Genomic DNA, 115343 nt, shown 5'->3' with positions numbered 1-115343 from the left:
AGCCCTCGAGTTCGGCGTGAGCCGCGTGATGGTGGCCAACAGCGTGATCTCACCGCTCGCGCTGCGCTGGACGGTCGACGCCCTCGCGACCCACCGCGACCTTCGCGTGCTGGTCTGGGCGGACTCGGTCGACGCCGTCGACCTCATGCACGACGCGCTCGCCGCCCACGTGGCCGACGCCGGCGCACGGCCGCCGCTCGACGTGCTGGTCGAGCGCGGCGGCGCGGGCGGCCGCACCGGCGCCCGCGACCTCGACTCGGCGCTCGCCGTCGCGGAGCGCGTCGCGGCGTCTCCGCACCTGCGCCTGGCCGGCGTCGCCGGGTACGAGGGCGCGCTGGCGCACGACTCCGACGCCCACAGCCAGGACGTGGTGCGCGGCTACCTGCGCGACCTCGTCGAGGTGCACGAGCGCCTGGTGGCCGCCGGCCGCTACGAGGTCGACGCGCCCGTGGTGTCCGCGGGCGGCAGCGCGTACTTCGACGTCGTCGACGAGGTGCTCTCGCCGCTGGTGGCGACGGGCGCGCGCGTGGTGCTGCGCAGCGGCGCGTACGTGGTGCACGACGACGGCTTCTACCGGCACATCTCCCCGCTCGGCGAGGAGCCCCGCACCGGCGGCCCCGGGTTCCGGGCCGCGATGCACGGCTGGGCGCGCGTCAGCTCGCAGCCCGAGCCCGGCCTGGCGCTCTTCGACGCCGGCAAGCGCGACCTGCCCTTCGACGAGGGCCTGCCCGAGGTGCAGCTCCGCCGCCCCCGGGCCGACGGCGAGGCGCCCGCGCCCGTGTCGGGCGTCGAGGTCACGGCGCTCAACGACCAGCACGGCTTCCTGCGGTGGGATGCCGGGGCCGGTGAGGCGCCGGTGCGCATCGGCGACGAGCTGCGCCTCGGCCTGTCGCACCCGTGCACGGCCATGGACAAGTGGGGCCTCGTGCCGGTGATCGACGACGCCGACGCGGCGGACCCGGTCGTCGTCGACCTCGTGCGTACGTGGTTCTGACGGTGGCTCCGACCACCCAGGGAGTGGGAGCGGCATGACCGCCGACTGGTTGATCCGCGACGCGCTGGTGCTGGACGGCACCGGCGCCCCCGGCGGCGTCGCCGACGTCACGGTGACCGCGGGCCGCATCACCGCCGTCGACCCGGGCCGTTCCGACGCCCGCACCGGCGGCGCGCACCGCACCGTCGACGCCGACGGGCGCGCGCTCACCCCCGGCTTCATCGACATGCACGCGCACTCCGACATCCAGATCCTGGCGAACCCGGACCACACCGCGAAGGTGAGCCAGGGCGTGACGCTGGAGGTGCTGGGCCAGGACGGGCTCTCGTACGCCCCGGTGGACGAGCGCACCCGCACCGCGATCCGCGCGCAGATCGCGGGCTGGAACGACGACCCGCCCGGCTTCGACTACGACTGGGACTCCGTGGCGGGCTACCTGGACCGCCTCGACCGCGGCATCGCCTGCCACGCCGCGTACCTCGTGCCGCAGGGCACGCTGCGCCACCTGGTGGTGGGCCCGGAGGACCGGCCGGCCACCGACGCCGAGGTGGCGCGGATGGCGGAGCTGCTGGCCCGGGGCATGCGTGAGGGCGCGCTCGGGATGAGCAGCGGCCTCACGTACACGCCCGGCATGTATGCGGACGACGACGAGCTCGCGGCCCTGCTGCGCACCGTCGCGGCGCTCGGCGGCTACTACAGCCCGCACCACCGCTCGTACGGCAAGGGCGCGCTCGAGGCGTACGCGGAGATGATCGACCTCGCCCGCGCCGCCGGCTGCGCGCTGCACCTCACGCACGCGACGATGAACTTCGGCCCCAACAAGGGCCGCGCGGGCGAACTGGTCGCGCTGATCGACGACGCGCTGGACGGCGGCGTCGACATCACCCTGGACACGTACCCCTACCTGCCGGGCTCCACGACGCTCAGCGCCATCCTGCCGAGCTGGGCGTTCTCCGGCGGCCCGGACGCGCTGCTGGAGCGGCTGGCGGTCCCGGCCGACCGGGAGCGGATCCTGTACGAGCTGGAGCACGTCGGCACCGACGGCTGCCACGGCTGCGTGGCCGAGTGGGACACCATCGAGATCAGCGGCGTGCAGAACCCCGCGCTGGCGGATCGCGTGGGCCGCACCATGGCGGCGATCGCCCGCGACGAGGGCCGCGCGCCCGGCGACGTCTTCGTGGAGCTGCTGGTCACCGACCGGCTCGGCACCACGATCCTGCAGCACGTGGGGCACGAGGAGAACGTGCGCACGATCATGGCGCACCGCACGCACTGCGGCGGCTCGGACGCCATCCTCGTGGGCGGACGCCCGCACCCGCGCGCCTGGGGCACGTTCCCGCGGTACCTCGCGCGGTACGTGCGTGAGCTCGGCCTCCTCACCCTCGAGGACTGCGTGCACCACCTCACCGGGCGCCCCGCCGCCCGCCTGAACCTGGTCGACCGCGGCCTGGTGCGCCCCGGCTACGCCGCGGACCTCGTGCTGCTCGACCCCGACACCGTCCAGGACACCGCCACGTTCGAGAACCCGCGCCAGCAGGCGACGGGCATCGACCTCGTCCTGGTCGGGGGCGCCGCCGTCATCGACGACGGCGCCCGCACCGACGCCCTCCCCGGCCGCGCACTGCGGCGCACGGGCGAGGGCACCCGCTGAGACAGGAGACCACCCGATGCGGTCACTGCTTCAGGCAGCCGGGGACGACGACACCCTCGAACTGATCAACCAGCCGTGGGCCGACCACGACACGCAGGTGCTGGTGGTCACGGCCATCGGCATCGCGATCGTCGTGCTGCTCATCACGCTGCTCAAGATGCACGGCTTCCTCGCCCTCACGATCGGGTCGCTGTTCGTGGCGATCGGGTCCGGCATCCCGCTCGGCGACGTCGCCGGGGTGTTCGAGAGCGGCGTCGGCGACGTGCTGGGAAGCGTCGGCGTGCTGATCGTGCTGGGCGCCATGCTCGGCAAGCTGCTCGCCGATTCGGGGGGCGCCGACGAGATCGTCGACAAGATCTTCCGCGGCGGCACGGGCAGCATGCCCTGGCGGATGGCGCTGATCGCCTTCCTCATCGGCATCCCGATGTTCTTCGAGGTGGGCCTCGTGCTGCTGATCCCCGTGATCATGCTCGCGGTGCGCCGCTCGGGGCTGCCCGCGATGCTGCTGGCCATGCCGGCACTGGCCGGCCTGTCCGTGCTGCACGGCTTCGTGCCCCCGCATCCCGGCCCGCTGGCCGCGATCGGCAACCTCGGCGCCGACGTCGGCGTCACCATGGCCCTCGGCCTGCTCGTCTCCGTGCCGACGGTGATCCTCGCCGGTCCCGTGTGGGGTCGGTTCGCTGCGAGGCTGGTGCCGATCGGCGCGCAGGGCGGCGGCGGCGGTCTGGTCGCGGAGGACACCGGCGGTTCCGGCGAGCCGGGCACGGTCAAGACGCGCAACCCCACGTTCACGCTCACCCTCGTGACGATCCTCAGCCCGGTGGTCCTCATGCTGGTGCGCGCGGGGGTCGAGGTCTGGGCCAGCGAGGACTCCTGGTTCTACCCGTTCGTGTCCTTCATCGGCGAGCCGCTGGTGGCCCTGCTCATCGCCGTCCTGCTCGCGATGATCACGTTCGGCACGAGCGTCGGGTTCTCGCCGTCCACGCTGATGTCGAAGATGACCGACAGCCTCAAGCCCATCGCGAGCGCCACGATGATCGTCGGCGCCGGCGGCGGCTTCAAGGCCGTGCTGGTGGACGGCGGCACCGGCATCGCGATCGGCAAGGCGGCCGTGGCCATGAGCCTGTCCGTGCTGCTGCTGGGCTGGCTCATCGCGGCGCTGGTGCGCATCGCCACCGGGTCCGCGACCGTCGCGATCGTCACCGCGTCCGGCATCGTCGCGCCCCTCGCCACGGGCCTGTCCCCGACGCACCTGGCGCTCGTCGTCCTCGCCATCGGCGCCGGCTCACTGATCCTGTCCCACGTCAACGACGCCGGCTTCTGGCTGGTCAAGGAGTACTTCGGGATGACGGTGGGTCAGACCCTCAAGACGTGGACGGTGATGGAGACCCTCATCGCCGTCCTCGGGCTGCTCTTCACCTGGCTGCTCTGGCTGGTCGTGTAGACCGTCACTGGTCGAGCCTGTCGAGACGCCGTCCTCGGCTTCGACGAGCTCAACCAGCGGGGAGGGTTTCGACAAGCTCAACCAGCGGTGGAGTCGCGGGGGCGCGCGGGGTTCCTTACGTTCAGGGCGTGGACCCGTCCAGCACGCCTGCCGGCGTACCCGTCTCGTGGGTGCCCGACGTCCTGCCCGGGTTCGAGCAGACGACCCTGGACCTGGCGCCCGACTTCGAGGGCGACGTCGTCGCGACGCTCGTGCGCCGGGCGCCGCAGCCGGGCGTCGTCGTCCCCGACGCCGGCGTGGACGTGCTGTACGTGCACGGCTGGACGGACTACTTCTTCCAGACCCACCTCGCCGCGTTCTGGGAGCGCCTCGGCGCGCGGTTCCACGCGCTCGACCTGCGCAAGTACGGGCGCAGCCTGCGCCCGTACCAGACGCCCGGGTTCGTCACGTCGCTGGAGACCTACGACGAGGACATCGAGGCGGCCCTCGCCGTGCTCGGCCACGGGCCCGGCGCGACGCCGGGCCGCGAGCTGGTGCTCATGGGCCACTCGACGGGCGGGCTCGTGCTCAGCCTGTGGGTGGCGCACCGCCCGGACCGCGCGGCCGCTCTGGTGCTGAACAGCCCGTGGCTGGAGTTCCAGACGCGCAGCGTGGGACGGCGGGTGCTCGAGCCGGGCGTCCGCGCGCAGGCCGCGCTCGCCCCGCGCAGCCACCTGGCGAACGTGGACCTGGGCTTCTACGTGCGCAGCGTGTCGTCGCGCTTCGACGGGGCGTGGGACATCGACCCGGCCTGGCGCCCCGACCTCGGGTGGCGCGCCACCCCCGCGTGGCTGTCCGCCATCTTCCAGGGGCAGGAGCGGGTGGCGCGCGGCCTCGCCATCGACATCCCAGTGCTGGTGCTGCTCTCGACGCGCTCCACGCCGCCCGTGCGGTGGAGCCCCGACATGATGCGGTCGGACTCGGTGCTCGACGTCGCGGGCGTGGCCCGGCGCGTGCCCTCGCTGGGCAGCGTCGTCACCCTCGTGCGGGTCCACGACGCCATGCACGACGTGACCCTCTCGGCCCCCGAGGTACGCGAGGTCGTCTGGAGCGAGATCACGCGCTGGTTCGGCGCGTACGTCGGCGCGCGGCAGGCCGCCGAACCCGAGCGGGGAGGCTGGCGGCGTGGTGGCGCCGGACGTTCGGCCGGCGTCAGAGCGCACGCACCATCTCCACCTCTTCGCCCGCGTCGAGCGTGAAGCGCACGCCGGTCGGCGTGAAGCCGAGCTTGCGGTAGGCGGCCTGCGCGCGCGGGTTGTCGACGTGCACGCACAGCCGGGCGCGCTCGACCCCCTGGTCGTGCCCCCACTCCTGCACCGCGTCGAACAGCCGCCCCAGCACGCCGGCGCCCCGGTGCTCGGGGCGCAGGAACACGCCCACCAGGTGCACCTGGCGGTGCAGCGGCGGGCCGCCGAGCGCGTCCTCGTCGCCCGGCTCCTCCACCAGCCCGGTCGTGGTGCCCACCCAGCGCCCGTCCTCGTCGACCGCGACGTACGCGGCCACCGTGTCGCTCGACGCGTTGCCGCGCGCCCGCTCCTGCCAGAACTCGTCCGGCCGCGCGGACGCCGCCTCGTGCGTCTCGAGGAATGCCACCGGCGCCGCCGGGTCGAGCAGCGCCGCCAGCCGCAGCTCCCTGCCCTCGCGCCACTCGTCGGCCCGCATGCGCCGCACCGTGGACGAGGGACCGGGGGAGTTCGTCGTCATGCCGGGGATCCTTCCACCCGACCGGGGCCGCGCACCCCGCCATTTCGTCAGCTCGCGGGCTCCCGCGCGTCGAGGCGGGCCCGCACGTGCTCGACGACGCCGTCGGCGGCTGCCTCGATCTCGTCGAGGCAGGTCTCGAACCCGTCCTGGTCGCCGTACCAGGGGTCCTCGACGTCCAGCAGGTGCTCGTCGCCCCCGGGCTCGACGAGGGGCGCGTCCGGGTCGAACGACCGGTACATGCGGATCTCCGCGAGCCCGTCCTCGCGCCCGGTGACGAGGCGCCGCAGCCGCCGCGCGTGCTGCGCGGTCATGGGCAGCAGCAGGTCGTGGGAGGCGAGGTCGTCGGGGGTGGTCTGGCGGGCGTGGTGGCCGTCGCCCGTGGGGTAGCCGCGCGCGGCGAGCACCCGCCGGGCGCGCGGGTCCACGGGGTTGCCGTGCTCCTCGTCGCTGACGCCGGACGAGTCGACGACCACCCGGTCGCCGAGCCCGGCGGCCCCGAGGCGGTCGCGCAGCACGATCTCGGCCATGGGGGAGCGGCAGATGTTGCCGGTGCAGACGGTCATGATGCGGTACGGGGTGGCAGTCACGGCACCATTCTGACCCGGCCGGCCGGCCGTCTCCATCCGGTTTCGACAGGCTCAACCAGCGAGGTCGTGCCTACCGTGAGCCATGGCGAGATGGGCGGCGGACGGTCTGGTCGCCGTGACGGGGGCCAGCGGGCGGCTCGGGTCACGGCTGGCGTTCCGCCTCGCCGCGGAGGGCGCGCGGCAGCGGCTGGTGGTGCGCGACCCCGCCCGGGCGCCGCGGCTCAGCGACGGCCGCGCCCTGCCGGAGTGCGAGGTCGCCGTCGCGGACGGCTACCGCGACACGGACGCGATGCGGGCGGCGTTCGACGGGGTGCGCACCCTGTTCCTGGTGAGCGCCCGCGAGGCGCCAGACCGGGTCGCCCAGCACGCGGCCATGGTCGACGCGGCCGTGGCGGCCGGCGTCGAGCGGCTCGTCTACACGTCGTTCGCGGGCGCGGCGCCGGACGCCGTGTTCACGTTCTCCCGCGACCACTGGCGCACCGAGCAGCACCTGGCCGAGGTGGGGGAGCGGACCGCCCTGCGCTGGACGGTGCTGCGCGACAACCTCTACCACCACGCGCTGAGCATGTTCGTCGGGCGCGACGGCGTGATCCGCGGCCCGGCGGGCGACGGGCGGGTCGCGGCGGTCTCGCACGACGACGTGGCCGACGTCGCGACCGCCGTCATCCTCGACGAGCGGCCGGCGCGGCACGACGGCGCGACCTACGAGGTCACCGGGCCGCAGGCCCTCACGCTGGACGAGGTCGCCGCGACGCTCGGCCGGGCCGCGGGGCGCGACATCACCTACCACCCGGAGACCGAGGAGGAGGCGTACGCCTCCCGCGCCGGGTACGGGGCGGCGCCGTTCGAGGTGGACGGGTGGATCTCGTCCTACACCGCCATCGCCGCGGGCGAGCTGGCGCACGTCTCCGACGACGTCGGCCGCCTCGTGGGCCGCCCGGCCCGCTCCTTGGCGCAGTGGCTCGACGACTACCCCGGCGAGTGGGCGCACCTGCGGCGCGGCTGACCGGGCCTCCGACCGCCCTCCGGTCACCCCTCGACGGCCCCGTCGTTCACCCTGAGGAAAACCCTTGGCCTCCCCCGTGGACCCGGCGTAGCGTCATCGGCACATGAGAAAGGAGGTGATCGGAGTAGTGAAGACTCTTCGGACCCATGAGGTGGTCGCGCGCTAGTCGCGCGCGCCCTTGAGCGTTTCGCGCTACCGGACCCGGCGATCAGGTCGTCGAGCCCGGTGGGCGCGCGGGACGGGTAGCGAGTTTCTCGCGACCACCGGAGCCCGCGGGTGCCGTGCCCTCGTCCAGCACGGTAGGAGGTTCGACCTCCAGCCCGCGGGCTTCTTGCTGCCCCCGGCATTTGACGGCTTGTCGGCGCGCGGCGCCGACCGGGTGCGGGTGCGCCGCGACGATCGCGTCCGCCCCGGGGCCGGCTCCTGCGCCTCGCACGACCCGTCCGAGACCTGCAGCTCGACGTCGTGCACTCCGGGTCCGGCCCGGCCGGGTTGTTGTCGTCGCCGGGCTCGGACCAGGTGACGTTGTCGACGATGTTGCCGGCCGCCTCCCGGTCAACCGTCACCGCTTCTCGAGAAGCGCGGCCGCCGGGTCGGTCGTCGCGTCCCGCCGGGCGAGACCGGCCAGGAGGTCGGCCACCTGCACGCGCGGGTCGTGCCGAGAGTCGACCTGCCGCACGCCGAGCAGCGGTGGCGGCGCCGGCGACACCTCCCGCGCCAGGTAGGCCGCGAGGCGCGCCATGCGCTGCGGCGTGAGCGCGCTCTGCTCGTCGTGCACGACGGCGACCGACCGCCGTCCGGCGCTCCACCACAGCGCCGTCTCCGCGACCGCGGGGATGAGCGGCTCGAGCGGGGGCGGGATGGCGGGGTCGCCGGCGAGCAGCCGCTCGAGGACGCGCTCGACCCTCGTTCTCGTGACGCCGCGCAGCGCCGGGACGTCGGCGGGCACGGTCGCGAGGAACCGGTCGACGGCGGCGGGTTCGATGCGCCGGCGATGCTTCGTGTGCGTCATCGCGACGAACGCCGCGAGCAGCGGCGTGCGCTCCCGCAGCGTGGCCACGGCGTCGGCGTGGTCGTCGCCCAGCCGCGTGCCCGCGCCGTACGACGGCTCGTCGACGAGCAGCTCGACCACCCGGGCGGCGACGTAGGAGCGCTTGTCGACGACGTGGACGTGCGACCTCCCGCGGAGCGCGCCCCGGAACCAGTCGACGGTCCGCTGCTGCCCGGGCCGCAGCAGCGCGGCGGACTTGTGCTCCGGCGCTCGCGGATGGCCGAACCGCGACCGCAGCGTGGCGAGGAGCTCGGCGGCCTCCTCGACGGTGAGGTCGACACCGGCGTGCGTGATCACCGGCGAGGCGGGGTCCAGGAGGTTCGTCCCGGAGAACCCCGACTCGTCGCACGCGATCTCGACGACGTGCACCGGGTCGGGCATGCGCACCATCGTGGACCGGCGCGGGCCCGACCACCAGCGGTTTCCCTAGCTCGCGGCGGTCGCGCCGGCCCCGGCCTCCGGCGGCGTCGGACCCCCCGGCGGCGTCTCGGCGTCCGTGGAGAGGATCTCGCGGGCCTGTTCCGCGGCGCGTGCGATGCTCTCGCCGACGAAGTCCATGAAGCGGGCCGTGTTCTCCAGTCGGACGGCGGCCGGGGTGCCACGCCCGAGGACGCTGACGCCCTGCCGTGCGGTCTCGGCGAGCTGGGCGTTGGACCGGGCCGCGGCGATCATCGACTGGTACCAGACGTCGTTGTCGGCGACGTAGTGCTCGCGCCGCCCCTCCGCGCGCTCCCTGCGGACGAGGCCCTGGCCCTCGAGGAACGTGACCGCCTTGGAGACGGACGCCGGGCTGACCTGCAGGCGCTGGACGAGCTCGGAAGCGGTGAGGCTGCCCGCGTCGGTCGTGTAGAGGTGGGTCAGCACGCGCGCCGCCATGCGGGGCAGGCCCGACTGCATGAAGAGGGCGGTGAAGGTCTCCTCGAGCTCCCGCACGGCCTCGGGGTCGCGCCCGTGGGCGGCCAGGGGCGCCGCCGACCGGCGGGGCGCGGTCTGCCGGCGCCGGTGGGCGCGGCGTTCCGTGGAGTGCTGGGCCAGGTCGGCACGGTAGGAACCGGGACCGCCGTTGCGCATGACCTCGCGCGTGATCGTCGACGTGGGGCGGTCGAGCCGCCGGGCGATCTCGGCGTAGGCGAGGTCGTCGGCGAGGCCCAGCGCGATCTGCCGGCGTTCCTGCTGGGTGAGCCTGCCTCCGGGCATGGTGCCTCCTCGTTGCTCCCGTGGGCGGCCAGGCTAGCGTTCACTTCCGATTCATTGCAACGCGACGACGCTCGCTTGTTGCATTCCGCGCAGGCTGGTTGCAATGATTAATGCACTCTGACCTGCGTAGATAACGCTCGAACGCAACAACACTGTGGCCATCCAGTTGAAACGCAACATAGCGTTTCCGGTATCAGAAACACCGAGCCTCGAGCCACAGGAGCTGAGCACCATGCAGACCTTCGACACCCCCACCGCCATCACCCTCTCCCTCGACGTCCCCGCGGGCCGCGTCCAGATCATCGCCGCCGACCGGGCCGACACGACGGTCGAGGTGCTCCCGGCGGACCCGTCGAGGAGCCGCGACGTGAAGTCCGCGGCGGAGACCACCGTCGAGTACGCCGACGGTGCCCTGCGGGTCACGACCCCGGTGAAGCACAGGCCCGTCGGCGCCACCGGGGCCGTCGAGGTCACGGTCCAGCTGCCCGCCGGGTCCCGCGTCGAGGCGAAGGTCGCCAGCGCCGAGATCCGGGGCGTCGGCCGGCTCGGCGACGTCGACGTCGACCTCGCACACGGCGCGATCACGCTCGACGAGGCCGCGAGCGCCCGCCTCGCCGTCCTCGCCGGCGACGTCACGGTCGGCCGCCTGGGCGGCCCGGCGGAGATCAGCACGTCGAAGGGCGACATCCGCGTCGCCGAGGCGGTGCGCGGCACGGTCGTGCTGCGCACCGACGCCGGCGACGTGTCGATCGCGGCCGCCGCCGGGGTGTCCGCCTCGCTGGACGCCGGCACCGCCTACGGCCGGGTCCACAACTCGCTGAAGAACACCGGCACCGCCGACCTCGACGTCCGCGCGACCACCGCATACGGCAACATCACCGCCCGCAGCGTCTGACGCGCGCCACCCCTCGCACCGCACTCGCACCGCCCACCGGCTCCACGAAGGGACTCGAAACATGAGTATCACCGACGACTACCAGGCCGCCGAGAAGCTCCTGCGCCGACCGCTCAGCCCCGGCGAGCTCGTCGTCGGGGACAAGGTCCGGCCGCGGTGGATCGACGACGGCACCCGCTTCTGGTACGCCGTGAGCACCGGCGCCGAGAAGCAGTTCGTGCTGGTCGACCCGGCGGCGGGCACCCGCGAGGAGGTGTCCGACCCCGCACCGCTCCTCGCGGCATCGACCGCGGCCACCCCGCCGTCCGGCAACCCGCTGGACGTGTCGTCGCCCGACGGCAAGCTCGCGGTGTCCCGGCGCGGGCACGACCTGTGGGCGTGCTCCCTCACGGACGACCGCGAGTGGGCGCTGACCACCGACGGAGCTCCCGCCTACGGGTACGGCACCAGCCCGGAGGCCCTCGGCAACGGCACCCTGCTGCGCAAGTTCGGGCTGCCGCACCTACCGCCCGCGGTGGCGTGGTCGCCCGACTCGACGCGGGTGCTGACGCACCGGACCGACGAGCGCGACGTCCGCGAGACCCACCTCGTGGAGGCCCGGCCGGCCGACGGCGGGCCGCCGCGCATGCACGCCCAGCGGTACGCCTACGCCGGCGACGAGGCCGTGCCGCGGTCCGAGCTGGTGGTGCTGGACGTCGCGGCGGGCACGGCGGTGCACGCCCAGGCCGAGCCGCTGCTCACGCCGATGGTGTCGCCCGTCATGGGTGGCTGGGCGTGGTGGGCCGCGGACGGCTCGGCGGTGTACTACCTGAGCCAGCCTCGCGACCGCCGCACGCTCGCCCTGCACCGGATGGACCCGGCCACGGGCGAGGTCACCGTGGTGCTCAGCGAGTCGGGGCCCACCCGCGTGGAGCCGAACCAGTGGCTGTACGACCTGCCGATCGTGCGCGTGCTGGCCGACGAGGTGCTGTGGTATTCGCAGCGGGACGGCTGGGGCCACCTGTACCGGTACGACCTGCGCACCGGCGACCTGCTGGGCCAGGTCACGTCCGGGCCGTGGGCCGTGCGGCAGATCCTGCACGTGGACGAGGCCGAGCGGGTGGTGTACTTCACCGCCTCCGGGCTGGTCGGGTCCGACCCGTACCGGCGCACCGTGTGCCGGGTGGGTCTGGACGGCACCGGGTTCGCGGCGGTCACGGACGACGACCTGGACCACGTCGTCACCCTGCCCGAGCGCGGGGAGTACTTCATCGACTCCGCGTCCGCCGTCGACACCCCGCCGGTCACCCGCGTGCGCGACTGGTCCGGTCGGGTGCTGGTCGAGCTGGAGCGGGCCGACGTCTCGAGGCTCGAGGCCGCGGGCTGGACGCCGCCGGAGCGGTTCCGCGTCAAGGCGGCCGACGGCGTCACCGACGTCTACGGGGTGCTGTACCGGCCGCGGGGATTCGACCCCGCGCGCCGCTACCCCGTGGTGGACACCCTCTACCCGGGCCCGCAGGTCAACCGTGTGGACCCGTGCTTCGACCCCGGCGGGATGGGCCTGGACGCAGAGCCTCTCGCGGCGCTGGGCTTCGTGGTGGTCGCCGTGGACGGGCGCGGCACCCCCGGGCGCGACAAGGCCTTCCACGACGCCTCCTACGGCCACCTGGCCGACGCGGGCAGCCTGGACGACCACGTCGCGGCGCTGCAGCAGCTGGCCGCGACCCGGCCGTGGATGGACACCGGCCGGGTGGCCGCGTTCGGCCACTCCGGGGGCGGGTTCGCCGCCGCCCGGGCGATGCTGGACCACCCCGAGGTGTACGGGGTGGGCGTGGCCCTGTCCGGCTCTCACGACGCCCGGTGCTTCAGCCTGGACTTCGTGGAGGCCTACGACGGCGCGAACGCCTCGGAGGCCTGGGCCCGCACGTCCAACGTGGAGATCGCGGACCGGCTGGAGGGCCGGCTCCTGCTGATCCACGGCGAGATGGACGACCGGGTCCACCCGGACCAGACGCTGCGGCTCGCCGACCGGCTGGTCGCGACGGGCAAGGACTTCGAGATGTTCGTCGTGCCCGGTGCCGAGCACATGTTCATCGACTCCCTGGCGTACGTCCGCACGCGCTGCTGGGACTTCCTGGTGCGCGAGCTGCTGGGCACCCAGCCGCCTGCCTATCGGCCCGCGCCCATCCCCCTCGACCCCGAGCTGCTCGGCGAGATGTTCGCCTGAGCGAGGGCCCGCGGTCGTCCTGTGGTCGGTCGTCCTCGTCCTTGCGGAGGAGGACGACCGACCGCCGATCTCGTCCGCCGGCAGGTGCTGCCGACCCCCGGGCTGTCCCTAGCGTCGTAGGCATCGGAAGGCCGCATGGGCGGCGACGCAGCAGGGACGGCAGGAGGATGCATGATCGAGGTGAAGGCGCTGGTGAAGCGCTACGGGTCCACGACGGCGGTGGACGGGCTGACATTCAGCGCACGGCCGGGGACGGTGACCGGGTTCCTGGGCCCCAACGGCGCCGGAAAGTCGACGACCATGCGGATGATCGTGGGCCTCGAGCGGCCGACGTCGGGCACCGCGACGGTCGACGGCCGGCAGTACGCGGACCTCCGCGCGCCACTGCGCTCGGTGGGCGTCATGCTCGACGCCCGCTCCGTGCACCCGGGGCGCACGGCGTTCCGCCACCTGCTGGCGCAGGCCCGGACCCACGGCATCCCCCGGTCCCGCGTCGACGAGGTGATCGCGATGACGGGCCTCGGGTCGGTCGCGGGGCGCCGGGCGGGGACGTTCTCCCTCGGCATGGGTCAGCGGCTCGGGATCGCGGGGGCGCTGCTCGGCGACCCGGGGACGCTGATTCTCGACGAGCCGGTCAACGGGCTCGACCCCGACGGGATCCTGTGGGTGCGCGGGCTGGTGCGCGACCTCGCCGCCGAGGGGCGCACCGTCCTCCTCTCCTCGCACCTCATGCACGAGCTCGCCCTGTGCGCCGACCGGGTGGTCGTCATCGGCCAGGGCCGGCTGCTCGCGGACGCGTCGGTGCAGGAGATCGTGGACGGCTCCGGCGGCGGCTCGCTCGAGGACGCCTACCTGCAGCTGACCGCCGGTTCCGTGCAGTACCGGGGCGGTGACGCGGCATGACGCTCTCACACCTCATCCTGTCGGAGTGGTCCAAGCTCACGAGCCTGCGCTCCCCGTTCTGGATCGCCGTCGCGACCGTGGTGGTGTCCGGGGTTCTCACGTCCGCGGCCGCGAGCGCCTCGTCCGTGGACCCGGGTTTCATCCCGCTCGACTCGCTCACTGCGGGTCTCCCGCTCGCCCAGGTCGGCCCGCTGGTCCTGGGGGTCCTCGTGGGGACCGGGGAGTTCAGCACCGGCACGTTCCGCGCCACGTTCACGGCGGTGCCGCGGCGCCTACCCGTCCTCGCCGGTCAGGCCATCGCCACGGCCGCGTTCACGCTCGTCCTCGCCGTGCTCACCGTCGCGGCCGCAGTGATCGGGCTGCTGCCGTCCGCCCGGTCGCGGGGGATCGCCCTTGACCTCGCCGCGGACGGGACGCCCCAGGTGCTGATCGGCACGGTGCTCTTCCTCGTCGGGCTGGCCCTGGTCGGCCTGGCGGTCGGGGCGCTCCTGCGGCGCGCTGTCCCGGCCCTGGTCACCGCGATCGCCCTCGTCCTGGTGCTGCCGACCGCGCTGATGCTCGCGGCGGGCGCGTCCACCGGCCAGATGGCGGCGTCGGGCAGCACGCCCGCACAGGACGCGGTGAACACGGTCGTCACGTTCCTGCCCTTCGGCGCGGGGACGCTGCTGACGATGACGCCGGGGGTCGGCGGCGTCGAGGGCGCCCCCGACCTCGGCGCCTGGGGCGGCGGGCTCGTCCTCGCCGCCTGGATCCTCGTCCCCCTCGCCGCGGCCGCGCTCCGGCTGCGCACCCGTGACCTGACGTGAGGTCCGGCATGGTAGACGGCACGGTGGACGGCACCGTGGACCGAAACGGCACCCGGGTCTCGTTCGCCCGCGTCCTGGCCGCGGAGTGGACCAAGCTCACCGGCCTGCGCTCGAGCCTGTGGATCGCCCTGGGGACCGTCGTCGCGGCGGCGGGGCTCGCCTTCGCGCTCGGCATGTTCGTGCGGCCAGGGGACGGCCGGTCGGGGGCCTCGCTCGTCGTCTCCGGCTACCTGCTCGCCCAGCTCGGGTCCCTGGTGCTGGGCGTGCTGGTCGGCACCGGCGAGTACAGCACCGGCACGGCCACGACGACCTTCACCGCCGTCCCGCGGCGGCTGCCGGTGCTCGCGGCCCAGGCGGTCGTCACGACCGTCGTCGCCCTCGTCACCGCGGCGCTCGCCGTCGCGGCGTCGTTCCTGGTCACGGCCGGCCCGCGGGCCACGGCCGGGCTGGCCGTCGACCTCGCGGACGGCGAGACCGCGCGCGTCCTGGCCGGCTTCGTCCTCTCCCTGACGGGCGTCGCGCTGCTGGGGCTCGGCCTGGGGGCGCTGCTGCGCCGTCCGGCCGCCGCGCTCGTCGCGGCGGTGCTGCTGCTCGTCGTCGTCGACCAGTTGCTCGCGACCAACCCCGGGCAGGTCACGGACACGGTGCGCACCCTCCTGCCCGGTGCCGGGGGGCGGCTGCTCCTCGACGACGCGGGGCTCGCTTCCCTCGACGCGACGACCCTCGGCCCCCATGTCGGGGCCGGCGGCGCGGGGCTCGTCCTCCTGCTGTGGGTCGTCGGCCTCCTCGCCGCGGCCGCGTACCGGCTGCGGCGTCATGACGTCACCTGAGCGCGGGTCGGCCATCGCGGCGCGCGGTGGGAGAGTGGGGCACGTGACGACCTCGCGCACTGCCGACGCCCTGACGGCGGGGCAGGTGCAGCGGCAGGGGCCGGTGGGGCGCCTGGTCGCCGCGCATCCCCGGGGCGCGGACGCCGCCCTCGTCGGGGCGGTGCTGCTGGTCGGGCTCGTCACCGCCGCCATCAGCCTGGAGACCGTGGAGGGGTCCACCAGCCTGGGGCTGTACCGGCCTGGCGATGCCGTCGCATGGACCGTCCCGACCGTGTGGCTCGTCGGTGCCGTCCTGGGGGCGGGGCTGCTCGCCGTCCGTCGGCGGTGGCCGCTCGGCACCACGGCGGCGCTCACCGTGCTGGCCGTCGCCTCGCTCGGCCTGGCGGGCGTGCTCGGCGTCCTCGGGCTGTGCCTCGCCTGCGCGCTGTACACGGTCGCGGCCACCCGGCCGGCACGCACCGCCTGGATCGCGTCCGGCGCGGTCCTCCTGGTCGTCGTGCCCGCCTTGTGGTGGTGGCAGGAGATCGGCCTCGCGGAGATGCTGGCGTGGAGCACGAAGCTGCCGAACGGGCGCGACCCGGGCCGGCAGCTCGAGGCACCGCCCTTCTCCTCGGGCCGCCGGGTGACCTCGGCGGCGCTCCTGCTCGCGCTCGTGGCGCTCGGCCTCGCGACCGGGTCGGTGGCGCGCGCCCGCCGTTTTTACGCCCAGGAGGTCGTCGGGCGGTACCAGACGATGGCCCAGGACCGCGACCAGAGCGCCGCGCTCGCCCGCGTCTCGGAGCGCGCCCGCATCGCGCGCGAGATGCACGACGTCGTCGCGAACAGCGTCTCGGTGATGGTCGCGCTGTCCGACGGCGCCGGCGCGGCGTTCGACCGCGTACCCGACCGCTCCCGCGAGGCCCTGCGCGAGCTGTCGCGGACCGGCCGCGAGGCGCTGTCGGACCTGCAGCGGGTGCTCGGCGTCCTCGAACCCCGCCCGGACGACGACGTGGCGGCCGGGGCCGACGGGTCTGACGGTCGCCAGGAGCCGGAGGTGACCGGCCTGGGCAGCGTCGTCGAACGCTTCCGCGCCGCGGGCGTCCCCGTCACGGCGACGGGCCTCGACGTCGAGCTGCCGCAGGACACGTCGCTCCGCCTGGCCGTGGCGCGCATCGTGCCGGAGGCGCTGACGAACGTGCTGCGGCACGCGCCCGGCACCCCGTCGGCCCGGGTCGTCGTCCGTCGCACCGCCTCGGCCGTCGAGATAGAGGTCGTGGACGACGGCGGCACCCGCCCCGGCACCGGCGGCGGGTCCGGCCGCGGCATCCTCGGCATGCGCGAGCGCGCCGCGATCCTCGGCGGCAACGTCGAGGCGGGGCCCCGCCCCGAGGGCGGCTGGCGCGTGCGCGTCGTCCTGCCGTGGGATGACGCCGACGACCATGCCGCGAAAGAAGGAGACCGCGCATGACGACGGTGCTGCTCGTGGACGACCAGGCGCTGCTGCGGATGGGGTTCCGCCTCGTGATCGAGTCCGAGCCGGACCTCGAGGTGGTCGGCGAGGCGTCGGACGGGGCGGTCGCGCTCGATCAGGTGGCGTCGCTCGACCCCGACGTCGTGCTCATGGACATCCGCATGCCGGGCATGGACGGCATCGAGGCCACGCGGCGGGTCGTCGCCCAGCACCCGTCGTCGCGCGTGCTCGTGCTCACCACGTTCGACCTCGACGAGTACGCGTTCGCCGCGCTCCGGTCGGGGGCCAGCGGGTTCCTCCTGAAGAACGCGCGGCCGGACGAGCTCGTCGACGCGATCCGCGCCGTGGCGGCCGGGAGCTCCGTCGTCGCGCCGCGCGTCGTGCGCCGCATGCTCGACCTGTTCGCCCCGCACCTGCCGACCGGCACCGGCGCTGACGCCGGGCGCCCCGCCGACGACCTCGACCCCCGCCTGCGCACGCTCACCCCGCGCGAGTTCGACGTGCTGCGCTGCGTCGCCGAGGGCCTGTCCAACGCCGAGATCGCCGAGCGCCTCGTGCTCGGCGCGACGACGGTCAAGACCCACGTCGGCAACGTCCTGGCCAAGCTGGGCGTGCGGGACCGCGTGCAGGCCGTGATCGTCGCCTACGAGAGCGGCCTCGTCGGCGGAACGGCGAAGCCCCCGGCCTGACGAGGCGCCGCCCGAGGTGCTACCTCTCCCGGAGGTAGGACAGGACTGCGAGCACTCGTCGATGACCGACATCCTCGGCGTGGAGGCCCAGCTTGTCGAAGATGCTGCGGATGTGCTTGGAGATCGCCGCCTCGGAGACGAAGAGCTTCGCGGCGACCTCCCCGTTGCGATCGCCCTGGGCCACGAGCTCGAGGACGGCCCGTTCGCGAGCGGTGAGCGTCGCCAGCGGGCTGCGGCGGCGCTGCATGAGGATGCTGACGACCTCGGGATCCAGCGCGGTGTGCCCGCCGGCGACCCGGTGCACCGCGTGGATGAAGTCCCCGACGGCCGCGACCCGCTCCTTCAGGAGGTACCCCACCGCACCGGCACCCTCCGCGAGCAGCTGACCCGCCGACGCGGGCTCGACGTGGGCGGAGAGCACGACGACAGGGAAGCCGGGCCGGCTGCGCCTGATCTCGATGGCCGCCCGGAGACCCTCGTCGGTCCAGGTGGGCGGCATCCGCACGTCGACGACGGCCAGGTCCGCGTCGTGCGCGGCGATCAGGTCGTCGAGGGACTCCGCCGTGTCGGTCACCGCGGAGACCTCGATGCCCTCGGCGCGCAGCAGCGCCGCAAGCCCTTCACGAAGCAGTGCGTCGTCCTCGGCGATCACGACTCGCACGGCAAGCTCACCTCGATCCTGGTCGGCCCGCCGGGCGGGCTGGTCACGTGCAGCGAACCCCCCAGGGCCCTGACGCGATTCTCCACGCCCGCGATGCCGCTGCCTGCGCTCGGGTCGGCTCCGCCTCTGCCGTCGTCGCCGACCACCGCCGTCACCCACGGAACCTGTCCGACCGGCTTCCAGCGCAGCTCCACAGTCGCCTCTCGTGCGCCGCTGTGCTTGGCGACGTTGGTCAGCAGCTCGGCGACGGAGAAGTAGAGCGCCGCGTCGACGGAGGCGGGGGTGGGTGCAGGCCCGTCCACGTGCAGCCTGGCGGGGATCTGGCTCTGGTCCACGAGAGACCCCACGGCGGGGACCAGCCCCTCCTCGGCGAGGAGGGGCGGATAGATGCCGTGGATCACCCGCCGCACCTCGGCGAGGGCATCGGTCGCGGCGCGGCCGGCCTTGGTCAGCGAGGCGCCGGGGTCTCCCGACCCGGTCTCGAGCTGGCGTTGGGCCATGCCCACGTACATCGCGACCGCCACCAGGCGGTTCTGCGCCGCGTCGTGCAGGTCCCGCTCGATCCGTCGCAGCTCCGCGGAATGGGCGGACACGGCCGACTCGCGGCGGACCCTCTCGATCTCCGCGCGGCGGCGCAGCTCCTGCGCCGGGCTCGGCAGCAACAGCGTCGCCGCGACCTTCGCGTCGACCCTCGCCACCGCGGGAGCGGTCGCCCAGAGGGCGAAGGCGGCGACGCCGATCGCGGCCGAGGCAGCCGCCGCCGGCCACGAGGTCACCGCGAACATGACGGCGGACTCCCCCTCGGGGAGCGCCCACCAGTAGAACGGGACGAGGCCGTAGTTCAGCGCGAACAGGGGCAGCGCGATGGCGGCCGCGCCGAGCGGCAGGCCGGCCAGCACGCGAAGGGCGAGCGTGCCCGCGTCGCGGGCCAGGGTCCCCGACGCGGCATGGGCACGCGCCGCGGCGAACCGCGCACCGAACCGCGCACCGGGCTCGCCGACGTAGGGCGAGTCGACCGGCCTCCCGAGCACCCGCCCGACGCGGGTCCGCTCCCGGTCGCACCGCCGGCGCACCAGGAGGCCCACGGGACCGACGAAGAGCAACCCCACCCCCACGACGGACAGCACGAGGACGGCGACCGAGGTCGCCAGGAGAACGAGCGCCACCAGGCCGGCGAACAGGTCCCCGACCAGGTAGCGCACGGCACGCGCCTGCCCGGCAGCTGCTGTCCTGGCGTCCGGCCGCGGGACTCTGCCGGCCGCGTCAGTCACGGGCCGACCCTACCGAGATCGACCCGTGTCGCCGGGAGGTAGTGCCAGCACTACCTCGATCCGGCCCCTCGCAGGATTCCGGCGCCGTCGTCGTCCTCGGACGATGGGGACATGATCAGGATGCGCGGGGTCAGCAAGAGCTACGGCCGTGGCGGGGGCAGGCTGTGGGCGCTGGTCGACATCGACCTCGCGCTCGAGCCGGGGACCTTCACGGCGGTCATGGGTCCGTCGGGATCGGGCAAGACGACCCTCCTGAACTGCCTGCTCGGGCTCGACAAGCCCGACTCCGGCGCGATCTACGTCGGAGACACGGACATCGCCCGTCTCGACGAGACCCGACTGGCGGAGCTGCGGCGGTCGCGGCTCGGGGTGGTGTTCCAGGCCTACAACCTGATCCCCGCGCTCACGGCGGCCGACAACATCTCGCTCCCCCTCCGGCTGGCGGGCAAGCCGATCGACACGGCCGCCGTGCAGCGCCTCGCCGACGCGGTGGGAGTCGGCGCCTTCCTCGGCCACCGGCCGGCTCAGCTCTCGGGCGGGCAGCAGCAGCGCGTCGCCTTCGCCCGTGCGCTGATCTCGGACCCCGAGCTCGTGGTCGCGGACGAACCCACGGGCGCCCTCGACTCCGCCTCGGCCGAGGCAGTTCTCGGCCTCCTGCGCTCGATCGTGCGGGACATGGGCCAGCAGGTCCTGATGGTCACCCATGACCCGGTCGCCGCCTCCGCGGCCGACCGCGTCCTCTTCATGGCCGACGGCCAGTGGCGGGGCGAGATGCGCGGAGCCACTGCCGCACAGATCGCCGGCGCCCTGCCGCAGCTGGGACGGCACGCGTGAAGGAGCTGGTCCGCCTCAGCCTGCGCGGACGATGGGGGCACGTGCTCGCGCTCGCCGTCACCATGACGTTCTCCGCGGCGCTGATCGGTGCGCTCGGCCTGATGACCGAGACGGGCGTGCGTGGGCAGGTCGGCACGGGCGAGTACGCGGCCGCCCCGGTCCTGGTCGGCGCCCCACAGACCCGCCCGGTGCGCGACGACGTCGACCTGCCGGTCCCGGGCCGCGCCCTGCTGCCGCCCTCCGTCGTCGCGGAGGTGTCCCGCGCGCTGCCCGGCGCACGGGTCGTCGTGGACCGGATCGTGCCGGGCGTCCTGGCCGCCGGCGACGACCCGGTGGACGTCCACCCGTGGTCGGCGACCACGCTGGGCGACCGCGGCCTCGCGGCTGGGCGCGCACCGGAGGCCGAGGACGAGATCGTGCTGGCGGGCGGAGTCGACGGCGCCGAGCAGCCGGACCTCGGCGAGGTCGTCGACGTCGGGTTCGGGGGCGAGGCGGAGCCGTTCACCATCGTCGGCGTCCTCGCCGCCGACGACTCCGGCATCGACGTGGCGGACGCCTACCTGAGCGACGACCACGCGCGGCTGCGGGGCGAGCAGCGCGTGGCGGCGGTCGGCGTCTGGCCCGGCGCGGGCGACGACACCGGGACCAAGGAGGTGGCCCTGGCCGCCGTCGCGAGCAGCGGCGCAGGCACGTGGCCGGCCGCCGACCGCGGCGCCATCGAGGTGGTCCGGCAGGGCCCGGCCAAGGGAGCGCTCGTCTCGGCGTCGGCCGCCTTCGGCGCGCTGGGGATCATCGTCAGCGCGTCCACGCTCATCGCCCTCACCGCCCTGCAGATCAGGGAACGCTCGCGAGAACTGGCCGTGCTCCGCGTCGTCGGCGCCACCCCGCGGCAGGTGAAGCGCCTGCTGCGCGGCGAGATCAGGAGGGTGGCGCTCGTCGCCGCCACGACGGGAGCCCTCGTCGGCCCGTTCCTCGGCGCCTTGCTGGTCGGCCTCCTCCAGTCCTGGGACGTCATCCCGCGGAGCCTCGACCCGGTGTTCGGCCCGGTGCCCTTCGTGACCGCGTTCGCCGTCGCGGTCGCCTCCGCGGAGATCGCCGTGCGGGTCTCCGCCCGACACGTCGTGGGCGGCAGCCCCCTCGCCGGGCTCGAGGGGACCGACGAGCGACGAACCCGCGCCCCCCGGACGCTGGCGGGGTTCGCGGGCGTGGCGCTCGGGCTCGCCATGGCCTGTGCGCCGGTCTACGTCTCGGGCGAGGCGGCCGCCGCGCTGGCCGGCCTGTCGGGGCTGGCGATCGCCCTCTCGCTCGGCCCGCTCAGCCCGCTGGTCGTGCGGCTGGTGGCCCGGACGCAGCGGCGGCGGGCCGGTCGTTCGGCGACCCGATATCTCGCCCTGGCCAGCATCGGCGCACGGGCCGCGCGCGTCGGCGGCGTCCTGACGCCCCTCGTGCTCGGGGTCAGCCTCAGCTGCACGCAGCTCTTCACCGGCGTGACCGAGCAGGCCGTCGCGACCGACCAGGCAGATGCCGGCCAGCACGCCGACGTGCTGGTCGCGGGGCCGACGACCGGCGTGGGCGAAGAGATCGCGAACGAGGTCGCCGCGATGACTGGCGTCGCGGGGGTCGTGTCGGTCGTGACGACGGACGTCCTGGTCCTGGGGGTGGACGAAGAGGCCACCTGGCAGTCGCTGCCCGCGCTCGCCGTGGAGGGAGACCGGATCGAGACGTACGCCGACCTGCAGCCCGTCGGATCGTCCGCGCTCGACGTCACCGACGGCGGCGTCGCCCTCAGCAGCCGGGTCGCGAGCTCGCTGGGCGTCGGCGACGGCGACGAGCTCGACGTCGTGCTCCCCGACGGGCGCACGGTCGAGCGCCGCGTGACCGGGACCTACCTGCGCGGCCTCGGCTTCGGCGACGTGGTACTCCCGGCCGGCGACCTGGGGCCGGCGACGGCCTCCGGGCGGCCGACCGCGCTGGCCGTCTTCGCCGCCGACGGCGCGACCGTGGCCGACGTCGAGCTCCGGATCGAGGAGCGGCTCGCCGGACGCCCCGGCCTCGCCGTCACCCGGGCGACGGCGGCCGATCGAGCCGACGAGGCGGCGGCCGATTCATCGGCCTTCCCCGTCCTCCTGCTCCTGATCCTGTGGGGCTACATCGCGATCGCCGTCGTGAACTCGCTGGTGGTCACGACGCTCGCGCGTCGCGCCGAGCTCGCCTGCCTCCGCGTCGTCGGGGCCACGCCGGCCCAGCAACGACGGACGGCGCGCTGGGAGGCGACGTTCCTCGCGGCGACCGGGTGCCTCGTCGCGCTGGTCGCGTCCGTCCCCGGGCTCTGCGGGCTCACGTTCGCCCTCAGCAACGGCGAACGGATCCTCCCGGCCGTCGACGCCGGCATGCTCGCTCTCGTCGTCGCCACCAGCTTCGGGCTGGTCCTGGCCACCACCGAGCTGGCCGCGCGGCAGGCGATGCGCGCGCGGACCTGACGCCATCCTTCAGCGCCGGACGTCGTAGACGAGCTTGACCACGCCGTTCGCGTATGCCGCGGACTCGCGCAACGACAGGGCGCGACGGTCGGCGCCGTGCGCGCCGAAGATCGTCTTGCCGCCTGGGAGGAGGTACGGGAACATCAGCAGGTTGTAGCGGTCGATGAGGCCGGCTTCGCCCAGACCCAATGAGAGCTCCGCGCTGCCGTGGATGAAGATCGGCCCCCCGTCGGCCTGCTTCAGATCGGCGATGTCCTTGGTGCTGCGCAGGATCGTCGTCGGTCCCCAACCCTCGACGAGCGCGTCGTCGTCGAGCGTCGAAGACGCGACGAACTTCGGAAGGTCCTTGTATGCCGCGTGATCGGCGGACGCGGGCCAGACGTCGGAGAACGCCTCGTAGCTGCGTCGGCCGAACAGCAGGGCCGTCGTCTCCTCGAGCTCTTCGCCTTTCAGGGCGTACGCCTCGGGGACGAAGTCGGTGTCGAACACCCACCCGCCCCCGGGGTGGCCCTCGGCCGCTCCGCCGGGAGAATCGACCGAGCCGTCAAGGGTGATGAATCCGGTGTAGACGAGTTCGCGTGCCATGGTTCCATTCCTGTCGGGGTGCCGTCTCGGTGCGTTCACCCCAAGGTCGAACGGCCTGGGCCCCGATCGACACCGTCTCAAGATGAACCTGGAACGTACTCACCATGCGGCACATCCGCAGCACGCTCCGTCAGGTTGGCTCAGCCCGTGGTGCGGTGAGCCTCGGCTGCGAACGCGCGGATCAGAGGAGTGCTGCCGGACGAGCGCCACACCAGCGCCCAGCGCACCGGGGGAGCACCGTCGAGCGAAAGGTAGGTGACCCCCGGCCACGGAAAGTAGCGCCGGCCCTCGTCCGGCACGGGGCAGATGACGTCCCCCGCGGCCACGAGGGTAAGGACCTCCTGATAGGTCGAGGCGGCGGGGCCGCGGGGGATCTCCCGCCCGGACGGTGTGCGCTCCGGCAGAACGCCGGCAATCCACGACGACCGTGCGTCCCCACGCACCGTGGGGACGGCGTGCTCCGCGAGCACCTCGACGTCCGCCCGGCCGGCCGCCGCGAGCGGGTGGTCGGCGGCCGTCATCAGACATAGCGGCTCCTCCCGCAGGACGGGTCCGACGGTCAGGTCCGGGTCGTCGACAGGGAGCCACGTGGTCAGCAGGTCGACGTCGCCGCGCCGCAGAGCGGCGAACGGGTCGCTGAACACGACCTCGTGGAAGCGCAGGTCGGCATCGGGGTGCCGCGCCCGGAAGCGCTCCAGGACGGGCTCCAACTGGTGCGCCTGCGCGCCCATGAAGCCGAGCGTGAGCGTGCCGGACATGCGTCGTGCCGCGGCCGACGCGGCGGTGACGGCGTCACCGATGCCGACGTAGGCGGGCCGGAGCCCGGCACGGAGCACCTCGCCCACGGTGGTGAGCACGACGCGGCGGCTGGTGCGCTCGAACAGCGGCGCGCCGATCGCCCGCTCCTGCTTGCGGATCGCCTGGCTCACCCGCGACACCGAGACGTGCAGCCGCTCCGCCGTCCGGCCGAAGTGGAGCTCCTCGGCGAGGGTCAGGAAGATCTCGATCTCGCGCAGTTCCATGTCCACCCTCCGCCAGGTCGGAGGTTTGACCGACCGATCGTGAACCTCACGATGAACGACCGTATCGGCTTCGGCTGTTGTTCCGGGCAGTCGTCGACACCAGGCTGGAGGCATCAGAAAGCCCGACCTGTCAGGAGGAACACCATGCATCACGCCCTTGAGCCGGCCTGACGATGGCGACACGTTCACCGTCCTCCTCGATCAGCTGCGCCGATCTCGGGTACGCCTGGCCTGACGGCACGCTCGCCCTCGACGGCATCACGACGACCTTCCCGGCCGGCCGCAGCGGTCTGGTCGGACTCAACGGTGCGGGCAAGTCCACCCTCCTGCGCCTCGTTGCTGGCGAGCTGACCCCCACGGCCGGGACGCTCCGCACCGAGGGTGAGGTCGGCTACCTGCCGCAGGACCTCGCCCTCGACGTCGCCATGCGGGTCGACGAGGCGCTCGGCATCGCCGAGCGGCGGGCCGCCTTGCACGCGGTCGACCGCGGCGACGTCCGGGAGGAGCATCTCGCCACGATCGGGACCGACTGGGGCATCGAGGAGCGCGCCGCGGCCACCCTGGGCCGGCTCGGGCTCGACGGTGTGGGCCTCGACCGCACGATCGGCGAGGTCTCCGGCGGTGAGGCCGTTCTGCTCCGGCTGGCCGCCCTGCTGCTGGCTCGCCCTGACATCCTGCTCCTCGACGAACCCACGAACAGCCTCGACGCCGGCGCGCGGGCCCGGCTGTACGAGGCCGTGGAGGAGTTCCCCGGCACGGCCGTCGTGGTGAGCCACGACCGTGGGCTGCTGGAGCGGGTGGACCACGTGGGCGAGCTGCGCGCCGGCACCATCGCCTGGTACGGCGGCAACGTCGTCGCGTACGAGGAGGCGCTCGCCGCGGAGCAGGAGGCCGCCGAACGGGATCTGCGTGACGCCGAGTCGCACCTGCACAAGCAGCGCCGGGAACTCGCCGACGCGCACGTGAAGCTGGCTCGCCGCCAGCGGTACGGGCAGAAGATGTGGGACACCAAGCGCGAGCCGAAGGTGATCATGGGTGAGCGCAAGAGGCAGGCCCAGGTCGCCGCCGGCAAGCACCGGATCATGCACGAGGACCGGCTCGCCGAGGCGCGCGTGCGGCGCGACGACGCGGAGGCGTCCGTGCGTGACGACGACACGATCCGGGTCGACCTGCCCGACACCGCCGTGCCCGCCGGGCGAACCGTCCTGACGATTCGCGACGCCGTCCTGCCGCACGGGGTGCGGGCGCCCGGAGCGCTCGTGATCCGCGGGCCGGAGCGCGTGGCGCTCGTCGGGCGCAACGGCGCGGGCAAGACGACGCTGCTGCGTGCCCTGGCAGGCGAGCTGCGCCCGGCTGGGGGGACGGCCGAGGTCCACGTGCCGCTTCGGTTCCTGCCGCAACGTCTCGACGTGCTCGACGACGCCCTCAGCGTGGCCGAGAACGTCGGCAGGTTCGCACCGGGCGCGAGCGTCAACCAGGTACGGGCCGCCCTGGCGCGGTTCCTCTTCCGCGGACGGTCGGCCGACTACGCGGTCGGGACCCTCTCGGGAGGGGAGCGCTTCCGCGCCACCCTCGCGGCGCTGCTGCTCGCCCGGCCCGCGCCGCAGGTCCTTCTGCTGGACGAGCCGGCGAACAACCTCGACCACGCCAGCCTGCGGCAGCTCACCACCGCGCTGGAGTCCTACCGCGGCGCTCTGGTGGTGGTCAGCCACGACCAGGGGTTCCTGCGGTCGGTCGGTGTCACCCGCTGGATGCTCCTCGACGCCGGCCTGCGCGAACTCCGCCCGGACGACCCGCTCCTCGACTGACGAAGGAGGAGGCCCGCACCGACGGCCGCTGTCACGGGCTCGCCGGTCGTTTCGTCGTACCCACGTCGGACCGGTCTCCGCACACGCAGCTTCACACACGCACAGGAGGATCATGAATATCGCCCTTTGGATCGTCGCAGGTCTCTTCGCGTTCGGCTTCATCGCCGGGGGGGTCGTCAAGCAGGTGTGGTCCTACGACAGGTACGCCGCCAAGCTGCACTGGCCCGAGGACTTCTCGCCCGGCAAGGTGAAGTTCATGGGCATCGTCGAGATGCTCGGCGGGCTTGGGCTGGTCCTGCCAGGCCTGCTCGGGATCGCCCCGGTCCTCGTGCCGATCGCCGCCTCGGGGATGGCGCTCTACATGGCCGGCGCGGTGACCGAGCGGATTCGTCGCGACGAGTACAAGGAACTCCTCGGCGACCTGCTCTTCCTCGGCGCGATGGTCTTCGTCGCGTGGGGCCGCTTCGGGCCGGAGCCGTTCGGATGACGGCTCTCGTCCCTGGAACGAAGGAGGAACGATGACCAGCAGGTTCACCGAGCTGGTCGTGCATTGTCACGATCCGGAGCGGCTCGCTGCATTCTGGTGCGCGGTGCTGGACTTCGAGGTGATCGACCGGGGCGATGACAAGGTCGAGATCGGCTCGTGGGTACCCACGGTCGAGGACGTCCGCGCTCGGCAGATGTCACCCACGATCGTCTTCATCCGCGTGGAGGAGTCCAAGGAGGGCCAGAACCGGCTCCACCTCGACGTGAGTCCGGTCGACCGCAGCACCGAGGAAGAGGTGGTCAGGCTGCTCGGCCTCGGCGCCGTCAGGACGGACGTCGGCCAAGGGCCGGGACGAAGCTGGGAGGTCATGGCGGATCCCGAGGGCAACGAGTTCTGTGTCCTCCGCACCCTGGCCCCGGGGCACTGGCCACGGTGAGTCCGTCGCCTGCACCGTTCACCGGCACACGCCCAGAGGGCGGGCGCGTGCCGGTGACGACGGTCGATCAGCCCTTCGTGTCTGCCCGCTCCACACCACGGGCGGTGAACGAGTAGTCGCCGGACCCGACGGTCACCACGACCGACCCGTCCTGCACCTCGACGTCCTCCACCCCGTCGGCCTTCGCCGGCCGGGCTCCGCTCTCGGTCACGGCCTCGACGTCGCCGACCGGGAGCACCACCCGCGCAGTCGACCCGACCGGCACGTGGGCGTCGAGCCGGAGCCGCTGGCCGTGCGAGCGCCACGAGACGCTCACCGGTCCGTAAGGCGTCATGGTCTCGGCCTCGGCGTGGCGGGTGCGGTGCGTCACCCGGGGCGCGATCTCGATCGACCGGTAGCCGTCCTCGTCGGACGCCTTGATCCCGGCGACGCTGCGGAAGTACCAGTCGTCGACCGTGCCGAGGAAGTAGTGCCCCAGCGAGCGCGCCTCGAGAGACCAGTGCTCCCACATGCTCGTCGCGCCGTTCTCGATCATGTACCCCCAGCTCGGGTATCCGGTCTCGACGGCGAGGTCGAACGCCACGTCCTCGTAGCCGTGCTCGGTGAGGACCGGCAGGAGGTACTTGGTGCCGACCACGCCGGTGTTGAGCTTGTCGCCCTTCTCCCGGATGTCGGCGACGAGGCTCGCCGCCACCCGCTCCGGCGTGGCCTCGTCGGGTGCGAGGTCGAAGGCGAGCGCGACGACGTTGTGCGTTTGTCGGTAGCCGGTATCGCCTTCGCCCCGGTAGTACCCGTTCTCCGCGTCGAGGAACGTGGCGTTGAAGGTGTCCTTGACCCTCACGGCGCGCTCCGCGAACTGTGCGGCGTCGTCGTCGCGCCCGAGGTGCCCTGCGCTGCGCTGCATCGACACGAGCATCGCGTAGAGGTAGGCGGTGTTGGACACGCGCACGTCCTCGGGAGCATTACCGCCGGCCGGGCTCGCCTCGGGGCTCACCCAGTCGCCGAGCCGCGGTTCGCGGACGAGGCCGTCGTCGGAGCGGTCGAACTCCAGGTCGACGTACTGCTTCATACCGTCGTACTGCTCCGTGAGCACCCGGTCGTCCCCTCCGTACTGGTACAGCCACCAGGGGATCATCACGTAGGCGGAGTGCCAGATCGGGTTCACCCCCCACTGCCCCCAGTCGCCCGAGCTCGGCGCGATGACCAGGGGCGCACCGTTCTCGTCGCGGGTCTCGTGCACGTCCCGCATCCACTTGGCGAAGAGCTCGTGGGTGTCGAGGTTCGTCATGAACATCTCGGCGCCGACGGCAGCGTCGCCCGTCCACCCGTTCTTCTCGAACATGGGGGTGTCGGTCGGGATGCCGTGGAGGTTGTTCTTCAGGGTGTCGACCACGGCCCGGTGCACGCCGTTCATGATCGGCTCCGAGCTGTCGAAGCCACCCCACTCCTCGGCGTCGGTGTGCACCACCTTCGCCGTGAAGTCCTCGAGCGCAGGCTCGTCGCCCTCGGGCCAGCCCGTCACCTCGATGTACTGGAAGCCCTTGTACGAGAACCGTGGCTCCCAGGTCTCTGGGGCGCCGGTGCCCGCCAGCACGAAGCGGTCGGTCTGGAAGCCGCTGGCGAAGCCCCCGTTGTTGTCCGCGTTGATCCGTCCGTCGTCGCGCAGCTTCTCCGCGGCCTGGGCGCGGATCGTGGCCCCGGCCGACCCCTCGGCGGTGTACTCGACCCAGCCCGCGATCACGCGGGGGAACGTGACGACGTACGTCCCGTCCTCGGGTTCCGTGATGTCGACGGCCGGCAGCTCCTCGGTGACCCTGATGGGCTGCTGGCGCTGGTTGACGAGCTCTCCGCGGGGCCCGGCGGCTGCTGCGCCCGCCTATCAAGGATAGGAATCGGCACCGCCCCGCAAAGGCCAGCCCAGAGAGAACTCTGCCCACAGGCCGTGGATCTACCGAAGTAGGCGGAACCGGTCTGAACCTCTCGTTCCTCGAGGCTCCTCTACGCCGCGGGGGCGGACCATGCGCCGAGGTCGGGCGACCACACCATTCCGTCGGCGCGTGCGCTCATCGCCGGCTCCAGGAGTGCGCGCACCAGAACAACCGCGTCGACGAGATCCGCCGGGCACGCGTTGGTCGCAGCCTTCTGGTACTGCTGCTCCGTCCAACTCGTGGGCAGGCCGAAGGTGACGCGCGGCGCCAGGGCGCGATGGGCACGCTCGCCCTCGATGGCTACGCGCAGCGCAGTTCCGTCGAGCACGTGGGACTGAGCGATGATGACGATGTCGACGAGGTCGCGCACCCGGGAGGACTCGCGGCCGCCTGGGTAGGTCGCCTCGGTGGCGCAGAGCTTGTCGGCGAGGTGGTCGACGACGGGGTAGAGCCGGATATGGGGTGGCTCGACATTGGGGACTGCGATCAGGCCGGCGTGCTTCTTGATCTCGGGCTCGGCCGTCATGAGCGATCCGACGACCAGGTCGATGTGGAACGGAGCCAGCATCTTGGTGCCGCAATAGCACTGCACGTCGACCTGACGGGTGTTCACGCCGGGCTGCTGGTCCGCGCCCAGCGATCTGGTGCTGGGAACGACGAAACGAAGGAAGTCCCCGAGGTCACGCGAGAGTGCCTTCACCAGGTCTCGCTGAGCGACATCGAGGTCCTGGAGGTCGTGCAGGAGGTCGATGTCCTTGCTGTGCCGGGCGCTGTCGACCCGCATCAGGAGCGCGGTGCCGCCCTTGAGGACCCAGTGCGGGTCGGGCTCGGCGAAGACGCGGGCCAGGGCACGCTCGTACACGTACTCCCGCTGTAGATCGGAGGCAGATCTCTCGGGGCGGCCCTTCGACGCCTGCTTGGCGCGATCGGCGATGGACCGCAGCATCGCTGCGGGAGACGCGGGACCCTGGCTCACCGTGCCGCCTCACCATCTTCGTCATCATCGACATCTTCATCATCCCGGTGAGCGCCCCGAGCGGCGTCGACGGTCTGCTGGGCCAGCTGGAGAGCACGCCAGGTCTTGGTCGTGTCGAGACTCCGGATGAGCTGCGGGTAGAGCTCAGGGGACAGCTTCGGCAGGGGGATCTTGGGCATGCTCGAGGCCGCGCGAGCCCAACTTGCGGTGAGGAACGGTCTCATGGCCTCCCGGAGCCGCTCCTGGACGTCCCCGCCCATACCCGCCGTCAGCGATTTCATCAGGCCTTCATACGCCTTCGTCGTTGCCGCTGTGCCCTTGAACGGCACAGCAGCCTTGGCGAAGGCCCCAGACATCATTTGCATCGCGGCCAGTTGGGTGGCGACAGCACCCACGTCCGAGCCGATGATCGACCGCGCGAGGCTGTCCGGATCGATGCCGGCAGCTGCCATCAGATCCGCCAGCACCTGTTCACCATCCCTGCCGGCCTCAACCGCATCGAGCGCGTCCTGCAGGTCCCGGACCGTCGTCAGGTCGCGCCTCAGGGCATCAGCGACCACCGTTGCGACGTGGTCCTGGTCATGTCCGGCACGGAGCAGATCGGCGACGGTGCGGGCGGGCGTCGTGACCGGGAGCCCGTCGACGAGCGTGACCTCGTGCGGCGCGAGGACCGCGCGGTGCGTGCGCAGCTCTTCGCGTCGTGCGCGATAGCGGCTCGGCAGCGTCACCTCGGTCTGCGGTTCGAGGATGTCCCCGATGTTGTGCATGGCAGCTGCCGAGGCGTGCGACAGAACGCCGGCGACTTCAGGCTTCTCCAGCCGGACATAGGCCGGCGTGGCGGGATCGAGCGACAGCCAGGCAGCCCGACGTTGAGTGAGTTCACCCCCGGTTGCGGCCGGCGTCGCGTACACGCCCTGCATTACACGCTCGAGCTCACCACGCTCGACCATCCGCGACAGCATCATCCGGGTCACACCAGCAGCGACGGCCTGCGCAGTCGTGAGGAGGCCCCACTGGTCCGCGGCGATCTGCGCCACGGCCACCCGCGCATCCACACCCATCATGGACTGATTGTAACCCCTGGACGTTACAATTGGTCCCGGCATCACGCGTGTCAGTCCAGCTCCAACCGCCACTCCACCGAGCTGCTGCTCGCGATCTACCTCGCCGGCTACAACACCGTCGAACTCTTCCGGTGGTCCACCAGCCACGACCAGCCCGAACCCTGGGCCGAGCAGCTCGGCGAACCACCCGACACCCGGCCCATGGGCCGAGCTACCCGGTCAGCGCGCCGACATCGTCGAGGACCGCCACAGCGACACCAGACACCCGGCGACAACTGACACCACCGGCATCGCGCACCCCGGCCCGCGCCACGCACCGCCGCGCCCTCGAACGCCTCCCGCGGCCCACAAGATGCGGCTTCACCAGGTTCGACGCCCAGAAACAGGGATCGCGCCGCCCCAGCAGCCGGATCGCATCCCCCGGAACGCAGAAAGTCCCGGCCAGGAGAACCTGACCGGGACTTTCCGAAGATGTTCCGGCCCTGAAGCCGAAACCCTCCTCACGTGCGCGAGGGGGGAGTTGAACCCCCACGCCCTCTCGGGCACACGGACCTGAACCGTGCGCGTCTGCCTATTCCGCCACTCGCGCGTGCCGCAGAAGATTAACACGGCGGCGAGGGTGCTCCCCAATCACTGTGGCGCGCCCGAGCGGGCACCGGAGCGGGGGGTGTGGCACCGTCGTCCCGACGCAGGTGGTGGCCGCGTGCGACGTGACCTGGTCGTGACCTGCCGGTTCTGAGTCTGCGCCGAGCGTTCGCAGGAAATCCACACCGCGCGGAGGGATGGTGCTGCGGCGCTGCCTACGATCTAGATAGTCTGCCCGCGAACGAGTCGGGCCGACGGGAGGAGGTGGCATGGGCGCCTTGGATCGCTTCGAGAAGAGCGTGGAACGCGCGATGAACAACGCGTTCGCGAAGGTGGGTCGGAACAGCGAGATCAAACCGGTCGAGCTGGCGAGCCGGCTGCGCCGTGAGGTCGACGACCGCGCAGCGGTGGTCGGCAGGGACCGCACTGTCGTGCCCAACGAGTTCACCATCGAGCTGTCCACGGCGGACTTCTCCCAGATCGACGCCTGGGGCGCCGAGACGATGGCCGACGAGCTCGCGACCAACCTCACGGAGTACGCGGCGTCGCAGCACTATGCCTTCGTCGGCCCGGTCAGCGTGACCTTCGAGGAGCACGAGGACATCGCCGCCGGCCGCTTCGAGCTGCGCTCCGCGACGGTGCGCGGGAACGTCGCCCCAGCCACGTCCGCGGCGCCGTCCACGCGCCACCCGCTCATCGACATCGACGGTCAGCGCTACCTGCTCACCGGCCCCGTCACGGTCATCGGCCGCGACGCCGAGGCCGACATCGTCGTCGACGACCCGGGCGTCTCGCGCCGTCACCTGGAGATCCGCGTGACGGGGGAGGGCGTGGTCGCCACCGACCTGGGCTCCACCAACGGCCTGTTCGTCGAGGGCCACCAGGTGCCCGCCGCCACCCTGCTCGACGGGAACACCCTGACCATCGGCCGTACGCGCATCATGTTCTGGACCGGTAATGCCTCCGGCCAACAGACCGAGGACTGGTGATCTCCCCAGAATGAGTGAGCTGACGATCACCCTGCTCCGGCTGGGCTACCTGGTGCTGCTCTGGGTGTTCGTGCTCTCCGCGATCGCGGTGCTGCGCCGCGACCTGGCGCCCCGTGGGGCCCCGCGGGTCTCCCGCGCGGAGCGACGGCGCACCGAGGCCGCCCCCGCTGCCGCCGGGCCCGCGGCGCCCTCGGCGCCCGCCCGTTCCGGCCCGTCCCGCCTCGTCGTCACGACCGGCCCCCTGACGGGCACCACGCTCCCGCTGTCCTCGGCGTCGATCCTCATCGGCCGCTCGCCGGGCTGCACCCTCGTGCTCGACGACGACTACTCGTCGTCGCGGCACGCGCGCATCTTCCCGCAGGGCGACCAGTGGTACGTCGAGGACCTGGGATCGACGAACGGCACCTTCATCGGGGACGCGCAGGTCTCCGGGCCGGTTCTGCTGGCACCGGGCGTCGGCGTCCGGATCGGCCAGTCCGTCGTCGAGCTCCAGGGGTGAGCGCTCCGTGACCCTCACCCTGCGGTACGCCGCGCGGTCCGACGTCGGGCTCGTGCGCTCCAACAACCAGGACTCGGCCTACGCCGGCCCGCACCTGCTCGCCGTGGCCGACGGCATGGGCGGGCACGCGGGCGGCGACGTCGCGTCCCGGCTCGCGATCGCCGCGCTCGCGCCGCTCGACCGCACGGAGCACGGCCCCGAGGAGGCGCTGACCGACCTCGAGCACACGATCGAGCGCGCCCGCCAGGACCTCGTGCGCGTCAGCGACGCCGACCCCGAGCTGGTCGGCATGGGCACCACCGTCACCGCTCTGCTGCACACGGGCACCACGCTCGTGATGGCGCACCTGGGCGACTCGCGCGCGTACCTGCTGCGCGACGCCCGCCTCACGCAGGTCACGGTGGACCACACCTTCGTGCAGCACCTCGTCGACACGGGCCGGATCTCGCCGGAGGAGGCCGAGCACCACCCGCAGCGCAACGTCGTCATGCGCGTGCTGGGCGACTTCGACGTCGACCTGACTCCCGACATGTCCGTGCGCGAGGCGCGCGCCGGCGACCGGTGGATGCTCTGCTCTGACGGGCTGTCCGGCTTCGTCTCGCCGGAGCAGATCACCGAGGTGCTGGTCGAGTCGCCGACCCCGGACGAGGCCGCCGACCTGCTCATCACGCTCTCCATGACCGCAGGCAGCACCGACAACATCACGGTGATCGTCGCGGACGTCCTGGACGACGACGCGGCCGCGGGCGACACGGCCGGCGCGACGACCGCTCTGCCGACGTCGGCCGCAGCGGCGCAGATCGTGGGCGCCGCCGCGACCGGCGAGCTCCCCGCGGTCCTCACGACGCCCGAGGACGCGCCCGACGGCGCCGATCCCGCCCCCGAGGACGGGACCGCGGCGGAGAGTGGCGACCCGGACGACGACGACCCCGACGACGACGCCCGCCCGGAGCGGCGACGGCACCCGTGGATCACCCTCCTCGTGGTCCTCGTCGTGCTCGGAGGCGTCGGGTACGGGCTGTGGTGGGCGTACGGCTGGACGCAGCAGCAGTACTACGTCGGGGTGGCGGACGGCGAGGTCGCCGTCTTCCAGGGCATCCCGGCGAGCGCCGGCCCGCTCACGCTCTCCACCCCCGTGGAGCTCACCGGCACGCCGGTGTCCGACCTGCCGGACTACTGGGCGGACCGCCTCGACGGCTCGATCCGCACGTCGTCCGAGGCCGAGGCGCGCGAGCGCGCCGACCGCCTCATCTCGGAGGCCGCCCCCGAGCCCACGCCGATTCCTTCCGACAAGCCGACTCCGTCCGACAAGCCCACGGCCAAGGCCACCAAGCCCGCGGACGCTGCGGACGACAAGGGGTCGAAGGGGTGAGCGCCGCCGTCGAGGAGGCCCCCGCGGGGCGCACGGTCGAGCCCACGGAGCGCCGGCCCGCACGCCTGGCCGAGCTGTTCCTGCTGATCCTCGCGCTCGGCGCCGGGATCGCGGCGTTCGCGATGGTGGGCCACAGCATCACGGGCGCGCTGCCGGAGGACTTCTGGCCCACGAGCGTGCTGCTCACCCTCATCGGGCTCGCCGCGCACGTGGTGCTGCGCCTGCGCGCGCCGTGGGCGGACCAGGTGATCCTGCCCGCCGTGGTGCTGCTCAACGGCCTGGGCCTGGCGATGATCCTGCGCCTGCAGCTCGCGGACATGAACGGCGCCGACGCGTGGTCGCAGATGACGTACACGGGCCTGGGCGCGGGCCTGGCCGTCCTGCTCATCTGGTTCCTGCGCGACCACCGCTGGATCCGGCGGCTCACCTACACCGCCATGCTCGTGGGCCTGGGGCTCGTGGTCCTGCCGCTCGTGCCCGTCATCGGGCGCGAGATCAACGGCGCCCGCATCTGGGTCAACATCGGCGGCTTCTCGCTGCAGCCCGCCGAGTTCGCCAAGATCGCGTTCGCCATCTTCTTCGCCGGCTACCTGGTGACCAACCGGGACACCCTCGCCCTGGCGGGCAAGAAGGTGCTGGGCCTGCAGCTGCCGCGCATCCGCGACCTCGGCCCCATCATCATCGTGTGGGCCGCCTCGCTCGGCGTCCTCGTCTTCGAGCGCGACCTCGGCACGTCGCTGCTGTTCTTCGGCCTGTTCGTCGCGATGCTGTACCTCGCCACGGAGCGGTTCAGCTGGGTGCTCATCGGCCTCGTGCTGTTCGCCGCCGGGGCCGTGCTCGCCGCGAGCATGTTCCCGCACGTCGGCGCGCGCATGGACGTGTGGCTGAACCCGTTCGATCAACAGCTGTACGACGCCCCCGCGGGGTCGTACCAGATCGTGCAGGGCACGTTCGCGCTCGCCTCCGGCGGGCTCTTCGGCACCGGCTGGGGCGAGGGGTACCCGTACCTCGTGCCGTACGCCTTCTCCGACTTCATCTACTCGTCGCTGGGCGAGGAGCTCGGCCTCACCGGCCTGCTCGCCATCCTCCTGACGTACCTGCTCATCGTGCAGCGCGGCCTGCGTACGGCGATCGCGGTGCGCGACGGGTTCGGCAAGCTGCTCGCCGGCGGCCTCGCGTTCGTCATGGCGCTGCAGCTCTTCGTCGTGGTCGGCGGCATCACCCGCATCATCCCGCTCACCGGCCTGACGCTGCCGTTCATCGCGCAGGGTGGGTCGTCGCTGCTGGCCAACTGGATCGTCATCGCACTGCTGCTCCGCGTCTCGGACAACGCCCGGCGCCCGTCCGCCCTGCCGGTGCGGGGCACAATCGCCCAGGGCGGTGCCATGCACGACCCCATCGTCGTCGGCGCCCAGGACGGGACGACGCCCGGCCGAGGGACGCCCGTGCGGAGGTCGGCGACCGGGGCGGTCGACGACGGTGCCGGGGGCGGGGGCGGGCAGGCCACGGAGTACATCCAACGCCCGCGCGACCCGCAGAACCCGGACAGCAGAGGAGGTGAGCACCTGTGAACACGACCCTGCGCCGGCTCGCGAGCGTCGTCATGGTCATGTTCCTGGCGCTCATGGTCTCGACCACGTGGATCCAGTTCTTCCACGCCGACGAGCTGAACGGCGACACCCGCAACATCCGTTCGATCTACGCCGAGTACGGCCGCGCCCGCGGGCCGATCGTCGTGGGTGGCGAGGCGGTGGCCCTGTCCAAGCAGGTGGACGACGAGTTCGGCTACCAGCGCGAGTACACGAGGCCGCGCACGTACGCGCCCCTGACCGGCTTCTTCTCGCTGGCGAACGGCACCACGGGGATCGAGCACGCGGAGAACGACTACCTCAACGGGCAGGCCGACGCCCTGTGGGTGGACCGGCTGCAGAACCTGCTCACCGGCAAGGACCCCGAGGGGTCCTCCGTGGAGCTCACCATCGACCCGAAGGCGCAGCGGGCCGCGTGGGACGCCCTCGGCGACCAGCAGGGCGCCGTCGTCGCCCTCGACCCGAAGACGGGCGCGATCCTCGCGCTGGTCTCCAAGCCCACGTTCGACCCGAACGACCTGGCCTCGCACTCCACCAAGGAGGCGAGCGAGGCATACACCAAGCTGCTCCACGACGACGACAAGCCGCTGATCAGCCGCGCCACCGCCTGGAGCTACCCCCCGGGCTCGACGTTCAAGCTGGTGACCACCGCCGCGGCGCTCGAGAGCGGCGACTACAAGCCGTCGACTGTGATCCCCGCACCGTCGACGTTCACCCTCACCGGCACGAACACCCAGGTCGGCAACTTTGCGGGCACGTCGTGCGCGTCAGTGGGCGAGATGACGCTGGCCGACGCGCTGCGGATCTCGTGCAACACCGCGTTCCTCGGCCTGGGCGGCGAGCTCGGCGCGGACGCCATGGACGAGCAGGCGGAGAAGTTCGGCTTCGGCAAGACCTTCGATATCCCGTTCAAGGCCGCGGCCAGCACGTACGACAAGGACCCGGACGCGATGTCCACGGACCAGGTGGAGCAGTCGGGCATCGGCCAGGGCAGCGTGACCGCGACGCCCCTGCAGGTAGCCATGATCTCCGCGGCGATCGCGAACGGCGGCGAGGTCATGGCGCCGTACTCGGTGGACACCATCCGGGACCCGCAGCTCGAGGTGGTGCGGCAGGGCTCGCCCACCAGCCTCGGCCGGGCAGTCTCGGAGAAGAACGCCGGCGAGCTCACGGACATGATGAAGAGCGTCGTCGAGTCCGGATCGGGCACGAGCGCGCAGATCTCGGGCGTCTCGGTCGCCGGCAAGACGGGCACCGCCCAGCACGGCGACAACTCCGAGCCGCCGCACGTGTGGTTCACCGGGTTCGCCCCGGCGGAGGACCCGCAGGTCGCGGTCGCGGTCGTCGTCGAGAACGGCGGCACGCTGGGGTCCTCGGCCACGGGTGGCAGCGTCTCGGCACCGATCGCCAAGGCCGTCATGGAAGCGGTGCTGAACGGATGAGGCCCACCACGGGGCTCGCCCTCGGCGAGCGGTACCGCCTCACCCGGCAGATCGCGGTGGGCGGCATGGGCGAGGTCTGGGTGGCCGACGACGGCTTCCTGGGCCGCGAGGTCGCGGTGAAGGTGCTCCGCGAGGAGTACACCGGCAACGAGGACTTCCTGCGCCGCCTGCGCACGGAGGCGCGCAACAGCGCCGCCCTCTCGCACCCGAACATCGCGCAGATGTACGACTACGGGGAGCAGGACGGCGCCGGCTTCCTCGTCATGGAGCTGGTACTCGGCGAACCCCTGGCCGACCTGCTCGAGCGCGAGCCCGTCGTCGCGCCCCGCAAGCTGCTGCCGATCCTGGCGGCCACCGCCCGGGGCCTGCACCACGCGCACCTGGCCAAGGTGGTGCACCGCGACGTCAAGCCCGGCAACATCCTGCTGGAGCACGGCGGCAGCGTGAAGATCACCGACTTCGGGGTCTCCCTGGCCGCCAACCAGGCCCCCATGACGGCCACCGGCATGGTCATGGGCACCGCCCAGTACCTGTCGCCCGAGCAGGCGGTGGGGCAGGCCGCGACGGCCGCCTCCGACCTGTACGCGCTCGGGGTCGTCGCGTACGAGGCGACGGCGGGCAAGCGTCCGTTCACCGGCTCGACGCCGGTGGACATCGCGGTGGCGCACGTCAACGCGCCGGTACCGCCGCTCCCCACGCACGTGCACCCGGGCCTCGCCGACGTCATCGGGCGGATGCTGGAGAAGGAGCCGTCGCGCCGGCCGGAGTCGGCCGCAGCGCTGGCGGGCGAGCTCGACGCCCTCGCGCGTGAGATCGCGCAGGACCCGCTCGGGGCGCGGTCCCGGTCGGCCCGGCGCGCCGCCGCGTCGGGGGCCCGCCCGGTCACGCGCTCGCCGCGGGCCGTCCCCGCGCACGCGGCGCCCGGCCAGGCGCGGCCGGGCAGCCCGGCCACCCCGCAGGCGCTGCCCGTGTCCTGGACGGCGGTCAACCCGAAGGACGACACCCGCACCCCCGCGACGCCGCAGCAGGCCGCGGGGGAGGCGACGCCGGAGGCCGGCGTCCCCGTCCCCGACCCGCCGCCGCTCGACGGCCCGCACGCCGACGACGACTTCGCGGAGCACATCGTGGGTGGGCCCGCGGGCCGCGCCTACCCGCTGCGCCGGGAGGTCCGCGCCAGGACGCACGACGCGCGCCGCCCGGCGATACGCAAGTCCGCGACGGGCCCTGCGCCGTCCCGGAACAGGTCGACGGGGGGCCGCTCCGCCCCCGACACGAAGCAGGGCCCGCGCCGGACGTCGACGTCCACGGGCCAGCGCTTCGGGCCGCTCGGGCGGCTCTCCTGGCCACTGCTCGCCCTGCTGGGGCTGTTGGTCGTGCTGCTGCTCGCCACGATGGTGCAGGCGATGGCGGCCGAGGGCGACGGCGAGGCGGCGATGCTCGTCACGGGCCCCCTGCTCGCCCTCGCCCGCACCGGCACGGGCGTCCGTCCCAACTCTGGGATGATGCTCCGAGACACGCCGTGCGCCCCGCGCGCGGCCATGACCGAGAAGGACGACTGAGTGGTGGACAAGACGCCCCGAGTACTCTCGGGCCGGTACGAGGTCGGTGAGCTCATCGGCCGCGGCGGTATGGCCGAGGTACACATCGGGCACGACACGCGCCTGGGTCGCACCGTCGCGATCAAGGTGCTGCGGTCCGACCTTGCGCGCGACCCGTCCTTCCTGGCCCGGTTCCGACGCGAGGCGCAGTCTGCCGCCGGGCTGAACCACCCCTCCATCGTCGCGGTGTACGACACGGGGGAGGACACCCACACCGACACGCAGGGCGCGTCCGTGCACGTGCCGTTCATCGTCATGGAGTACGTGGAGGGTCACACCGTCCGCGACATCCTGCAGGACGGCGCCGCAGTGCCCATCGAGGAGGCCGTCGAGATCACGGCGGGCATCCTCAGCGCGCTCGAGTACTCCCACCAGGCCGGCATCGTGCACCGCGACATCAAGCCCGCCAACGTGATGATCACGCCCACGGGCGCGGTCAAGGTGATGGACTTCGGCATCGCGCGCGCGATGGCGGACTCCGCGGCGACGATGACGCAGACCCACGCCGTCATCGGAACCGCCCAGTACCTGTCGCCCGAGCAGGCCCGCGGCGAGACCGTCGACACCCGCAGCGACCTGTACTCCACGGGCTGCGTGCTGTTCGAGCTGCTCACCGGGCGGCCACCGTTCATCGGCGACTCCCCGGTCGCGGTGGCGTACCAGCACGTCGGCCAGGCGCCGCAGCGCCCCAGCGAGCTGGCCTCGGACGTGCCCGAGGTGCTCGACCGCATCGTGCTCAAGGCCCTCGCCAAGGACCGCGACGCCCGCTACTCGACGGCGGCGGAGTTCCGCGCCGACCTCGAGTCCGCCATCCGCGGCGGTGATGTCACGGCGCCGCTGGTGGGCGCGGCGGCCGCCACCCAGGTGCTGGGCGCCGGCAACGCGACCCAGGTCATGGACCCCGCGGGGACGTCGCAGTGGGGGCCCGCCGCCAATCCCGAAGAGGCGCCCGAGGAGGAGCACAAGAGCCGCAAGGGGCTCATGTGGGCCCTGATCGCCGTCGGCGCCATCGCGCTCGCCGCGATCATCACGTTCCTCATCATCAACTCGGGCACGATGGCCAAGGCCACCGTGCCGGAGCTCGGCGCCACCGTCACGCCCGCCGAGGCGGAGAAGCGGATCACTGACGCCGGGCTGGTCTACAAGCAGGAGACGGACACCGACTCCACGGAGCCCGAGGACACGTTCCTCGGGCAGACCCCCGACGGGGGCACCGAGGTGGACCAGGGCTCCACGGTCACCGTGACGTTCTCCGCCGGCCCGGACACCATCGGCGTCCCCGAGGTGGCGGGCAAGACCGAGGACGAGGCGCGCCAGATCATCGAGGACGCCAAGCTCCAGGTGGGCGAGGTGGAGCAGCAGAACAGCAAGTCCGTGCCCGAGGACGTCGTCATCGGCACGAGCCCCGAGGAGGGCAAGGCCGTCAGCGAGGGCGACACGGTCGGCCTGATCGTCTCCACCGGCCAGGTGGACCTCCCCGACCTGAGGGGCATGACCGAGGACGAGGCCAAGGCGAAGATCGCGGACCTTAAGCTCAGCTCGTCGTCCAGCACGGAGGAGAGCGACAAGGACCCCGGCACGGTCATCAAGCAGAGCCCGCAGGCCGGCCCGGTCACCCAGGGCAGCGAGGTCTCGATCGTCATCGCCAAGGAGAAGGCCCCCGAGAAGACCTCGGTGCCGCAGGTGCAGGGGCTCACTGCCGACGACGCGCACACGGAGCTCGGCGGGGCGCAGCTCATCCCGGACGACACGTTCGAGCCTTCCGACACCGTGCCGGCGGGCGTCGTCATCTCGCAGGAGGTGCCGGCGGGCACCGAGGTCGAGGTGAACTCCCACGTCGGGATCGTGATCTCCACCGGCCCGGAGGCCGACGAGACCCCCGACCCGGACCCTACGGCGACCGACGCCGAGGACCCGCTCCCGGGTCTGGACCTCGGCGGGGACGGCGAGGGCTGAGCACCCGCCCGTTGGGCCTGTCGACCCCCGCTGGTTGAGCCTGTCGGCCTTCGCTGGTTGAGCCTGTCGGCCTTCGCTGGCTGAGCCTGTCGGCCTTCGCTGGTTGAGCCTGTCGAAACCCGGATCTCGACAGGCTCGACCAGCGGGGGTCGACGAGTCCGACCAGCGAAGCTCAGCCCTGGTGGACCAGCGGCGCCATCCCGCGTGACCGCTCCACGGCGCCGGCGTCCCCGCACACGGCGAGCCAGTTCGCCAGCAGCCGGTGCCCGCCCTCGGTGAGCACGGACTCCGGGTGGAACTGGACGCCGTGCAGCGGCAGGTCGCGGTGCTGCAGGCCCATGACGACGCCGGTCGCGGTCGCGGCGGTCACCTCGAGCTCGGCGGGGACGCTCTCCGGGAGCACGGCCAGCGAGTGGTACCGCGTGGCCGTGAACGGCGCGCCCAGGCCGTCGAGCACCCCCGCGCCGTCGTGCTCCACCAGGCTCGTCTTGCCGTGCATGAGCTCCGGCGCGTGCGCCACCGTGCCGCCGTACACCTCGGCCAGGGCCTGGTGGCCCAGGCATACCCCCAGCATCGGCGTCCGGGAGCGGGCGCAGGCCCGGATCACGTCCTCCGACGCTCCCGCCTCCTTGGGCGTGCCCGGCCCGGGGGAGACCAGCACGCCGTCGTACGGGGTGCCGTCCGCGTCGTGGAAGACGCCGGCGGCGTCAGGCTCCGGCACGGCGTCGTTGCGCACGACGACGGTGCTCGCCCCGAGCTGGTCGAGGTAGCCGACGATCGTGTAGACGAACGAGTCGTAGTTGTCGACCACGAGGATGCGCGATCGGTCGCCGGTCGTGGAGGTGGCGGGGAAGATCATGGCTGGCTCGCTTCGGGGGTGGTGGTCAGGAGGTCTGCGGGGCGTTGCTGCCACGCCATCGCCGGCGTCCGACGGACCGGAGCTGCGCGCCGCTCACGAGAACACGTCCGTGCCGTCGGGGACCTTCGCGTACCGCATCTCGGAGCTGCCGGTGTACGCGGGCAGCTCGAGCCCGCCCTGGTTCTTGACCGACCAGCCGAGGGCGACCCAGTCGACGTACTGCTGGTAGATGTCGACGCCGGGGTCGGCGTCGAGGGAGTTGCGGAGCGCCTTCGGGTCGCCGACCGCCTCGATGACATAGGGCGGCGAGAAGACCTTGCCGTGCAGCAGCAGGATGTTGCCGGAGCAGCGGAACGCCGACGTCGCGGTGACGCGCTCGCCCTGCAGCGTCATGGCCTCGGCTCCGCCGGCCCACAGGGCGTTGATCACGTGCTGCAGGTCCTGCTGGTGCACCACAAGGTCGTCCGGCCGTGCGCCGCTGATCGACTGGCTGGACGCGGGCGCGTCGTCGAGCGACACGGTGACGCCGGACCCGCGCACGGCGCGCGCGCCCGTGACCACGGACTCGCGGGCCGCGAGGTCCACGCCCAGGGCGGGGAGGTCGGTGCCCACCCGCTCGCCGAGGTCGTCGATCTCGGACTCCAGCGAGTTCATCTGGTCCGTCAGCTCGGTCACCCGGTCGGACTCGGTGGTGACGAGCTCGGCGAGGTCCTGCGGGTCGCGCCCGTCCTTGCTGTCGGCGAGCTGGGCGCTGGCGGTGAACATGAGTCCGGACGCGGCCAGGACACACGCGACGGTCGCGCTCGCGCGCAGTCGACGGTTCATCCGCACACCTCGTCCCTCTCGGGCTGTCCATCTCGAGCCTGCTGACGACTACGCTAGTCGACAGAATCCATGGCGGCGGCGGGCATCCGGCCTTCGGCCGCCGCACAGCCCGCCCGGACAGGAGCCAACCCGTGCCCGAGTCGAAGTCCCGCAAGAAGAAGAACGCCCCGGCCGAGCCGGCGACCGCCGCTGTGAAGCGCGCGAAGCCGCAGGGCAACCCCCGCTGGCTCGTCCCGACGATGCTCGGGCTCATGCTCGTCGGCCTCGCCTGGATCGTCACCTACTACCTCACGGCGCCGAACCTGGGGCTGCCGATCCCGGCCCTCGGCGGCTGGAACCTCGCGGTCGGCTTCGTGCTGATCATCGCCGGCTTCGGACTGACGACGCGCTGGCGCTGAGACTTTCACCGGTGTAGTTCCACAGCTGTGAGCAAACCTGTGGACGACGGGCTCAGAACCAGCCGACGGAGGCGTATTTCCATGCGGACGCGCCCACCAGGACGACGGCCACCAGCGCCGGGAGCGCCCATCCCACGAGGGCCTGACGCTCCCGCGGCGCGGCCGCGAAGGCCGCGCCCATGGCCAGCCCGATGACGAGCCCGCCGAGGTGTGCCTGCCACGCGATCCCCGGCAGCAGCAGCGGGATCGCCATATTGATCACGATGAGCACCACGATCTGCGTCGCGTTGCGCCCCATGCGCCGCAGGGCCGGGATGATCGCGCCGAAGAGTCCGAAGACGGCCCCTGAGGCGCCCACGACGACGGTGTTCCACCCGCCGTCGATCGTCGGGCTCGCGATCAGCAGGTAGCCCACCGAGCCGCCGATGGCGGACAGCACGTACACCGACACGAAGCGCACCCGCCCGAACGCCTGCTCGAGGAACGGGCCCACGAGCCAGAGCGCGTACATGTTGAACAGGATGTGCAGCGGGCTCTCGGAGTGCAGGAACGCCGCGGTGAGGAACCGCCAGGGCTCGTCCAGCCCTACCGAGGGGGCGAACGCCCAGCGCATCGTCCACTCGCCGCCGGTGACGAGCTGCAGCACCCAGCTCACCACGCAGAGCGCGACGATCGTCAGCGTGACGACCGGGCGCCCCGGCCGCACGGTCCCACCGAAGACCGTGCGGGTGGACGGCGTCGCACGCGCGGCCTGCGCCACGCAGTCCACGCACTGAATCCCCACGGGGGCCGGACGCTGGCACTCCGGGCACGCGGGCCTGCCGCAGCGCTGGCAGCGCACGTACGAGACGCGGTCGGGGTGCCGGGGGCACACGGGCGGCCCGCCGGCGGGCTGCCCGGGCTGCGGGCCTACGGGGCCCGGCGGCTGCGGTGTCGAGATGGGTCGGCCCTCCGTAGTTCGGCAGCGCGGTCGGGGTCAAGACTCTCGGGGCGATCGCGTTCACGCGCCCCAGGGGGCGCTGCGCTTCGGGAGGGAGACGACCGCGCCGGGAGTCTTGACCCCGACCGCGTGACCTGGTGTCGGTCAGTCCTCGATGGTGACGCTGTTGATGACGATGTCGGTGACCGGACGGTCGCCGGGGCGCGTCGCGGTGGAATCGATGGCGTCCACGACGGCGCGGGACTCGTCGTCCGCCACCTTGCCGAAGATGCTGTGCTTGCCGTTGAGCCACGGCGTGGCGCCGGTGGTGATGAAGAACTGCGAGCCGTTGGTGCCCTCGACGGCGCCCGTCACCGGGTTGCGACGCTTGCCCGCGTTCGCCATCGCGAGGATGTACTTGCTGTCGAAGGTGAGCTCGGGGTGGATCTCGTCGTCGAAGGTGTAGCCGGGGCCGCCCGTCCCGGTGCCCAGCGGGTCCCCGCCCTGGATCATGAAGTTCTCGATCACACGGTGGAAGATCACGCCGTCGTACAGGGGGTCGTTGCGCTCGGCGCCCGTGGCCGGGTCCGTCCACGTCGTGGTGCCCTTGGCCAGGCCGACGAAGTTCGCGACGGTCTTGGGCGCGTGGTTCGGCAGCAGCTCGATACGGATGTCACCGGCGGAGGTGTGGAGGGTTGCGAACATGCGCCCCATCCTCTCACCCCGTCCCCGTGGCCCCGGTCCGGAACAGGCGCGCGCGTTCCGCTGCATCCCACGGCGCCGGGTGGCACAGTGGGTCCATGGTGCGAAAGAACGTGGGCGACAGCGTCAAGGACAGTGCCAACCTCAACGAGAAGCTCGCCACGAGGGTGAGCGAGAAGATCAACGAGCTCGACACCGACAAGCTCAAGGACTCCGCGACCGAGGCCGCCGCCGTGCTGGTCGAGGTCGGCGCGCGAGCCGCGGGCGGCGCCAAGGACTGGGCCGAGCCGCGCGTGGACAACTTCCTGGAGTGGCTGACCCCGCGGGCGGAGAAGGCCTGGCGCGACAGCGTGCTGGCCGCGGCCCCCCGGGTCGAGAAGGCGGCCGACAAGGCCGGGCCGCTGGTCGACACCGCGCACGACCGGATCGTCGACGACTACATGCCGCGCGTGGTCGCCGCGTTCAACGACGCCGCGACCCGGGCGGGGGCGGCGGCCGGTGCCGCGGGCGTCGCCGCCGCAGACGCGGCGAGGGACGCCGCCGAGAAGGCGGGCCGAGCGGGCAAGAAGGCCGCGAAGCAGGCGGCCAAGGAGGCTGCGAAGGCCCAGGTCGCTGCGGAGAAGGCGGCCAAGGAGGCCGAGAAGTCGTCCGGCAAGGGCAAGGGCGTCTTCTGGATCCTCGCGCTCGTCGGCGCCACCGTCGCCGGCTACGCCTTCTGGCGGCGCGCGCAGCCGCAGAACGACCCGTGGGCGGAGCCCTGGGAGCAGTCGCCCGGCCCCGACTTCGACGGCGCCGCACGCGACGCCCGCCATGCGGTCGGGGACGCGGCCGAGGCCGTGGGCGAGGTCGCGGGTCAGGCCGTCGCCAGGGGCCGCGAGGCCGCGGAGAAGGCGACCGAGCTGGGCGAGGACGTCGGCGAGAAGGTCACCGAGGCTGTGGACAAGGCTCGGGACAAGGCCGCCGACGCGGCGAAGAAGGCCGGCAGCCGTGCCCGGACCACCACCCGCAAGGCGGACGACACGGCCGGCGGGACGACGAGCAGCACCGACACCAGCGGCGACAAGGGCGACACAGGCTCGGGCGCGAAAGCCTGACCCGCTCCTCACCCGGCAGAAGCACCGCACCCGACGAAGGCTCCGTCCACAGGACGGGGCCCTCGTCGTTCCCGATCCTGCGCACTCATCGGCAGGAGGGCTCGACGGCGAACAGCGGGGTCTATGGCCAGACCCTCCCCTTCAGGGGACCGGTCGCTCCGTGAAACCGGACCGCGTCAGCGCGGCCGACGCCGTGGCGCCCGTGCGGTGTGCTGTCGGTGGAGCCAAGGGGACTCGAACCCCTAACCCCCTGCTTGCAAAGCAGGTGCGCTACCAATTGCGCCATGGCCCCTGGCGGCCTCGGCGAGCCGGGCCAGGAGTGCGTCGGGCTGCCGACGAGGTCAGTCGATGGTGTCGGTGACCTCGGACCACAGGTCCCGGTCGGCGGAGTCCTCGTTGAGCCGGCGCCAGATCAGGTAGCCCGCGCCGAGCGCGAGCAGGAGGACGGACAGCTTCTTCATCTTCTGCCTCCTCGTCACGACCACGAGGGCCGTACGTGTCGGGCCCGGGCCTGGTGCGGCCTGGAGTGGGGCTAGGAGGACTTGAACCTCCGACCTCTTCCTTATCAGGGAAGCGCTCTAACCGTCTGAGCTATAGCCCCGAACACGCTCCCCGCGGGAACGCGTGCAGCACGGAACATTACCGCACCGGCGGGCCCGCACCCAAACTGGGCCCGAGCTCACGCGGTGTGACGTCGTTCCCGGTCAGGGACCGGGTCATTCGTCGGTGAGGGTCAGGTGCACGCCGCCGACGAGCGCGGCCGTGATGTTGTACAGGATGGCCATGATCGTGGTCAGCGCGGTGAGCAGCACGACGTTCACGATGGCGATGAGCACGGCGAGCGACACGACACGGTCGAACTCGACGAACTGCATGAGGTTCACGGCCTGCGGGCCGATCGTATCGCTCAGGAACGTCTGCACCGTGGCGAACGTGCCCATGTCGTTGAGCACGTACCAGACCACCATCGCGGCGACCACGGTGATGAAGCCGATCGCGACGGAGAGGAGGAAACCGAGCTTCATGATCGACCACGGGTCGACCCGCGAGACCGACAGCCGGACACGTCGGGGCCCGGCGCCGCCCGGCATCGTGCCGACCATCGGGGTGCCCGCGGCCGGCGCGGGGTGCACGCCGCCCGCGGAGTAGTGCATCTCCGGGCGCGGCTCGGCCGGCGCGGAGCGCTTCTGACCGGCCTTCGCGCTCGGCGCCGGTCGCGCACCCGCAGCGGCGCGCTCGTTCTCGCGGGCGGAGGCCTCGGGCATCACCGACTGCACCTTCTTCGCCGCGGCCCGAGCGGCCGCGAGGGCCGCCGCGGCCGCCTTCACCGCGCCCTCCTTGACCGGCGACGCCCCCTGAGCGGTGCTCGGGGCCGCCTCTGCCGGGCCTGCCGGCGGTGGCGGCGGCGCGGGTGGTGTACTGCCCCGCTGCGCGGCCGCCGCGCCGCCGACGACCACGCCGGCCGGGATGGACCCGCCACCCTGTCGCGGAGCAGACGACGCCGGACCCCTGCGATGGGTCGCCTCGTCGATCTCCGGCTCGGCTGCCGGCGTCGCAGACGTCGCCCTGGTCGACGCGGTGTTCTCCGTCATCAGTCCTCGTCCCCGCTCGTCTCCTGCTCGTCCGCGCCCTGTCCGTCCACGCTAACCGACTCGTCGCTGGGCGACTCGTCGTCCACGCGGCGTTCCACGTTGCGAGCGACGGCGATGATGCGGTCGCCGCGATCCGGCTTGGCGAACGTGACGCCCTGCGTGGTGCGGCCGGTGAGGTTCACCTCGGCCACCGCGGAGCGCACGATCTTGCCACGCTCCATGATGACCAGCACCTCGTCGTCCGGCTCGGTGACGAGCGCCCCCACAAGGTCTCCACGAGCCTCGACGAGATTCGCCACCTTGATGCCGAATCCGGCACGGCCCTGCACGCGGTACTCGGTGATGGCGGTGCGCTTGGCGAACCCGCCCTCGGTCACGACGAACAGGTCCGTGCCCGGGGTCACGACGTCCGCGTTGAGGAGCTCGTCCCCCTCGCGGAACTTCATCCCCGTGACGCCCGACGTGGCGCGCCCCGTCGGGCGCAGGGTGTCGTCGTCGGCGGGGAAGCGGATCGACTGGCCCTTGCGGGACACGAGGATCAGGTGGTCGTCGGCGTTGACGAGCCGCGCGGCGACGAGCTCGTCCGGGGCGCCGTCGTCGTCCTGGCGCAGGTTGATCGCGATGAGGCCACCCGAGCGTGGCGAGTTGTACTCGCCCAGTCGGGTCTTCTTCACCAGGCCGCGGCGGGTGGCGAGCACCAGGTAGTCCGCCGCTTCGTAGTCCGGCAGGTCCAGCACCTGGGCGATGTGCTCGCCCGGCTGGAACGCCAGCATGTTCGCCACGTGCTGCCCCTTGGCGTCACGACCGCCCTCGGGCAGCTCGTAGCCCTTGGCCCGGTACACGCGGCCCAGGTTCGTGAAGAACAGCAACCAGTGGTGCGTGGTCGTCACGAAGAAGTGGTCGACGATGTCGTCCTCGCGCAACGCGGCACCGCGCACGCCCTTGCCGCCACGGCGCTGGGCGCGGTATGAGTCCGACCGCGTGCGCTTGGCGTACCCGCCGCGCGTGATCGTGACGACGACCTCCTCCTCCGGGATGAGGTCCTCGACGGACATGTCGCCGTCGAACGGCAGCACGGTGGTGCGGCGCTCGTCGCCGTAGCGCTCGACGATGCCGTCCATCTCCTCCTCCACGATGGAACGCTGCCGCTCCGGCCTGGCCAGGATGTCGCGGAAGTCGGTGATCTGTCGCTCGAGCCCGTCGTGCTCGTCGATGATCTTCTGCCGTTCCATGGCGGCGAGGCGGCGCAGCTGCAACGCGAGGATGGCGTTGGCCTGCTCCTCGTCGACGTCGAGCAGCTCCATGACGCCCGTGCGGGCCTCCTCGACCGTCGGGGACCGGCGGATGAGGGCGATGACCTCGTCCAGGGCGTCCAGGGCCTTGAGGTAGCCACGCAGGATGTGGATCTGCCGCTCGGCGTCGGCCAGCAGGTACTCGGTACGCCGGCGCACGACCTCGATCTGGTGCGTGGTCCAGTGCCGTACGAAGGCGTCGAGGCTGAGCGTGCGCGGCACCTCGTCGACGAGCGCGACCATGTTGGCGCCGAAGCTGTACTGGAGCGGCGTGTGCTTGTACAGGTTGTTGAGCACGACCTTGGCGATCGCGTCACGCTTCAGCACGATGACGAGGCGCTGACCCGTGCGGCCCGACGTCTCGTCGCGGATGTCGGCGATGCCCGCGATCTTGCCGTCGTTGACGAGGTCGGCCACCTTGGCCGCCAGGTTGTCCGGGTTGACCTGGTACGGCAGCTCGGTGATGACGAGGCAGATCCGGTTCTGGATCTCCTCGACGTTGACGACCGCGCGCATGGTGATGGAGCCGCGGCCGGTGCGGTACGCCTCCTCGATGCCCTTGGTGCCGAGGATCTGCGCGCCGGTCGGGAAGTCCGGGCCCTTGATCCGCTGCATGAGCGCGGCCAGGAGCTCCTCGCGGGACGCGTCCGGGTGCGCCAGGTGCCAGCGCACGCCGTCCGCCACCTCGCGGAGGTTGTGCGGCGGGATGTTGGTGGCCATGCCCACGGCGATGCCCGCGGAGCCGTTGACCAACAGGTTCGGGAAGCGGGCCGGCAGGACGATGGGCTCCTGCGTGCGGCCGTCGTAGTTGTCCTGGAAGTCGACGGTGTTCTTGTCGATGTCCCGGACCATCTCGAGCGCGAGCGGCGCCATGCGGCACTCGGTGTACCGCGGTGCCGCGGCGGGGTCGTTGCCGGGGGAGCCGAAGTTGCCCTGGCCGGCGACGAGCGGGTAGCGCAGCACCCAGTCCTGCACCAGGCGCACGAGGGCGTCGTAGATCGCCGTGTCGCCGTGCGGGTGGAACTTGCCCATGACGTCGCCGACCACGCGCGAGCACTTCGAGTACGCCCGGTCGGGGCGATAGCCGCCGTCGTACATGGCGTACAGCACGCGGCGGTGCACCGGCTTGAGGCCGTCACGCACGTCGGGCAGCGCGCGCCCGATGATGACGCTCATCGCGTAGTCGAGGTAGCTGCGCTGCATCTCCAGCTGCAGGTCGACCTGCTCGATGCGGCCGTGGTGCACCGCGACGCCACCGTCCGGGCTCTTGGGCGCTCCGTCGCCGGGAACGCCGTCCGTCATGTCGGGACCGGGGGTCTCGTCCGTCACCGTCTACCTTCTTCCTTCCCGCACCGCCTGGGCGCGGGAACCGTCGTCCTCGAACCGCTGTCAACTGCCGTACAACGACGTGCGCACCATTTGTACGACGCCGTGGGTCGGCTAGATGTCGAGGAAGCGGACGTCCTTGGCGTTGCGCTGGATGAAGCTGCGGCGAGACTCGACGTCCTCGCCCATGAGTACCGAGAAGATCTCGTCGGCCGCGGCCGCGTCGTCCATGGTGACCTGCAGCAGCGTGCGGTGCTCGGGGTCCATCGTGGTGTCCCAGAGCTCGGTGTAGTCCATCTCGCCGAGGCCCTTGTAGCGCTGGATCCCGTTCTCCTTGGGGATCCGCTTGCCGGCGGCGATCCCCTCCTTGAGGAACGCGTCCCGCTCCCGGTCGGAGTAAACGTAGTCGTGCGGCCCGTTCGACCACTTGAGCCGGTACAGCGGCGGCTGCGCGAGGTACACGTGGCCGTGCTCGATGAGCGGGCGCATGTACCGGAACAGCAGCGTGAGCAGCAGGGTGCAGATGTGCTGGCCGTCGACGTCTGCGTCGGCCATGAGCACGATCTTGTGGTACCGGAGCTTGGAGAGGTCGAAGTCCTCGCCGATGCCGGTCCCGAAGGCGGTGATCAGCGACTGGATCTCCTGGTTGGACAGCGCCCGGTCGAGGCGGGCCCGCTCGACGTTGAGGATCTTGCCGCGCAGCGGCAGGATCGCCTGGTTGTGCGGGTTGCGACCGCGCACCGCGGAGCCGCCCGCTGAGTCGCCCTCCACGATGTAGACCTCGCAGTCCTCAGCGCGGTTGGACTGGCAGTCCTTGAGCTTGCCCGGCATGCCGCCCGAGCTGAGGATGCCCTTGCGCCGGGTGGCCTCGCGCGCCTTGCGCGCCGCCATGCGCGCCTGCGACGCCTGGATCGCCTTGCGGATGACGTCGCGCGCCTCGGTGGGGTGCGCGTCGAACCAGTCGGTGAGCTTCTCGCGCACGACCCGCTGGACGAACGTCTTGGCCTCGGTGTTGCCGAGCTTCGTCTTGGTCTGTCCCTCGAACTGGGGCTCGCCGAGCTTCACGGAGAGGACGGCGGTGAGGCCCTCGCGGATGTCGTCACCCGTGAGGTTCTCGTCCTTCTCCTTGATGATCGACTTCTCGCGGGCGTAGCTGTTGACGAGCGTCGTGAGCGCCGAACGGAAGCCCTCCTCGTGCGTGCCGCCCTCCGTCGTGGAGATCGTGTTCGCGAACGTGTGCACCGACTCGCTGTAGCTGCTGGTCCACTGCATCGCGATCTCCACCGAGATGCGACGCTCCACGTCCTCCGCCTCGACGTCGATGATCTCCGGATGGACGAGCTCCGACTTCTTGGCCGCGTTGATGTGCGCCACGTAGTCGATGAGGCCGTTCTCGTAGCGGAAGGTCACCGTGCGGACCGGGTCGGCGTCGTCGGCCGTGCCGCTGCCGCCGTCCGTTCCGGCATCGGTCTCCATGCCGACGACCTCGTCGTCCACAGCCCCATGACCAACACGCTCGTCCCGCAGCGTGATCTGCAGGCCCTTGTTGAGGAACGCGTACTGCTGGAAGCGTGAGCGCAGGGTCTCGAAGTCGTAGTCGGTGGTCTCGAAGATCGTGCCGTCGGCCCAGAAGGTCTGCGTCGTGCCGGTCGACTCGCCCTCGGCGAGCGGCTCCAGGCGGTCGACCCCGGTGACGGGCTCGCCGCCGTCGCGGTACTCCTGGCGCCAGTGATACCCGTCCCGCTTCACGTCCGCCACGAAGCGGCTGGACAGTGCGTTGACGACGGACATGCCCACGCCGTGCAGGCCGCCGGAGACGGTGTACCCGCCGCCGCCGAACTTGCCGCCCGCGTGCAGGATCGTCATGACGACCTCGAGGGTCGGCTTGCCCTCCGTGGGGTGCATCGCGACCGGGATGCCACGGCCGTTGTCCTGGACGCGGACACCGCCGTCGGCCAGGAGGGTCACGTCGACGGTGTCGGCGTGACCGGCGAGGGCCTCGTCCACAGAGTTGTCCACAATCTCGTAGACCAGGTGGTGCAGCCCCCGCTCGCCCGTGGAGCCGATATACATGCCCGGGCGCTTGCGGACGGCCTCGAGGCCCTCCAGGACGGTGATGTTGCCGGCGTCGTACCCGGCCCCCGGTCCGGCGGCTCCGCTTGCGGCGGCAGTGCTGGGACGGGGGGTGTCGGTTCGGTCTGCCACAGGCGGTACTGCTCCTCGGTCGTCGTGCACGCGTCGACGCATCGTGCTCAGTACGGGCGGCGCGGCTCACAGGTTCCGGGTACGCACCGACCGAGCCGCGCGGGAGGTCGGAACACGACCCGGAATGACGGTCCCAGTCTACCTGCCGAGGGCAAGGAAATGGCGGATTGACGCCGTTGGTGCGAAGTTCGGCACACGTCGTCCACAGGAGCGCCCCGGCGGGTTGTCCCCAGGGTTGTCCACAGAGTTATCCCCAGGGTTGTCCACACCCGGCGCCCGAACCGCGGCCATCCTCCCGACTCGTCCGTCTTTTGTACTCTGACCGTTATCAACAGGGTCTCCCTATTTACGGCGGAAACTGGTCTAATTCACCACGATTCCCCGTTTCGCACGTCGACCGGTGCCGACCAGTACCGGTCACCATCGAAGGGACATGCCCACAGTGAAGAGGACCCTGGCGGGCGTCGCAGCAACGACGCTCGCTGTCGGAGGGATGCTCGTCGCCACCGCGGCGTCCGCCTCCGCCCACACCCCCCGTGTCGAGGACAGCTGTACGAGCCTCGCGGTGACCCTGACCCAGTACAGCGGTGCCGAGGTGACGGTCACCGTCGACGGCGCCTCGGTCGCCCAGGAGCGATTCGACCAGGCCTGGGAGCGCACGTTCGAGCTCGACGGCGCCAAGGCCCACGAGTGGACCGTCGATGTCGACGCACAGGGGGGCGATCGGTACGACTGGACCCAGTCCGGCAGCACCGAGCCCTGCCCGCCGACCACACCTGAGCCCCAGGTGCAGGTCGGCATCTACCTGTACCCGAAGCTCGACAGCACCAAGCCCGCGGCCTGGGAGAACTCGGGTGAGCAGCAGCTGCTCGGCACCACGACCCTCACGCTGCCCGAGGACGAGCTGCTGAGCGGCGAGCACTGGTACACCGAGCTGCCGGAGACGGACGCGCTCGACGACATCGACCTGTGCACCGGCTGGGGCATCCAGCAGGACCTGGTGCGTGGCGGTCCGGACGAGTACACGGTGCCGGAGAGCATCACGTACCCCGACGGTTCCTCCATGGACGACCACCTCGTCGACTGGACGCACCAGGAGCTCTCCGACCTCGGCATCGAGGTCCCGAGCGCCGAGGACTGCGCCACGCCCGAGCCCCCCGAGCCCGTCGAGCCCGTCGTCGTGGTTCCTGAGGCTCCCGCCGCCGTCGAGGTCTGCGGCTCGGACGCGTCCGACGTCGTCCTGCCGACCGACACCGAGCAGGTCACCTACCTGCGCACCGAGCAGGGCGTCCTCGCCGCGCCGACCGCAGGCAACACGTTCGGCGACGACCTCGGCGGCTACACCCGCACCGAGGCCGGCGATGTGCTCTTCCCGATCGCGGACCTGGTGCCCGCCGAGGAGGACTGCGCGCTGATCCCGGGTGACATCGCGGCCGTCTGCGAGTCCGACGTCCCGTACCTCGGCTACGGCGTCTCGCTGCCCGAGGGCATCGAGGTCGACAGCGACAACCCGCTGACGATCACGTTCATCAACCCGGACGGCGGCGAGAACTTCGTCGCCGAGGACCAGCCCCTCGAGGGCGAGCTCCTGTGGCCGGGCGCCTCCACCGAGGAGCCGAAGCAGTGGCCGGGCTGGGAGCAGCAGGACGACGGCTCGTACGTCGAGACCGACGGCAACTACGCCTGGACCCGTGACGGCGTGCAGGTGCTCTTCGAGGTGAACCCGCACTACTCGACGGTCGTCGACTACCCGCCGACGTCGTCCGGCTGTGCCAACCCCGCCGGCATGGGCGGCCCGGACGTCGAGGCCTCGGGCCCGCCCGCCGAGGGCGACCAGCTCCCGCAGACGGGTGCCACGGTCGGCATCGCTGCCGGGCTGGCCGCGCTGCTCGTGGTGGGCGGTGGCGCGCTGTTCTGGCTGCGTCGACGCCTGCAGCAGCGCTGACGCTGACGCTCTGACCGGTCACGCCGGTCGGGCTCACGCTGGTTGAGCTTGTCGAAACCTGGTTTCGACAAGCTCAACCAGCGTTTCTCGTCTCCGGACTGGTTGCGTGCTCACCCGAAGGTGTCGCGTGGCCCCGGCCCGCGCACCGTCCTACGTCCGCGTCGGAAGCCGGGCCCGGCGGGTCCGAGCACGGTGACCTGCTCCACCACGCCCTCCCCGACCTCCTCGGCGAGCCGGCGAAGCAGCGTCGGCACCAGCAGGCGCACCTGCGTGGCCCACGCCGTCGAGTCGGCGCGCACCACGAGGACCTTCTCCTCGAACGTCTCCGGCTGGCAGTGGTCCGCCACGTGGCTGCCCACCACCTCGCGCCACCGGCCGATGACGCCGCCCACGGAGACGTCCGACGTCCAGCCCTTGTCCCGGAGCAGGCGCCCGAGCACCTCCGAGAGCAGCTGCGGGTCGCGCGCCCCCGGCCCCTGGCCGGACAGCCGCGGCTCGGCCAGCGGGGAGCGTCGCGCCGGCGAGCCCGGGCGCAGCCCCCTGGCGCGAGCCGCCGCCTTGGCGCGGTTGAGCGCCTCGCGCGCCACCGCGGAGGGCGGCGTGAGCTCCGTGCGGTCCTTCACCGGTCGCGGATCGTCCGCGTCGCGCGCAGGCCTGTCGCTCGCGTCGTCGTCCACGGCCTCGGTCCCGGCCTCGCCGTCCGGGACGTCGCCGGCGCCCGGGACGTCGCCGCCCCCGTCAGCCCGCACGTCGCACCTCGCCCGGTGTCACCTCGAACCGAGCACCGAGCAGGCCCGCCGGGACGTCCTCGGGCACGGCGGCGGTCACGAGGACCTGCCGAGCCGGGGCCACCAGCTCCGCGAGTCGCTCCCGACGCCGGACGTCCAGCTCCGCGAACACGTCGTCCAGGATGAGCACCGGGTCGGCGTCGGTGTCGAGGTCCGGGTCCCAGAAGGCCGTGTCCGGCGCGTGGGCGGGCTCCGCGCCGCCGCCGAGCAGCCGGTACGACGCCAGCCGCAGCGCCAGCGCGAACGACCACGACTCGCCATGGCTCGCGTACCCCTTCGCAGGCAGGCCGCCGAGCGTCAGCACGAGGTCGTCGCGATGCGGGCCCACCAGGCTGACACCGCGCTCCACCTCCTGGCTGCGGGCCTCCACCATCGCAGCGAGGATCGCCTTCTCCAGGTCCTCGGCCGCGGGCAGGCCGCCACCGGCGCCCTCGACCGCCTCCGGCACGCTGGAGCGGTAAGCAAGCTCCGCATCGCCGTCCCCGTCGCTGACCTGCTCGTACGCGGCCGCCACGTGCGGGGTCAGCGCCTGCACGAGCGACAGGCGCATCGCGAGGATCTGGCCGCCGAGCTGGGCGGCGCGCGCGTCCCACACCTCGAGGGTGCTGGTGTCCACCGTGCCGCCGCCCGCCCTCCGCACGCCACGCAACGACTTGAGCAGGGCCGATCGCTGCCGGATCACGCGTTCGTAGTCGCTCAGCAGGGCCGCAGCGCGGGGGAGGAGCTGCACCACCAGCTGATCGAGGAAGCGGCGGCGGCCGTCGGGGTCCCCCTTGACCAGGGTCAGGTCCTCGGGGGCGAAGAGGACGGTACGCAGGATCCCCAGCACGTCGCGCGCTCGGCCCGGCTGGCCCCGGTTGACCCGCGCGCGATTCGCCTTGCCGGCGGTGATCTCGAGCTCGATCGTCGACGCCCGTTCGCCCCGCACGACGCGGGTGCGGACGACCGCCCGCTCCGCGCCGGCGCGGATCAGCGGGGTGTCGGTGGCGACCCGGTGGCTGCCGAGGGTCGACACGTACCCGATCGCCTCGACGAGGTTCGTCTTGCCCTGGCCGTTGCGACCGACGAACGCGTTCGGTCCGGGCTCGAGCTCGACGTCGACCGCGGCGTAGGACCGGAAGTCGAGGAGCGAGAGGTGCGAGACGTACATGGGCCTTCTCGGTGGGTCACCGCCGGTCGGTCACGACGCGGGCTTGACGGCGTGCCCGCCGAACTGCTGGCGCAGCGCGGCGACGGCCTTCATCGCCGGCGACTCGTCCTGCCGGGATGCGAACCGGGCGAACAGCGCGGCCGAGATCACCGGAAGCGGCACGGCGTTGTCGATCGCCTCGTCCACCGTCCAGCGGCCCTCGCCCGAGTCGTCCACCCAGTCGTCGATCGCCTGCAGCGCCGGGTCCTCCTCGAGCGCCTTGACCATGAGGTCGAGCAGCCAGGACCGCACGACGGTGCCGCGTTTCCAGGCCTTCATCGTGCCGTGCACGTCGGTGACGATGTCCTTGGCGGCCAGGAGCTCGTAGCCCTCGGCGTACGCCTGCATGAGGCCGTACTCGATGCCGTTGTGCACCATCTTCGCGAAGTGCCCGGCGCCCACCTCGCCGGCGTGCACGAATCCCTCCTCGCGGGGGCCCTCGGGCCGCAGCGCGTCGAAGACGGGCATGAGCGTCCGGACGTGCGCGGTGTCGCCGCCGCACATCAGCCCGTACCCGTTCTCCAGGCCCCACACGCCGCCCGAGACGCCGACGTCGACGTACCCGATGCCCCGCTCGGCCAGCTCCGCCGCGCGCGCCTGGTCCTCCGGGTAGTGCGAGTTGCCGCCCTCGACGACCACGTCGCCCTCGCCCAGCAGACCGCCCAGCTCCTGGACGACCCCGCGGGTCGGGTCGCCGGCCGGGACCATCACCCACACCACGCGACGGTCTGCGGGCAGCGCGGCCACCAGGTCGGCCAGCGAGGCCACGTCGGAGACCTCGGGACGCGGGTCGTAACCCGTCACCTCGATGCCGCCGCGACGCAGCCGCTCGCGCATGTTGTTACCCATCTTGCCCAGACCGACGAGTCCGATGTGGCTGACCATGGGGTTCCTTCCGGGAGCGGAGCGAGGAGCGGTGGAAGCGTGCGTCAGCCGGCGAACCGGATGGGCACGAGCAGGTACCGGTACTCGGACGAGTCCTCGCCGTCGAGCGACTCCTGACCGGTAAACTCGACCGGCTTGTTCGGGTGCGTGAAGGACAACCGCACGAAGTCCGTGCCGAGCGCCCCGAGGCCGTCCAGCAGGAACTGCGGGTTGAACGCCACCTGGATGTCCTCGCCCACGAGCACCGCCTCGAGCGCCTCGGAGGCCTGCGCGTCGTCACCCTGGCCGGCGTCGAGCACCACCTGGCCGTCCGTGAACGACAGCCGGATCGGAGTGTTGCGCTCCGCCACGAGCGACACGCGCTTGGCCGCCTCGATGAGCGGGGCGGTGGCGACGACGGAGTGGATCGGGGTCGCGTCCGGGAAGAGGCGGCGCACCGGCGGGTAGTCGCCGTCCACGAGCTGCGACGTGGTGTGCCGCCCGCCGGCCTCGAAGCCGATGAGGTCCATGCCCTGGCCGGTCGAGAGCCCGACGTTGACGAGGCCGCCCCCGCCGCCGAGGGACTTGGCGACGTCCGTGAGCGTGCGGGCGCGCACCAGCGCCACGGCCGAGTACCCGGGGGTGACCGGGGTCCAGGTGAGCTCCCGCAGCGCCAGGCGGTACCGGTCGGTGGCGATGAGCGTGATCCGCTCGCCCTCGATCTCCATCCGGACGCCGGTGAGCAGGGGGAGCGTGTCGTCGCGGCTCGCAGCCACGCTGACCTGCGCGACGGCGTGCGTGAGCGCGTCGCCGGTGACCGTGCCGGTGAGTTCCGGCATCTGCGGCAGCGTCGGGTAGTCCTCGACCGGCATCGTGAGCAGGGTGAAGCGGGACGCACCGCAGGTGAGCACGACCTTGGTGCCCTCGAGCGTGACGTCCACCGGCTTGTTCGGCAGGGCTCGGGAGATCTCGGCGAGCAGCCGCCCTGACACCAGTACCGTCCCGGGCTCGGACACCTCGGCCGGGATCTCGGCGCGGGCGGAGACCTCGTAGTCGAAGCTGGACAGCCAGATCGTGCCTGCCGTCTCCACCTCGATGCGGACGCCGGCCAGCACCGGGGCAGGCGGGCGCGTGGGGAGCGTGCGCGCCGTCCATGTCACGGCCTCGGCCAGGACGTCACGCTCAACCCGGAACTTCATCCCACTCCTCGAGTTGTCGATCGATGTGGACGACGGCGCACCTGGCCGTCGTGGCCCAGTCGCCCGGGCTCCTCCGACGTGACCGGACAGGCCTCGTCGTCCGAGCCAAACCCTACGCGAGACAGGGCGGCTTCGGCACGCCGTCACCGGACTGGTGGTGGACGTGTGCCTAGCGGAGCGTGCCGGCCTGATGAAGGCGTGTGGATTTCCCTTCTAGATCAAACGTTCGTCGTCGTCATCGGGGTTGTGGAATCTGGGGATGACGTGTGTTTGCGCAGGTCAGAGCACTCTTCTGGCTGTGGAGGCAGTGGGGGCGCGGCTGTGGGTAACTCGTAGTGCCTGTGGGCGAAGAGATTCGTACCCACAGGTGTCCACCGATCAGGGTCTGCTCGTCCACGGAAAGCGGGCCACAATCCACACTCGTCCACAGAGTTATCCACAGGTGTGCATCTCGATGTCGCCGAGAAGGACGAGGTTGTCCACGGATCTGGTCCACAGGGTTGGGGACGATCGGGCACGAGGCGCGCGAAATCGCCGTCGCGGTTGTGGGCGACGGTGTGGAGAACGATCGAGACGGCCGTCCAGCGCCTGGGGAAGGCGGCCCCACCCAGGCGAGACGGCCCCACGGGGCGGGGTCGGGAGAGCGGAAGGTCAGCCGCGGTGCTGCTGCTTGATGCGGCTGGTGAGCTCGGTCACCTGGTTGTAGGTGGAGCGCCGCTCCGCCATCTGCCCGGCGATCTTCCTGTTCGCGTGCATCACGGTGGTGTGGTCGCGACCACCGAACTGCTGGCCGATCTTCGGCAGGGACAGGTCGGTGAGCTCGCGGCAGAGGTACATGGCGATCTGGCGTGCCGTGACGAGAACGCGGGAGCGCGAGGAGCCGCACAGGTCGTCGATCGTGAGGCCGAAGTAGGCGGCCGTCTGCGCGATGACCATCGACGGCGTGATCTCCGCCGTGTCGTCGTCCGTGATGAGGTCCTTCAGGACGATCTCCGCGAGGGCAAGGTCGACCTGCTGCCGGTTGAGGTTGGCGAACGCCGTGACGCGGATGAGCGCGCCCTCGAGCTCACGGATGTTGGACGAGATGCGCGAACCGATGTAGCTGAGCACCTCGGCCGACACGTCGAGACGTTCGCTCGCGGCCTTCTTGCGCAGGATCGCGATACGGGTCTCGAGGTCCGGCGGCTGGACGTCGGTGATGAGGCCCCACTCGAAGCGTGAGCGGAGGCGGTCCTCGAAGCCGTTGAGCTGTTTGGGCGGGACGTCGGACGTGATCACGACCTGCTTGTCCGCGTTGTGCAGCGCGTTGAAGGTGTGGAAGAACTCCTCCATCGTCTGCTCCTTGCCCTGCAGGAACTGGATGTCGTCGATGAGGAGGACGTCGACGTCGCGGTACCGGCGCTGGAACGCCCCGGCACGCCCCTCGCCGATGCTGTTGATGAAGTCGTTGGTGAACTCCTCGGAGTTCACGTAGCGCACGCGCACGTGGGGATAGAGGTTGTGCGCGTAGTGCCCGATGGCGTGCAGCAGGTGCGTCTTGCCCAACCCCGAGTCGCCGTAGATGAACAGCGGGTTGTACGCCTTCGCCGGCGCCTCGGCCACGGCGACCGCCGCGGCGTGTGCGAAGCGGTTGGACGCACCGATGACGAACGTCTCGAAGATGTACTTCGGGTTGAGCCGCGTGGGCTCGGCCGACGGCTTGGGGATCGGCGCCAGCGGCGGGGCCTCCGGCTCGTCGGGGATCCCGGACTGCAGGGGAGCCGTGTAGTCCTGGGAGGGTCCTGCGAGGGTGTCGCTGCTGAGCTCGGGATCGACGGTGATGCCGAAGCGGATGTCGCGGCCAAGGGTGGAGGCCATCGCGGAGACGAGCTGGTCTCGCACGCTGGTCTCCAGGTACGCGCGGGTCTGCTCGTGCGGCACCGCGATGAAGACGGTGTCCTCGAGGATCGCCATGGGCTTGGCGAGCTTGATGAACGCGAGCTGTCGGGCCGTCATGTCGGGGCGTGCCTCGAGGGTGGCGAGCGTGTGGGCCCAGACGTCGGTGATGTTCTCGTCTGGTGGGGCCACGGGCGTCGTCCTTCGGTCGTTCGGCGGGCAGCGAAGTCGCGAGTCTGCCACGCCGACGGTCCGTCCACATGGTTGTCCACATGCTGTGGAACCTGTGGACAACGCTGTGGGTGATGACCGTAACCGGGCAGCCGGCGCGACGTCGCGCCGAGGGTGCGTGAGGTCCCCGTCATCGTAGTCACCGAGCGCGGTCCGGTGCCCCTCGGCCTGGTTTGACCCAGAGCCACCCGGCGGCGTAACGTCAGACAGCCGTTCCAGGTCCTTTCGCGCGCCCTCACACGGGCAGGCAGTCCTCGGGCCGGCCCGGTCGACGCCTCCACGTCTCGTACGCGCGCGCTGACCTGCGACAAGACCTGCATCGTCGAGGATCTGACGGTGTACCTCCCCGACGTTTCTTGGAGTACCTCGTGAGCAAGCGGACCTTCCAGCCGAACAACCGTCGCCGTGCCAAGACCCACGGCTTCCGGCTGCGCATGCGCACCCGCGCCGGCCGCGCCATCCTGGCGAAGCGTCGGCGCAAGGGTCGCGCCGAGCTCTCTGCCTGACGGATGCTGCCCGCGGCGCACCGACTGCGCCGTTCCGTCGATTTCGAACGGGCGGTGCGCCGCGGCACGCGTGCAGGTCGATCGACCGTGGTGGTCCATCTCTTCGTCGACCCCGAGCCCGTCCAGGAGGACGGCAGGGGCAGCGGGAGCATGCCGGAACCGCCACAGGTCGGTCTTGTCGTATCCAAGGCCGTGGGGAACGCCGTGCATCGGAACAAGGTGAAGCGACGGCTGCGGCACTCCGCCTCCGCGCACCTCGCACTGCTCCCCGCGGGCGCCGACGTCGTCGTCCGGGCACTCCCGGCGTCGAGCGGCGCCAGCTACGCGGAGCTCGACCGCGATCTCCTCAGCAGCCTCGGGCGGGCTGTCGCGCGCGCAGCCGGCGACGCCCGGAGCGTCCGATGAGCACCTCGACCCTTGGGCACGGCCGCGACGTGCTGCGCAACCTTCCCGCGGCCGTCATGATCGGCGTGATCCGCGTCTACCAGACTGTCCTCTCACCGCTCACCGGCCCCTCCTGCAAGTACTACCCCTCGTGCTCGCAGTACGCGATCATCGCGATCCGCACGCACGGGACCTTGCGGGGGACCGGTCTCGCTCTGTGGCGCATCCTTCGGTGCAACCCCTGGAGCCTCGGCGGCGTTGACGATGTACCGCCCGTTCGTGTGAAGCATGTCGACGACGACGTGCCGGTGCACGAGCGCCGCGGCGCCCCTCGCCACTGATCTTCCCGGTCCGCGCCACCGGGATCTCAGACTTTCCGACCAAGGAGACATATCGGGATGATCGACACCATCCTCTTCCCCATTCAGTGGGTCGTGGCCTGGATCATGTACGGGTCACACACCGTCCTCACGACACTCGGCATGCAGGACGGGGCCGGCCTCGCGTGGGTGCTGTCGATCGTCGCGCTCACGGTCGTGATCCGTATCGCGCTGATCCCGCTGTTCTTCAAGCAGATCAAGGCGTCGCGCGGCATGCAGATCATGCAGCCGGAGCTGCAGGCCGTCCAGAAGAAGTACAAGGGCAAGACGGACCCCGCGTCTCGGGAGGCGATGGGTCGCGAGACGATGGAGCTCTACCGCAAGCACGGCACCAACCCGATGGCGTCCTGCCTGCCGATTCTGCTGCAGTCGCCGATCTTCTTCGCGCTGTTCCGCGTGCTCAACAACCTGGTCGGCATCGCCAACGGCACCCATGACCCGATCGGGCCGATCGACCAGCACGTCGCCCGGGACATCGAGTCGTCGTCCCTGTTCGGCGCGCAGCTCTCCGACGTCTTCCGCACGACGGACGACATGACGGCGCGGGTCGTCGTGATCGCGCTGATCATCGTCATGAGCGCCACGATGTTCTTCACGCAGCGCCAGCTGACCATGAAGAACATGCCGAAGGCCGCCCTCGAGGGGCCGATGGCCAGCACGCAGAAGATGATGCTGTACATCCTCCCGGTGATCTTCCTGATCTCGGGCATCAACTTCCCGGTCGGCGTGCTGATCTACTGGGTGATCTCGAACCTGTGGTCGATGGGTCAGCAGTTCTACACGATCAAGAAGATGCCCGCTCCGGGCTCCGAGGCGGAGCGCATGCTCAAGGAGAGGCAGGCCCGCAAGGCTGCCGCGAAGGGCGCCATCGAGGCCGCTCCTGACCCGGAGCCGGAGTTGCCGCGCGGGCAGCGGGAGCAGCCCAAGCGCAAGAACCGCCAGAAGCGCGGCTGAGTAGCGAGAGGACGTCACCACAGATGACCACGGACACGCCGCTGGAGCAGGGACAGAACCGGACGGCCCGGCTCGAGGAGGAAGGCGAGATCGCGGCCGACTACCTGGAGGAGTTCCTCGACATCGCTGACCTGGACGGCGACATCGACCTGGACATCCGCCACGACCGGGCGGCCGTCGAGGTCGTGGCCGAGGAGGGGGAGGACCTCTCCTCGCTCGTGGGCCGGGACGGGGAAGTTCTCGAGGCCCTCCAAGAGCTGACGCGGCTCGCCGTGCAGGCCCGTACCGGTGAGAGGAGCCGCCTGATGCTCGACATCGGAGGCTTCCGCGCCGGCCGACGCGATGAGCTGACCGTGCTGGCGGAACGGGCGGTCCGAGAGGTTCGTGAGTCCGGCCGGGAGGTGGAGCTCGACCCGCTGAACGCCTTCGAGCGCAAGGTGGTGCACGATGTGGTGGCGGCCGCTGGGCTGGTCAGCGACTCCCGTGGCGTCGAGCCTTCGCGGTACGTCGTGGTGCAGCCGGCGGCGCCCGAGGGTGACGAACCGGCCTCCTGATGGCGGATCCGAGAGCCCGTTGTTTCACGTGAAACAACGGGCTCTCGTCATGAGATGACTGAGAGAGGGGAGTGTGCGAGATGGCACAGGACGACGCGCCGGGAGCTGGTGGCGCGGACGACGAGGCCCTCGGACGCGATGCGTCGGTGCGGGCATACTTCGGAGAGCGCTACGCACTCGTCTCTCGGTTCGCCGAGAGGCTGCGCACCGAGGGTGAGATCCGTGGCCTGATCGGGCCGCGCGAGGTGTCTCGCCTGTGGGAGCGGCACCTCCTGAACTCCGCCGCCGTCACCCCCTACCTCGGCGGGGCTACCTCCGTGGCAGACATCGGATCCGGGGCAGGGCTGCCCGGCTTGGTGCTCGCCATTCAGCGGCCTGACGTCGAGTTCCAGCTGATCGAGCCCATGGAGCGGCGCACCACGTGGCTGCAGGAGATCGTCGACGACCTCTCCCTCGACAACGTGACGATCAACCGGGGGCGCGCCGAGGAGTACCACGACGCGTTCGAGGTAGACGTCGTGACGTCCCGTGCGGTCGCCGCACTGAACAAGCTGGCGCGCATGAGTCTGCCTCTGGCCCGCAAGGGCGGGGCCATGATCGTGCTGAAGGGACGCAACGTCGACCGTGAGATCGAGCCGGCGCGCAAGGTGCTGCGGAGCTTCAAGACCGCCGAGCCAGAGATCCTCGAGGGCCGGACCGTCGAGGGCGTCGAGCCCACCACCATCCTGCGGATTCGGCGCGGCTGACCTGCCGGAAAGTTCGGCGGGAGAGGCACACGGGATCCCGGCGGACCCGGATCCCAGCAGGCCGGAGTTTCGACATCGACGCGGGTAGACGAGGCCGTAGAGTGAGCGCGGAGCACCTGACCGCGGCGTCATGGTTCATGCCGCGGGCTCGTGCACAGTCTTTGTGACGAACCGGAGGAGTGGCACGTGAGCACGAGTACGGAGCACGTCGACGACGTCCCCCAGCACGGCGGGACCGGGACGGGCGAACCGCACGTTTCACGTGAAACAGCTCCGGAGCTAGCGTGGGCGCATGGCGGCCTCCCTTCCGGACTCGACGGACACCGCGCCGCGCTCGTCGCCTCGGTACCGGTCGCGGACGAGTCGACGCCGCTCGCGGCGCAGCTGGCGATCGACTCCCGTCGTCGGATCGAGCTGCAGGGCCGGCAGTTCGCCCGGCCGGAGCGCACGCGGATCATCACCGTGGCCAATCAGAAGGGCGGCGTCGGGAAGACGACCACCACCGTCAACCTGGCGGCGGGCCTGGCGCAGGCCGGGCTCAGGGTCCTGGTGATCGACAACGACCCGCAGGGCAATGCCTCCACGGCTCTCGGCATCGAGCATCGCGCGGGTACCCCCTCGATCTACGAGGTCCTCGTGGAGGGCGAGCCCCTGGCGAACACCGTGCAGGAGTGCCCGACGGTCCCGGGCTTGTTCGGAGTTCCGGCCACGATCGATCTCTCGGGGGCGGAGATCGAGCTCGTCTCCCTTGTTTCACGTGAAACACGGTTGCGGCGCGCGCTCGACGCCTACCTCGCCGACCGTGACGCCAAGGGCGAGGAGCGGATCGACTACGTCTTCGTCGACTGCCCGCCGAGCCTCGGGCTGCTCACGGTGAACGCCTTCGTCGTGGGGCGCGAGGTGCTCATCCCGATCCAGTGCGAGTACTACGCGCTCGAGGGGCTGAGTCAGCTGCTGAAGACGATCGAGCTGATCAAGGCGCATCTGAATCCGGATCTGCGCGTCTCGACGATCCTGCTGACCATGTACGACGGCAGGACGAACCTTGCGCAGCAGGTGGCCGCGGAGGTGCGGGAACACTTCCCCGACCAGACGTTGCGCACGAGCGTGCCCAGATCCGTGCGGATCTCCGAGGCGCCAAGTCATGCCCAGACCGTCATGACGTACGACCCGGGATCCACCGGGTCGCTCGCGTATCTCGAGGCCGCGCGAGAGCTCGCGGAGCGAGCTCCTCGGCGTGCTGACCTCGGGTAGAGCGCCGGATGAGGCGGGGAACACCCGCGCGACGAGTATCCACGGATCGGCGAGGCGCACCACCGAAGAGTGTGCCTGGCCGTGGGATGCTAACCGCGACCCCGGCGGGGTGGCGAAGGTGACGACGACACGGGGAGCGCGGGGCCCGATGCTGCAGGAGGCAGGAGCATGAGTCAGAAGAAGCGTGGTCTGGGCCGGGGTCTCGGTGCTCTGATCCCGTCAGGACCGGAGAGCGATCGACCGGTCGATGTGTTCTTCCCGCCCGGCGACGCGCGCGAGCCTGGCCCGTGGGGCGGCTCGTCAGCCGCTCTGACCAGCGAAGATGACCGCTCGGGTCCGTCGGATGCGAACGACGCCGCGGGTCGCACCAGCCGACGGACGGCGTCCTGGGACTCGGCGATCGCCGGTGGCCGCCTGAGCATTCGCACCGGAAGCGACGCCGTGGCGAGGGATGACGGCGAGACGAACGGGTCGGACGCCGTCGAGTCGAACGGGGTGGTCGCGGCGCTCCTTACGGACGAGCGCCCGACGGGCGACGTCCCGGCCGACACGATCGAGGATGCTTCGACTGCCGAGACACTCGGGGCCGACGGACTCTCGATGGGCCTGATCACCAGCATCGAGGTGGCAGACCTGGCGGAGCCCGGCGACCCCCCGACGGCGGTCCGGGAACAGCAGACGGGGGACGACACCGAGGGCCGCGGGGCGACCTCGACCGTGGGCACCGGTGAACCCGCGGACGGCGGCGACGTTGTTTCACGTGAAACGGGGCTCAGGCCGGTGCCGGGGGCGCGCTTCGCCGAGATTCCTGTCGAGGCGATCCGTCCAAACAACTGGCAGCCGCGAGCGGTGTTCGACGACGGTGAGCTCGATGAGCTGATCGCCTCGATCAGCGAGATCGGCGTGCTGCAGCCGATCGTCGTGCGGCCGGACGCCGACGACGCGGACCGGTACGAGCTGATCATGGGCGAGCGTCGCTGGCGTGCGACGCAGGCGGCTGGCCTCGACACGATCCCGGCCATCGTGCGCGAGACCGACGATGGGGACATGCTGCGCGATGCGCTGCTGGAGAACCTGCACCGCGCCGCCCTGAACCCGCTCGAAGAGGCGGCGGCATACCGGCAGCTGCTGGACGACTTTGGCTGCACGCACGAGGAGCTCGCCACCCGGATCGCGCGGTCGAGGCCGCAGATCTCGAACACCCTTCGCCTGCTCAAGCTGCCTCCTCTGGTGCAGCGGCGGGTGGCCGCGGGGGTCCTTTCGGCCGGACACGCACGCGCCCTTCTGTCCCTGACCGATGGCGCCGAGATCGAGCGGCTTGCACAGCGGATCGTGTCGGAGGGGCTCTCGGTCCGTGCGACTGAGGAGATCGCCACGCTGCTGACCAGTGGCGATGGTGAGGCGCCCGCACGGAGAGGCCCTCGAGCCGGGCAGCGGAGCGAGGCGATGGACGACCTCGCCGTGCGGTTGGCCGACCACTTCGAGACGCGGGTGAAGGTGAGCATCGGGAAGACGAAGGGCCGCATGACGGTCGAGTTCGCGTCGGTCGAGGACCTCAACCGCATCCTCGGGGTGATGGCTCCGGGGGACCCGGGCCTGCTGCGTTCCTGACGAGCCGCACTACCGCGAGAGCGGGCGCCATCCTGAGGATGGCGCCCACTCTTGTGTCGACGACTGTGCACCGACGGTCTTCGAGGGCGGGGTTGCCCATGTTTCACGTGAAACAGGCTGCAGTCCGAACGATCGTTCCAAGCGGGGGCTCCGCTGGCAAAGGAGGACGCGGTGCTGAGCGGGGGGAGCGCCGTCGAAGGACGAGTCGTCGGCAGGTCGTCCCGGCAGATCGGAGCATCTCGTCTCGACCGTTCGTCATGTGACACGAGCAGAACCGGCGCCACGACCTGACGTCCGGAGGCGGGCCTCGACATTCACGCCGTGCCGGCCATTTCCGACATCTCGGAATCTACGCGGAGGCCGTGCCGGACGGGGGAGGGCAGCTGGCCTCGGCGTACGCCGGTGGCCCTGGGCGACGCCTCGGAGGACGCCGTCACGGCTCCAGCGGGCGACCGTCCGGGGTGTCGGTTGCGTCCGGGCGTGCACAGCTCGAAGGCCGGGTCTGTTTCACGTGAAACAGACCCGGCCGACGCGCAGGAGGTGTCAGGCGCTCGGCGCGAGGACCGCGTCGATCTCCTCCTGGAGTGCCTTCTTGGGGCGCGCACCGATGACCGTCTTCACGAGCTCGCCGCCGGAGTAGACGTTGAGCGTGGGGATCGAGGTGATGCCGTACGCCATGGTGGTGGCCTGGTTGGCGTCGGTGTCGAGCTTGACGATCTTGACCTTGCCCTCGTACTCGTCCGAGAGCTCCTCGAGGATCGGCGCGACCATGCGGCAGGGGCCGCACCAGGTCGCCCAGAAGTCGACCAGAACCGGGACGTCGGACTCGAGGACCTCGGTCTTGAACGTGTCGTCGGTGACGGCGACGGTAGCCATGTGTCGCTCCTTCGGTCGAAGTGGGGGAGTGGGTCAGAGGGAGACGGGGTCGAGCGGGCCGTCGAGGGCTGCCGGCAGACCGTCCGGGTTCGGGGCCGCGGGGGTGCCGGCGAGGGCCTGCTTGCCCTCGGCGTCGGCGACCTCGGTGAGGTAGGCCTGGGCGTCGAGGGCGGCGGCGCAGCCGGAGCCGGCGGCGGTGATGGCCTGGCGGTAGGTGTGGTCGACGGCGTCGCCGCAGGCGAAGACGCCGGGCTGGTTGGTGCGGGTGGTGCGGCCCTCGACGAGGATGTAGCCCTCGTCGTCAAGGTCGATCTGGCCCTTGACGAGGTCGGTGCGGGGGTCGTGCCCGATGGCGACGAACAGGCCGGTCGCGTCGAGCTCGCGCGTCGCGGCGGTGTGGGTGTCGCGCAGGGTGATGCCGGTGACCTTGTTTTCGCCGTGGATGGCAGCGACTTCGCTGTTCCAGGCGAACTCGATCTTGGGGTTGGCCTGGGCACGGTCGGCCATGATCTTGGAGGCGCGCAGGGAGTCGCGGCGGTGTACGACGGTGACCTTGGACGCGAAGCGGGTCAGGAAGGTGGCTTCTTCCATCGCGGAGTCGCCGCCGCCGATGACGGTGATGTGTTGGTCGCGGAAGAAGAAGCCGTCGCAGGTGGCGCACCAGGAGACGCCGCGTCCGGAGAGTTGCTTCTCTTCGGGTAGGCCGAGTTCGCGGTAGGCGGAGCCGGTGGCGAGGATGACGGCGCGGGCCTTGTAGGTCTCGCCGCTGCCGGTGACGATGGTCTTGATGTCGCCGGTGAGGTCGACCTGTTCGGCGTCGTCCCACAGCACCTTGGCGCCGAAGTTCTCGGCCTGTTCGCGCATGGCTTCCATGAGGTCGGGGCCCTGGATGGCGGTGGGGAAGCCGGGGAAGTTCTCGACCTCGGTGGTGTTCATCAGTGCGCCGCCGGCGGTGACGGAGCCGGCGACGACGACGGGTGCCAGGCCGGCGCGCGCGGCGTATATGGCCGCGGTATAGCCGGCGGGACCCGAACCGACGATGACGATGTCGTGCACGGGGGCCTCACCTGTGGTGATGGTCGGCTGATCGGTCACGTCTTCTCCTGGTCGTCTGCGGGTCCGTCTGCGTCCTGGGGCGCCATCGCGGTCAACACCTCGAGGGGGCCTGGTGTTCCCGGCCGACCACGGTGTGGTCGGCCGGGAACGTTCACGACACGACGATCTCGTTGAGCTCGAGGTAGTTCTTGTCGCTGGTCCGCGGGAGCTCGGTGATCCACAGGACGAACGTGTCGGCCACGGTCTCCTCCGACAGGTCGAGCGTCGTCTCGGAGTCGAACGACCCCTCGGCGAGCACCTTGCCCCCGCTGGGCTCGTCGCGCGAGGTGGCTCGCACCTCGACGTGGCCACCGGACGAGTTCGTGTTCAGCGTGATCGAGGTGACGGGAGCGGGCTCCTCCAGCTCGATGACGTACCCGATCCCCTCCCGCAGGCCGGAGAAGTTGGGCTCGTTGAACCACTGCGTGTACCAGAACGTCGACGGGTCGCCGTCGTAGGCGAGGTCGACCGCCTCCGGGTGCTGCCCGTCGCCCCCGGGGTCGAGCTGGTCACCGGTCGCGATGACGGGCCGGACTTCCGGGGTTTCCTCGGGCGTGGACTCGCCGTCGCTGGGCTCCTCGCCACCGCCGCCACCCCCGGCCTGCTCCGCGGGAGGGGAGGTCGCCGCGGTGGTTGTGCCGATCGGCGAGATCGCGCGCGACACGGCCCACACGGCGCCGGCGAGGACCAGCACGACGACCAGCCCGAGGACGATCGGCGTCGGGTTGACGCCCTTGCGCTTGGGGGCCGGGCTGGACGCGAACCCACCGGTGTCGGTGCGCGGTTCGCCACCGTTGCCGCCCGGGGGCGGAGGGACGGGCGAGTGCGACGTCCGGGGATCTGCGGGCGGCGCACCGTTGTACTGCTGGGTGGCGTAGCCCGCCGGGGCGGCGCCGTACCCCTGCGCGGGGGCACCGTACGCCTGCGTCTGGCCGGCCGCCTGAGCGCCCTGGGGCACCGGCGACATCGCCGAGGTGGAGGGGCCCGGGGGCGGCGGGACCGGTGAGTGTGCGGCCGTGGGGGCCGCGACGGGAGGGGTGGCCTGGGTGGACTGCGCGGGAGCAGCACCGGCGGGCTGACCTGCGGCGGCGGCTCCGGCGAAGCCTCCCGCGGCCGCCCCGCCCAGGGCGGACCGGGCGATGCGCCCGCTGGAGGGCCGGCGGACCGGCGCGGCGGGCGGCGGCGTACCCGGCAGCCCGGCGCCCGCCCCGACCGTGCCCAGCACGGAGGAGCGCACCGGCGGTTCTGTCGACGGCTGGACGAACTGGGGGAGAGCGGCGACCACCGACACCTCGCCCCACGGGGCCAGCGCGGCGACGACGTCGCCCGGCCCGGCCGGGGCGTCGGGCGAGTCATTGCCGAAGGTGCGGCGCACCAGCGTGTCGATCTCCTGGTCCACGTGCGGCACGAGTGCGGAGACGGGGACGACGCCGTTCGCGTCGGTCTGCGCGGGCAGCGGGCGCACGGTGTCGGAGGTGACCCACGGCTCGTCGAGGCTGTCGCCCGGCCACCGCGCCGTGAGGGCGTAGTAGGCCAGCGCCACGAGGTCGCGGGCGTCGGCCGCCGCGGCGTCCGGACCGCCGGCGCTCGCCCGGTCGCCGTCCACGCCGGCGAGCGCGGCGTCGATCCCCAGGCCGGTGACGACCACCCGGTGCCCGTCCACCCGGACGGCCTCCGGGCGGAGCGCGAGGTGGTGGACGCCGCGCTGCCCGGCGGCCTCGAGGGCAGCCGCGGCCTCGCCGACGACGGCGCGCGCCTGCTGGGCGTCGACCAGTCCGCCGGAGACGATCTCCGTGAGCGACGACCCGCGGAACGGCTCGCTGATGATGTAGCTGCGCGGGCCCTGACCGAGGTCGGTGGCGCCGACGTCGAGCACGCGCGACAGCCGGGGGTCGGCCACGAGCGCGGCGCGACGCGCCGCGTCGAGCGCGGACGAGGCGTACGGCCCGTCGATGAACGTCACCCGGACCGGACGGTCCAGGATCTGGTCGTGCGCCTCCCACGCCTCGGCTGCTACGAGGTCGGTGGCTGCGGGCTGCACGAGCCGATAGCGATCGACCATGACGGTCCCGGGATGGGCGGTGCTCACCTGGACTCCTCAGTGGGGGTTCGGGGGGAGGGTGTCCTCCGGTCCACCGGACCATGGTACGGGCGGGTGGGTGCCTTGGACGCGGTGGCGCAAGGGCGCGCCCGCAGGGCCCTCACCGAACTCGCCCGACCCGGGCACGGGCGCGTCATCATCGCTTGAGCCGCCGGAGGACGGGAGCGAGCGCGTCGTCGAGCTCGCGGACGTGCAGCACCTTGAGCGCGAGGACGTACCCCAGCAGCATGACGACGCCCGCGACGGTCGTGACCAGCACCGAGTGCCCCCAGGAGGTGACCACGAAGCCGTCGAGCAGGCGGATCGTCAGCCACCCGAGCAGGCCGGCCACGACCGCGCCGATCGAGGCGCGGACGTACAGCCGCATGACGCGCCGACCGTCCAGACCGTGCAGCTTGCGGTGCATGCCGCGCACGCGCAGAAGCAGGGAGATCCAGGTGGACAGCGCGTACGCGCCGCCGGCGGCGACGGCCCACCACGAGGCCGGCAGCAGCTGGATCGCGATCCACAGCGCGGCCACCATCGAGACCGTCGCGATGACCTGGATGCCGAAGATGCTCCGGCCGTCCTCGAAGGCGAAGTACATGCGTCGCACCAGCACGGTGGCGCCGAGGGCGACGATGCCGATCGCCATCGCCTGGATGATCGGCGCGACGGCGGCGACCCCGTCGGCGCCGAGGGTCGGCAGCAGCGACGCCGTCAGGGGGACGGCGAGGACGATCAGGACGGCTGCGGAGAACACCGAGAAGACGCCGGCCGACCGCATTCCGAGCGACATGTCCCGGCGCACCCCGGGGATGTCGCCGGCCTGCACGGCCGCCGTCATGCGCGGGAACAGCACCGTGACGATGGAGACCACGACGAGGGAGTGGGGGAGCAGGTAGATCGTCATCGCGTTGGTATACGCGGCGTTCCCGGCGAACACCTGGTCGAGGTTGCTGCCGGTCTGGCCGGCGGCACCGAGGACGTTGGTGAGGAAGAGGACCCCCATCTGCTCCAGCGCCACGGCTCCGATGGTCCAGCCGACGACCGTCCCGGCGGCCCGCAGCCCGATGCCCCGCAGCCCCAGCCGGAACCGCCAGCGGAACCCGGTGCGGCGCAGCGCGACGAACAGCACGAACGCCTGCGCCGCGATGCCGACGGTCGCCGTGCCGGCGAGCAGAACCGTCTGGCCGGTCGACCAGCTCGACAGGTCGGAGATGCCGCGGTCGGGCGCCGTGCCCCAGACGACGAGGAAGGCACCGAAGCCGAGGAGCGACACGACGTTGTTCGCGACCGGGGCGGCGCCGTACGCGCCGAAGCGACCCTGGGCATTGAGCACCTGGCCGAGCAGCATGTACAGGCCGTAGAAGAAGACCTGGGGGATGCACCAGTACGCGAACACGACGGCGAGATGGCGCTCGTCCGCGTCCCAGGCCCCGCTGAGGGTGGAGAGCCAGATGATGAGCGGGGCCGCGACGACGAGGACGCCGGTGAGGAGCAGCAGGCCCAGGCCGGAGAGGGTGAGGAGCTTGTCGAGCCGCACGCGCGCGTCGCGGGCGTTCATCGCGCGGAGGATCTGGGGGATCAGCACCGCCTGCAGCACGCCGGCCGAGATGAGCGCGAACAGCATGTTCGGCAGCTTGTTCGCGATGTCGAACGCGTCCGCGACCGTACCCACCGCACCGACGCACGCGACCAGCAGCATCGCCCGGATCAGGCCGGAGGCGCGCGACGCGACGGTGCCCAGCGTCATGACCAGCGAGCCGCGGCCGAGGCTCGTGCGCCGCACCCCGCCGACAGGCTCCGAGTCGCCGGCAGAGTCACCGGCAGAGTCCCTGGCGGGGGCGGCGGACGCACCGTCGGGCGAGCCGTCGGGCAAGCCACCGGGCAAGCCACCGGCGGCGCCGTGCGGCGCGCCGCCCACGGGTCGCTCTGGCCCGCCGTCGTCGGGGGGGGCGGGGAAATCGGAGGTCATGGGGCGTCGGTCTCCGTGGCCTTGGCGGGGTGCGGACTGATGGTGCGATCGGCGTCGGGCGGGGTGCCGGCACCGGGCTCGTCGTCGGGCGCCTCGTCGGGGGGATCAGGGGCGTCGTCGCGGTGGAGCGGGTCGACGGCCTCGGCGACACCTTCGTCGGTGGTTCGCGCGGAAGACCGGCCGCGACGCACGGTACGCCAGATCCCCCCGAGGAAGAGCAGGGCGACCGCCGCGGCGACCACGGCGGTGCCGACGGTCTCCCACCCGGCGCGGACGCGCACCGCGAAGCTGGTGGGCCCGCTCACGACCGAGCCGCTGGGCGCGAGCACCTCGACCTGGAGCTCGACGTCGCCCGAGCCGATCGCGCGGACGGGCACGTGCACGTTCGTGGACGTGCCGGCCGGGACGACGACGGTGGGCCGCGACTCGACGACGAGACGCGGGTCGTCGGGGCGCAGCACCACGGTGACGGTGGCGTCGACCGGGAGGCCGTTGCCGACCATCACCGGCAGCTTGCCGGTGTCGCTCACGAGGGTGACGTCGGAGCGGTCGGCGACGGTGATCCCCTGTCGGAGCTCGCGCGCCTGCTCCACCGCGAAGTCCACGGCGGCGGCCCGCACCTCGGGCTCGGCCCGCCCGGCGACGGCGAGGGGGGCGAGGAGGTCCTGGTCGACGTCGCCGCTCAGCTCGACCGGATCGGCCGCCACGGTCGAGAACGCGGCGACGGAGCTGTGGGCGTCCAGCAGCCTGCGCACGGACTCGGGGGCGAGCTCGGTGTCGACCGTGCGGTCGCGGGGGAGGCTGTCGCGATCGACCCGCGACGCGGGGGCGGCGACCGTCTCCGAGAGCGGGACGACGTCGGCCCACGGGACGTCGTCGAGGGCGCGGAGCACCTGGGCGACCAGCTCCGGGTCCGGCGACCAGCTCCGGGAGAGCGCCGCGAGCACGTGTAACCCCTCGCCGCCGGCAGCCTCCTGCTGCGCTGCGAGGAGCGCGGTGTCGGCGAGCACGCGCTGCGCCGCCTCGGCGCTGGTCGGTGCGTCGTCACCGTCCGTCAGGGAGGCGAAGGCGCGGGACAGCCCGGCGTCCGCGACGAGCGCCGAGACCTTGCCTGAGGACGTCTCGACGGCGGTGCGGGCCGACGTGGGGACGTACTCGTCCTCTGGCGCGAGGCCCTCCGGGACCAGCACCTGGTCGACGGAGGCGTCCCGGGCGGTGGCCATCGTCGCGCCGTCAGGCAGGCCCTGCGGCCACCCGAGGGTGAGGTCCCAGCCCTCCGGGCGTTCCCACGCCGCGCCCAGCGCGGACTCCCCGCTGGTCGCGGCGGCGACGTCCGCTCGCGACGGGTCGGCGTGCGCGACCGCGGCGAGGTCGGGGTCGAAGCCGGGCAGGACGGCGACGTCGGCCGCCGGTCTGGCGGCCGCGGCGGTGCTCGCCGCGCCCATCGTCTCGATCGCGTCCTCGTCCTCGGCCGTGTCGTGGTCCGCGTCCTGGGACCCCGCCGGGCGGCCGGTGAGCCGCGCGGCCCAGGCCTGCGTGTCGGTGTCCTCGGCGGACTCCGCCGCGACCACGAGCGCCGGATCGACGGCGAGGGACAGACCTGGCGAGTCGGCGGTGGACGCCGCGGCGTCGAGCAGGCGACCGAGCCGCCCGTCGGCCGCGGTGCGGGTGGCGAGCTGGGCGGCGTACGCGTCGGGGTCGAGGGGGTCGGGCTCCGGGCCGGTGACGGGCGCGACCGCGCTCACCGACACGGGCTCCGGGTCGGTGTCGTCCGGGGCGAACAGCAGGAACGTGTGGAGCACGTCGAGGTGCGCGCCGCCCTGCGTCACCGCCACGGACATCTCGCGGGGGCCCCAGGGCGCGTCCGCCGCGAGCCCGAGGTTGTCGACGTCGAGGTCGAGGCGCACCCGCTCGGACCTGCCGGGGGCGAGCCGGTCGACGGGCTCGGTGAGCTGGTTCGGGGCGGGCCCGCTGTCGCCGTCGACCCACTCGGCAAGGGCCTCCCGCGACGTGAGGGGTCGCCACGACACCCCCAGGCCGAGCTGGGCACCGTCGACGGCCGCGTCCGTGCCGTTGGTGACCTGGACGGTGAGCGTCACCGTGTCGCCAGGCCGCGCGACGGACGGTGTCGAGCCCACGAGCTCGAGCGTCACCGCGCCGTCCTGGCGCGCGGACGGGAGGGTCGCCGCGGCCGCGTGGCCGGCCGGGACGACCACCTGCGCGATCATCGTGAGGACGCCCGCGAGCAGCACGACGACGGCGAGGAGCCGGGCCAGGCGCGCGGACGGAACGGCGAGTGCGGCGAGGGCACCCGTGGATCGGGAGGTGGTCACGCGGCGGGCCTCACTCGACGGGTCCAGGGCGGGAGCCGCCGTCGGTGTCGTCGGTGTCATCGCGTGCGTGCCCGAGCACGCCGGGGGTGCGGCGCAGCACGTGCTGGGCGGCGACCGCGAGCCGCTGCTCGTTGGGGTACGAGAGCCGGTCGGTCAGCTGCTCGAAGGGGATCCACAGCGCGTCCTCCGCCTCCCCGTCGGGGTCGCCGGCCGCCGTGATCGTGCCACCCTCCGCGCGTAGCAGGAAGTGGTGCACCACCTTGTGCACGCGGTGGTCCTCGCCGCTGAACCAGTAGTCGATGACGCCCAGCCGGGTGCGGACGGTGCCGAGGATGCCCGTCTCCTCGCGGATCTCCCGTACCGCGGCCTGCTCCGGGGTCTCCTCGCCCTCGAGGTGCCCCTTGGGCAGGCACCACTCGAGCCTGCCGCCGCGGTTGCGCCGCACGATGACGGCGGCCTGCGGGCCGCCCGGGGCGAGCCGCACCACGAGCCCGCCCGCCGAGGTCTCCTCGACCACCGGCAGGTGCGTGGTGGTGCCCGACGGCGCGACGCCGACGACGGCAGGCCTCGTCGCACCGCGCGGTCCGGCGAGCCGTGCGGGGTCGACCTTGAGCGGGTGCCCACCCGGTGGCACGGGGACTCCCGCGGCCGGGCGCCCGCGCCGGGGGCCGGGAACCGGTGCCGGGTATGACATGCGCCCACCCTACCGAGAAGCGCTCGCCCTCCCGCCCAGTCCCCGGCGCGCGGACGGGCAGGATCTGGGAGTATGGGACGCCGTGTCGACCCCTGAGCCCCCGGCCCCCGCAGCACTGCTGCGCCGCGCCCTCGCCATGCTGACCGAGACGGCCCCCGCCGCCGTTGAGCTGGGCGAGGTGTTCCGCGACGCCGGGCACGAGCTCGCGCTCGTCGGCGGTCCCGTGCGCGACGCCTTCCTGGGCCGCCCGAGCAACGACCTCGACTTCGCGACGTCCGCCACGCCGGACGAGACGCAGGCGCTGCTGGCGCGCTGGGGTGACGCGCACTGGGACATCGGCAAGGAGTTCGGCACCATCGGTGCGCGCCGGTTCGCGCGCTCCGGGCGCGGAGGTCCCGACGGCGGGGATGTCGTCGTCGAGGTCACGACCTACCGCAGCGACGAGTACGACCCCGCCTCCCGGAAGCCCGTCGTGGCGTTCGGGGACACGCTCGACGGCGACCTGTCGCGGCGCGACCTCACGGTGAACGCGATGGCGGTGCGGCTGCCAGATCTCACGTTCGTCGACCCGTTCGACGGGCTGAGCGACCTCGCCCGCCGCGTGCTGCGCACCCCGATCGCGCCGGAGCGGTCGTTCGACGACGACCCGCTGCGGATGATGCGCGCCGCGCGGTTCGCCGCCCAGCTCGGCTTCGCCGTCGAGCCGGCCACGCGCGCGGCAATCGTCGACATGGCGGGCCGCATCGAGATCGTGTCGGCGGAGCGGGTGCAGGCCGAGCTCTCCAAGCTGCTGCTGAGCGATCGGCCGCGGGCCGGCCTCGAGGTGCTGGTCGACACGGGCCTGGCCGACCACGTGCTGCCCGAGCTGCCCGCGCTGCGGCTGGAGATCGACGAGCACCACCGGCACAAGGACGTCTACCAGCACTCCCTCACGGTGCTGGAGCAGGCGATCGCGCAGGAGACGGGGCCCGACGGCCCGGTGCCCGCGCCTGACCTGGTGCTGCGCCTGGCCTCCCTGCTGCACGACATCGGCAAGCCCGCCACGCGGCGCTTCGAGCCGGGCGGCGGCGTGAGCTTCCACCACCATGAGGTGGTCGGGGCCAAGCTCGCGGCGAAGCGGCTGCGCGCGCTGAAGTACGAGAAGCAGGTGGTCAAGGACGTGGCGCGGCTCGTCGAGCTGCACCTGCGCTTCCACGGCTACGGCGACCCTTCGACAGGCCCAGGGCAGCACGCCCAGTGGACCGACTCCGCGGTGCGCCGGTACGTCACCGACGCTGGGCCGCTGCTGGAGCGGCTGCACCGACTGACGCGCGCCGACTCCACCACCCGCAACAGGCGCAAGGCGCAGCGGCTTGCGGACTCGTACACCGATCTGGAGGAGCGGATCTCGCGGCTGCGAGAGGCGGAGGAGATCGACGCGATCCGCCCGGACCTGGACGGGACGCAGATCATGGCTATCCTCGGCATCGCGCCGGGACCCGCCGTCGGGCAGGCGTACAAGCACCTGCTCGCCCTGCGGATGGAGCACGGCCCGCTCGGCGAGGAGCGCGCGGAGCAGGAGCTGCGAGCCTGGTGGGCCGACCGCCAGGCGTGACCTGACGCCCCGGCCGGACGGCGGGCCCGCCGCGTCGCTGAGCGGAGGCGGGACATGAGCGGTTCCACGAGGGCGCCCGGTGCGGGCGCCACGGCGGGCGACACGACGGGCGGCCGGGCCGACCGGCGGGCGGCGCGCCTCGTCGTGTCCGCGTTCTACCTGGTGCAGGGCATGTGCTTCGCGGGGCTCCTCGCGCAGGTGCCGACGCTGCAGGACGAGCTGGGGATCTCCGACGGCACCCTGACCCTGATCCTCCTGGTGGTGCCGGTGGTGGCCGGGGTCGGCAGCGTGCTCGCGGGGGCGCTGGCCCCGCGGGTGGGCAGCGCCCGGCTGCTGCGGGTGTGCGGCCCGCTGGTGGCGGTGGCCGTGCTCGGCGCGGGCCTGGCGCCGACCGTCACCGTCCTGTATCCGACGGTCGCGGTGGTGGGGCTGCTGCTCGGCCTGGTGGACGCCACCATGAACATGCAGGGCGTCGAGGCCGAGCAGCGGTACGGCCGGAGCTTGCTCAACTCGTTCCACGGCGCGTGGAGCGTGGGCGGCATCCTCGGCTCGCTCGCCGCCGTGCTGGCCCACTCGGCGGGCTGGTCGCTCGCGGGGGGCCTGGGGCTGGTGGCCGCTGTCGGCGTGGCTGTGGACCTTTCTGCGACGGCGCTGGCGGGACGCGGGACACCGGCAGCGGGCGTCGGCGGGGCCGTGCCGGGCCTGGTCGCCGCGGGGAGCCCCTCACTCGTCGTGGGCACGGAGGCTGCGTCACGGGCGGCAGCGGGTCCGGCAACGGGTCCGACGGCGGGAGAGACGAAGGGCGCGGCGCGCCCGCCCTGGGGGCCGCTGGTGCTCGTGGGCCTCGCGGTGACCATCGTCTACGTCGCCGACTCGGCGACGTCGAACTGGTCGACCAAGTACATCGAGGACGCCCTGGGCGGGGCGGCGAACGTCGCGCCGCTCGGCCTGGCGGCCTACCTGGCCTGCCAACTCGTGGGCCGCCTCGCGGCCGACCGTCAGGTCAACCGATTCGGTCCCGTGGTGCCCGTGGCCGCCGGCGGGATCGTCGGGACGGCGGGTCTCGCGGCCGTGACGCTCGCCCCCTCCGCGTGGGTGGCCGTGCTGGGCTTCGCGCTGACCGGCCTGGGGCTGAGCGTCGTGGTGCCGCTGTCGTTCTCGGTGGCCGGTCGCCTCGACCCGGACGGTACGGGCGTGGCCGTGGCGCGGGTCAACCTCTTCAACTACGTGGGCTTCGTGGTCGGGGCGGGACTGATCGGCGGCGTCGCCGAGCTGACGAGCCTGCGCCTCGCGTTCGCCGTGCCGGCGCTCCTGGCGCTGGGCGTGGTCGCCCTCGCGCCGGCGTTCCGGGTCGCCTCGCGTGAGCCGGCGGCTGCTGGTTGACCCGGCCGTCCGCTGGTTGAGCCGGCCATTCGCTGGTTGAGCCGGCCATTCGCTGGTTGAGCCTGTCGAAACCGGGTTTCGACAGGCTCAACCAGCGGGTTTCGACAGGCTCAACCAGCGGGAGTCTCGACAGGCTCAACCAGCGAGATCGCGGTCAGTGGCCGACGGGCGCACCCTCGGGTGCGTCCGTCCTGCGCAGCCGGGTGGCCACCAGGAGCGCGGCGACCACGGTGACCGCGCCGACCGTGAACGCGAGCTGCGCCCCGCCTGCGGTGGCCTCGGCCTGCGAGGCGCCGCCGTCGAGCAGCGTCACCGACCGCAGGGTCAGCAGCGCGACGAAGAGCGCGGTGCCGGCGGCGCCCGCGAGCTGCTGGATCGTGGCGACCGCCGCGGACCCGTGCGAGTACATCGACGGCGTGAGGCCACCGAGCGCCGACGTGAACGTCGGGGTGAAGATGAACGCCAGCCCGATGCTCAGGACCATGTGGCCCACCAGCACGAGCCACAGCGGCGAGGTCGGCGTCAGTGCCGCGAAGAGCACCATCGCGACGCCCACGGCGGCGACGCCGGGAAGGACCAGCGGGCGCGGCCCGAGCCGGTCGTAGAGGCGCCCGACCACCGGGCCGAGCACGCCCATCGCCAGCCCGCCCGGCAGCATGAGGAGGCCGCTGGTCACGGGCGACAGACCCATCGCCCGCTGCAGCACGAGCGGCAACCCGATGATCATGCCGAACATCGCGATCATGCTCACGGCCATCACCGCCAGGCCGACGCTGAAGCCCGGCGCCCGGAAGACGCGGAGGTCGAGCAGGGCGGCATCGGTGCGCTGGAGCACGAGCTGACGCCACACGAAGAGTGCGAGGAACGCCGCGCCGGCGACGAGCGGCACCGCCGGCGGCACCGCCATCGCGTGCCCCGCGGACTCGCCGAGCGCGGAGAGCCCGTAGACCAGGCCGCCGAACGCGCCCACCGAGAGCACCAGGGACACCGGGTCGAGCCGGTTGCGAGCCCGGTCGGCCACGTCCCGCACGAGGAGCGCCCCGAGCGCCAGGGCCAGCAGCGCGATGGGCAGGACGATCCAGAACACCTCGCGCCAGCCGAGGGCCGTGACGACGGTGCCGGACATGGTGGGGCCGAGCGCGGGCGCGACGGCGATGACCATCGAGACGTTGCCCATGACGCGGCCGCGGCGGTGGTGGGGGACCGTGCTCATGACGGTGGTCATGAGCAGCGGCATCATGATCGCGGTGCCTGTCGCCTGCACGACGCGTGCCGCGACGAGCACGCCGAACGTAGGCGCGAGCGCGGCCAGGAGCGTGCCCGCGCTGAACAACGACATCGCCAGGATGAACGCCCCCCGGGTGCCGAGGCGCTGCAGGAGCCACCCGGTCGTCGGGATCACGACCGCCATCGTCAGCAGGAACCCCGTGGTCAGCCACTGCCCGCTCGACTCGGTGATCGCGAAGTCGTCCATCACCGCCGGCAGCGCGACGCCCATGGTGGTCTCGTTGAGGATGACGACGAACGCCGACGTCAGCAGGAGTCCGATGACGGTGAACTGCTGCCGCGTCAGGCGTTCGGGCGCAGGCGCCGTGGTGGTCGTGACGCGCGGCGTACCGGTGGCGGTCGTCTCGGCCTCGGTGGTCGCGGGAGTCGTCAGGGTGGCCTCCGGGGTGCTCGCGATGGGGACGGTGGTCTCTGTCGGTCGGGGGGCTGGCACGCTTGTGCTCCGCTCGCGTCGGTGCCGGGGGAGCCCGGCGAAGGGCAGGCGACGGCGAGCGCCGGTCGGGCGCTGCACGTCGTCGTTGTCGGTCGTACCCCGGGGGGCGGTCACCCTCGGTGCGGTCGCCGGAAGGCGTGACCGTACTGTGTACGACCACGAACCATCCTGCGATATTCCCGCTTGGCGTGACGACTTGTTTTCCGGACCGAACTCGTCGGCACCCAGGGTGCGGGTTCTGTGCGGCCGGGAGGGTCAGGCTGGGGTGGCGACGTCCTCGGAGCCCCCACGCGCGACGCGGGCCGGGGCGGCGGACGCGGTGCGCGCGCCGCGGGTGGCCATGAGGACGGCGGCCAGCACGTACGCCACGGCGAGGCCGACGAAGACGCCGCGCGACCAGCCGGTGTCGGGCAGCGTGAAGGCGGCCAGGGCGGCGGCGCCGACGAACGCGGCGTTGTAGAGCACGTCGTAGAACGCGAACGCCCGGCCGCGGACCTCGTCCTCGGTGTCGCGCTGGATGATGGTGTCCACCGCGATCTTGGTGCCCTGCGCCGCCAGCCCGAGCAGCGCGGCGCCGGTGTAGACGACGGCGCGGTCCGGCGTCGTGACGAGCAGGAGCTGGCTCGCGGCGGCGAGCAGCAGCATCACCGCGATCCAGCCCTGCGGGCCGGTGCGGCGCGAGAGGATCGGCGTGAGCACCATCGCGACGGCGCCGCCCGCGCCCGTGAGGCCGATGACGACGGCGAACGTCCCCATCCCGGCGTTCTGGCTCCCCGGGTCGAGCAGGTTGCGCGAGATGAGGATCGAGGCGATGAAGACGACGCCGTACAGGAAGCGGTGCACGGCCATGGCGAGCAGCGCCTGGCCGGGGGTGCGGCGAGAGACGAGGTAGCGAGCGCCGTCGGCCAGCCCGCGCGCCACCTTGGCGACCTCGCTGCGCAGGTCCGCCTCGGCGGGTGCCTCGGGCCCCAGCTGGGTGCGGCCGAGGCGCGTCGCGAGCAGCGCCGCGACCGCGAAGACGAGGGCCGCGCACACGAGGGCGGAGGAGTCCTTGATGCGGCCGGGCTCGAACGCGAGCCCGAGCACGAAGCCGATGCCACCGCCCACGAACGCGGCGCCCGCGCCGAGGGTGGGGGACAGCGAGTTGGCCGTGAGCAGCAGCGGCCCGTCGACGACGCGCGGCAGCCCGGCGGACAGGCCCGCCAGGAGGAAGCGGTTGACCGACAGGGCGGCGAGCCCGACGGCGTAGATGCCGCCGCTGACGCCGCCGGCGAGCATCAGACCCGCCATCCCGAGCGTGAGGACCACGCGCACCGCGTTGCCCCAGACGAGTACCTGCCGGCGCTGCCACCGGTCCAGCAGCACGCCCGCGAACGGCCCGACGATGGTGAACGGGGCGAGCATCACCGCGAACGCGCCCGCGATCGCGGTGGCGGTGCCCTGCGACTCGGGGGAGAAGAACAGCAGGGACGCCAGGCCGACCTGGAACATGCCGTCACCCGCCTGCGAGACGAGGCGGACGGCGAACAGCTTGCGGAAGCCTTCGAGGCGCAGCAACGCCCGCAGCTCCGAGATGACTACCACCCGGTCAGCCTATGGCGTCCGCGACGCGCGCCGACCTGGGGAGAGCCCCCGAGGCGCCCGCGACCGTCCCGTCGGGGATTTCGAAGCCGGCCTAGGTAAATTTCCGGCTTCCGGGTGTTCGGTCTGCCTTGCAGGGATTCCGCGAGGTGGTGCGGCTGTGGCACGGATCTGACCTGCGGCACCTCGGACACGGTCTTGTGGGTGGCCATTTATGAAGATACCTTCCAGAAGTTGCTCGACGGTGTGCGCCAGAACACACCGCGTGCCCACGGACGGGAGGGCGCATGGTCCGCCACGGGATCGGTGCACAGGATCGGCGCGTCACGGACGTGCGCCGGCGCAACACGTTGAGCTGCATCGAGGTGCTGCGCGGCACGCCCGCGACCACGCTGACCGCGCTCGCCAAGGACACGGGGCTGTCGCGTCCCACGGTCGAGTCGATCGTCTCCGAGCTCGTGGAGCAGGGCCTCGCCCTCGAGGTGGACGGCGCCGAGGAGGGCGCGCTGGGCCGCCCCGCGCGCCGCTTCGCCTTCGCGGCCGACGCGCGCTACGTCGTGGGGCTCGACCTCGGCGTGCACTCGGTGACCGGGATGATCGCGGACCTCGCGGGCCAGGTCCGCTCGGTCGTGCGCCGCACGGTGGACGCCCCGATCGACGGCGTGGAGCGGCTCGAGGTCGCCCGGGCCGTGCAGCGGGAGCTGCTCGACCACGTCGACGCGCCGCGCTCGCGCCTCGCCGCCGTCGCGGCCGCGGTGCCCGGCATCGTCGACGGCGAGCGGGTGCGGCTGTCCCTGCCGATCGCGGACTGGACCGGCGTGAACCTCGCCGCCCGGCTCTCCACGGGCGGCGACCACCCGGTGGTCGTCGAGAACGACATCAACATGGCCGCCCTCGCCGAGCACGCGCTGGGTGCCGCGCGCCTCGCCGACGACGTCGTCCTTGTGCAGCTCGGGTACCGCGTGGGCTCGGCACTCGTCCTCGGCGGCCGGGTCTACCGCGGCAACCGGTTCGCGGCCGGCGAGGTGGGCGACCTCTCCTGGACCGGGTGGAACGGGTGGTGCGAGGGCAGCCTGCTGGGCGAGATCGAGCGGGCCGGGGGAGCGGAGGAGGTGGCGCTGCGGGCCAGGGCGGGCGAGCCCGCCGCCGTGGCGCTGCTGGAGCAGTACGTGCGCCGCGTCGCGCCCGGGGTCGCGACGCTCGCCATGGTGGTGGACCCCGAGTACGTGGTGCTCGGCGGCGGCCTGTCCCGCGCGGGCGACGTGCTGCGGGCGCCCCTGCAGGCAGAGATCGACCGCCTGGTGCACCCGCGGGCGGCGGCGCCGCTGGTGAGCTCCGCGTTCGCGTCCGACGGCGCGGCCCTGGGCGCGCTGGTCCGCGCGCTCGAGGTGGGCTCGGAGGCGGTGTTCGCCAGCGACGAGATCGCCGTCCCGTCCCTGCACGCCGCCGACCCGGCGGCCTCGTTGGCCGAGGTGCTCGCCCAGGCCGCCCGGACACTGGCCCCTCCCGCCGAGGAGACGATCGCGGCCGAGGACGAGCCGGCACCGGCGACCGTCTCCGTGCGGGAGCCGCTGCGCGTGGCGGTGGTGGGCGTCGGCGCCCGCGCCCGCCTGGCGCAGTGGGTGGGGCGCACCGGCGTGCCCGCGCGCATCGTCGCCGCCGTCGACGTGGACCCGGCGGGCCGGGGCCGCGCGCGCGAGCTCTTCGGGCCCGAGGCGTCGTTCAGCACCGACCGCGGGGAGCTGCTGCGACCGGACGAGGACGGCCGCGCGCTGGACGCGGCGATCGTCTGCACTCCGGACGACACGCACGCCGACATCGCCGAGGACCTGCTGCGCGCGGGCGTCGCCGTCTACCTCGAGAAGCCGCTCGCCACCACCACCGACGACTGCGACCGCGTGCTCGCCGCCGCGGCGGAGACCGGCACCCGGCTGTACGTGGGCCACAACATGCGGCACATGGCGGCGATCCGCACGATGCGCGACATCGTCGCGCGCGGCGAGATCGGCGACGTGCAGGCCGTGTGGTGCCGGCACTTCGTGGGCAACGGCGGCGACTACTACTTCAAGGACTGGCACGCCGACCGGGCCCGCAGCACGGGCCTGCTGCTGCAGAAGGCTGTGCACGACATCGACGTCATCCACTGGCTGGCCGGCTCGACGACGCGCGAGGTCGTCGGGATGGGCGACCTGCAGGTCTACGGGCGCATCGACGACCGCGAGGACCGCGCCGGCCAGCTCATGACCGACTGGTTCTCCTCCGACAACTGGCCCCCGCTCGAGCAGAAGGGGCTGCACCCGGTGGTCGACGTCGAGGACACGTCGATGATGCTGATGCGGCTCGAGAACGGCGTGCTCGCCAGCTACGAGCAGTGCCACTTCACCCCGGACTACTGGCGCAACTACACCGTGATCGGCACGCGCGGCCGGCTCGAGAACTTCGGCGACGGCGACGGCGCCTCGGTGCGGGTGTGGAACCGCCGCACGTCGTACTCCGAGCGCGGCGACGTCGAGTACCCGATCGCCTCGGGCGGCCCGGGCCACCAGGACGCCGACCGGCGCACCGTGGACGAGTTCCTGCGGTTCGTGGCCGACGGCGCGCCCATCACGACCTCCCCGGTGATGGCCCGCGACGCCGTCGCGACCGGCATCGCCGCCACCGTCTCGCTGCGGTCGGGCTCCGCCCCGCAGCGTGTCCGCCCCGTGACCCCCGAGGTCGCGGCCCACTTCGACGAGGACGTCGAGACCCGCGGCACCGTCGCGCGGGACCAGAGGTAACGACCACCATCGGAGGAGCACCACTGATGAAGCACCTCATGCGCAGCGGGTCCGTCGCGGGCGTCGCCGCGGTGGCACTCACGCTCGCGGCCTGCTCGAGCGGCGGCGAGGCCGCCGACGGCGCCGCGACCGCCGCGCCGACCGACGCCGAGGGCGAGATCACCTACGCGATCTGGGACGAGAACCAGAAGCCCGCGATCGACCAGAACATCGCGGACTTCAACGACACCTACCCGAACATCAAGGTCACCGTGGACCTCACGCCGTACCAGCAGTACTTCACCAAGCTCCAGACCCAGGGCGAGTCGAAGACCCTGCCCGACGTGTTCTGGATGAACGGCCCCAACGTGCAGCTCTACGCCGCGAACGACCTGCTCGAGCCGATCGACGGCCTCGTGGACAGCGGCGACCTGGACCCGTCGAAGTACCCCGACGCGCTCAACGACCTGTTCACGTTCGAGGAGGCCCAGTACGGCGTCCCCAAGGACTTCGACACCGTGGCGCTCTGGTACAACAAGGCGATCTTCGAGAAGGCCGGCGTCGAGCTGCCGACCGACGACTGGACGTGGGACGACTTCACCAAGGCGGCCGACACGATCTCCGGCGAGCTGTCCGGCCAGGGGATCTACGGCGTCGTGACCGAGCTCAACAGCGGCGGGCAGAGCAGCTACTACGACACGATGCTGCAGGCGGGCGGGCAGGTCATCTCGGACGACGGCACCACGTCCGGCTACGACGACCCGGCGTCGATCGAGGGGTTGCAGCTGTGGGCCGACCTCGTGGCGGACGGCGCGTCCCCGAAGCTCGAGCAGATGTCCGACACCAAGCCGAACGTCTGGTTCAACTCGGGCAAGGCCGCCATGTTCTGGTCCGGCAACTGGTCGGTCGCGGAGATGAAGGACTCGCCGAACAAGGACGACTTCGGCACCGTGCGGCTGCCCGAGGGGCCCGAGCGACGGGCCACCGTCATCCACGGCCTCGCGAACGTGGTCGCCGCGGACAGCGAGAGCAAGGAGGCCGCCAACGCCTTCGTCGCCTACCTCGGCTCCGAGGAGGCGCAGCGCACGCAGGCGGAGATGGGGGTCGCGAACCCCGCGTACACCGGGACGCAGCAGGCGTTCGTCGACTCCGAGCCGGGCTTCGGGATCGACGTCTTCCTGGAGTCCGCCGACGAGATGGCGTTCCCGTACCCGATCTCGAAGAACACGGCGGCCTGGAACGCGCTCGAGAACGAGCTGCTGCCCCAGGCGTTCTCCGGGAAGCGGCCCGTCGAGGAGGTCGCCCGCGAGCTCGCGGACGCCATGAACGAGGAGCTGGCGAAGGAATGACGACCGCTCTCGCGCGGGGGTCCGGGCAGGGGGCGATGCAGGGGGCCAGGCGGGGGCACGACGGCTGGTGGCCCGTGCTGTTCGTGCTGCCCACGATGTTCGGGGTGGTGCTCTTCTACCTGTGGCCCATCGTCCAGACCGGCTACTTCAGCTTCACGGAGTGGGGCGCGTTCGGCGGCCAGACGTGGGTGGGCACCGAGAACTACGCACGCCTCGTCGCCGACCCCGACCTTGGCACCTCGATCGTCAACACGCTCGTCTACACCGCGATCGTGCTGCTGGGCATCCCGATCGCGATGTTCGTCGCGAGCCTGCTGAGCCGGCCGGGGATGCGGCTCACCGCGTTCTACCGGGTGCTCTTCTTCATGCCGTACGTCGCGATGCCGACGGCGGTGGCGATGGTGTGGCGCCTGATCTACAACGGCGACTTCGGCGTCCTCAACTGGGCGCTCGGGCTGGTCGGCATCGACGGCCCCGCGTGGACGTCGACGCCGGGCTTCGCGCTGGTCGCCGTGTCGGTCGTGGGGCTGTGGACGTCGCTCGGGTTCGCCATCATCATCCTGTCCGCGGGCCTGAAGAACATCCCCACGGAGCTGTACGAGGCGGCGTCCCTGGACGGCGCGACCGCCTGGCGGCAGTTCCGGTCCGTGACCGTGCCGCTGCTGACCCCGAGCGTCTTCTTCGTCACCGTCATCACCGTGATCAACGGGTTCCAGCTCTTCGACCTGCTGTACGCGCTCATGGGGCAGGGGAACCCCGCGATCCAGGAGACACAGTCCCTCGTGTACCTCTTCTACAACGAGGCGTTCCTGCGCAACGACAAGGGCTTCGCGGCCGCCATCGCGATGGTGATCCTGCTCATCGTCGGCGCGGTCACTCTGATTCAGTTCCGCATGCAGAGGAGGTGGGTCACCTATGCCTGACACGACCCTCGTGCCCGCCCCGGCCGTCGCCGGGACGACGCGACGCCCGACCCGAGGCAGCACCGACGGAGCACCGCCCCGTGGCCGACGGCGCGGCTCGCGCCACGGGTCCAACGCCTGGGCGCACGTGCTGCTCGCCACCGGCGGCGTGGTGATGGTGTTCCCGTTCGTGTGGCAGCTGCTCACGTCGCTGTCCACGAACGCCCAGGTGATGAGCGTGCCCCCGGTGTTCTGGCCGGGGGAGCTGCAGTGGGGCAACTACGCCGAGGTGTTCTCCAAGCTCCCGTTCCTCCAGGAGTTCTGGGTCTCGGTGTCGATCACGGTGGTTCGCACCGTCGGCCAGCTGGTGCTGTGCTCGATGGCGGGCTACGCGTTCGCGCGCATGCGGTTCCCGCTGCGCGGCGTGCTGCTGGCCCTCGTGCTGTCGATCCTCATGGTGCCGTCGCAGGTGTACCTCATCCCGCAGTACCAGATCGTCAACGGGCTCGGCTGGCTGAACACCGTGGCCGGGATCGCCGCGCCCGGCGTCTTCAGCGCCTTCGGCACCTTCCTCATGATGCAGTTCTTCAAGGGCGTGCCCGACTCGCTCGAGGAGGCCGCCCGCCTGGACGGCGCCAACCCGTTCCAGGTCTTCACGCGCATCATGCTGCCGCTCGCCGGGCCCAGCCTCGGCGCGCTGACGATCATCACCGTCCTGTGGTCGTGGAACGACCTCCTGTGGCCGCTCGTGGTCTCGACCCGCGCCGAGAGCATGCCGCTCGCGGCCGGTATCGCGACCTTCGCCGGGCGCACCACCACCGACTACACGGTGATGATGGCGGCCAGCGTGCTCGCCATGGCCCCGATCCTGCTGCTGTTCGTCGTCATGCAGCGTCGGGTGATCGACGGCCTCGCCCACTCCGGACTCAAGTAGGGAGCACACATGTCAGCACCGCCAGCACGGTCTGCACCACCCCTTACCGTCGGCCTCGTCGGCGCCGGCGGCATCGCGCGGGCCCACGCCCCCGCGTGGCGCGCGCTCGGCGCGGACCTCGTCGTGCACTCGCACGACGGCGCGGCGGAGCTCGCCGCCGCGCACGGCGGCCGCGTGGCCGGGTCGCTCGACGAGCTGCTCGACGTCGTGGACGTCGTGGACGTCGTCACCCCGACGCCGCGACACCTCGAGGTGGCCGCCACGGCGCTCGCGGCGGGCAGGCACGTGCTGTGCGAGAAGCCCCTGGCCCGCACCGGGGCGGACGCCGTCGCCCTGCTGGAGGCCGCCCGCGCGGCCGACCGGCAGCTCTACCCGGGGCACGTGGTGCGGTTCTTCCCGGAGTACGCCGCGCTGCGGGCCGCCGTGCGCGCCGGGGACGTCGGCGCGCCCGCCGTCCTGCGGTTCGCCCGCGGCGGGACGTTCCCGGTCTGGTCGGCGTGGTTCGGCGACGACGCGCTGTCCGGGGGCGTCGTGATGGACCTGATGCTGCACGACCTCGACATCGCCCGGTGGGTGGCGGGGGAGGTCACGACGGTGTTCGCCACCCGGCGCTCGCTGGAGCAGGACGGGGCGCCGCACACGCTCGCGCACGTCGTCCTCACGCACGCCGGCGGCGCGATCACCCACTCGCGCGGGCTGTGGGGCGCCCCGCACACCACGTTCCGCACGTCGTTCCACGTCGCGGGCGGGGCCGGCGTGCTGCGCTTCGACTCGGCCGGCGCGGGCGGGGTGCGCACCGACCTGCCGCCCGTCCCGACGGGCGGGCAGGACCGGCCCGCGCCGGCGGCCGGGGAGAGCCCGTACCTCACCGAGATCCGGGAGTTCGCCCGGGCGTTCGCGGCCTCGCCGACGGCGCTGCCCGCGGATCATCCGGACCGTCCCCGGGTGAGCGCCGTCGACGGCGTCGTCGCGGTCGAGATCGCCGAGGCGGCGCTCGCCTCCATCGAGTCCGGGGCGCCCGTCGCGCTGGACACCGCCGCACGGGTGCGCGAGCTCGGGGGCACGCCGGTGCCGCCGCACGGCGCGCCCGCCCTCACGACCACCGGGAGCCCGGCATGACCCACGACACCACCCCGACCGTCCTCAAGGTGGCCGTGCTCTCCTTCGCGCACCCGCACGCCGGGTCGTACCTTGCGCTGCTGCGCGACCGGCCGGACGTCGAGCTCCTCACCGCAGACCCCGATGCGGCGACCGCGCCCGCCGGCGAGCTGCGGGGCCGCGAGTTCGCCGAAGGGCTCGGAGCGTCGTACGTCGACACCTACGACGAGGCCCTCGCCTGGCGCCCCGACGCCGTGATCGTCTGCTCGGAGAACGCCCGCCACCGGGACGTCGTCCTCGCCGCCGCGGCGACGGGGGCGCACGTGCTGTGCGAGAAGCCGCTCGCCACGCGGGTCGAGGACGCCGAGGACATGGTCGCGGCCTGCGACGCCGCGGGCGTGGTCCTCATGACCGCCTACCCGGTGCGGTTCAGCCCCGAGTTCGTCACCCTGCGCGCCCTGGCGGACGCGGGCACGCTCGGCACCGTGCTCGGCGCCACGGGGACGAACAACGGCAAGGTGCCCGCCGGCCGGGCCTGGTTCACCGACCCGGCCCTCGCCGGCGGCGGGGCGCTCGTGGACCACGTGGTGCACGTGGCCGACCTGCTCGACGCGCTCCTCGGCGAGGACGCCGTCGCCGTGCGGGCCGTGACCAACCGGATCCTGCACGGCGACGACCCGCAGGTGCGCGCCGAGACGGGCGGGCTCGTCAGCATCACCTACGCCGGCGGCGCCGAGGTGACCGTCGACTGCTCCTGGTCGATGCCCGACGGCGGGCCCACGTGGGGCGGCCTCACCCTGCAGGTCGTCGGCACCGGAGGCGTCGTCGAGATCGCCCCGTTCGGTGCGCACGTCGGCGGCCTCGTCGACGGGGGCTCGCGACCCGCCTGGTACGGCTTCGGCGAGAACCTCGACGCCCTGATGCTCGAGCACTTCCTGGGGTGCCTCCGTACCGGCACCGCCCCCGGTCCCGACGGGCGAACGGGGCTGCGCACCTTGCGCGTGGTCGCCGCGGCCCAGGAGTCCGTCGCCGCCGGGGGTGCCGTCATCCACCTCGCGCCCTGACCCCGCGAGATAGAGAACCCTGGACGCCGAGATAGGAAACCTCTCTATCTCGTGCCGGTGGGTTCTCTATCTCGGCGGGTTGCCTTCTCTATCTCGGCGGGACGGCGGCGCCGGGCCGCTAGGGCAGGTGGTCGGCGACGAGTTCGTAGGACCCGTGCACCAGGTCCTCGACGAGGCGCTTGGTGATCCCCTGCCCGGGTCCGACTGACACCCAGTGCCGCTTGTCGAAGTACCGGCCCACGGTGATCGTCTCGTGGTCACGACGCAGCGCTTCGCCATGGTGCGGATCGACTTTCACCGTGATGATCTGCACGTCGGGGTCGTCGTCGGTGACGATGAGGAAGACCTTGTCCGCGACCTTCCACACATCCAGGTGCGGGGTGAACGGGCGCCCGTGGCTGACGTCGGCCAGCGAGCGGGCCGCGTCGCGCGCTGTCTGCTGGAGCTGCTCTCCCGACAGGCTCACTGGTCTCCCCTTCCGAAGCTGGCGGGGTCGACGGGTCGTCTCGCCCGGGGGAGCTTCTCCACGACGAGCAGGTAGGACTCGGTGACGAGGTCTTCCACGGGACCTCGCTGCATCGAATCGCCGGGGTGCAGCGTGATCCAGTGCTTCTTGTTCATGTGGTAACCCGGCGTGATGTCGTCGTGAGCCTGGCGGAGTGCCTTCGCGTCCTGCGGGTCGGCCTTGAGGATCACGATCGGCTCGCCGGTCACGTCGGTCATGAGCATGAAGACCTTGTCCCGGACCTTGTAGACGTCCCAGTCCGGCCCGAACGGGTGCTCCAAGCCGGAGCCCGGCAGCTCACCGGCACGCTCACGCGCGTACTTCTGCACGCTCTCGTCCTGCATCAGTCCCCCTCGGGTGCGCGCTCCTCCAGCAAGTGCGTACCACGGTACGCACTTCGACTATGAGGAGGACGGGTGCGCAAGGGGAAGCCGAACGATCCGCTGCGTCGGGAGCGCATCCTGCGTGCGGCGGTCGAGGCCATCGGGTCGGAGGGTGTGCACGCGACGTCCTATCGCGGTGTCGCGGCACGAGCGGGTGTGCCGCTCGGCTCGATGACGTACTACTCCCCGGACCTCGAGACCCTGATCGTGGGCGCGTTCGAGACGCTCTGCGCGGAGCTGGAGCCGCGGTACGCCGCGCCACTGTCGAGCGGTGGCGGGCTGTGGCCACGAGGTTCGACAAGCTCCAGCTGCGCTATGAGACCACGGTGACCGTGGCCGCGATCGATGACTGGCTGACCGTGCTCGTGAAGGCAGCCTGACCGCTGGCATCTCCTGGGCGTCGTGGAGTACTACGCTCCGCCACGCCATCGCGGACGACATCCTCGACTGGGTCAGCCAGCGCCGCTGACCCATTCCGAAACAGGCCCTAGCGGGGGGCGTCCGAGAGCGGCACGGCCGCGGGCCGGTCGCAGGTGCTCTCGACATCGACCGCCGCGCCCTTCTCGGCTGCCGTGAGCAGCGACGTCATGACGTCGAGCACGTGGTAGGCGAGGTCGCCGTTGGCGCGCGCCACGCCGCCGGGCGCGGTGGTCGCCAGGTCGGCGACGCGGTACCCGCGGGCGGCGTTCCGGTACCCGGCGGTGGGCTCGAGCGTCTGCCAGTCCCTGCCGAGCTCGTGCAGCTCCACCTCGCCGTCGAACCCGTTCGGGTCGGGCACGACGAGCGAGCCCGCCTGGCCATGCACCTCGATCCGCGAGGCGCGGGTGGCCACCGCGTCGAAGCTCATCACGAGCGTCGAGAGGGCGCCGGACTCGTGCCGGAGCACGCCCGTCACGTGGGTGTCGACGTCGACCGGGACCCTCTCGCCCGCCCGCGGGCCCGAGCCGATCGTGCGGGTCGCGCGGCCGCGGCTCGCGCTCCCGACGACCGAGGCGACCGGCCCCAGCAGTGTGACCAGCGCCGTCACGTAGTACGGCCCCATGTCCAGCAGCGGGCCGCCGCCGGGCTGGTAGTAGAAGTCGGGGTTCGGGTGCCAGCGCTCGTGGCCGGGCGTCAGCATGGTCGCGGTCGCCGCCACCGGAGCGCCGATCGCGCCGTCGTCGATGGCCTTCCTGGCCGTCTGCACCCCCGTGCCGAGCACGGTGTCGGGCGCGCAGCCGACCCGCACGCCGGCGGCGCGGCCCGCCTCGACGACAGCGCGCGCCTCGTCGAGCGTGGCCGCGAGCGGCTTCTCGCCGTACACGGCCTTGCCCGCGGCGATCGCCCTGAGCGCGACCTCGGCGTGGGCGGCGGGGATCGTGAGGTTGAGGACGAGGTCGACCTCGGGGTCGGTCGTCAGCGCGTCGACCGTCAGCGCGCGCACCCCCTGCTTCGCCGCGACGGCGGCCGCGCGCTCGGCGTCGAGGTCGGCGACCGCGACGAGGCGCACGGCCTCGAGGCGCTCGAACGTGGACAGGTAGGCGCCGGAGATCGCCCCGACGCCGACGATCCCGACTCTCAGCGGCTGGCCCACAGAATCCCCCTCTCGATGATGGTGCGGACGTTCGGGTCGTTGACGACGCCCAGGTCGTGGCCCGGGGTCGAGACGAAGACGTGGCCCTCGCCCCACTGCCGGGTCCAGACGGCCGGGCAGGTGACCGGCCGGTGCCAGGGGTGGTAGTCCGGCGCGGCGATCGTCGTGGTGGCGAGCACGTCGTTGTAGTCGTCGGAGAGCACCCAGTACTGCTCGGTGGTGAGCTCGAAGGCGGAGATCCCGGCGACGATCGGGTGGTCGGCCTTCTCGGGCACGATGTCGACGGTGTACCGCACGAAGCAGTCGGTACCGTCGCCGGGTAGCTCGTCGCGGGGCGCCTTGGTCGGGTGCGTCGCGAACTGGCCGCCGATGAGCTGCAGGTAGTCGGAGCTGTTCCGGTACGAGTCGGCGATGCCGCCGTGCCACCCGGCGAGGCCCGTGCCGCTCCGCACCGCGTCGATGAGCCCGCCCAGCTCGTCGGCCGCGATCGTGTTCATGGTGTTGGTCTGGACGACGACGTCGACGCCGGCCATGTAGTCGGCGTCCGCGTACACGGTGGTCTCGTCCTCGACGCGCACGTCGTATCCGTGCCCGGTCAGGAACGGGATGAACGAGTCGGTGGTCTCCACGGGCTGGTGCCCGTCCCACCCGCCGCGCACGATCAGTGCGCGCTTCTCCGGTGATGGTGCTGACATAGGTGCTTCACTGCTCCCGATGTTGCGCAAGTTCGAAGGATACTCGGCGGTTATCCGCGATTCTCACAGGCGCCTATCGGGGATGCAATCCCCGCTCGCGTACATTAGTTGCGCAACTTCATCGTCCGGTTCTATGGTCGCGCCATGACCTCGGCGCGCCGCACCACCCTCGCCGACGTGGCCGAGGTGGCCGGCACCACCGTCCCGACCGTCTCGAAGGTGCTGGGTGGCCGGTCGGACGTCTCCGCGGCGACCCGCGCCCGCGTCATGCGTGCGGTCGCGGAGCTCGGCTATCGCGGCCGCGCCGGACGCGGGCTCGCGGCGCGGGGGGACCGGCCGCCGCTCGTCGACCTCGTGCTCAGCGGCGTCGAGGGCACCTGGGCGAACCGGGCTCTCAGCGGGGTGGAGCGCGGCGCCACGGCCGCCGGGATCGACATCGTCGTCTCCGTGGCCCGCCGACCGGACGACTCCTGGCTCGCGCGCCTGCTCGCGCGCGACCTGCGCGGCGCGGTGCTGGCGCTGGTCGACACGACGAGCGAGCAGCTCGCGACGCTCGCCGCAGCCCAGGTGCCCGTGGTGCTGCTCGACCCGGTGTCGCAGCCCCCCGGCACCGTCGCCAGCGTGGGCGCGACGAACTGGGCCGGGGGGCGCGCGGCCGCCGACCACCTCGTCGGGCTCGGGCACCGTCGCCTCGCCGTCGTGGGCGGACGGCGCGCGCACCTCTACAGCCAGGCGCGCATCGACGGGTTCCGCTCGGCGGTCACGGACGCCGGCCTCGACCTCCCCGACGACCGGGTGGTGCACACGGACTGGCGGCGTCCCAGCGCGCGCGACGACGCGACGGAGCTCTTGCGGGCCACGGACCGGCCCACGGGGATCTTCGCGTGCTCCGACACCATGGCGATCGGCGTGTACGACGCGGCGGACGCGCTGGGCCTGCGGATCCCCGAGGACGTCAGCGTCGTCGGCTTCGACGACCTGCCCGAGGGCCAGTGGGCCCGCCCCGCCCTGACCACGGTGCGCCAGCCCATCGCGGAGATGGGGGAGGCCGCCCTGCGGATGCTGCTGCGCATCAGCGCCGACCCGTCCCGGGACGCGCCCCGGGAGGAGCTCGCCACGACGCTCGTCGTGCGCGGCTCCTCGGCGCCGCCCGGTGAGAAGCCCGGTGAGAAGCCCGGTGAGAAGCGGCCTGGTGAGAAGCGGCCTGGTGAGAAGCGGCCCGGCTAGAACAGGTCGCCGTACCCGAGGGCGACCAGGTTGTCGTACGACGTCTGGAGGCACTCGAACGGTGTGCGCCCGTAGTGCTCGTCCTGCTCGACGAGCAGGTACTCCGCGCCGATCGCGACGCTCGTGTCGATGATCGACCGGAAGTCGAGGTTGCCCTCGCCGACCTCGGCGAACTGCACGATCTGCTTGAGCTCGTCCTGCCACGGGCCCTGGTCGCCGGCGTCGAGCGCCTCGAACACGGCGGCAGGCATCCGCCCGATCCGGTAGTCCTTGAGGTGCACCATGGCCACGCGCCCGTCGTACCTGCGCAGCGTCGCGACCGGGTCGAGGCCGCCGCGCTGCACCCAGTGCACGTCGATCTCGAAGCCGACGAGCGGCGAGCGCTCGGCGACGACGTCGAGCAGGTACCGCCCGTCGTACCTCGCGAAGTCGACGTGGTGGTTGTGGTAATAGAGCCGGATGCCGTGCTCGGCCAGCCCTGCCGCGACCTCGTTGCACCGGTCCGCGAACTCCTCGACCGTCTTCGTCGACGCCATCGCCGCGGCCGGGAGCATGCCGATGCGGATCATCTCCGCGCCGAGCGCGTGCGCGTCCGCGACGAACGTGTCGAAGTGGGTCGTGAGGGACTCGCCGCCCCGTGGGGCGGTCAGGCCGCCGGAGATGGACGCGATCTCGATGCCGAGCTCGTCGCGCACCCGCGCCAGCTCGGCCACGTTCTCGGTCGACATCTCGACCATCGAGATCTCCGCCGCGCGGTAGCCGATCTCGCGCACCCGCTCGAAGGTCTCGAACAGCCCGCGCTGCGCGAACTCACCGCGGAGCATCATCGTCTGGACACCGATGGTCGCCACTGGAACAACTCCTTCGTCGTGGGACAGCGTGATCGATCACCTGCTGCATGCATAGGATGCTGCGCCATGACCGCTACGCCACACCTGAGCACACGCCCGGACCTGTCGTCACCGCTGCGTGTCGCGATCGTCGGCTGCGGGGTCATCGGACGCCTGCACGCCGAGGTCGCCGCTGAAAACGCCGACCTCGACGTCGTCGCTCTGGTCGACCCGCACGCCGAACGGACCGGCTCCGTGGTCGAGCTGCTGGCGGCCGCCGGGCGGCCCGCCCCCCGGATCCACGCGACCCTCGCCGCCGCGCTCGCCGAGGGCGGGATCGACGTCGTCAGCGTCTGCACGCCGAGCGGCGAGCACGCGCTCCTCGCGCTCGAGGCGCTCGAGGCCGGGACGCACGTCGTCGTGGAGAAGCCGCTGGACGTCTCGCTCGAGCCCGTCCGCCGCCTGCGCGACGCCGCGGCCGCGCGGCCCGACCAGGTCGTGGCCGTGATCTCCCAGCACCGGCACGACGAGTCCGCCCTCGCCGTCCGCCGCGCACTCGACGCGGGCCGGTTCGGCCGCATCACGTCGGCCGTCGCCAACGTCGACTGGTACCGCACGCAGGGCTACTACGACTCCGGCGAGTGGCGCGGCACGTGGGCGCTCGACGGCGGCGGGGCCCTGATGAACCAGGGGGTCCACACGCTCGACCTGCTGCTGTGGTACCTGGGCGAGCCGATCGACGTCGTCGCGCACACCGCGCGGCTCGGCCACGACGGCATCGAGGTGGAGGACGTCGCGGTCGCGATCCTCCGGTTCGCCTCCGGCGCGCTCGCGACGCTGCACGCCTCGACGACGGTCTACCCCGACCTCGGGGTGCGGCTGCAGGTGCACGGGACGGCGGGGTCCGCGGTCATCGAGGCCGACGAGCTCACGTTCTTCCACGCGCAGGACGCCGAGGACGGGGGCTGGAACGCCAACCAGGCGGCCGCCGAGATCGGCCGCTCGGGCGCGAACGGCTCGTCGCGCGGGGCGCTCGACCCGAACGAGTCCCACGTGGCGCAGTACGGCAGCTCGCACGCGACCCAGTGGGCCGACATCGTGGCGGCGATCGGTGAGCGCCGGGCGCCGTGGGTGACGCTCGACGACGGGCTGCGCGCGCTCGCCACGGTGCGCGCCGTCTACCTGTCTGCCACCCTCGGCCGCGCCGTGCGCGTCGCCGACGTCCTCGACGGCGACTACGACGACGTGGTCACCCGCACAGGGTCCGTCGAGCTGGTCGGCTGACCCCGCCGGTAGAGCCTGTCGAAACCCGTTGGTCGAGCCTGTCGAAACCCGGTCGTCGGGGTTTCGACAGGCTCGACCGGCGAGCGGTGTCAGCGCTCGATGTCGCCGCGGATGAACGACTCCAGCTGGGCGCGGCCCGCGGTGTCCTCCATCTGCACGGGCGGGGACTTCATGAAGTAGGTCGACGCCGAGAGGATCGGGCCGCCGACGCCGCGGTCCAGGGCGATCTTCGCCGCGCGGACGGCGTCGATGATGATGCCGGCGGAGTTGGGGGAGTCCCACACCTCGAGCTTGTACTCCAGGTTCAGGGGCACCTCGCCGAACGCGCGGCCCTCGAGGCGGACGTACGCCCACTTGCGGTCGTCGAGCCACGCGATGTAGTCCGAGGGGCCGATGTGGACGTTGCGGTCCTCCTTCTTGCCGCCGAGTGCGCCGGTGAGGTTCGAGGTCACCGCCTGCGTCTTGGAGACCTTCTTCGACTCGAGGCGGTCGCGCTGCAGCATGTTCTTGAAGTCCATGTTGCCGCCGACGTTGAGCTGGTAGGTGCGGTCGAGCACGACGCCGCGGTCCTCGAACAGCTTGGCCAGCACGCGGTGCGTGATCGTGGCGCCGACCTGCGACTTGATGTCGTCGCCGACGATCGGCACCCCCGCGTCCTCGAACTTCTTGGCCCACTCGGGGTCGGAGGCGATGAAGACCGGCAGCGCGTTGACGAAGGCCACCTTGGCGTCGATGGCGCACTGCGCGTAGAACTTGTCGGCTGCCTCGGAGCCCACCGGGAGGTAGGAGACGAGGACGTCGACCTTCGCGTCCTTGAGCGCCTGCACGACGTCGACCGCCTGGGCGTCCGACTCGTCGATCGTCGCCTGGTAGTAGTCGCCGAGGCCGTCGAGCGTGGGGCCGCGCTGGACCATGACGCCGGTGGGCGGCACGTCCGCGATCTTGATCGTGTTGTTCTCCGAGGCGTGGATCGCCTCGGCGAGGTCGAAGCCGACCTTCTTCGCGTCGACGTCGAACGCCGCCACGAACTCCAGGTCACGCACGTGGTATTCGCCGAGCTGCACGTGCATGAGGCCAGGGACGGTGTCGGACGGGTCGGCGTCTCGGTAGTAGTGCACGCCCTGGATCAGGGACGATGCACAGTTTCCGACACCGACGATGGCAACGCGGACGGAGGTCATCCTCGCTCCTTGTTTCTCTGGGCCGGGGTGTCGTGCACCCCGGCGCTGTGGTCGCGGTCGCGGCCGAGAGCCCGGTCGCGTTCCGTGGTGATGAGTCCGTCGAGCCAACGCACTTCGCGCTCGACCTGTTCGAGCCCGTGGCGCTGCAGTTCGAGGGTGTACTCGTCGAGCCGCTCGCGGGTGCGTGCGGCAGACTCTCGGACCGCCTCCAGCCGCTCGGTGAGCCGGGTACGCCGACCCTCGAGGATACGGATGCGGGTCTCGGCGTCCGTCTGCGCGAAGAACGCGAAGCGGACGTCGAAGTTCTCGTCCTCCCAGGCGGCCGGCCCGGACGAAGCGAGGACGGTCTGCAGGTGCTCCTTGCCGTCCGCCGTCAGCCGGTACACGATCCGCCCGCGCCGCCCCGTGAGGGGCGCCTTGCTGGTGGACCTGCCGGCGGACTTGGCGGACTGGCGGGAACCCGACACCCGCGCCCCGGCGGCGGGAGCCTCGTGCTCGACGGTCTCGATGAGGCCGCGGGCGACGAGGGACTTCAGCGCAGGGTAGAGGGTGCCGTAGGAGAACGCGCGGAACGAGCCGAGCAGCAGGTTGAGCCGCTTGCGCAGCTCGTACCCGTGCAGCGGGGCGGAGTTGAGCAGGCCGAGGATGGCCGTCTCGAGCACCACAGACCTGCTGCGCACGAGGGTTCCCCTCCCTGTTCGATGCTTCCGTCCTGTCGACGTGCTGTGCCGACCCGTCGTGTCGACCTATCGAGTCGATACATCGCGACAATAGGACCCGTCGGCACCCGCGCGCAACGGCAGCATCGTCGCCGCACGTCCCGGTCAGTTGTGAAGGTTCCGCGAAGCGCGGGCCAGGGGGCTGGGGATGGTCGGGAAGAACCGTCGCCCGAGGCGCCTGAGGCTCCCGTCGGCGGCCCCGGATCGCCTAGTGTTCCCTGTGGTCCGCTGGCCGGAGTGCGCCCACGTGAGCGCCCCCGGTCCCGCACGACGAAAGGCTTGACGTGGCGAGGAGACGTCGCTTCTGGAACTATCCGCGCCCCCACAAGGGCGTGCTGCAGCGATGGCTGCCCTCGTGGCGCGTCGTCCTCGGCACCGGCCTCACCGGCGCAGCCCTGGCCGCCGGCCTGTTCGTGGCCGCGTGGAGCACGACGACGATCCCGGGCGGCCTGGACGAGGTCAGCAACCAGGCCACCACCGTCTACTGGGCGAACGGCAAGGAGATGGGCACGTTCGCCGAGCAGAAGCGCGAGATCGTCGCGCTCGAGGACCTGCCGGCCTACGTGGGCAACTCCGTCGTCGCCTCCGAGGACTCCACGTTCTGGACCAACAGCGGCATCGACCCCAAGGGCATCGCGCGCGCCTTGTACAGCAACATCAAGAGCAACTCCACGCAGGGCGCCTCCACGCTCACGCAGCAGTACGTGGAGCGCTACTACATGGACACGACGACGTCGTACGCGGGCAAGGCACGCGAGGCGATCATCGCGCTCAAGGTGGCGCAGACGCAGCCCAAGGAGGAGGTGCTGGAGAACTACCTCAACACCATCTACTGGGGGCGCGGCACCTACGGCATCCAGGCGGCGTCGAAGGAGTACTTCAACAAGGACGCGAAGGACCTCACGCCGTCTGAGGCGGCGCTGCTCTCGGGCATCATCCCGTCGCCGGTGAACTGGGACCCGTCGATCAACCCCAAGCAGGCGGAGTTCCGCTGGGACCGCAGCATCCGCGAGATGTACGAGCAGGGGTACATCACGAAGGAGGAGCACGCCAAGGCGGAGTTCCCCGAGTTCCAGAAGAAGAAGGAAGCCTCCAACACCCGGGGCGGGCAGGTGGGCTACCTGATGCAGGCCGTGCGCAAGGAGCTGGTGAAGACCGACTCCAACCCGGACGCCCCGTTCACCGACCAGGAGCTCGAGACCCTCGGCCTGCAGATCACCACCACGTTCGACAAGAAGCTGCAGAAGACCGCCGTCCAGGTGGAGAAGACGCTGCACGAGGACGGCACCTACGGCAAGGCGAGCAAGAACGCGCGCATGTCGCTGGTGTCGATGGACCCCAAGACCGGCGGGATCAAGGCGCTGTACGGCGGGCCGGACTACGTCAAGCAGTCGCTCAACACCGCCACGCAGGACGTGGTCCAGGCGGGCTCGACCTTCAAGCCGTTCACGCTCATCGGGGCTCTGGAGAAGGGCCACACCCTCGACGAGACGTTCGACGGCAACTCGCCCAAGGTCTTCCCGGACGCCGACAACGGCGGGGAGTGGGACGTCGGGAACTTCGGTGGTGAGAGCCTCGGGGAGGTCAGCCTGGAGAAGGCGACCGCGAACTCCGTGAACACCGCGTACGCCGAGCTCAACCTGGAGATCGGGCCCGAGACCACGGCGGACGTGGCGTACCGCGCGGGCATCCGCAAGTCCGAGAAGAACGCGATCCCGGTCGAGCCGTCGAACGTGCTGGGCACCGCCTCGATCTACCCGATCGACCTCGCCCGCGCCTACTCCACCATCGCCGCGGGCGGGTACCGGACGACGCCGCACGTGGTGGAGAAGGTCGAGACCCTGGACGGCCGCGAGTTCTACAAGGGCCCGCAGGAGCAGGAGAAGGAGTTCGAGGCCGAGGACATCACCGCGGCGACCTATGCCATGACCAAGGTGGTCGAGGAGGGCTCGGGCGACACCGCCCAGGAGCTCGATCGCCCCGTGGCCGGCAAGACCGGTACCTCGCAGGACAACGTGTCCGCGTGGTTCGCGGGCTTCGTTCCCCAGCTCACCACCGTCGTCGGGCTGCGCCAGTACAAGACGCTCGACCTCGACGAGGGCAAGATGGGCGGGCAGACCTCGATCGACGACTTCGGCGAGTACAGCGAGATCACCGGTGGCTCGTGGCCCGTACGCGCCTGGACCGACTTCATGAAGGTCGCGACCGAGGGCATGGACGTCGTCGAGTTCCCCGAGTACGTGCCGCCGCAGCCCACGTTCACGCCGTCGCCCACCCCCACCGAGACCGAGGACGCGATGGTCACCGTGCCGGATCTCGTCGGGCAGGACGTGGCCTCCGCCACCCAGCAGCTGCAGGGGCTGGAGCTCAAGGTGCGCACGCAGTCGCAGAAGAGCGACCAGCCCAAGGGCACGGTGCTGCAGATGTCGGGCGCGAACACCGAGGTGCCGGTGGGCACGACCATCACGCTCGTGGTGTCGACCGGCGAGCCGGAGGAGCCCGAGCAGGTGGCGGTGCCGGACCTCGCCGGGCAGCCCCGCACGTCCGCCGAGCAGATCCTGCACGGTGACTCGCTCCAGCCGAACATCAGCGAGGAGTTCAGCGACGACGTCCCGGTGGGCAACGTCATCCGCACGGAACCCGGGCCCGGCGCGAGCGTCGACCCCGGCTCGAGCGTGACGCTCGTCGTATCCAAGGGGCCGGAGGGCAAGGGGAACGGCAACGGCCCGACCGACGAGCCCACCGGCGACACGACCGACAAACCGGGCTGGCCGCTCGGCGGGGACTGACCCGATTTCGGGACGCCCTCCATGGCGGGTATCCTGATCCACTGGCTGTGCCTGTCGTCCCGGACCGTTCCGGGACAGAAGGTCGGCCGACGCACGAAGAACCCTCCTGTCACGGAACGACCGTGACCGCTGAGACCAGAGGAGGTGGGTTGAACACATGCGTCAGTACGAACTGATGGTGATCCTGGACCCGGAGGTCGAGGAGCGCACCGTGGCTCCGTCGCTGGACAAGTACCTGTCGGTCATCTCGACCGACGGCGGCTCCGTCGACAAGGTCGACATCTGGGGCCGTCGCCGCCTGGCGTACGACATCACCAAGCGTTCCGAGGGCATCTACGCCGTCGTCGACTTCACGTCGACGCCGGACACCGCGAAGGAGCTGGACCGCCAGCTCGGCCTCAACGAGGTCGTGCTGCGTACCAAGATCCTGCGCGCCGACGCCCGCTGAGACCTGAACCGAATCTCTGCCCCCGTCGCGGGCGGCATCCTCGTCGATGGCGTGGATGTCACTGCCTCGTGATGGGATCCCCTCACGACTCTCGGACGAACGAAGGAGCATGGCATGGCTGGTGAGACCGTCATCACGGTCGTCGGAAACCTGGTCGCGGACCCGGAGCTGCGCTTCACCCCGTCAGGGGCTGCCGTCGCCAACTTCCGCATCGCGTCCACGCCGCGCACCTTCGACCGTCAGACCAACGAGTGGAAGGACGGCGAAGCGCTGTTCCTGGCCTGCTCGGTCTGGCGCGATGCCGCTGAGAACGTGGCCGAGTCGCTGACGAAGGGCATGCGCGTCGTCGTGCAGGGCCGTCTGACTCAGCGCTCGTACGAGACCCGCGAGGGGGAGAAGCGCACCGTCGTGGAGCTGCAGGTCGACGAGGTCGGCCCTTCGCTGAGGTACGCCTCGGCGAAGGTCACCCGCGCGCAGCGTTCCGGCGGCGGTGGCGGCTTCGGCGGCGGCGGCAACCAGGGGGGCGGCTTCGGCGGCTCCCAGGGTGGCGGCCAGCCCGGCGGAGGTTCCGGTTCTTCCGGCGGCGGTCAGAGCAACGACCCGTGGGCCACGGCCGGTCCCGCCACCTCCGGTGGCGGGTTCTCGGACGAGCCCCCGTTCTGATCGATCGCCCGTCCCCAGATCACCCCGTCCCGCGCGACGTCGGCCACTGCGGCCGGCGCGGCGTGTGGACTGCACCTGTGAAGGAGCAACACCATGGCAAAGCCTGTGGTGCGCAAGCCCAAGAAGAAGGCTAACCCGCTCAAGACGGCCAAGATCGAGACCGTCGACTACAAGGACACTGTGCTGCTGCGCAAGTTCATCTCCGACCGCGGCAAGATCCGCGCGCGTCGCGTGACCGGCGTCTCCGTCCAGGAGCAGCGCCAGATCGCCCGCGCGGTGAAGAACGCCCGTGAGATGGCCCTGCTGCCGTACTCGTCCTCGGCCCGCTGACCGGAAAGGATCACTGAATCATGTCGAAGCTGATCCTGACCCACGAGGTCACCGGTCTCGGTGAGCCCGGGGACGTCGTCGAGGTGAAGGACGGGTACGCCCGGAACTTCCTCATCCCGCGTCGCCTGGCTACCCCGTGGACCAAGGGCGCCGAGTCGCAGGTCTCCGCGATCCGCAAGGCTCGCAAGTCCCGCGAGATCGCCTCGTTCGACGACGCCAAGGCCGCCGCGGACTCGCTGGCTGCCAAGACGGTCGTCGTCACGGCGCACGCCGGCGAGTCCGGCCGTCTGTTCGGTGCCGTCACCACCGGTGACATCGCCGACGCGGTCGTCGCCGCCTCGGGTCCTCAGGTGGACAAGCGCAAGATCGAGATCGGCCAGCCGATCAAGACGACCGGTGACTACACCGTGTCGGTGCGCCTCCACCCCGAGGTCTCCGCGAAGATCTCCGTGAAGGTCGTCGCCGGCTGAGTCCGCTCACCGGTGGTCGCGCCTGACGAGACCACGAACGACGGCCCCGGTTCCTCTCGCGAGGGACCGGGGCCGTCGTCGTTCGTCCTGTCAGGTCGAGCTGTCAGGCCGTGACCACGCGAGCGGTCACGGCAGCGGCTTCAGGTCGACGTTGTAGACCGCCGTCTGGCCGGCGACGATCGGCGCCGTGCGGACGGCGGGGATGAACCCGTTCGCCGCGACGACCATCTGGAGCGGCCCGTTGGCCTTGGGCATCCAGTACCCGTACGTGCCGTCGGCCCCCGTGACGAGGGTCTTGTCGTATGCCTTGCCGTCGAGGTGTACGACGGCGCCGTCGAGCGGGTCGCCCCCGCCGGTGACCGTGCCGGTGACCTTGCCCCAGCCGCCCGGCGCCTTGACGGTCATCAGCGCCGCGACGGTCGGTGCGGTGTACGGGGTGTTCCCGCCCACGGTGACCGTGGCGGAGTACGCCCCGGGCTGCTCGACCGCGGCCGTGAAGGTCGCCGCTGCCCGGACGCTGGCGCCCGGTGCGAGGGTGACGCTCGGCGGCTGGACGTCCAGCCACTCCACCCCGCCGCCCGACGTCTCACCGGACACGTTCATCACGATGTGCATTCCGGGGTAGCCGATCTCGGCGGTGTCGGTCGGCTCCGGCATGGAGCAGCTCTCCGAGCGCAGGTACGACGGCGCCGTCTGACCGGCGTCGTTCGACCCGACGAAGAACCAGCCGCCCGCCGGGACGTCGACCTCGACGACGAGGGTGGCGCCCGCGGGCACCTCGCCCTCCACCGGCACGGACACGACGGTGCCGCCCGCGTCGGTGCCGATGGTAGCCTCGGCGCTGCCGATCAGCGTCATGTTCGCGTACACGAGGTCGCCCTCGAGCGTGTACAGGTTGACGGTGAGCGGCTGGGCCACCTGCACGGCCTCGACGGCGAACGACACGGCCGAGACGTCGAACGTCCCGTCGATGCCGAAGTCGTCCAGCGTGAAGGTGCGCAGGTAGGCGTTGTCCTGCGTGGTCACCTGGTTGGTGCAGGCCACGGAGTTGTTCGCCACGATGTCCTGCGACGCGGAGTGGGTGAGCACCGTGTCCTCGAGCGGGACCGCGGAGAGGTCCGGCGTGACGGTCCCGGCCTTGGCGCCGGACGACGCGAGACCGGACTTGCCGTCGGCCTTGCCGAGGCCGGAGCCCTGGGTGCCGATCGACGACCCGCTCGAGTCGGGCACGGTCGCCTTCTCGGTGACGTGCGAGATCACGCCGCCGGAGCCGGCGTCGAGCATCTCGAACCCGCTACCGCCCACGCCCAGGTCGAGCTCGACGGGAACCGTCCCCGTGTTCTTCACCTGGAAGGCGCGCGACGCGGTGCCACCCATCGCGAGGCTCGCGTTGATGCTCTCCTTGTTCACCTCGAGCCGGCCCGCCGCCAGCGCGGCGTCGCGGGTCACGACCTGGCCGTCCTCGGTGAGGGCGGCGTCGCTGGTGGCGCTCTCGTACTGGTCGGCCTCGATGACGAGCCCGTACCGCTCGAGCGGCAGCAGGGCGGCGTAGGTGCCGTCCTCCGCAGTGGTCACCGTCGTGACGTCCCCGTCGTCCTTCGACGTGAGCGTGACGTCGGCGCCCTCGACCGGATCGCCGGTGTTGCCGTCCGTGATCGTGCCTGTGACGGTGCCCATGTCGGCGAGGTCGTACGTGATCGACAGGCCGTCCGAGACGGCCGCCGCGTTGTACGAGAACTGCGACGCGACCGCGCCCGCCTCGTCCTCGATGCCGACCGTCGCGGAGCTGCCGCGCGCGGTGTCGGTGTCCGTCACCGGGCCGTAGCCCAGGACGACGCGCCCGTCGGCGACCAGCGTGGCCGAGAAGGTCAGGCGGTCCGTCACCGGTGCGCGCCTGCGCACGTCGCGCCACTCGAGCACGAACGCGTCGAGGCCGTCCACGGTGGTGGCGCCCGTGTACACGCCGGACTCCTCGTCCACCTGCAGGTCGTCCCAGAACGCGTACACGCCGGCGTTCGGCGTCGCCGCGGCGGGGATGGCGACGTTGCTGTAGGCCGTCGAGGTCGCGAGGAAGTTCAGGAACCCGTTGGTCGACACGAACGCGGAGTCGTACTCCTCGCCGTAGAACGGGAACGCGAACGGCAGCTCGACCTCGGTCGCGGCGTCGTCCCCCGTGAGGTCGAGCAGCGTGTCGCCGGTCGCGGCCCCGTCCGACCCGGTGGCGCAGTAGTAGCCGTTGTCGTCGACCAGGCGGCTCAGGGTGGCGTCGACCGACTCGTCGCCGTCCACCACGACCTCCGTGCTGAACGGCGTGGCGCACGTGCCGGCCGAGACGCTCAGCGTGTACGTGCCTTCGGGCACGTCGGCGAAGGCGAAGGTGCCGTCGGCCCCGGTCGTGACCGGGTCCAGCGGGCCGGAGAGCTCGACGAGCGCGCCCTCGGTGGGCGCCCCGTCCCGCTCGCTGACCGTGCCGGTGACGGCGTGGGCCGGCGCGTGCTCCAGCGTGATCGGCACGGTGACCGTCTCGTCGACGGTGACCGTGACGTCGGCCGGTGCCGAGGCGAGGAACCCGAAGGCCGTCGCGCTCACCGCGTAGTCGCCGACGGCGAGCTGCGCCGCGAAGGCGCCCTCGGCGTCGGTCGTGACGGTGCGGTCGGACGCGCCGTCGAAGGTGACCTCGGCGCCCGCAACCGCGGCGCCGTCGCCGTCCGTGACGGAGCCGGCCACCTCGCCGGTGTCGCCGATCGGCGCCGCGTCGAGCAGGGCCATGACGTCGAGCTTGCCCTCGCCCCACACGTTGTTGTCGGCGGCGGTGCCGCCGCAGGTGGTGTCGTCCACGTCCACCGCGGCACCGTCGAGCAGCGCCTCGGTCTCCTCGATCTGACCGACGAGGCTCGGGGCCGCGCTCCACAGCAGCGCGACCGCCCCCGCGAGGTGCGGGGCCGCCATCGACGTGCCCGAGTACGAGCCGTAGCCGTCACCCGGCAGCGAGGAGCGCACGTTGACGCCGGGCGCCGAGAGGTTCGGCTTCACGCCGTCGTTCTCGCCCGTGCCCCGCGACGAGAACGAGGCGATGGCCCCGCTCGAGTCGAAGGCGCCGGCGGCGTATGTCGCCTCGTTGGCGCCCGGGGACGACGTCGTGTTGCACGCGGGTCCCTCGTTGCCCGCCGACCAGGAGCCGAAGATGCCGGCGGCCTCCCAGGCGGCGATCTCGTCGGTCATGAAGTCGTCGATCGCGCCGGCGGCGCTCATACCCCAGGAGTTGTTGACGACCTGCGGCCGCTGGGCCGGGTCCGGGTCGCTCCCGTCGGTCCTGGTCGGCGCGAGGATCCACTGCCCCGACTCGATCAGGTCGGCGTCGGAGCAGGTGGCGCAGCCGTTGGCCGCGATCCAGTCGGCACCCGGGGCGACGCCGATCTGGTTGCCCGCCCCGTCGTCACCGACCATGGTGCCCATGGTGTGGCTGCCGTGCCCGTCGTTGTCGCAGGGGGTGTCACCGGTGCAGGCGTTCGAGGAGTCGAACCAGTTGTAGTCGTCGACGACGGTGCCGTCGTCCTGGAGGCCGCGGTACTGCGCCGCGAGGGCGGGGTGGTCGGCCTGCGCGCCCGTGTCGATGTTCGACACCGTGATGCCCTGGCCCGTGTAGCCCAGGGCCCAGGCGTCGTCGGCGTTGATCGCCTGCACGCCCCACTCGACGGCCTGCGTGCCCTTGTCGGCCGCCTTCTTGCGCTCGACCGGTTCCACCAGCTCCAGCACCTTCGTCGGGCTGATGCGGGCCACCTCGGACGAGGTGGCGAGGTCGTTCGCGAGGGCGAGGGTGCCGTCGGTGACGAGCACCCGGTTGGAGATCCAGAACGTCTCGTACTCGGCGTCGGTCGCGTCGAGCTGCTTGACCAGGCCGGACTGCGACTGCTGAGCGACCTTGGTCAGCGTGTCGTAGACGTACTGGCCGCGGTCGTCCCAGTCGGCGATGCCCTTCGCGGCGCCGAGGTCGGCGGTGTCCGCCATCTCGACCCAGAAGTCGGCGGGGCCCTTCTCCAGCGCGGACTGGGTCTTGGCGGTGATCTTGTCCTCGGGGTCAGGGACGGCGCCCGACGGCGCGAGCGGCGGATCGGCGGTGGCGGCGAACGCCGGCGCCACCCCGGCCGCGGACGTGGCTAGGAGCGCGAGGGCCGCGCTCGTCGCGACCCACCCCCTCCTCCTACTGATCGGAGAGTGCACGGTACCTCCAGGTGAGGGTGTCCCCGGATCGCGGGGACGTCGTGACGGGCGCCCGATCGGGACCCACCTTGCAGCCCATCCGATGTGACCTGCGACAACAAGGACGGGCGAGGGCCAGTTCGCGGTCAGTCCGGGGGCAGGTCCGGGTCGGCGGGGCCGCCCGTCGGCGCGCAGCATCGTCGAGACTCTGATAGGCACCTGGGTAAACGATGTCCGCGTCCCCCTCGGCGCGTGTGTCGGACGGAGGAAAGCGATGCCCCACGAACACCCCGCCGAGCTGGTCGGCGGCTACGTCCTGTGCATCGGCCTCCCGCTGAAGCGGGTGGGCGAGGTGGCCAGGCTGCTGCGCGGCCGTGCCGCGGTGATCGCGACCGCGGACACCGATGGCGCGCGCACCCTGCTCGGGCCCTTGCTCGAGCCCCAGGACGACGCGGACCCACCGGTCCACGCGCTGTCCGTCAAGGTGCACACCGCCGTGCCGCCGGCCGAGGACCGGACGGGGCCCAGGGTCTCCGTCGTCGCACACGCCCCGGACACCGGGCCCACCACCCGGCCCGCCGACCGCCCCGACGGCGACGTCGGCGATCCGCCGGTCGCCGGCCGGATCGTGCTGGGCGCGCTCGAGGTCGACCTGGCGGCGCGGGAGGTCACGGCGGCCGGCATCCCGGTGCACCTTTCGCTGCGTGAGTTCGACCTGCTGGTGGCGCTCGCGTCCGCACCGGACCGGGTGTGGTCGTTCGCAGAGCTCACCCGCACCGTGTGGCGCACCGGCTACCTCGGCGACCCCGACGCGGTGGTCTCCGCGGTGAAGCGCCTGCGCAAGCGCCTGCACGTGCTCCCCGAGCTGCGCGTGTCGTCCGTACGCGGCATCGGGTACCGGTTGCGCGTGCCGGTCTGACAGCGCTGCCGGTCGAGCCGCCGGCTGTACTTCCCGCGGGGCTGCGTCACACGCCGTTCACCTGGCGGCCCGAGGGCGTCACGCGCCCGTGACCATCCACCGGTCGTTGCGGGCGCGCAGGCCCGTGGTGAGCGCGCGGGCCAGCATGAACACGCCGGCGAATGCCGCCCACAGCCAGGCGAGCCCGACGGCGCCGTCCGGCGCCCAGGCGCGGACGGCGAGGGCGAACGGCACGTAGGCCACCAGCGTGAGCATGCCCGCCCAGGCGAGGAAGCGGCCGTCGCCGGCGCCGATGAGGACGCCGTCGAGCACGAACACCCACCCCGCCATCGGCATGAGCACGCCCGTGACCACCAGCCCGGCCGTGATCGCGACGCGCACGTCCGGGTCGGAGGTGAACAGCGGGGCGATCCACCACCCGGACGCGGCGAACACGACGCCGATCACCACGCCCGCACCCACCCCCCACTGCAGGGAGCGGCGCAGCACCGCGCGTACCCGGCCGACGTCTCCCGAGCCCAGCGCATGGCCCACCAGCGCCTGCCCGGCGATGGCGAGCGCGTCCAGCGCGAACGCCGCCAGGCCCCACAGGCTGTTGACCACCTGGTAGCCCGCGAGGGCCGTGGCGCCGAGGCCCGTGGCCACGGCCACCGTCAGCAGGATCGCCAGGCGCAGCGACGCCGTGCGGACGAACAGTGGCGCGCCCGCGCGGGCGTTCGCCCAGATCCCCGCGTGGTGGGGCCGCAGCGACGCGTGGTGGCGCCGGGCGCCGCGCACCACGACGACGGTCAGCACGGCCGCCATCGCGAGCTGCGTGGCCGCCGTGCCGATCGCCGAGCCGGCGATGCCCAGGCCGGCGCCGTAGACGAGCGTCACCGAGAGGATCGCGTTGACGACGGCGCCCGACGACGCGACCCACAGCGGCGTGCGGGTGTCCTGCAGGCCGCGCAGCACGCCCGTCGACGCGAGCACCACGAGCATCCCCGGCAGCCCGACGACGGACCAGCGCAGGTAGGTCGTGGCGTACCCCGCGATGTCGTCGCCCGCGCCCATCGCCCCCACGGCCCACGGGGCGCTCGCGGCCAGCACGGCGGCGAGGACGGCGCCGAGCCCGAGGGCGAGCCACATGCCGTCGATGCCGGACTGGAGGGCGTCGCGGGTGCGGCCGGCGCCCACGAGGCGCGCGACGGCGGCGGTGGTCGCGTACGCGAGGAACACGCACAGGCCGACCATCGTCACCAGCAGGGTGGAGGCGACGGACAGGCCGGCGAGCTGCGCGGTGCCGAGGTGGCCGACGACGGCGCTGTCGACCAGGATGAACAACGGCTCGGCGACGAGCGCGCCCAGCGCCGGGAGGGCGAGGGCGAGGATGTCGCGGTCGATGCGGCGCCGGGCGCCCCTGTGGACAACCGGCTCGGTGTCGGGTGAAGGTGCGTGACCGTCCGGCGGCGCCGGTGAAGAAGGCCTGTCGCCGGGGTGTCCGCCGTCTGGATCCGAGGTGCGGTGCAACTCACCCAACTTCTTTCTCCTCCACAGCCTGAGGGTAATGTCGGCGCAGGTCAGCGCGCCGCCAGAAGTTGTACACAGCCGATATCCCCAGTTGTGCACATGCCTGTCCACCGACCGTGCACAGGGTGAGCCACCCTATCCACAGGCTCGTCCACAACTGCGTCCACAGCGCCCGTTGCTTTGCGTCGCGGGCGCGCCTAGCGTCGTCCGCGGTGTCAGTGGCCCACGGTAGAACGTGGACCTGACAGCGAGGAGTCGGTGTCCGGTGACGGACCGGACGTCGGTGACGGCGGGGGAGCGAGGTGGGCATGTCGATCGAGGAGCTCGAGGCGGGATTCGGGGGGGCGCCGCGCGCCACTTTCGACCGCACACCTCCTCAGGATCTTGCCGCCGAGATGAGCGTGCTCGGCGGCATGCTGCTCTCCAAGGACGCCATCGCCGACGTCGTCGAGCAGATCCGCGGCAACGACTTCTACCGCCCCGCGCACGAGGCCGTCTACGACGCCATCATCGACCTCTACGGCCGTGGTGAGCCCGCCGACGCCATCACCGTGGTCGCCGAGCTCACCAAGCGCGGCGAGCTCACCCGCGTCGGCGGCGCGCCGTACATCCACGACCTCATGGCCGGCGTCCCCACCGCCGCGAACGCCGGGTACTACGCGCGCATCGTGCAGGAGCGCGCCGTGCTGCGCCGCCTCGTCGAGGCCGGCACCAAGATCGTGCAGCTCGGGTACGCCACCGACGGCGGCGACGTCGAGGGCATCGTCAACACCGCGCAGGCCGAGATCTACGCGGTCACCGAGCGGAAGACCTCCGAGGACTTCCTGCCGCTCGCCGAGATCATCGGCGGCACCATGGACGAGATCGAGGCCGCCGGGAACCGCGGCGAGGGCATGGTCGGCGTGCCCACCGGGTTCGCCGACCTCGACCGCCTCACCAACGGTCTGCACCCCGGGCAGATGATCGTCATCGCCGCCCGCCCGGCGATGGGCAAGGCGCTGGCGCTCGACACGCCCCTGCCCACGCCGACCGGCTGGACCACCATGGGCGACGTCGCCGTGGGCGACGAGCTGATCGCCGCGGACGGCACGCCTACCCGCGTCGTGCGCGCCACCGACGTGATGACCGGTCGCCCCTGCTACGAGGTCGTCTTCGACGACGGGACGACGATCGTCGCGGACGCCTGGCACGAGTGGTCGTCGAGCACTTCGGGCGACCCGGCGGACGCCGTGATCCGCACGACCGAGGACATCGTCCGCTCGATGCGCGACGGCGCCGCGCACACCGTCGCTCGACCGGGCGTGGCGTGGAAGATCGTCGACGTGGTCGCGGTCGGGTCCGTCCCGGTGCGTTGTGTCGAGATCGAGCATCCGTCGCACCTGTACCTGGCGAGCCGCGCCATGATCCCGACGCACAACTCGACGCTGGCCATCGACATCGCCCGCTCGGCGTCGGTCAGGAACGGGCAGACGTCCGTCGTCTTCTCGCTGGAGATGAGCCGCAACGAGATCACGATGCGTCTGCTCTCCGCCGAGGCGCGTGTGCACCTGCAGAAGCTGCGCAACGGCTCCATGGGCGAGGACGACTGGCAGAAGCTCGCCAAGGTGATGGGCAAGATCTCCGAGGCGCCGCTGTTCATCGACGACTCGCCGAACATGTCGCTCACCGAGATCCGCGCCAAGTGCCGGCGGCTCAAGCAGAAGCACGACCTGAAGCTCGTCGTCATCGACTACCTGCAGCTCATGAGCTCCGGCAAGAAGGTCGAATCGCGCCAGCAGGAGGTCTCCGAGTTCTCCCGCGCCCTGAAGCTCCTGGCCAAGGAGATCGGCGTCCCCGTCATTGCGCTGTCGCAGCTGAACCGTGGACCAGAGCAGCGGCAGGACAAGAAGCCTGCTATGTCGGACTTGCGCGAGTCTGGGTCAATTGAGCAAGATGCGGACATGGTGATCCTTTTGCACCGCGAGGACGCCTATGAGAAGGAATCGCCGCGTGCCGGTGAGGCCGACCTGATCGTCGCGAAGCACCGCAACGGTCCCACCGACACCATCACCGTCGCGTTCCAGGGGCACTACTCACGCTTCGTCGACATGCAGTCCTGACACCCGCGGCGCGGATTGTCGAGATGCAACCTAGTTTTCTCGATCTCTCACATAGCAACTTGACCGTGGAATGAACCATCCGTTGCACGGCGGTGAGACTGCTGCGACGCCTGTCAGGGGAGCTGTCCCCGACTGATGGCCGTCACACGAAGCAGTAATTCGTTCCACACCTGCCCCATCCCCGAAGTAGCGCGCCTCGGACGAACCCTGCGCCGCTGGCACTCCGCGTTCCTGGCCTACTTCACCACCGACCGGGCGAACAGCTGCCCCACCGAGGCCATCAACGGCATCATCGAGCTCCACCGCCGGATCGCCCGCGGCTACCGCAACTGCGACCACTACCGGCTACGCATGCTCCTCGCCGCTGGCGGACTCACCCCATGATCCCCACCGGAACGGCGGAGAGCTGCAAAGCGCTGCGATATTCAGCGAATGACATAAGATACGTCTCGAATTCCGCATATCGAGTGGCGATTGATCGCGCTCAGATCAGTTGCAACCATGTTGGCTCAGCCATTCAATTGCGGCGCGGTCTGCGAGGCCGGGGACTGTTTCATTTCCCGGTGCAATGGGGAGTTCGTCAAGGTTCACGCCGTCGCGATCGACATAGACACTTCCGGTCAGTATGAGGAGCGCGCCATCGTAGAGGGTGTGAATCGCGTTAGCGGAACTGTATCCCGCGCTGGGGGTCCCAAAGGACTGGACGTTATCCAGTCCACGAAACACTGTGAGTACTGCTTCGCCGCTGGACGCCGTTTTCTCGTCCTGAAGGACCGCGATGGGGCGATCGTTCGCTTTGGCGACCTCGGGAATCATGGTTGTTGTGGTGCCCCCGATTCCTGCACCGTCGTTCTGCACGGTCACGATCGTTTCAGCGCCGCTGTGTGTGAGGAACGACATCGCCGGCCCATTGGGCAACAACGGCGAGACGCCTGAAAGCATGGGGTACATATTGCCGCCCGTGTTGCCTCGGAGATCGACGATCCATCCGCAGGTGTCCGGGTTTGCTTCCGCGATCCCTTGGGCGGCGGTCTCTGCGTATTCGTTTTGCTGCTCGCTCGACACGCTGCCGAGCGCTGGCACGGTCACCGTGGTGATTCCGGATTCGTTCGTGACGCTTGGCGGCGTGAAATCCGCGGTGGCTAGCTCCGCTGACTGCGCTGCTTCTTCGGGGGTGAGGAAGAAGGAGTGCTTTCCTCCGGCGACAGTGGCCGCCGAAGCCAGCGGCGCGTGCAGCTGTTCGATGGCTGTAGCCTCGGAAGCGGCCTCTTCTACTTCGGCACGCTCCGCTTCCCACTCGGGTCCTTCCGCGTAGTGGCCGGTATCCATGATGCCGAGGGCTATGTCGGCGTAGCGCGCCGACGAAGGGGGCACCAAGTACACGCCGAACTGCGGTCCATAATTGTGTACGGCCCAGCCGCCTGCAGCGACAATGAGTGCAAGCACGCCACCCCCGATCCCCAACTTCCGGAGCCATCCGCGCCGCTTTCGGCGTGGTGCGGGACGGCTTTTGTCAGTGTGTTCTTGTTCGTTCTGATTTCCCGAAGCAGTGATCATTAGTTCATTCCTATCTGCTACGTTGCGTAGCACTTCAAGTGGTGGGTATCTCAGCGCTTTAGAGCGGAGCGGCGGGTCTTACAAGAGCAGGAGCCAGATCGGGACGATCGCCGTGCTCACCGCCACCACTGCTAGGGTCAGTCGCCGGTCAGGCCCGTGAGCAAGTGCCACAAGCCGTCGCTCCGTGCTGTTCAGGTCGCTGAATCCCGGAGCCGATGCGGACATTCGCGCGGTCGCGATGTCGACGACTGCTCGGGCCACGCGAACGCGACCGAGCTGACGGACTGCTGAGGCGTCCGCGGACTCTTCTAGCGCGTCACGTAGGTCGCCCAGTAAGCGTCGGGAGCCGGGAATCCACCACCACAGCGCCAGCGACGCGCATGCAAGCACAGCAATGAGTGAGTGATGCCCGCGCACGTGCGCCTGCTCATGACGCAGAACAGCTGCCCCATGTTCGCTCTCCCAGATATCAGCAGATAGCAGTACCCGGGGACGCCAGAGACCAATCGTGCACGCGATCGATCGGCCCGACACAAGGACGAAGCCTGCCTGATGTCGCTCTCCTAGTAGTCGGGCTGAGAGCGCGTACGCCTGATGGCTCGCACGGACCAATAGAACGATTAGCGCGGCGGGAGGAACGAGGAGCAGCGCCGCCGCGACCAGCGCCGCGACGGTGTGAGCGATCCACTCCGTCGGGGCCGGGTAGTTCGCCACCCCCCATGCGATCGAAGCCCGCCACGGCACCGGCAGGTGCGACGCCACTGCAGGGATATACGGTACGGCCATCGCGACGACTGGCAGAATAATCAGGGCGAAGAGCACGCCCGCTCGAACCCGCGGTTCCGTCCGCTGCAGCGCCGGGCGGCAGGCGACCCAGATCGTGCGCAACATGATCGGCGCAAGCAGTAGCACCATCTGCGGGTACGCCAGCAGCTCAGCCATCGACCCCTCCTCCCTCGGCTTCCATGTCCCGAAGAAGTCGGCGCAACCTTTCTAGCCGGACGGGGTCTTGCCGGGCGCGATCGACGAAGAACGACACCGCTAGATCACCGTGTCGATCCAGAAGATCGTCGACCATGCCTTGAGTGACCAGTGCCTCGGTCTTCGCTCGAGTGCGAACGGCGGCATAGATAAATTGCTTTCCCTCGCGTTCCCGGGCGAGTTCCCCTTTGACCACCAGTCGTTCCATGATGGTCTTCACCGTGCTGTAGGCCGCTTGGTGGCCATCGTGGGCCAGCGCCGATTGCACCGTCCGCACATCCACCGGGGCAGACTCCCACACGTGCTCCATTACCAGCACTTCCAGCGGTCCATAGTGGGCAGATAGCGTCGAGGATCGGTTGCGCGCAGTCATGCTACACAGCGTAGCAGTCGCACGTCAAGAGGTCAGACATCCCGATCTTCGCGCCGCCCCATAGGCGGAATCTCGAGGGTATAGTTGCTGTCTGAAGCCTCCGGCTTCCAGGAGTGATCGGGCGATGTAGTGAGTGAGGTTGCGGAAGCCGATGGCGGAGCTGCGTAGGTGCTCGAGGCGGCCGTTGATGGCCTCGGTCGGGCCGTTGGAGGTGCAGGAGCAGGTCGGTTCGCCACGCTTCATAGTTTCAAACTCTATCCATAAAGTCATTTACGACACGCGACACTAGTAGGGCGGTAGCTGTCGAGGTGGTGTGACCGATAGTGGGCCCCTGTCGCGTCGACGGTTGGTCGCTGATTGTCAATGGAACGGGTCTGAGGTTTTCTCACCAGCGTGATCGCCGGGTCCCGCGTTGAAGGTTGAGTAGCACGAGTGCTGCGGCGGT

The 115343-nt window shown here is 71.7% G+C and carries 97 protein-coding genes, 3 tRNA genes and 2 pseudogenes (1 of these 102 running past the window's edge); 54 read left to right on the top strand and 48 right to left on the bottom strand.

Annotated features, from left to right (window positions below):
• The 4 genes from AC1C2W_RS17345 to AC1C2W_RS17330 form a co-directional block, all read left to right on the top strand.
• Positions 1-994: the 3' portion of a type III PLP-dependent enzyme domain-containing protein gene (locus AC1C2W_RS17345; RefSeq protein WP_495390755.1), read on the top strand. Its footprint begins 353 nt before the window's first position; only the last 994 of its 1347 coding nucleotides appear in the window; its start codon lies beyond the left edge, outside the window; its stop codon occupies positions 992-994.
• Positions 995-1028: 34 nt separating this feature from the next.
• The gene (locus tag AC1C2W_RS17340) at positions 1029-2645 is read left to right on the top strand and encodes an N-acyl-D-amino-acid deacylase family protein (protein WP_495413818.1); all 1617 of its coding nucleotides are present in this window, start codon (positions 1029-1031) and stop codon (positions 2643-2645) included.
• A 16-nt stretch (positions 2646-2661) separates the two neighbouring features.
• Positions 2662-4089, top strand: coding sequence for a GntT/GntP/DsdX family permease (locus AC1C2W_RS17335; protein ID WP_495390757.1), 1428 nt, complete (start codon positions 2662-2664; stop codon positions 4087-4089).
• A 128-nt stretch (positions 4090-4217) separates the two neighbouring features.
• Positions 4218-5327: an alpha/beta hydrolase gene (locus AC1C2W_RS17330; protein ID WP_495390758.1), complete on the top strand. Its 1110-nt coding sequence runs from the start codon at positions 4218-4220 to the stop codon at positions 5325-5327.
• Here AC1C2W_RS17330 and AC1C2W_RS17325 read toward each other — a convergent pair.
• Both AC1C2W_RS17325 and AC1C2W_RS17320 read right to left on the bottom strand, forming a co-directional pair.
• Positions 5281-5832 carry a GNAT family N-acetyltransferase gene (locus tag AC1C2W_RS17325; RefSeq protein WP_495413817.1) on the bottom strand — a complete coding sequence of 184 codons (552 nt, stop codon included), beginning with the start codon at positions 5830-5832 and terminating at the stop codon, positions 5281-5283. The genes AC1C2W_RS17330 and AC1C2W_RS17325 overlap by 47 nt on opposite strands.
• Before the next feature lie 47 nt (positions 5833-5879).
• Positions 5880-6395, bottom strand: a complete 516-nt coding sequence (locus tag AC1C2W_RS17320) for a low molecular weight protein-tyrosine-phosphatase (protein ID WP_495390876.1) — start codon at positions 6393-6395, stop codon at positions 5880-5882.
• 106 nt (positions 6396-6501) lie between these two features.
• Between AC1C2W_RS17320 and AC1C2W_RS17315 the strand changes: the two genes are divergently transcribed.
• Entirely contained in the window at positions 6502-7425 is a 924-nt protein-coding gene (locus AC1C2W_RS17315) for an NmrA family NAD(P)-binding protein (protein WP_495413816.1), read from the top strand.
• Positions 7426-7987: 562 nt separating this feature from the next.
• On the opposite strand, the gene AC1C2W_RS17310 is transcribed toward AC1C2W_RS17315, so the two are convergent.
• On the bottom strand, positions 7988-8857 hold the full coding sequence (locus tag AC1C2W_RS17310) for a DUF3800 domain-containing protein (protein ID WP_495413815.1): 870 nt from the start codon (positions 8855-8857) through the stop codon (positions 7988-7990).
• Between the two features lie 45 nt (positions 8858-8902).
• Positions 8903-9673: a GbsR/MarR family transcriptional regulator gene (locus tag AC1C2W_RS17305; RefSeq protein WP_495413814.1), complete on the bottom strand. Its 771-nt coding sequence runs from the start codon at positions 9671-9673 to the stop codon at positions 8903-8905.
• Between the two features lie 232 nt (positions 9674-9905).
• On the opposite strand from AC1C2W_RS17305, the gene AC1C2W_RS17300 reads away from it, so the two are divergent.
• From AC1C2W_RS17300 to AC1C2W_RS17270, 7 genes are all read left to right on the top strand, one after another.
• Positions 9906-10568 (top strand): DUF4097 family beta strand repeat-containing protein, encoded by a 663-nt coding sequence (locus AC1C2W_RS17300; protein ID WP_495390763.1) that lies wholly within the window; start codon positions 9906-9908, stop codon positions 10566-10568.
• Between the two features lie 61 nt (positions 10569-10629).
• Entirely contained in the window at positions 10630-12774 is a 2145-nt protein-coding gene (locus tag AC1C2W_RS17295) for a S9 family peptidase (RefSeq protein WP_495390764.1), read from the top strand.
• A 171-nt stretch (positions 12775-12945) separates the two neighbouring features.
• Positions 12946-13677 carry an ABC transporter ATP-binding protein gene (locus AC1C2W_RS17290; RefSeq protein WP_495390765.1) on the top strand — a complete coding sequence of 244 codons (732 nt, stop codon included), beginning with the start codon at positions 12946-12948 and terminating at the stop codon, positions 13675-13677.
• Positions 13674-14483, top strand: a complete 810-nt coding sequence (locus AC1C2W_RS17285; protein WP_495413813.1) for an ABC-2 transporter permease — start codon at positions 13674-13676, stop codon at positions 14481-14483. The genes AC1C2W_RS17290 and AC1C2W_RS17285 overlap by 4 nt, the downstream gene beginning before the upstream one ends.
• 8 nt (positions 14484-14491) lie before the next feature.
• The gene (locus AC1C2W_RS17280) at positions 14492-15313 is read left to right on the top strand and encodes a hypothetical protein (RefSeq protein ID WP_495413812.1); all 822 of its coding nucleotides are present in this window, start codon (positions 14492-14494) and stop codon (positions 15311-15313) included.
• A 43-nt stretch (positions 15314-15356) separates the two neighbouring features.
• A complete protein-coding gene (locus tag AC1C2W_RS17275; protein WP_495413811.1) occupies positions 15357-16760 on the top strand; it encodes a sensor histidine kinase in 1404 nt (467 codons plus the stop codon).
• A complete protein-coding gene (locus tag AC1C2W_RS17270; protein ID WP_495390769.1) occupies positions 16757-17452 on the top strand; it encodes a response regulator in 696 nt (231 codons plus the stop codon). The genes AC1C2W_RS17275 and AC1C2W_RS17270 overlap by 4 nt, the downstream gene beginning before the upstream one ends.
• 19 nt (positions 17453-17471) lie before the next feature.
• Here the strand turns inward: AC1C2W_RS17270 and AC1C2W_RS17265 are convergent, their stop codons facing one another.
• Positions 17472-18113, bottom strand: a complete 642-nt coding sequence (locus AC1C2W_RS17265) for a response regulator transcription factor (RefSeq protein ID WP_495413810.1) — start codon at positions 18111-18113, stop codon at positions 17472-17474.
• Entirely contained in the window at positions 18101-19384 is a 1284-nt protein-coding gene (locus AC1C2W_RS17260) for a sensor histidine kinase (protein WP_495413809.1), read from the bottom strand. The genes AC1C2W_RS17265 and AC1C2W_RS17260 overlap by 13 nt, the downstream gene beginning before the upstream one ends.
• 111 nt (positions 19385-19495) lie before the next feature.
• Between AC1C2W_RS17260 and AC1C2W_RS17255 the strand changes: the two genes are divergently transcribed.
• Together AC1C2W_RS17255 and AC1C2W_RS17250 are read left to right on the top strand one after the other, a co-directional pair.
• Positions 19496-20218 carry an ABC transporter ATP-binding protein gene (locus tag AC1C2W_RS17255; RefSeq protein WP_495390772.1) on the top strand — a complete coding sequence of 241 codons (723 nt, stop codon included), beginning with the start codon at positions 19496-19498 and terminating at the stop codon, positions 20216-20218.
• A complete protein-coding gene (locus AC1C2W_RS17250; protein ID WP_495413808.1) occupies positions 20215-22698 on the top strand; it encodes an FtsX-like permease family protein in 2484 nt (827 codons plus the stop codon). Before AC1C2W_RS17255 ends, AC1C2W_RS17250 begins: the two co-directional genes overlap by 4 nt.
• Positions 22699-22707: 9 nt before the next feature.
• On the opposite strand, the gene AC1C2W_RS17245 is transcribed toward AC1C2W_RS17250, so the two are convergent.
• Entirely contained in the window at positions 22708-23283 is a 576-nt protein-coding gene (locus AC1C2W_RS17245) for a dihydrofolate reductase family protein (protein WP_495413807.1), read from the bottom strand.
• Positions 23284-23423: 140 nt separating this feature from the next.
• Positions 23424-24305 (bottom strand): LysR family transcriptional regulator, encoded by an 882-nt coding sequence (locus tag AC1C2W_RS17240; protein WP_495413806.1) that lies wholly within the window; start codon positions 24303-24305, stop codon positions 23424-23426.
• A 173-nt stretch (positions 24306-24478) separates the two neighbouring features.
• Here AC1C2W_RS17240 and AC1C2W_RS17235 point away from each other — a divergent pair, with 173 nt between their 5' ends.
• From AC1C2W_RS17235 to AC1C2W_RS17225, 3 genes are all read left to right on the top strand, one after another.
• Positions 24479-26113 (top strand): ABC-F family ATP-binding cassette domain-containing protein, encoded by a 1635-nt coding sequence (locus AC1C2W_RS17235; RefSeq protein WP_495413805.1) that lies wholly within the window; start codon positions 24479-24481, stop codon positions 26111-26113.
• Positions 26114-26225: 112 nt separating this feature from the next.
• Complete coding sequence (locus AC1C2W_RS17230) at positions 26226-26600, top strand: DoxX family protein (RefSeq protein WP_495413804.1); 375 nt, start codon at positions 26226-26228, stop codon at positions 26598-26600.
• A 31-nt stretch (positions 26601-26631) separates the two neighbouring features.
• Positions 26632-27036, top strand: a complete 405-nt coding sequence (locus AC1C2W_RS17225) for a VOC family protein (RefSeq protein WP_495413803.1) — start codon at positions 26632-26634, stop codon at positions 27034-27036.
• A gap of 67 nt (positions 27037-27103) precedes the next feature.
• Here the strand turns inward: AC1C2W_RS17225 and AC1C2W_RS17220 are convergent, their stop codons facing one another.
• The 4 genes from AC1C2W_RS17220 to AC1C2W_RS17205 all read right to left on the bottom strand — a co-directional run bounded on the left by AC1C2W_RS17220 (position 27104) and on the right by AC1C2W_RS17205 (position 31593).
• A complete protein-coding gene (locus AC1C2W_RS17220; protein WP_495413861.1) occupies positions 27104-28822 on the bottom strand; it encodes an alpha-L-rhamnosidase in 1719 nt (572 codons plus the stop codon).
• A gap of 212 nt (positions 28823-29034) precedes the next feature.
• On the bottom strand, positions 29035-29910 hold the full coding sequence (locus AC1C2W_RS17215) for a nucleotidyl transferase AbiEii/AbiGii toxin family protein (protein WP_495413802.1): 876 nt from the start codon (positions 29908-29910) through the stop codon (positions 29035-29037).
• A gap of 26 nt (positions 29911-29936) precedes the next feature.
• The gene (locus tag AC1C2W_RS17210) at positions 29937-31004 is read right to left on the bottom strand and encodes a type IV toxin-antitoxin system AbiEi family antitoxin domain-containing protein (RefSeq protein WP_495413801.1); all 1068 of its coding nucleotides are present in this window, start codon (positions 31002-31004) and stop codon (positions 29937-29939) included.
• Positions 31005-31509: 505 nt separating this feature from the next.
• A tRNA-Leu gene (locus tag AC1C2W_RS17205) sits at positions 31510-31593 on the bottom strand.
• A gap of 265 nt (positions 31594-31858) precedes the next feature.
• Here AC1C2W_RS17205 and AC1C2W_RS17200 point away from each other — a divergent pair.
• Genes AC1C2W_RS17200 through pknB form a run of 7 tightly spaced genes read left to right on the top strand, consistent with a single transcriptional unit; the run spans position 31859 to position 41034 of the window.
• Positions 31859-32578, top strand: coding sequence for an FHA domain-containing protein (locus tag AC1C2W_RS17200; protein ID WP_495390779.1), 720 nt, complete (start codon positions 31859-31861; stop codon positions 32576-32578).
• A 10-nt stretch (positions 32579-32588) separates the two neighbouring features.
• Positions 32589-33077: an FHA domain-containing protein FhaB/FipA gene (locus AC1C2W_RS17195; RefSeq protein WP_495413800.1), complete on the top strand. Its 489-nt coding sequence runs from the start codon at positions 32589-32591 to the stop codon at positions 33075-33077.
• Between the two features lie 7 nt (positions 33078-33084).
• On the top strand, positions 33085-34449 hold the full coding sequence (locus AC1C2W_RS17190) for a PP2C family protein-serine/threonine phosphatase (protein WP_495413799.1): 1365 nt from the start codon (positions 33085-33087) through the stop codon (positions 34447-34449).
• Positions 34446-36020, top strand: coding sequence for an FtsW/RodA/SpoVE family cell cycle protein (locus AC1C2W_RS17185; protein WP_495390782.1), 1575 nt, complete (start codon positions 34446-34448; stop codon positions 36018-36020). The genes AC1C2W_RS17190 and AC1C2W_RS17185 overlap by 4 nt, the downstream gene beginning before the upstream one ends.
• Positions 36017-37480: a peptidoglycan D,D-transpeptidase FtsI family protein gene (locus AC1C2W_RS17180; RefSeq protein ID WP_495413798.1), complete on the top strand. Its 1464-nt coding sequence runs from the start codon at positions 36017-36019 to the stop codon at positions 37478-37480. The genes AC1C2W_RS17185 and AC1C2W_RS17180 overlap by 4 nt, the downstream gene beginning before the upstream one ends.
• Positions 37477-39039, top strand: a complete 1563-nt coding sequence (locus tag AC1C2W_RS17175) for a serine/threonine-protein kinase (RefSeq protein WP_495390784.1) — start codon at positions 37477-37479, stop codon at positions 39037-39039. Before AC1C2W_RS17180 ends, AC1C2W_RS17175 begins: the two co-directional genes overlap by 4 nt.
• Complete coding sequence (pknB, locus tag AC1C2W_RS17170; RefSeq protein ID WP_495390785.1) at positions 39040-41034, top strand: Stk1 family PASTA domain-containing Ser/Thr kinase; 1995 nt, start codon at positions 39040-39042, stop codon at positions 41032-41034.
• Between the two features lie 172 nt (positions 41035-41206).
• Here pknB and AC1C2W_RS17165 read toward each other — a convergent pair whose 3' ends face one another.
• Complete coding sequence (locus tag AC1C2W_RS17165; RefSeq protein ID WP_495413797.1) at positions 41207-41893, bottom strand: aminodeoxychorismate/anthranilate synthase component II; 687 nt, start codon at positions 41891-41893, stop codon at positions 41207-41209.
• 93 nt (positions 41894-41986) lie between these two features.
• A complete protein-coding gene (locus AC1C2W_RS17160) occupies positions 41987-42718 on the bottom strand; it encodes a DUF881 domain-containing protein (RefSeq protein ID WP_495390787.1) in 732 nt (243 codons plus the stop codon).
• A gap of 131 nt (positions 42719-42849) precedes the next feature.
• Between AC1C2W_RS17160 and AC1C2W_RS17155 the strand changes: the two genes are divergently transcribed.
• Positions 42850-43116 carry a cell division protein CrgA gene (locus AC1C2W_RS17155; RefSeq protein WP_495390788.1) on the top strand — a complete coding sequence of 89 codons (267 nt, stop codon included), beginning with the start codon at positions 42850-42852 and terminating at the stop codon, positions 43114-43116.
• 52 nt (positions 43117-43168) lie between these two features.
• On the opposite strand, the gene AC1C2W_RS17150 is transcribed toward AC1C2W_RS17155, so the two are convergent.
• Positions 43169-43885 (bottom strand): rhomboid family intramembrane serine protease, encoded by a 717-nt coding sequence (locus tag AC1C2W_RS17150; RefSeq protein ID WP_495390789.1) that lies wholly within the window; start codon positions 43883-43885, stop codon positions 43169-43171.
• Positions 43886-44200: 315 nt separating this feature from the next.
• Complete coding sequence (locus AC1C2W_RS17145; RefSeq protein WP_495390790.1) at positions 44201-44740, bottom strand: peptidylprolyl isomerase; 540 nt, start codon at positions 44738-44740, stop codon at positions 44201-44203.
• Positions 44741-44835: 95 nt separating this feature from the next.
• Between AC1C2W_RS17145 and AC1C2W_RS17140 the strand changes: the two genes are divergently transcribed.
• Complete coding sequence (locus AC1C2W_RS17140; protein ID WP_495390791.1) at positions 44836-45831, top strand: hypothetical protein; 996 nt, start codon at positions 44836-44838, stop codon at positions 45829-45831.
• 219 nt (positions 45832-46050) lie between these two features.
• Here the strand turns inward: AC1C2W_RS17140 and AC1C2W_RS17135 are convergent.
• The 6 genes from AC1C2W_RS17135 to gyrB all read right to left on the bottom strand — a co-directional run bounded on the left by AC1C2W_RS17135 (position 46051) and on the right by gyrB (position 52246).
• Positions 46051-46123, bottom strand: a tRNA-Ala gene (locus tag AC1C2W_RS17135).
• Positions 46124-46172: 49 nt separating this feature from the next.
• Positions 46173-46292, bottom strand: coding sequence for a DLW-39 family protein (locus tag AC1C2W_RS17130; RefSeq protein ID WP_495413796.1), 120 nt, complete (start codon positions 46290-46292; stop codon positions 46173-46175).
• A 66-nt stretch (positions 46293-46358) separates the two neighbouring features.
• Positions 46359-46432 (bottom strand) — tRNA-Ile (locus AC1C2W_RS17125).
• 115 nt (positions 46433-46547) lie between these two features.
• The gene (locus AC1C2W_RS17120; protein WP_495390793.1) at positions 46548-47423 is read right to left on the bottom strand and encodes a DUF3566 domain-containing protein; all 876 of its coding nucleotides are present in this window, start codon (positions 47421-47423) and stop codon (positions 46548-46550) included.
• Positions 47423-50017: a DNA gyrase subunit A gene (gene gyrA, locus AC1C2W_RS17115; protein WP_495413860.1), complete on the bottom strand. Its 2595-nt coding sequence runs from the start codon at positions 50015-50017 to the stop codon at positions 47423-47425. Before gyrA ends, AC1C2W_RS17120 begins: the two co-directional genes overlap by 1 nt.
• Positions 50018-50155: 138 nt before the next feature.
• Positions 50156-52246 carry a DNA topoisomerase (ATP-hydrolyzing) subunit B gene (gene gyrB / locus AC1C2W_RS17110; protein ID WP_495413795.1) on the bottom strand — a complete coding sequence of 697 codons (2091 nt, stop codon included), beginning with the start codon at positions 52244-52246 and terminating at the stop codon, positions 50156-50158.
• 433 nt (positions 52247-52679) lie between these two features.
• On the opposite strand from gyrB, the gene AC1C2W_RS17105 reads away from it, so the two are divergent.
• Positions 52680-54191 carry an LPXTG cell wall anchor domain-containing protein gene (locus tag AC1C2W_RS17105; protein ID WP_495413794.1) on the top strand — a complete coding sequence of 504 codons (1512 nt, stop codon included), beginning with the start codon at positions 52680-52682 and terminating at the stop codon, positions 54189-54191.
• 110 nt (positions 54192-54301) lie between these two features.
• On the opposite strand, the gene AC1C2W_RS17100 is transcribed toward AC1C2W_RS17105, so the two are convergent.
• The 5 genes from AC1C2W_RS17100 to dnaA form a co-directional block, all read right to left on the bottom strand.
• A complete protein-coding gene (locus AC1C2W_RS17100; protein ID WP_495390878.1) occupies positions 54302-54814 on the bottom strand; it encodes a DciA family protein in 513 nt (170 codons plus the stop codon).
• Between the two features lie 115 nt (positions 54815-54929).
• A complete protein-coding gene (gene recF, locus AC1C2W_RS17095) occupies positions 54930-56129 on the bottom strand; it encodes a DNA replication/repair protein RecF (protein WP_495413793.1) in 1200 nt (399 codons plus the stop codon).
• Between the two features lie 30 nt (positions 56130-56159).
• The gene (gnd, locus tag AC1C2W_RS17090) at positions 56160-57101 is read right to left on the bottom strand and encodes a phosphogluconate dehydrogenase (NAD(+)-dependent, decarboxylating) (protein ID WP_495413859.1); all 942 of its coding nucleotides are present in this window, start codon (positions 57099-57101) and stop codon (positions 56160-56162) included.
• Positions 57098-58231: a DNA polymerase III subunit beta gene (dnaN, locus tag AC1C2W_RS17085; RefSeq protein ID WP_495390797.1), complete on the bottom strand. Its 1134-nt coding sequence runs from the start codon at positions 58229-58231 to the stop codon at positions 57098-57100. The genes gnd and dnaN overlap by 4 nt, the downstream gene beginning before the upstream one ends.
• Positions 58232-58882: 651 nt before the next feature.
• On the bottom strand, positions 58883-60298 hold the full coding sequence (gene dnaA, locus AC1C2W_RS17080; RefSeq protein WP_495390798.1) for a chromosomal replication initiator protein DnaA: 1416 nt from the start codon (positions 60296-60298) through the stop codon (positions 58883-58885).
• 407 nt (positions 60299-60705) lie between these two features.
• On the opposite strand from dnaA, the gene rpmH reads away from it, so the two are divergent.
• The 8 genes from rpmH (at position 60706) to AC1C2W_RS17040 (ending at position 66726) form a co-directional block, all read left to right on the top strand.
• The gene (rpmH, locus tag AC1C2W_RS17075) at positions 60706-60843 is read left to right on the top strand and encodes a 50S ribosomal protein L34 (protein WP_495390799.1); all 138 of its coding nucleotides are present in this window, start codon (positions 60706-60708) and stop codon (positions 60841-60843) included.
• Between the two features lie 3 nt (positions 60844-60846).
• Positions 60847-61248: a ribonuclease P protein component gene (gene rnpA, locus AC1C2W_RS17070; RefSeq protein WP_495413792.1), complete on the top strand. Its 402-nt coding sequence runs from the start codon at positions 60847-60849 to the stop codon at positions 61246-61248.
• Complete coding sequence (gene yidD, locus AC1C2W_RS17065; protein WP_495413791.1) at positions 61245-61568, top strand: membrane protein insertion efficiency factor YidD; 324 nt, start codon at positions 61245-61247, stop codon at positions 61566-61568. Before rnpA ends, yidD begins: the two co-directional genes overlap by 4 nt.
• A gap of 57 nt (positions 61569-61625) precedes the next feature.
• Complete coding sequence (gene yidC / locus AC1C2W_RS17060) at positions 61626-62561, top strand: membrane protein insertase YidC (protein ID WP_495390802.1); 936 nt, start codon at positions 61626-61628, stop codon at positions 62559-62561.
• A 23-nt stretch (positions 62562-62584) separates the two neighbouring features.
• Positions 62585-63115 carry a Jag family protein gene (locus AC1C2W_RS17055; RefSeq protein WP_495390803.1) on the top strand — a complete coding sequence of 177 codons (531 nt, stop codon included), beginning with the start codon at positions 62585-62587 and terminating at the stop codon, positions 63113-63115.
• An 80-nt stretch (positions 63116-63195) separates the two neighbouring features.
• A complete protein-coding gene (rsmG, locus tag AC1C2W_RS17050; RefSeq protein ID WP_495413790.1) occupies positions 63196-63861 on the top strand; it encodes a 16S rRNA (guanine(527)-N(7))-methyltransferase RsmG in 666 nt (221 codons plus the stop codon).
• Positions 63862-64047: 186 nt separating this feature from the next.
• Complete coding sequence (locus AC1C2W_RS17045; protein ID WP_495390805.1) at positions 64048-65115, top strand: ParA family protein; 1068 nt, start codon at positions 64048-64050, stop codon at positions 65113-65115.
• A 168-nt stretch (positions 65116-65283) separates the two neighbouring features.
• On the top strand, positions 65284-66726 hold the full coding sequence (locus tag AC1C2W_RS17040; RefSeq protein WP_495413789.1) for a ParB/RepB/Spo0J family partition protein: 1443 nt from the start codon (positions 65284-65286) through the stop codon (positions 66724-66726).
• Between the two features lie 543 nt (positions 66727-67269).
• Here the strand turns inward: AC1C2W_RS17040 and trxA are convergent.
• The 6 genes from trxA to AC1C2W_RS17010 form a co-directional block, all read right to left on the bottom strand.
• The gene (trxA, locus tag AC1C2W_RS17035) at positions 67270-67602 is read right to left on the bottom strand and encodes a thioredoxin (RefSeq protein ID WP_495390807.1); all 333 of its coding nucleotides are present in this window, start codon (positions 67600-67602) and stop codon (positions 67270-67272) included.
• 33 nt (positions 67603-67635) lie between these two features.
• On the bottom strand, positions 67636-68697 hold the full coding sequence (gene trxB / locus AC1C2W_RS17030) for a thioredoxin-disulfide reductase (protein ID WP_495413788.1): 1062 nt from the start codon (positions 68695-68697) through the stop codon (positions 67636-67638).
• A 112-nt stretch (positions 68698-68809) separates the two neighbouring features.
• Complete coding sequence (locus AC1C2W_RS17025) at positions 68810-70786, bottom strand: protein kinase family protein (RefSeq protein WP_495390809.1); 1977 nt, start codon at positions 70784-70786, stop codon at positions 68810-68812.
• Positions 70787-70934: 148 nt separating this feature from the next.
• Complete coding sequence (murJ, locus tag AC1C2W_RS17020; RefSeq protein ID WP_495413787.1) at positions 70935-72755, bottom strand: murein biosynthesis integral membrane protein MurJ; 1821 nt, start codon at positions 72753-72755, stop codon at positions 70935-70937.
• A complete protein-coding gene (locus AC1C2W_RS17015; RefSeq protein ID WP_495413786.1) occupies positions 72752-75088 on the bottom strand; it encodes a DUF6049 family protein in 2337 nt (778 codons plus the stop codon). Before AC1C2W_RS17015 ends, murJ begins: the two co-directional genes overlap by 4 nt.
• A gap of 10 nt (positions 75089-75098) precedes the next feature.
• Entirely contained in the window at positions 75099-75782 is a 684-nt protein-coding gene (locus AC1C2W_RS17010; RefSeq protein ID WP_495390812.1) for an NUDIX hydrolase, read from the bottom strand.
• Between the two features lie 136 nt (positions 75783-75918).
• Between AC1C2W_RS17010 and AC1C2W_RS17005 the strand changes: the two genes are divergently transcribed.
• Both AC1C2W_RS17005 and AC1C2W_RS17000 read left to right on the top strand, forming a co-directional pair.
• Positions 75919-77376 carry a CCA tRNA nucleotidyltransferase gene (locus AC1C2W_RS17005; protein ID WP_495390880.1) on the top strand — a complete coding sequence of 486 codons (1458 nt, stop codon included), beginning with the start codon at positions 75919-75921 and terminating at the stop codon, positions 77374-77376.
• 54 nt (positions 77377-77430) lie between these two features.
• Positions 77431-78759 (top strand): MFS transporter, encoded by a 1329-nt coding sequence (locus AC1C2W_RS17000; protein ID WP_495413785.1) that lies wholly within the window; start codon positions 77431-77433, stop codon positions 78757-78759.
• 154 nt (positions 78760-78913) lie between these two features.
• Here the strand turns inward: AC1C2W_RS17000 and AC1C2W_RS16995 are convergent, their stop codons facing one another.
• Both AC1C2W_RS16995 and AC1C2W_RS16990 read right to left on the bottom strand, forming a co-directional pair.
• Complete coding sequence (locus tag AC1C2W_RS16995) at positions 78914-80479, bottom strand: MDR family MFS transporter (protein WP_495413784.1); 1566 nt, start codon at positions 80477-80479, stop codon at positions 78914-78916.
• A gap of 255 nt (positions 80480-80734) precedes the next feature.
• Positions 80735-82063, bottom strand: coding sequence for an MFS transporter (locus AC1C2W_RS16990; RefSeq protein WP_495390815.1), 1329 nt, complete (start codon positions 82061-82063; stop codon positions 80735-80737).
• A 284-nt stretch (positions 82064-82347) separates the two neighbouring features.
• Here AC1C2W_RS16990 and AC1C2W_RS16985 point away from each other — a divergent pair, with 284 nt between their 5' ends.
• Genes AC1C2W_RS16985 through AC1C2W_RS16960 form a run of 6 tightly spaced genes read left to right on the top strand, consistent with a single transcriptional unit; the run spans position 82348 to position 90163 of the window.
• Complete coding sequence (locus AC1C2W_RS16985) at positions 82348-84837, top strand: ROK family protein (protein WP_495413783.1); 2490 nt, start codon at positions 82348-82350, stop codon at positions 84835-84837.
• A 26-nt stretch (positions 84838-84863) separates the two neighbouring features.
• The gene (locus AC1C2W_RS16980) at positions 84864-86165 is read left to right on the top strand and encodes an ABC transporter substrate-binding protein (protein ID WP_495413782.1); all 1302 of its coding nucleotides are present in this window, start codon (positions 84864-84866) and stop codon (positions 86163-86165) included.
• Positions 86162-87088, top strand: a complete 927-nt coding sequence (locus AC1C2W_RS16975) for a carbohydrate ABC transporter permease (RefSeq protein ID WP_495413781.1) — start codon at positions 86162-86164, stop codon at positions 87086-87088. The genes AC1C2W_RS16980 and AC1C2W_RS16975 overlap by 4 nt, the downstream gene beginning before the upstream one ends.
• On the top strand, positions 87081-88001 hold the full coding sequence (locus AC1C2W_RS16970; RefSeq protein WP_495413780.1) for a carbohydrate ABC transporter permease: 921 nt from the start codon (positions 87081-87083) through the stop codon (positions 87999-88001). Before AC1C2W_RS16975 ends, AC1C2W_RS16970 begins: the two co-directional genes overlap by 8 nt.
• A 9-nt stretch (positions 88002-88010) precedes the next feature.
• Positions 88011-89120: a Gfo/Idh/MocA family protein gene (locus AC1C2W_RS16965; RefSeq protein ID WP_495413779.1), complete on the top strand. Its 1110-nt coding sequence runs from the start codon at positions 88011-88013 to the stop codon at positions 89118-89120.
• Complete coding sequence (locus AC1C2W_RS16960; RefSeq protein WP_495413778.1) at positions 89117-90163, top strand: Gfo/Idh/MocA family protein; 1047 nt, start codon at positions 89117-89119, stop codon at positions 90161-90163. The genes AC1C2W_RS16965 and AC1C2W_RS16960 overlap by 4 nt, the downstream gene beginning before the upstream one ends.
• 118 nt (positions 90164-90281) lie before the next feature.
• Here AC1C2W_RS16960 and AC1C2W_RS16955 read toward each other — a convergent pair whose 3' ends face one another.
• Both AC1C2W_RS16955 and AC1C2W_RS16950 read right to left on the bottom strand, forming a co-directional pair.
• Positions 90282-90629 carry an MmcQ/YjbR family DNA-binding protein gene (locus tag AC1C2W_RS16955; protein WP_495413777.1) on the bottom strand — a complete coding sequence of 116 codons (348 nt, stop codon included), beginning with the start codon at positions 90627-90629 and terminating at the stop codon, positions 90282-90284.
• On the bottom strand, positions 90626-91012 hold the full coding sequence (locus AC1C2W_RS16950) for an MmcQ/YjbR family DNA-binding protein (protein WP_495413776.1): 387 nt from the start codon (positions 91010-91012) through the stop codon (positions 90626-90628). Before AC1C2W_RS16950 ends, AC1C2W_RS16955 begins: the two co-directional genes overlap by 4 nt.
• Positions 91013-91084: 72 nt before the next feature.
• Here AC1C2W_RS16950 and AC1C2W_RS16945 point away from each other — a divergent pair.
• Positions 91085-91222, top strand: a pseudogene (locus AC1C2W_RS16945) (TetR family transcriptional regulator); the annotation flags it as partial.
• Between the two features lie 316 nt (positions 91223-91538).
• Here the strand turns inward: AC1C2W_RS16945 and AC1C2W_RS16940 are convergent.
• Together AC1C2W_RS16940 and AC1C2W_RS16935 are read right to left on the bottom strand one after the other, a co-directional pair.
• Positions 91539-92624, bottom strand: coding sequence for a Gfo/Idh/MocA family protein (locus AC1C2W_RS16940; protein WP_495413775.1), 1086 nt, complete (start codon positions 92622-92624; stop codon positions 91539-91541).
• Positions 92609-93319 (bottom strand): ThuA domain-containing protein, encoded by a 711-nt coding sequence (locus AC1C2W_RS16935; RefSeq protein ID WP_495413774.1) that lies wholly within the window; start codon positions 93317-93319, stop codon positions 92609-92611. The genes AC1C2W_RS16940 and AC1C2W_RS16935 overlap by 16 nt, the downstream gene beginning before the upstream one ends.
• A 144-nt stretch (positions 93320-93463) precedes the next feature.
• On the opposite strand from AC1C2W_RS16935, the gene AC1C2W_RS16930 reads away from it, so the two are divergent.
• Positions 93464-94546: a LacI family DNA-binding transcriptional regulator gene (locus AC1C2W_RS16930; RefSeq protein ID WP_495413773.1), complete on the top strand. Its 1083-nt coding sequence runs from the start codon at positions 93464-93466 to the stop codon at positions 94544-94546.
• Here the strand turns inward: AC1C2W_RS16930 and AC1C2W_RS16925 are convergent.
• A complete protein-coding gene (locus AC1C2W_RS16925) occupies positions 94543-95397 on the bottom strand; it encodes a sugar phosphate isomerase/epimerase family protein (RefSeq protein WP_495413772.1) in 855 nt (284 codons plus the stop codon). The genes AC1C2W_RS16930 and AC1C2W_RS16925 overlap by 4 nt on opposite strands.
• A gap of 66 nt (positions 95398-95463) precedes the next feature.
• On the opposite strand from AC1C2W_RS16925, the gene AC1C2W_RS16920 reads away from it, so the two are divergent.
• Positions 95464-96660: a Gfo/Idh/MocA family protein gene (locus AC1C2W_RS16920; RefSeq protein WP_495413771.1), complete on the top strand. Its 1197-nt coding sequence runs from the start codon at positions 95464-95466 to the stop codon at positions 96658-96660.
• Positions 96661-96749: 89 nt separating this feature from the next.
• On the opposite strand, the gene AC1C2W_RS16915 is transcribed toward AC1C2W_RS16920, so the two are convergent.
• The gene (locus AC1C2W_RS16915) at positions 96750-97841 is read right to left on the bottom strand and encodes an inositol-3-phosphate synthase (protein ID WP_495390822.1); all 1092 of its coding nucleotides are present in this window, start codon (positions 97839-97841) and stop codon (positions 96750-96752) included.
• On the bottom strand, positions 97838-98521 hold the full coding sequence (locus AC1C2W_RS16910) for a PadR family transcriptional regulator (protein WP_495390823.1): 684 nt from the start codon (positions 98519-98521) through the stop codon (positions 97838-97840). The genes AC1C2W_RS16915 and AC1C2W_RS16910 overlap by 4 nt, the downstream gene beginning before the upstream one ends.
• Before the next feature lie 323 nt (positions 98522-98844).
• Here AC1C2W_RS16910 and AC1C2W_RS16905 point away from each other — a divergent pair, with 323 nt between their 5' ends.
• The 5 genes from AC1C2W_RS16905 (at position 98845) to rplI (ending at position 103260) form a co-directional block, all read left to right on the top strand.
• Entirely contained in the window at positions 98845-101349 is a 2505-nt protein-coding gene (locus AC1C2W_RS16905) for a transglycosylase domain-containing protein (RefSeq protein ID WP_495413770.1), read from the top strand.
• Between the two features lie 157 nt (positions 101350-101506).
• Complete coding sequence (gene rpsF / locus AC1C2W_RS16900) at positions 101507-101797, top strand: 30S ribosomal protein S6 (protein WP_495390825.1); 291 nt, start codon at positions 101507-101509, stop codon at positions 101795-101797.
• Between the two features lie 114 nt (positions 101798-101911).
• Positions 101912-102460, top strand: a complete 549-nt coding sequence (locus tag AC1C2W_RS16895; protein ID WP_495390826.1) for a single-stranded DNA-binding protein — start codon at positions 101912-101914, stop codon at positions 102458-102460.
• A gap of 93 nt (positions 102461-102553) precedes the next feature.
• Complete coding sequence (gene rpsR, locus AC1C2W_RS16890; protein ID WP_495390827.1) at positions 102554-102790, top strand: 30S ribosomal protein S18; 237 nt, start codon at positions 102554-102556, stop codon at positions 102788-102790.
• Between the two features lie 20 nt (positions 102791-102810).
• Entirely contained in the window at positions 102811-103260 is a 450-nt protein-coding gene (rplI, locus tag AC1C2W_RS16885; protein ID WP_495390828.1) for a 50S ribosomal protein L9, read from the top strand.
• A 126-nt stretch (positions 103261-103386) separates the two neighbouring features.
• Here rplI and AC1C2W_RS16880 read toward each other — a convergent pair whose 3' ends face one another.
• On the bottom strand, positions 103387-107481 hold the full coding sequence (locus AC1C2W_RS16880; RefSeq protein WP_495413769.1) for a carboxypeptidase regulatory-like domain-containing protein: 4095 nt from the start codon (positions 107479-107481) through the stop codon (positions 103387-103389).
• Between the two features lie 253 nt (positions 107482-107734).
• Between AC1C2W_RS16880 and AC1C2W_RS16875 the strand changes: the two genes are divergently transcribed.
• Positions 107735-108379, top strand: coding sequence for a winged helix-turn-helix domain-containing protein (locus tag AC1C2W_RS16875; protein ID WP_495413768.1), 645 nt, complete (start codon positions 107735-107737; stop codon positions 108377-108379).
• A gap of 78 nt (positions 108380-108457) precedes the next feature.
• Here AC1C2W_RS16875 and AC1C2W_RS16870 read toward each other — a convergent pair whose 3' ends face one another.
• A complete protein-coding gene (locus AC1C2W_RS16870; RefSeq protein WP_495413858.1) occupies positions 108458-109762 on the bottom strand; it encodes an MATE family efflux transporter in 1305 nt (434 codons plus the stop codon).
• Between the two features lie 434 nt (positions 109763-110196).
• Between AC1C2W_RS16870 and dnaB the strand changes: the two genes are divergently transcribed.
• Both dnaB and AC1C2W_RS16860 read left to right on the top strand, forming a co-directional pair.
• Positions 110197-111987, top strand: a complete 1791-nt coding sequence (dnaB, locus tag AC1C2W_RS16865) for a replicative DNA helicase (protein WP_495413767.1) — start codon at positions 110197-110199, stop codon at positions 111985-111987.
• A 132-nt stretch (positions 111988-112119) separates the two neighbouring features.
• Positions 112120-112371, top strand: coding sequence for a transposase (locus AC1C2W_RS16860; protein WP_495413857.1), 252 nt, complete (start codon positions 112120-112122; stop codon positions 112369-112371).
• Positions 112372-112476: 105 nt separating this feature from the next.
• Here AC1C2W_RS16860 and AC1C2W_RS16855 read toward each other — a convergent pair whose 3' ends face one another.
• From AC1C2W_RS16855 to AC1C2W_RS16840, 4 genes and pseudogenes are all read right to left on the bottom strand, one after another.
• Positions 112477-113433, bottom strand: a complete 957-nt coding sequence (locus AC1C2W_RS16855; protein ID WP_495413766.1) for a S41 family peptidase — start codon at positions 113431-113433, stop codon at positions 112477-112479.
• A 189-nt stretch (positions 113434-113622) separates the two neighbouring features.
• Positions 113623-114486 (bottom strand): hypothetical protein, encoded by an 864-nt coding sequence (locus AC1C2W_RS16850; protein ID WP_495413765.1) that lies wholly within the window; start codon positions 114484-114486, stop codon positions 113623-113625.
• Complete coding sequence (locus tag AC1C2W_RS16845; RefSeq protein ID WP_495413764.1) at positions 114479-114898, bottom strand: BlaI/MecI/CopY family transcriptional regulator; 420 nt, start codon at positions 114896-114898, stop codon at positions 114479-114481. The genes AC1C2W_RS16850 and AC1C2W_RS16845 overlap by 8 nt, the downstream gene beginning before the upstream one ends.
• Before the next feature lie 24 nt (positions 114899-114922).
• Positions 114923-115111: pseudogene (locus AC1C2W_RS16840) on the bottom strand (transposase); the annotation flags it as partial.
• Between the last annotated feature and the right edge of the window lie 232 nt (positions 115112-115343).

The sequence above is a fragment of the Isoptericola sp. Y581 genome (genome assembly GCF_059445475.1).
Note: the sequence above shows the minus strand (reverse complement) of the source record. Positions and strands in the feature narration are given on the sequence as shown.

Excerpts from the sequence above, each read along its gene's own strand:
- rnpA (WP_495413792.1), top strand. The coding sequence starts at position 60,847 with ATGCTGCCCGCGGCGCACCGACTGCGCCGTTCCGTCGATTTCGAACGG.
- AC1C2W_RS17145 (WP_495390790.1), bottom strand. The coding sequence starts at position 44,740 with ATGTTCGCAACCCTCCACACCTCCGCCGGTGACATCCGTATCGAGCTG.
- AC1C2W_RS17315 (WP_495413816.1), top strand. The coding sequence starts at position 6,502 with ATGGCGAGATGGGCGGCGGACGGTCTGGTCGCCGTGACGGGGGCCAGC.
- AC1C2W_RS17245 (WP_495413807.1), bottom strand. The coding sequence starts at position 23,283 with ATGGCACGCGAACTCGTCTACACCGGATTCATCACCCTTGACGGCTCG.
- AC1C2W_RS16845 (WP_495413764.1), bottom strand. The coding sequence starts at position 114,898 with ATGACTGCGCGCAACCGATCCTCGACGCTATCTGCCCACTATGGACCG.
- rpsF (WP_495390825.1), top strand. The coding sequence starts at position 101,507 with ATGCGTCAGTACGAACTGATGGTGATCCTGGACCCGGAGGTCGAGGAG.
- AC1C2W_RS17335 (WP_495390757.1), top strand. The coding sequence starts at position 2,662 with ATGCGGTCACTGCTTCAGGCAGCCGGGGACGACGACACCCTCGAACTG.
- AC1C2W_RS17175 (WP_495390784.1), top strand. The coding sequence starts at position 37,477 with ATGAGGCCCACCACGGGGCTCGCCCTCGGCGAGCGGTACCGCCTCACC.
- AC1C2W_RS17215 (WP_495413802.1), bottom strand. The coding sequence starts at position 29,910 with ATGCTGCGGTCCATCGCCGATCGCGCCAAGCAGGCGTCGAAGGGCCGC.
- AC1C2W_RS17230 (WP_495413804.1), top strand. The coding sequence starts at position 26,226 with ATGAATATCGCCCTTTGGATCGTCGCAGGTCTCTTCGCGTTCGGCTTC.
- AC1C2W_RS17270 (WP_495390769.1), top strand. The coding sequence starts at position 16,757 with ATGACGACGGTGCTGCTCGTGGACGACCAGGCGCTGCTGCGGATGGGG.
- recF (WP_495413793.1), bottom strand. The coding sequence starts at position 56,129 with ATGTACGTCTCGCACCTCTCGCTCCTCGACTTCCGGTCCTACGCCGCG.
- AC1C2W_RS16965 (WP_495413779.1), top strand. The coding sequence starts at position 88,011 with ATGTCAGCACCGCCAGCACGGTCTGCACCACCCCTTACCGTCGGCCTC.
- AC1C2W_RS17130 (WP_495413796.1), bottom strand. The coding sequence starts at position 46,292 with ATGAAGAAGCTGTCCGTCCTCCTGCTCGCGCTCGGCGCGGGCTACCTG.
- gyrA (WP_495413860.1), bottom strand. The coding sequence starts at position 50,017 with ATGACGGACGGCGTTCCCGGCGACGGAGCGCCCAAGAGCCCGGACGGT.
- AC1C2W_RS16980 (WP_495413782.1), top strand. The coding sequence starts at position 84,864 with ATGAAGCACCTCATGCGCAGCGGGTCCGTCGCGGGCGTCGCCGCGGTG.
- AC1C2W_RS17120 (WP_495390793.1), bottom strand. The coding sequence starts at position 47,423 with ATGACGGAGAACACCGCGTCGACCAGGGCGACGTCTGCGACGCCGGCA.
- AC1C2W_RS17165 (WP_495413797.1), bottom strand. The coding sequence starts at position 41,893 with ATGATCTTCCCCGCCACCTCCACGACCGGCGACCGATCGCGCATCCTC.
- AC1C2W_RS17105 (WP_495413794.1), top strand. The coding sequence starts at position 52,680 with ATGCCCACAGTGAAGAGGACCCTGGCGGGCGTCGCAGCAACGACGCTC.
- AC1C2W_RS17000 (WP_495413785.1), top strand. The coding sequence starts at position 77,431 with ATGAGCGGTTCCACGAGGGCGCCCGGTGCGGGCGCCACGGCGGGCGAC.
- AC1C2W_RS17340 (WP_495413818.1), top strand. The coding sequence starts at position 1,029 with ATGACCGCCGACTGGTTGATCCGCGACGCGCTGGTGCTGGACGGCACC.
- AC1C2W_RS16850 (WP_495413765.1), bottom strand. The coding sequence starts at position 114,486 with ATGGCTGAGCTGCTGGCGTACCCGCAGATGGTGCTACTGCTTGCGCCG.
- AC1C2W_RS17240 (WP_495413806.1), bottom strand. The coding sequence starts at position 24,305 with ATGGAACTGCGCGAGATCGAGATCTTCCTGACCCTCGCCGAGGAGCTC.
- AC1C2W_RS17255 (WP_495390772.1), top strand. The coding sequence starts at position 19,496 with ATGATCAGGATGCGCGGGGTCAGCAAGAGCTACGGCCGTGGCGGGGGC.
- rplI (WP_495390828.1), top strand. The coding sequence starts at position 102,811 with ATGTCGAAGCTGATCCTGACCCACGAGGTCACCGGTCTCGGTGAGCCC.
- AC1C2W_RS17225 (WP_495413803.1), top strand. The coding sequence starts at position 26,632 with ATGACCAGCAGGTTCACCGAGCTGGTCGTGCATTGTCACGATCCGGAG.
- AC1C2W_RS17300 (WP_495390763.1), top strand. The coding sequence starts at position 9,906 with ATGCAGACCTTCGACACCCCCACCGCCATCACCCTCTCCCTCGACGTC.
- yidD (WP_495413791.1), top strand. The coding sequence starts at position 61,245 with ATGAGCACCTCGACCCTTGGGCACGGCCGCGACGTGCTGCGCAACCTT.
- AC1C2W_RS16915 (WP_495390822.1), bottom strand. The coding sequence starts at position 97,841 with ATGACCTCCGTCCGCGTTGCCATCGTCGGTGTCGGAAACTGTGCATCG.
- AC1C2W_RS17140 (WP_495390791.1), top strand. The coding sequence starts at position 44,836 with ATGGTGCGAAAGAACGTGGGCGACAGCGTCAAGGACAGTGCCAACCTC.
- AC1C2W_RS16935 (WP_495413774.1), bottom strand. The coding sequence starts at position 93,319 with ATGTCAGCACCATCACCGGAGAAGCGCGCACTGATCGTGCGCGGCGGG.
- AC1C2W_RS17325 (WP_495413817.1), bottom strand. The coding sequence starts at position 5,832 with ATGACGACGAACTCCCCCGGTCCCTCGTCCACGGTGCGGCGCATGCGG.
- AC1C2W_RS17235 (WP_495413805.1), top strand. The coding sequence starts at position 24,479 with ATGGCGACACGTTCACCGTCCTCCTCGATCAGCTGCGCCGATCTCGGG.
- AC1C2W_RS17055 (WP_495390803.1), top strand. The coding sequence starts at position 62,585 with ATGACCACGGACACGCCGCTGGAGCAGGGACAGAACCGGACGGCCCGG.
- dnaB (WP_495413767.1), top strand. The coding sequence starts at position 110,197 with ATGTCGATCGAGGAGCTCGAGGCGGGATTCGGGGGGGCGCCGCGCGCC.
- dnaN (WP_495390797.1), bottom strand. The coding sequence starts at position 58,231 with ATGAAGTTCCGGGTTGAGCGTGACGTCCTGGCCGAGGCCGTGACATGG.
- AC1C2W_RS17290 (WP_495390765.1), top strand. The coding sequence starts at position 12,946 with ATGATCGAGGTGAAGGCGCTGGTGAAGCGCTACGGGTCCACGACGGCG.
- AC1C2W_RS16985 (WP_495413783.1), top strand. The coding sequence starts at position 82,348 with ATGGTCCGCCACGGGATCGGTGCACAGGATCGGCGCGTCACGGACGTG.
- AC1C2W_RS17200 (WP_495390779.1), top strand. The coding sequence starts at position 31,859 with ATGGGCGCCTTGGATCGCTTCGAGAAGAGCGTGGAACGCGCGATGAAC.
- AC1C2W_RS17005 (WP_495390880.1), top strand. The coding sequence starts at position 75,919 with ATGCTGACCGAGACGGCCCCCGCCGCCGTTGAGCTGGGCGAGGTGTTC.
- AC1C2W_RS16875 (WP_495413768.1), top strand. The coding sequence starts at position 107,735 with ATGCCCCACGAACACCCCGCCGAGCTGGTCGGCGGCTACGTCCTGTGC.
- AC1C2W_RS17310 (WP_495413815.1), bottom strand. The coding sequence starts at position 8,857 with ATGCCCGACCCGGTGCACGTCGTCGAGATCGCGTGCGACGAGTCGGGG.
- AC1C2W_RS16960 (WP_495413778.1), top strand. The coding sequence starts at position 89,117 with ATGACCCACGACACCACCCCGACCGTCCTCAAGGTGGCCGTGCTCTCC.
- AC1C2W_RS16975 (WP_495413781.1), top strand. The coding sequence starts at position 86,162 with ATGACGACCGCTCTCGCGCGGGGGTCCGGGCAGGGGGCGATGCAGGGG.
- AC1C2W_RS16970 (WP_495413780.1), top strand. The coding sequence starts at position 87,081 with ATGCCTGACACGACCCTCGTGCCCGCCCCGGCCGTCGCCGGGACGACG.
- AC1C2W_RS17210 (WP_495413801.1), bottom strand. The coding sequence starts at position 31,004 with ATGATGGGTGTGGATGCGCGGGTGGCCGTGGCGCAGATCGCCGCGGAC.
- AC1C2W_RS17010 (WP_495390812.1), bottom strand. The coding sequence starts at position 75,782 with ATGTCATACCCGGCACCGGTTCCCGGCCCCCGGCGCGGGCGCCCGGCC.
- AC1C2W_RS17305 (WP_495413814.1), bottom strand. The coding sequence starts at position 9,673 with ATGCCCGGAGGCAGGCTCACCCAGCAGGAACGCCGGCAGATCGCGCTG.
- AC1C2W_RS17285 (WP_495413813.1), top strand. The coding sequence starts at position 13,674 with ATGACGCTCTCACACCTCATCCTGTCGGAGTGGTCCAAGCTCACGAGC.
- murJ (WP_495413787.1), bottom strand. The coding sequence starts at position 72,755 with ATGACCTCCGATTTCCCCGCCCCCCCCGACGACGGCGGGCCAGAGCGA.
- AC1C2W_RS16930 (WP_495413773.1), top strand. The coding sequence starts at position 93,464 with ATGACCTCGGCGCGCCGCACCACCCTCGCCGACGTGGCCGAGGTGGCC.
- yidC (WP_495390802.1), top strand. The coding sequence starts at position 61,626 with ATGATCGACACCATCCTCTTCCCCATTCAGTGGGTCGTGGCCTGGATC.
- AC1C2W_RS17160 (WP_495390787.1), bottom strand. The coding sequence starts at position 42,718 with ATGAACCGTCGACTGCGCGCGAGCGCGACCGTCGCGTGTGTCCTGGCC.
- AC1C2W_RS16920 (WP_495413771.1), top strand. The coding sequence starts at position 95,464 with ATGACCGCTACGCCACACCTGAGCACACGCCCGGACCTGTCGTCACCG.
- rpsR (WP_495390827.1), top strand. The coding sequence starts at position 102,554 with ATGGCAAAGCCTGTGGTGCGCAAGCCCAAGAAGAAGGCTAACCCGCTC.
- rsmG (WP_495413790.1), top strand. The coding sequence starts at position 63,196 with ATGGCACAGGACGACGCGCCGGGAGCTGGTGGCGCGGACGACGAGGCC.
- AC1C2W_RS17040 (WP_495413789.1), top strand. The coding sequence starts at position 65,284 with ATGAGTCAGAAGAAGCGTGGTCTGGGCCGGGGTCTCGGTGCTCTGATC.
- AC1C2W_RS17295 (WP_495390764.1), top strand. The coding sequence starts at position 10,630 with ATGAGTATCACCGACGACTACCAGGCCGCCGAGAAGCTCCTGCGCCGA.
- AC1C2W_RS16895 (WP_495390826.1), top strand. The coding sequence starts at position 101,912 with ATGGCTGGTGAGACCGTCATCACGGTCGTCGGAAACCTGGTCGCGGAC.
- AC1C2W_RS17280 (WP_495413812.1), top strand. The coding sequence starts at position 14,492 with ATGGTAGACGGCACGGTGGACGGCACCGTGGACCGAAACGGCACCCGG.
- AC1C2W_RS16950 (WP_495413776.1), bottom strand. The coding sequence starts at position 91,012 with ATGCAGGACGAGAGCGTGCAGAAGTACGCGCGTGAGCGTGCCGGTGAG.
- trxA (WP_495390807.1), bottom strand. The coding sequence starts at position 67,602 with ATGGCTACCGTCGCCGTCACCGACGACACGTTCAAGACCGAGGTCCTC.
- AC1C2W_RS17320 (WP_495390876.1), bottom strand. The coding sequence starts at position 6,395 with ATGACCGTCTGCACCGGCAACATCTGCCGCTCCCCCATGGCCGAGATC.
- AC1C2W_RS17195 (WP_495413800.1), top strand. The coding sequence starts at position 32,589 with ATGAGTGAGCTGACGATCACCCTGCTCCGGCTGGGCTACCTGGTGCTG.